98 protein-coding genes and 1 pseudogene (2 of these 99 only partly in view) are annotated in these 115,343 nt (G+C 41.5%); 27 read left to right on the forward strand and 72 right to left on the reverse strand.

Annotation, left to right across the window (positions count from 1 at the left end; translation table 11 throughout):
• The 3 genes from GDK41_RS09240 to GDK41_RS09250 all read left to right on the forward strand — a co-directional run.
• Nucleotides 1–1,128: the 3' portion of a DEAD/DEAH box helicase gene (locus GDK41_RS09240; protein ID WP_152087557.1), read on the forward strand. It extends 195 nt beyond the left edge of the window; 1,128 of the gene's 1,323 nt are visible here — the last part of the coding sequence; its start codon lies off the left edge, out of view; its stop codon occupies nucleotides 1,126–1,128.
• 2 nt (nucleotides 1,129–1,130) lie between these two features.
• Nucleotides 1,131–1,958, forward strand: a complete 828-nt coding sequence (locus GDK41_RS09245) for a CvfB family protein (protein WP_152086139.1) — start codon at nucleotides 1,131–1,133, stop codon at nucleotides 1,956–1,958.
• 246 nt (nucleotides 1,959–2,204) lie between these two features.
• Entirely contained in the window at nucleotides 2,205–3,503 is a 1,299-nt protein-coding gene (locus tag GDK41_RS09250) for a hypothetical protein (RefSeq protein ID WP_152086140.1), read from the forward strand.
• A 95-nt stretch (nucleotides 3,504–3,598) separates the two neighbouring features.
• Here the strand turns inward: GDK41_RS09250 and GDK41_RS09255 are convergent, their stop codons facing one another.
• Nucleotides 3,599–4,486, reverse strand: coding sequence for a LysR family transcriptional regulator (locus GDK41_RS09255; RefSeq protein ID WP_152086141.1), 888 nt, complete (start codon nucleotides 4,484–4,486; stop codon nucleotides 3,599–3,601).
• Nucleotides 4,487–4,640: 154 nt separating this feature from the next.
• Between GDK41_RS09255 and GDK41_RS09260 the strand changes: the two genes are divergently transcribed.
• Nucleotides 4,641–5,612, forward strand: coding sequence for an alpha/beta fold hydrolase (locus GDK41_RS09260; RefSeq protein WP_152086142.1), 972 nt, complete (start codon nucleotides 4,641–4,643; stop codon nucleotides 5,610–5,612).
• Between the two features lie 67 nt (nucleotides 5,613–5,679).
• Here the strand turns inward: GDK41_RS09260 and GDK41_RS09265 are convergent, their stop codons facing one another.
• The 8 genes from GDK41_RS09265 to GDK41_RS09300 form a co-directional block, all read right to left on the reverse strand.
• Nucleotides 5,680–7,758: a TonB-dependent receptor plug domain-containing protein gene (locus GDK41_RS09265; RefSeq protein WP_152086143.1), complete on the reverse strand. Its 2,079-nt coding sequence runs from the start codon at nucleotides 7,756–7,758 to the stop codon at nucleotides 5,680–5,682.
• A gap of 183 nt (nucleotides 7,759–7,941) precedes the next feature.
• Entirely contained in the window at nucleotides 7,942–8,688 is a 747-nt protein-coding gene (locus tag GDK41_RS09270; protein ID WP_152086144.1) for a LytR/AlgR family response regulator transcription factor, read from the reverse strand.
• A gap of 2 nt (nucleotides 8,689–8,690) precedes the next feature.
• Nucleotides 8,691–9,713 (reverse strand): sensor histidine kinase, encoded by a 1,023-nt coding sequence (locus tag GDK41_RS09275; protein WP_152086145.1) that lies wholly within the window; start codon nucleotides 9,711–9,713, stop codon nucleotides 8,691–8,693.
• Between the two features lie 107 nt (nucleotides 9,714–9,820).
• On the reverse strand, nucleotides 9,821–10,543 hold the full coding sequence (locus GDK41_RS09280; protein ID WP_152086146.1) for a hypothetical protein: 723 nt from the start codon (nucleotides 10,541–10,543) through the stop codon (nucleotides 9,821–9,823).
• A gap of 298 nt (nucleotides 10,544–10,841) precedes the next feature.
• Nucleotides 10,842–11,162, reverse strand: a complete 321-nt coding sequence (locus GDK41_RS09285) for an antibiotic biosynthesis monooxygenase family protein (RefSeq protein ID WP_152086147.1) — start codon at nucleotides 11,160–11,162, stop codon at nucleotides 10,842–10,844.
• A 68-nt stretch (nucleotides 11,163–11,230) separates the two neighbouring features.
• Nucleotides 11,231–11,800: a flavodoxin family protein gene (locus tag GDK41_RS09290; protein WP_152086148.1), complete on the reverse strand. Its 570-nt coding sequence runs from the start codon at nucleotides 11,798–11,800 to the stop codon at nucleotides 11,231–11,233.
• 50 nt (nucleotides 11,801–11,850) lie between these two features.
• Entirely contained in the window at nucleotides 11,851–12,432 is a 582-nt protein-coding gene (locus GDK41_RS09295; RefSeq protein ID WP_152086149.1) for a dienelactone hydrolase family protein, read from the reverse strand.
• A gap of 57 nt (nucleotides 12,433–12,489) precedes the next feature.
• Nucleotides 12,490–12,927 (reverse strand): alpha/beta hydrolase family protein, encoded by a 438-nt coding sequence (locus tag GDK41_RS09300; protein ID WP_152086150.1) that lies wholly within the window; start codon nucleotides 12,925–12,927, stop codon nucleotides 12,490–12,492.
• A gap of 845 nt (nucleotides 12,928–13,772) precedes the next feature.
• Here GDK41_RS09300 and GDK41_RS09305 point away from each other — a divergent pair.
• Nucleotides 13,773–14,186: a hypothetical protein gene (locus GDK41_RS09305; protein WP_152086151.1), complete on the forward strand. Its 414-nt coding sequence runs from the start codon at nucleotides 13,773–13,775 to the stop codon at nucleotides 14,184–14,186.
• A 170-nt stretch (nucleotides 14,187–14,356) separates the two neighbouring features.
• Here the strand turns inward: GDK41_RS09305 and GDK41_RS09310 are convergent, their stop codons facing one another.
• The 7 genes from GDK41_RS09310 to lrp form a co-directional block, all read right to left on the reverse strand.
• A complete protein-coding gene (locus GDK41_RS09310) occupies nucleotides 14,357–15,397 on the reverse strand; it encodes an IS481 family transposase (RefSeq protein ID WP_152085062.1) in 1,041 nt (346 codons plus the stop codon).
• Between the two features lie 486 nt (nucleotides 15,398–15,883).
• Nucleotides 15,884–17,188, reverse strand: coding sequence for a serine--tRNA ligase (serS, locus tag GDK41_RS09315; protein ID WP_152086152.1), 1,305 nt, complete (start codon nucleotides 17,186–17,188; stop codon nucleotides 15,884–15,886).
• 9 nt (nucleotides 17,189–17,197) lie between these two features.
• Nucleotides 17,198–17,578, reverse strand: a complete 381-nt coding sequence (gene crcB, locus GDK41_RS09320; protein WP_152086153.1) for a fluoride efflux transporter CrcB — start codon at nucleotides 17,576–17,578, stop codon at nucleotides 17,198–17,200.
• Nucleotides 17,571–18,911, reverse strand: coding sequence for a replication-associated recombination protein A (locus GDK41_RS09325; RefSeq protein WP_152086154.1), 1,341 nt, complete (start codon nucleotides 18,909–18,911; stop codon nucleotides 17,571–17,573). The genes crcB and GDK41_RS09325 overlap by 8 nt, the downstream gene beginning before the upstream one ends.
• Nucleotides 18,912–18,916: 5 nt before the next feature.
• Entirely contained in the window at nucleotides 18,917–19,543 is a 627-nt protein-coding gene (gene lolA / locus GDK41_RS09330) for an outer membrane lipoprotein chaperone LolA (RefSeq protein WP_442960208.1), read from the reverse strand.
• Between the two features lie 8 nt (nucleotides 19,544–19,551).
• A complete protein-coding gene (locus GDK41_RS09335; RefSeq protein WP_152086156.1) occupies nucleotides 19,552–22,119 on the reverse strand; it encodes a DNA translocase FtsK 4TM domain-containing protein in 2,568 nt (855 codons plus the stop codon).
• A 68-nt stretch (nucleotides 22,120–22,187) separates the two neighbouring features.
• Nucleotides 22,188–22,667: a leucine-responsive transcriptional regulator Lrp gene (gene lrp / locus GDK41_RS09340; RefSeq protein ID WP_152086157.1), complete on the reverse strand. Its 480-nt coding sequence runs from the start codon at nucleotides 22,665–22,667 to the stop codon at nucleotides 22,188–22,190.
• A gap of 142 nt (nucleotides 22,668–22,809) precedes the next feature.
• On the opposite strand from lrp, the gene ald reads away from it, so the two are divergent.
• Both ald and GDK41_RS09350 read left to right on the forward strand, forming a co-directional pair.
• On the forward strand, nucleotides 22,810–23,931 hold the full coding sequence (ald, locus tag GDK41_RS09345; RefSeq protein ID WP_152086158.1) for an alanine dehydrogenase: 1,122 nt from the start codon (nucleotides 22,810–22,812) through the stop codon (nucleotides 23,929–23,931).
• A gap of 369 nt (nucleotides 23,932–24,300) precedes the next feature.
• Nucleotides 24,301–25,356, forward strand: coding sequence for a Kelch repeat-containing protein (locus GDK41_RS09350; protein ID WP_152086159.1), 1,056 nt, complete (start codon nucleotides 24,301–24,303; stop codon nucleotides 25,354–25,356).
• Nucleotides 25,357–25,526: 170 nt separating this feature from the next.
• On the opposite strand, the gene GDK41_RS09355 is transcribed toward GDK41_RS09350, so the two are convergent.
• Both GDK41_RS09355 and GDK41_RS09360 read right to left on the reverse strand, forming a co-directional pair.
• Nucleotides 25,527–28,622, reverse strand: a complete 3,096-nt coding sequence (locus GDK41_RS09355; RefSeq protein WP_152086160.1) for an efflux RND transporter permease subunit — start codon at nucleotides 28,620–28,622, stop codon at nucleotides 25,527–25,529.
• Nucleotides 28,623–28,624: 2 nt separating this feature from the next.
• On the reverse strand, nucleotides 28,625–29,647 hold the full coding sequence (locus GDK41_RS09360; RefSeq protein WP_152086161.1) for an efflux RND transporter periplasmic adaptor subunit: 1,023 nt from the start codon (nucleotides 29,645–29,647) through the stop codon (nucleotides 28,625–28,627).
• Between the two features lie 693 nt (nucleotides 29,648–30,340).
• On the opposite strand from GDK41_RS09360, the gene GDK41_RS09365 reads away from it, so the two are divergent.
• Both GDK41_RS09365 and GDK41_RS09370 read left to right on the forward strand, forming a co-directional pair.
• On the forward strand, nucleotides 30,341–32,209 hold the full coding sequence (locus tag GDK41_RS09365) for a methyl-accepting chemotaxis protein (RefSeq protein ID WP_152086162.1): 1,869 nt from the start codon (nucleotides 30,341–30,343) through the stop codon (nucleotides 32,207–32,209).
• 253 nt (nucleotides 32,210–32,462) lie between these two features.
• Nucleotides 32,463–36,599: a hybrid sensor histidine kinase/response regulator gene (locus tag GDK41_RS09370; RefSeq protein WP_152086163.1), complete on the forward strand. Its 4,137-nt coding sequence runs from the start codon at nucleotides 32,463–32,465 to the stop codon at nucleotides 36,597–36,599.
• Nucleotides 36,600–37,056: 457 nt separating this feature from the next.
• On the opposite strand, the gene GDK41_RS20315 is transcribed toward GDK41_RS09370, so the two are convergent.
• From GDK41_RS20315 to GDK41_RS09405, 7 genes are all read right to left on the reverse strand, one after another.
• Nucleotides 37,057–37,248, reverse strand: a complete 192-nt coding sequence (locus tag GDK41_RS20315) for a hypothetical protein (protein ID WP_197739481.1) — start codon at nucleotides 37,246–37,248, stop codon at nucleotides 37,057–37,059.
• 277 nt (nucleotides 37,249–37,525) lie between these two features.
• Complete coding sequence (locus GDK41_RS09380) at nucleotides 37,526–37,816, reverse strand: hypothetical protein (protein WP_152086164.1); 291 nt, start codon at nucleotides 37,814–37,816, stop codon at nucleotides 37,526–37,528.
• Between the two features lie 95 nt (nucleotides 37,817–37,911).
• Nucleotides 37,912–38,760 (reverse strand): PhzF family phenazine biosynthesis protein, encoded by an 849-nt coding sequence (locus tag GDK41_RS09385; RefSeq protein WP_197739482.1) that lies wholly within the window; start codon nucleotides 38,758–38,760, stop codon nucleotides 37,912–37,914.
• A gap of 35 nt (nucleotides 38,761–38,795) precedes the next feature.
• The gene (upp, locus tag GDK41_RS09390; RefSeq protein WP_152086165.1) at nucleotides 38,796–39,425 is read right to left on the reverse strand and encodes a uracil phosphoribosyltransferase; all 630 of its coding nucleotides are present in this window, start codon (nucleotides 39,423–39,425) and stop codon (nucleotides 38,796–38,798) included.
• Nucleotides 39,426–39,436: 11 nt separating this feature from the next.
• Complete coding sequence (locus tag GDK41_RS09395; protein ID WP_152086166.1) at nucleotides 39,437–39,985, reverse strand: NAD(P)H nitroreductase; 549 nt, start codon at nucleotides 39,983–39,985, stop codon at nucleotides 39,437–39,439.
• An 84-nt stretch (nucleotides 39,986–40,069) separates the two neighbouring features.
• Nucleotides 40,070–40,768, reverse strand: a complete 699-nt coding sequence (locus GDK41_RS09400; RefSeq protein ID WP_152086167.1) for an HvfX family Cu-binding RiPP maturation protein — start codon at nucleotides 40,766–40,768, stop codon at nucleotides 40,070–40,072.
• Between the two features lie 92 nt (nucleotides 40,769–40,860).
• A complete protein-coding gene (locus tag GDK41_RS09405) occupies nucleotides 40,861–42,822 on the reverse strand; it encodes an FAD-dependent oxidoreductase (protein ID WP_152086168.1) in 1,962 nt (653 codons plus the stop codon).
• 209 nt (nucleotides 42,823–43,031) lie between these two features.
• Here GDK41_RS09405 and sppA point away from each other — a divergent pair, with 209 nt between their 5' ends.
• Entirely contained in the window at nucleotides 43,032–44,951 is a 1,920-nt protein-coding gene (sppA, locus tag GDK41_RS09410; RefSeq protein WP_442960188.1) for a signal peptide peptidase SppA, read from the forward strand.
• 58 nt (nucleotides 44,952–45,009) lie between these two features.
• Nucleotides 45,010–46,020, forward strand: a complete 1,011-nt coding sequence (gene ansA, locus GDK41_RS09415) for an asparaginase (RefSeq protein ID WP_152086169.1) — start codon at nucleotides 45,010–45,012, stop codon at nucleotides 46,018–46,020.
• 68 nt (nucleotides 46,021–46,088) lie between these two features.
• On the opposite strand, the gene gndA is transcribed toward ansA, so the two are convergent.
• Nucleotides 46,089–47,462, reverse strand: a complete 1,374-nt coding sequence (gene gndA, locus GDK41_RS09420) for an NADP-dependent phosphogluconate dehydrogenase (protein ID WP_152086170.1) — start codon at nucleotides 47,460–47,462, stop codon at nucleotides 46,089–46,091.
• Nucleotides 47,463–47,903: 441 nt separating this feature from the next.
• Between gndA and pyk the strand changes: the two genes are divergently transcribed.
• A complete protein-coding gene (pyk, locus tag GDK41_RS09425; RefSeq protein WP_152086171.1) occupies nucleotides 47,904–49,337 on the forward strand; it encodes a pyruvate kinase in 1,434 nt (477 codons plus the stop codon).
• 30 nt (nucleotides 49,338–49,367) lie between these two features.
• Here the strand turns inward: pyk and GDK41_RS09430 are convergent, their stop codons facing one another.
• From GDK41_RS09430 to GDK41_RS09455, 6 genes are all read right to left on the reverse strand, one after another.
• On the reverse strand, nucleotides 49,368–50,192 hold the full coding sequence (locus GDK41_RS09430; protein ID WP_152086172.1) for a LytR/AlgR family response regulator transcription factor: 825 nt from the start codon (nucleotides 50,190–50,192) through the stop codon (nucleotides 49,368–49,370).
• Nucleotides 50,192–51,262, reverse strand: a complete 1,071-nt coding sequence (locus GDK41_RS09435; RefSeq protein WP_152086173.1) for a sensor histidine kinase — start codon at nucleotides 51,260–51,262, stop codon at nucleotides 50,192–50,194. The genes GDK41_RS09430 and GDK41_RS09435 overlap by 1 nt, the downstream gene beginning before the upstream one ends.
• 141 nt (nucleotides 51,263–51,403) lie before the next feature.
• Nucleotides 51,404–52,960, reverse strand: a complete 1,557-nt coding sequence (locus GDK41_RS09440; RefSeq protein WP_152086174.1) for a SulP family inorganic anion transporter — start codon at nucleotides 52,958–52,960, stop codon at nucleotides 51,404–51,406.
• A gap of 130 nt (nucleotides 52,961–53,090) precedes the next feature.
• Entirely contained in the window at nucleotides 53,091–53,549 is a 459-nt protein-coding gene (locus GDK41_RS09445) for an Lrp/AsnC family transcriptional regulator (protein WP_152086175.1), read from the reverse strand.
• A 71-nt stretch (nucleotides 53,550–53,620) separates the two neighbouring features.
• On the reverse strand, nucleotides 53,621–54,262 hold the full coding sequence (locus GDK41_RS09450; RefSeq protein WP_152086176.1) for an MBL fold metallo-hydrolase: 642 nt from the start codon (nucleotides 54,260–54,262) through the stop codon (nucleotides 53,621–53,623).
• 1 nt (nucleotide 54,263) lies between these two features.
• Nucleotides 54,264–56,054 (reverse strand): M14 family metallopeptidase, encoded by a 1,791-nt coding sequence (locus tag GDK41_RS09455; protein ID WP_152086177.1) that lies wholly within the window; start codon nucleotides 56,052–56,054, stop codon nucleotides 54,264–54,266.
• 146 nt (nucleotides 56,055–56,200) lie between these two features.
• On the opposite strand from GDK41_RS09455, the gene GDK41_RS09460 reads away from it, so the two are divergent.
• Nucleotides 56,201–57,028 (forward strand): SDR family oxidoreductase, encoded by an 828-nt coding sequence (locus GDK41_RS09460; RefSeq protein WP_152086178.1) that lies wholly within the window; start codon nucleotides 56,201–56,203, stop codon nucleotides 57,026–57,028.
• A 75-nt stretch (nucleotides 57,029–57,103) separates the two neighbouring features.
• Here the strand turns inward: GDK41_RS09460 and rplT are convergent, their stop codons facing one another.
• From rplT to thrS, 4 genes are all read right to left on the reverse strand, one after another.
• Nucleotides 57,104–57,463: a 50S ribosomal protein L20 gene (gene rplT, locus GDK41_RS09465; protein WP_152086179.1), complete on the reverse strand. Its 360-nt coding sequence runs from the start codon at nucleotides 57,461–57,463 to the stop codon at nucleotides 57,104–57,106.
• A 15-nt stretch (nucleotides 57,464–57,478) separates the two neighbouring features.
• Nucleotides 57,479–57,679, reverse strand: a complete 201-nt coding sequence (rpmI, locus tag GDK41_RS09470) for a 50S ribosomal protein L35 (RefSeq protein WP_070985175.1) — start codon at nucleotides 57,677–57,679, stop codon at nucleotides 57,479–57,481.
• A gap of 183 nt (nucleotides 57,680–57,862) precedes the next feature.
• A complete protein-coding gene (gene infC, locus GDK41_RS09475) occupies nucleotides 57,863–58,423 on the reverse strand; it encodes a translation initiation factor IF-3 (protein ID WP_152086180.1) in 561 nt (186 codons plus the stop codon).
• A gap of 56 nt (nucleotides 58,424–58,479) precedes the next feature.
• On the reverse strand, nucleotides 58,480–60,390 hold the full coding sequence (thrS, locus tag GDK41_RS09480; RefSeq protein WP_152086181.1) for a threonine--tRNA ligase: 1,911 nt from the start codon (nucleotides 60,388–60,390) through the stop codon (nucleotides 58,480–58,482).
• Between the two features lie 255 nt (nucleotides 60,391–60,645).
• Between thrS and GDK41_RS09485 the strand changes: the two genes are divergently transcribed.
• Together GDK41_RS09485 and GDK41_RS09490 are read left to right on the forward strand one after the other, a co-directional pair.
• The gene (locus GDK41_RS09485) at nucleotides 60,646–61,650 is read left to right on the forward strand and encodes an endonuclease/exonuclease/phosphatase family protein (protein ID WP_152086182.1); all 1,005 of its coding nucleotides are present in this window, start codon (nucleotides 60,646–60,648) and stop codon (nucleotides 61,648–61,650) included.
• Nucleotides 61,651–61,713: 63 nt separating this feature from the next.
• Nucleotides 61,714–62,160 carry a DUF3010 family protein gene (locus GDK41_RS09490; protein WP_152086183.1) on the forward strand — a complete coding sequence of 149 codons (447 nt, stop codon included), beginning with the start codon at nucleotides 61,714–61,716 and terminating at the stop codon, nucleotides 62,158–62,160.
• 24 nt (nucleotides 62,161–62,184) lie between these two features.
• Here the strand turns inward: GDK41_RS09490 and GDK41_RS09495 are convergent, their stop codons facing one another.
• The 5 genes from GDK41_RS09495 to glnS form a co-directional block, all read right to left on the reverse strand.
• The gene (locus GDK41_RS09495; RefSeq protein WP_152086184.1) at nucleotides 62,185–62,733 is read right to left on the reverse strand and encodes a hypothetical protein; all 549 of its coding nucleotides are present in this window, start codon (nucleotides 62,731–62,733) and stop codon (nucleotides 62,185–62,187) included.
• Nucleotides 62,734–62,782: 49 nt separating this feature from the next.
• Nucleotides 62,783–63,025 carry a DUF2164 domain-containing protein gene (locus GDK41_RS09500; protein ID WP_152086185.1) on the reverse strand — a complete coding sequence of 81 codons (243 nt, stop codon included), beginning with the start codon at nucleotides 63,023–63,025 and terminating at the stop codon, nucleotides 62,783–62,785.
• On the reverse strand, nucleotides 63,015–63,323 hold the full coding sequence (locus tag GDK41_RS09505) for a hypothetical protein (protein ID WP_152086186.1): 309 nt from the start codon (nucleotides 63,321–63,323) through the stop codon (nucleotides 63,015–63,017). Before GDK41_RS09505 ends, GDK41_RS09500 begins: the two co-directional genes overlap by 11 nt.
• Before the next feature lie 87 nt (nucleotides 63,324–63,410).
• A complete protein-coding gene (locus tag GDK41_RS09510; protein ID WP_152086187.1) occupies nucleotides 63,411–65,264 on the reverse strand; it encodes a protein kinase domain-containing protein in 1,854 nt (617 codons plus the stop codon).
• 55 nt (nucleotides 65,265–65,319) lie between these two features.
• Complete coding sequence (gene glnS / locus GDK41_RS09515; RefSeq protein WP_152086188.1) at nucleotides 65,320–66,984, reverse strand: glutamine--tRNA ligase; 1,665 nt, start codon at nucleotides 66,982–66,984, stop codon at nucleotides 65,320–65,322.
• 230 nt (nucleotides 66,985–67,214) lie between these two features.
• On the opposite strand from glnS, the gene GDK41_RS09520 reads away from it, so the two are divergent.
• Entirely contained in the window at nucleotides 67,215–68,288 is a 1,074-nt protein-coding gene (locus GDK41_RS09520) for a DUF3083 family protein (RefSeq protein WP_152086189.1), read from the forward strand.
• Between the two features lie 12 nt (nucleotides 68,289–68,300).
• Here GDK41_RS09520 and GDK41_RS09525 read toward each other — a convergent pair whose 3' ends face one another.
• From GDK41_RS09525 to yceD, 15 genes are all read right to left on the reverse strand, one after another.
• Complete coding sequence (locus GDK41_RS09525) at nucleotides 68,301–71,942, reverse strand: sensor histidine kinase (protein WP_152086190.1); 3,642 nt, start codon at nucleotides 71,940–71,942, stop codon at nucleotides 68,301–68,303.
• 118 nt (nucleotides 71,943–72,060) lie between these two features.
• Nucleotides 72,061–73,920 carry an alkaline phosphatase D family protein gene (locus GDK41_RS09530; protein ID WP_152086191.1) on the reverse strand — a complete coding sequence of 620 codons (1,860 nt, stop codon included), beginning with the start codon at nucleotides 73,918–73,920 and terminating at the stop codon, nucleotides 72,061–72,063.
• Entirely contained in the window at nucleotides 73,907–74,698 is a 792-nt protein-coding gene (locus GDK41_RS09535) for a TatD family hydrolase (RefSeq protein WP_152086192.1), read from the reverse strand. Before GDK41_RS09535 ends, GDK41_RS09530 begins: the two co-directional genes overlap by 14 nt.
• Before the next feature lie 8 nt (nucleotides 74,699–74,706).
• On the reverse strand, nucleotides 74,707–75,033 hold the full coding sequence (locus GDK41_RS09540; protein ID WP_152086193.1) for a PilZ domain-containing protein: 327 nt from the start codon (nucleotides 75,031–75,033) through the stop codon (nucleotides 74,707–74,709).
• A gap of 8 nt (nucleotides 75,034–75,041) precedes the next feature.
• The gene (gene holB, locus GDK41_RS09545) at nucleotides 75,042–75,944 is read right to left on the reverse strand and encodes a DNA polymerase III subunit delta' (RefSeq protein WP_442960209.1); all 903 of its coding nucleotides are present in this window, start codon (nucleotides 75,942–75,944) and stop codon (nucleotides 75,042–75,044) included.
• Nucleotides 75,941–76,570, reverse strand: coding sequence for a dTMP kinase (gene tmk, locus GDK41_RS09550; protein WP_152086195.1), 630 nt, complete (start codon nucleotides 76,568–76,570; stop codon nucleotides 75,941–75,943). Before tmk ends, holB begins: the two co-directional genes overlap by 4 nt.
• Nucleotides 76,560–77,549 carry an endolytic transglycosylase MltG gene (mltG, locus tag GDK41_RS09555; protein ID WP_152086196.1) on the reverse strand — a complete coding sequence of 330 codons (990 nt, stop codon included), beginning with the start codon at nucleotides 77,547–77,549 and terminating at the stop codon, nucleotides 76,560–76,562. Before mltG ends, tmk begins: the two co-directional genes overlap by 11 nt.
• Complete coding sequence (gene pabC, locus GDK41_RS09560; protein WP_152086197.1) at nucleotides 77,546–78,331, reverse strand: aminodeoxychorismate lyase; 786 nt, start codon at nucleotides 78,329–78,331, stop codon at nucleotides 77,546–77,548. The genes mltG and pabC overlap by 4 nt, the downstream gene beginning before the upstream one ends.
• A gap of 58 nt (nucleotides 78,332–78,389) precedes the next feature.
• Nucleotides 78,390–79,628 carry a beta-ketoacyl-ACP synthase II gene (gene fabF, locus GDK41_RS09565; RefSeq protein WP_152086198.1) on the reverse strand — a complete coding sequence of 413 codons (1,239 nt, stop codon included), beginning with the start codon at nucleotides 79,626–79,628 and terminating at the stop codon, nucleotides 78,390–78,392.
• Nucleotides 79,629–79,710: 82 nt separating this feature from the next.
• Nucleotides 79,711–79,947, reverse strand: coding sequence for an acyl carrier protein (gene acpP / locus GDK41_RS09570; RefSeq protein ID WP_070985135.1), 237 nt, complete (start codon nucleotides 79,945–79,947; stop codon nucleotides 79,711–79,713).
• A gap of 219 nt (nucleotides 79,948–80,166) precedes the next feature.
• Nucleotides 80,167–80,913, reverse strand: coding sequence for a 3-oxoacyl-ACP reductase FabG (gene fabG, locus GDK41_RS09575; protein ID WP_152086199.1), 747 nt, complete (start codon nucleotides 80,911–80,913; stop codon nucleotides 80,167–80,169).
• Between the two features lie 19 nt (nucleotides 80,914–80,932).
• Nucleotides 80,933–81,859, reverse strand: coding sequence for an ACP S-malonyltransferase (gene fabD / locus GDK41_RS09580; protein ID WP_152086200.1), 927 nt, complete (start codon nucleotides 81,857–81,859; stop codon nucleotides 80,933–80,935).
• A gap of 53 nt (nucleotides 81,860–81,912) precedes the next feature.
• Complete coding sequence (gene plsX / locus GDK41_RS09585) at nucleotides 81,913–82,965, reverse strand: phosphate acyltransferase PlsX (protein ID WP_152086201.1); 1,053 nt, start codon at nucleotides 82,963–82,965, stop codon at nucleotides 81,913–81,915.
• Nucleotides 82,966–82,976: 11 nt separating this feature from the next.
• Nucleotides 82,977–83,147 carry a 50S ribosomal protein L32 gene (gene rpmF / locus GDK41_RS09590; protein ID WP_070985127.1) on the reverse strand — a complete coding sequence of 57 codons (171 nt, stop codon included), beginning with the start codon at nucleotides 83,145–83,147 and terminating at the stop codon, nucleotides 82,977–82,979.
• A gap of 10 nt (nucleotides 83,148–83,157) precedes the next feature.
• Nucleotides 83,158–83,682, reverse strand: a complete 525-nt coding sequence (gene yceD / locus GDK41_RS09595) for a 23S rRNA accumulation protein YceD (protein WP_152086202.1) — start codon at nucleotides 83,680–83,682, stop codon at nucleotides 83,158–83,160.
• A 119-nt stretch (nucleotides 83,683–83,801) separates the two neighbouring features.
• On the opposite strand from yceD, the gene GDK41_RS09600 reads away from it, so the two are divergent.
• Nucleotides 83,802–84,401 carry a Maf family protein gene (locus tag GDK41_RS09600; RefSeq protein WP_152086203.1) on the forward strand — a complete coding sequence of 200 codons (600 nt, stop codon included), beginning with the start codon at nucleotides 83,802–83,804 and terminating at the stop codon, nucleotides 84,399–84,401.
• Here GDK41_RS09600 and GDK41_RS09605 read toward each other — a convergent pair.
• Together GDK41_RS09605 and rluC are read right to left on the reverse strand one after the other, a co-directional pair.
• Complete coding sequence (locus tag GDK41_RS09605) at nucleotides 84,351–85,022, reverse strand: HAD family hydrolase (protein ID WP_152086204.1); 672 nt, start codon at nucleotides 85,020–85,022, stop codon at nucleotides 84,351–84,353. The genes GDK41_RS09600 and GDK41_RS09605 overlap by 51 nt on opposite strands.
• A 9-nt stretch (nucleotides 85,023–85,031) precedes the next feature.
• A complete protein-coding gene (rluC, locus tag GDK41_RS09610) occupies nucleotides 85,032–85,985 on the reverse strand; it encodes a 23S rRNA pseudouridine(955/2504/2580) synthase RluC (RefSeq protein ID WP_152086205.1) in 954 nt (317 codons plus the stop codon).
• A gap of 514 nt (nucleotides 85,986–86,499) precedes the next feature.
• On the opposite strand from rluC, the gene rne reads away from it, so the two are divergent.
• Nucleotides 86,500–89,826: a ribonuclease E gene (gene rne, locus GDK41_RS09615; protein ID WP_152086206.1), complete on the forward strand. Its 3,327-nt coding sequence runs from the start codon at nucleotides 86,500–86,502 to the stop codon at nucleotides 89,824–89,826.
• A 703-nt stretch (nucleotides 89,827–90,529) separates the two neighbouring features.
• On the opposite strand, the gene GDK41_RS09620 is transcribed toward rne, so the two are convergent.
• From GDK41_RS09620 to GDK41_RS09630, 3 genes are all read right to left on the reverse strand, one after another.
• Entirely contained in the window at nucleotides 90,530–93,406 is a 2,877-nt protein-coding gene (locus tag GDK41_RS09620) for a TonB-dependent receptor domain-containing protein (protein ID WP_152086207.1), read from the reverse strand.
• Nucleotides 93,407–93,706: 300 nt separating this feature from the next.
• A complete protein-coding gene (locus tag GDK41_RS09625; protein ID WP_152086208.1) occupies nucleotides 93,707–95,056 on the reverse strand; it encodes a transglycosylase SLT domain-containing protein in 1,350 nt (449 codons plus the stop codon).
• A gap of 120 nt (nucleotides 95,057–95,176) precedes the next feature.
• Nucleotides 95,177–95,755 carry an LPP20 family lipoprotein gene (locus GDK41_RS09630; RefSeq protein WP_152086209.1) on the reverse strand — a complete coding sequence of 193 codons (579 nt, stop codon included), beginning with the start codon at nucleotides 95,753–95,755 and terminating at the stop codon, nucleotides 95,177–95,179.
• A gap of 188 nt (nucleotides 95,756–95,943) precedes the next feature.
• On the opposite strand from GDK41_RS09630, the gene GDK41_RS09635 reads away from it, so the two are divergent.
• The 3 genes from GDK41_RS09635 to GDK41_RS09645 are packed head-to-tail and all read left to right on the forward strand — an operon-like array spanning nucleotide 95,944 to nucleotide 99,251.
• Nucleotides 95,944–97,662 carry a hypothetical protein gene (locus tag GDK41_RS09635; RefSeq protein WP_152086210.1) on the forward strand — a complete coding sequence of 573 codons (1,719 nt, stop codon included), beginning with the start codon at nucleotides 95,944–95,946 and terminating at the stop codon, nucleotides 97,660–97,662.
• A 4-nt stretch (nucleotides 97,663–97,666) separates the two neighbouring features.
• Nucleotides 97,667–98,281 (forward strand): penicillin-binding protein activator LpoB, encoded by a 615-nt coding sequence (locus GDK41_RS09640; protein WP_152086211.1) that lies wholly within the window; start codon nucleotides 97,667–97,669, stop codon nucleotides 98,279–98,281.
• A complete protein-coding gene (locus GDK41_RS09645; protein WP_152086212.1) occupies nucleotides 98,271–99,251 on the forward strand; it encodes an LPP20 family lipoprotein in 981 nt (326 codons plus the stop codon). Before GDK41_RS09640 ends, GDK41_RS09645 begins: the two co-directional genes overlap by 11 nt.
• A gap of 61 nt (nucleotides 99,252–99,312) precedes the next feature.
• On the opposite strand, the gene yejK is transcribed toward GDK41_RS09645, so the two are convergent.
• The gene (yejK, locus tag GDK41_RS09650) at nucleotides 99,313–100,326 is read right to left on the reverse strand and encodes a nucleoid-associated protein YejK (RefSeq protein ID WP_152086213.1); all 1,014 of its coding nucleotides are present in this window, start codon (nucleotides 100,324–100,326) and stop codon (nucleotides 99,313–99,315) included.
• A 65-nt stretch (nucleotides 100,327–100,391) separates the two neighbouring features.
• On the opposite strand from yejK, the gene GDK41_RS09655 reads away from it, so the two are divergent.
• From GDK41_RS09655 to GDK41_RS09675, 5 genes are read left to right on the forward strand one after another with little or no spacing between them, the layout of a single operon-like run.
• The gene (locus GDK41_RS09655; RefSeq protein WP_152086214.1) at nucleotides 100,392–100,604 is read left to right on the forward strand and encodes a DUF1414 domain-containing protein; all 213 of its coding nucleotides are present in this window, start codon (nucleotides 100,392–100,394) and stop codon (nucleotides 100,602–100,604) included.
• Between the two features lie 4 nt (nucleotides 100,605–100,608).
• The gene (locus GDK41_RS09660; protein WP_152086215.1) at nucleotides 100,609–102,105 is read left to right on the forward strand and encodes a DUF3413 domain-containing protein; all 1,497 of its coding nucleotides are present in this window, start codon (nucleotides 100,609–100,611) and stop codon (nucleotides 102,103–102,105) included.
• 59 nt (nucleotides 102,106–102,164) lie between these two features.
• Nucleotides 102,165–102,638 (forward strand): DUF4124 domain-containing protein, encoded by a 474-nt coding sequence (locus GDK41_RS09665; protein WP_152086216.1) that lies wholly within the window; start codon nucleotides 102,165–102,167, stop codon nucleotides 102,636–102,638.
• A 60-nt stretch (nucleotides 102,639–102,698) separates the two neighbouring features.
• Nucleotides 102,699–104,441: a bifunctional isocitrate dehydrogenase kinase/phosphatase gene (gene aceK / locus GDK41_RS09670; protein WP_152086217.1), complete on the forward strand. Its 1,743-nt coding sequence runs from the start codon at nucleotides 102,699–102,701 to the stop codon at nucleotides 104,439–104,441.
• Entirely contained in the window at nucleotides 104,431–105,369 is a 939-nt protein-coding gene (locus GDK41_RS09675; protein ID WP_152086218.1) for a LysR family transcriptional regulator, read from the forward strand. The genes aceK and GDK41_RS09675 overlap by 11 nt, the downstream gene beginning before the upstream one ends.
• A gap of 217 nt (nucleotides 105,370–105,586) precedes the next feature.
• On the opposite strand, the gene GDK41_RS09680 is transcribed toward GDK41_RS09675, so the two are convergent.
• Nucleotides 105,587–106,546, reverse strand: coding sequence for a fibrinogen-like YCDxxxxGGGW domain-containing protein (locus GDK41_RS09680; RefSeq protein ID WP_152086219.1), 960 nt, complete (start codon nucleotides 106,544–106,546; stop codon nucleotides 105,587–105,589).
• A gap of 112 nt (nucleotides 106,547–106,658) precedes the next feature.
• On the opposite strand from GDK41_RS09680, the pseudogene GDK41_RS20360 reads away from it, so the two are divergent.
• Nucleotides 106,659–106,808 (forward strand): annotated as a pseudogene (locus tag GDK41_RS20360) (transposase); the annotation flags it as partial.
• A 383-nt stretch (nucleotides 106,809–107,191) separates the two neighbouring features.
• Here the strand turns inward: GDK41_RS20360 and GDK41_RS09690 are convergent.
• From GDK41_RS09690 to GDK41_RS09730, 9 genes are all read right to left on the reverse strand, one after another.
• Nucleotides 107,192–108,235 carry a phage late control D family protein gene (locus GDK41_RS09690; protein ID WP_152086221.1) on the reverse strand — a complete coding sequence of 348 codons (1,044 nt, stop codon included), beginning with the start codon at nucleotides 108,233–108,235 and terminating at the stop codon, nucleotides 107,192–107,194.
• 10 nt (nucleotides 108,236–108,245) lie between these two features.
• Complete coding sequence (locus tag GDK41_RS09695; RefSeq protein WP_152086222.1) at nucleotides 108,246–108,461, reverse strand: tail protein X; 216 nt, start codon at nucleotides 108,459–108,461, stop codon at nucleotides 108,246–108,248.
• Between the two features lie 12 nt (nucleotides 108,462–108,473).
• A complete protein-coding gene (locus tag GDK41_RS09700) occupies nucleotides 108,474–108,920 on the reverse strand; it encodes a phage tail protein (protein WP_152086223.1) in 447 nt (148 codons plus the stop codon).
• Nucleotides 108,920–112,372, reverse strand: coding sequence for a hypothetical protein (locus GDK41_RS09705; protein ID WP_152086224.1), 3,453 nt, complete (start codon nucleotides 112,370–112,372; stop codon nucleotides 108,920–108,922). The genes GDK41_RS09700 and GDK41_RS09705 overlap by 1 nt, the downstream gene beginning before the upstream one ends.
• A 350-nt stretch (nucleotides 112,373–112,722) precedes the next feature.
• Nucleotides 112,723–112,980 carry a phage tail assembly protein gene (locus GDK41_RS09710; RefSeq protein WP_152086225.1) on the reverse strand — a complete coding sequence of 86 codons (258 nt, stop codon included), beginning with the start codon at nucleotides 112,978–112,980 and terminating at the stop codon, nucleotides 112,723–112,725.
• A gap of 6 nt (nucleotides 112,981–112,986) precedes the next feature.
• A complete protein-coding gene (locus tag GDK41_RS09715) occupies nucleotides 112,987–113,496 on the reverse strand; it encodes a phage major tail tube protein (RefSeq protein ID WP_152086226.1) in 510 nt (169 codons plus the stop codon).
• Entirely contained in the window at nucleotides 113,496–114,830 is a 1,335-nt protein-coding gene (locus GDK41_RS09720) for a phage tail sheath subtilisin-like domain-containing protein (RefSeq protein ID WP_152086227.1), read from the reverse strand. The genes GDK41_RS09715 and GDK41_RS09720 overlap by 1 nt, the downstream gene beginning before the upstream one ends.
• A gap of 145 nt (nucleotides 114,831–114,975) precedes the next feature.
• On the reverse strand, nucleotides 114,976–115,311 hold the full coding sequence (locus GDK41_RS09725) for a GPW/gp25 family protein (protein WP_152086228.1): 336 nt from the start codon (nucleotides 115,309–115,311) through the stop codon (nucleotides 114,976–114,978).
• Nucleotides 115,312–115,326: 15 nt separating this feature from the next.
• Nucleotides 115,327–115,343, reverse strand: the end of a protein-coding gene (locus GDK41_RS09730) for a PAAR domain-containing protein (protein ID WP_152086229.1). The gene runs 283 nt beyond the window's last position; the window shows 17 of its 300 coding nt (coding positions 284–300); the start codon falls outside the window, past its right edge; the stop codon is at nucleotides 115,327–115,329.

Here is a 115,343-nt window from a genome sequence, read left to right on the forward strand (position 1 = left end):
CAAAAAGCGCTGAGTAAACGCGATCCTCGAGTACTCATCATTGCCCCCACTCGTGAACTTGCAACTCAGGTGTTTACACAATGTCGTTTGCTGATAGCTGGTACAAGCATCAGTGTTGTTAAAGTATTAGGCGGCGAAAACTTTAATGATCAAATTAAAGCTTTGCGTAAAGATCCACACATTGTAATCGGCACGCCCGGTCGTGTAGCCGATCACATAGAGCAGCGCTCATTACAACTAAGTGGATTAGAGTTACTTGTCTTCGATGAAGCAGACCGAATGCTAGATTTAGGATTTGCAGATCAGCTGAATAGAATAAACGACGAAGCAAATCATCGATTACGTCAAACTCTCTTATTTTCTGCAACGCTCGATCATGCACAAGTAGAGGTGACTTCGCGTAATTTATTGCGCTCTCCTAAAAAAATAATATTGAGCGACGCCCACCAACAACACGGTGATATCAAACAAACATTGTATTTTGCCGATCATTTAGACCATAAAGACGCACTTCTAAAACACTTTGTGCAACAAAACGATGTGGGTCAATGCATTATTTTTACAGCAACTCGTTCAGATACTACCCGTATTAGCGATCAGCTCAATGCGTTAGGCATTAAAGCAACCGCACTTGCTGGTGATTTAGTACAAAGCAAACGTTTAGATATTATGGACACATTTAGCCGTGGCCTATTCAAAGTGTTGGTAACGACTGACGTAGCATCTCGAGGCCTTGACTTACTCAGCGTCACTCATGTAATTAACTTTGATTTACCTAAACAGGCTGAAGAATATGTGCACCGAATTGGCCGTACAGGCCGAGCTGGATTTAAAGGCACGGCTATTTCACTCGTTGGTCCAAAAGATTGGAACAGTTACGTTGCCATCAAAAACTATTTAAACGACAAACTTGAATTTGCCAGCATCGACGGTTTAGAAGCCAAGTTTAGAGGCTTTAAACCTGTCAAGCCAAAAGCAGCAAAACCAAAGGTTGAAAAACCTGTAGCTAAAAAAACAATTAAAAAGCACACCAAGCCAAAAAGCAAAGTAAAAAAGGCAATTCCTGCACCATTTGACGTGGATGGCAATGCCCCACTTCGCCGCAAACCAAAGCCATCTGAGGAGTAACCATGTTAGGTCGTATTGAAACATTAATGGTCAGCGAAATATGCGCTGAAGGTGCTTATCTAGATGGCAGAGAACTCGGTGAAGTATTTTTACCTGCCAAAGAGTTAGACGAGCACTTAGAAGCTGGAGATAGTGCTAAAGTTTTCATCTTTCAAGATTCTCAAGGGCACCCGACTGCAACAACTAAAACCCCCATCGCACAGGTGGGTGAGTTTGCACTGTTGCGTGTAAAAGAACTCAGCACCGTCGGCGCGTTTATGGATATTGGCATAGATAAAGATGTATTAGCTCCGTTCAATGAGCAAAAGCCTAAAATGCGCGAAGGCTACAGTTATCTAGTTAAGTTATACCTTGATAATGCTAGCAAGCGCATATGTGCCTCGAGCAACCTCAACAAATTCGTTAACAAAACTGAACCAACCTATGAAAAATTTGAAGAAGTTGACCTTATCGTTGCAGCAAAAACAGACCTTGGCTATAAGGTAATTGTTAATGAACAACACTTCGGCGTGGTATTTTTCAATACCGTATTTAAACGCATGTTTATTGGTCAAAAACTCAAAGGCTACATCAAAGTCGTGCGCGATGATGGCAAAATTGATGTCGTACTCGACAAGCCAGGCATGGATAAAGTGGTCAACTTGAGTGAACAAATTTTGCAAGCACTTCAGGAAAACGGTGGCCGATTACCGCTTGGCGATAAGTCAGATCCAGAACAGATAAAAAAGGCATTTTCAACCAGTAAAGCTAATTTTAAAAAAGCCATTGGTGGCTTGTTTAAACAAGGAAAAATTAGTATCGAAGCGAAGTCCATTTCTTTAAAAGACTAGCCGCATGCAGTAAAAGCAGTGTTTTGAGCCACCAGCACTGCTTTATCCCCCTTCGTTTATCTCAGTTGACCTACTGAGTAGATCACACCAAGCATAATGTTAAAAACTCAAACTACTAACTCCGTTACTGTTTGACTTTTTCAAAAAGTATCTATCTACTTAAAAGTCAAATTACGTTCAACCTATTTATTTAGGCTGCATAAATGAAAATGGAATCACGTAGAATATTAATAAAAAGGACAACATATGCTAAAATATATTGTATTCGGACTTACGCTTTTACCGATCATTTCACAGGCTGCGTCACTATTTCATGATGAAAGTAAATGCAAGCCCTCACAAGAGTATGATGATATTTCTATCTCGCTAACCCACAACGACATTGCTAATAAATCTGAATCTCAAATTTTAGATGAACTAAAAAAACTGACGTTCAATAAGGTTCAAGAAAGAATTTCTGCACAGCAGTATGATTATCAAGTGAAAGACATCTCGTTTCGCCATCGTCTCGGAAAACATGCCTCTGCACAGGCACATTTAAAGCTCAGTCCTGTGGATTCCTGTATAAATGGCGTTGTTATTGACGAAAAACACTACGATAGACTAGGTAGTAAACTAGTGCACTTTAAAACCAAGTTGCAATTTGCAACCAGCCGCACTCTTAAACTAAATACAGCATTTGCCGCCGGCAAAAGTACTATAGAAAACTTCACCATTACACCAAAAAGCGTCTTTGGCATAAAAATAGGAAACCAGCTAACTGAAGCAGAACAAATCGTTGGTAGATTCAGTGCAACTTGGCCCATAAATGAGCAACATAAAATTCGATTTATTGGCAGAGAGCACGCCTTTTTATTTAAGAACGACACCTTAATTGGCTATCAATATCACAACTCCCTATTACCTATCAGTTTTAGAAATAACTTAGAGATAATCTCAAACCAACTACAGATAGCCATTAGTGACACCAATACAGAAAAACTCAGTGACTTGTATATTGACGAAGTATTAGAGCAAAAACTAACATCGCAGTTTAGTAATATTAGTACATCACGAGTGAAAATCAGTGAAGAGGAAGTATTAGTGCAGCTGCAAGGCTTATCTATCGGCGCTCTCATAAGTAAAAATACGCCTGTGCAAGCGCTTCCATGCTATAGAAATAACTCAAACATAGACGACTTCTTAAGTGCTAACAAGCAATCGTTAATTGAAATCATCGATGTTGACAATCGCTTATCATACATCACAGGCTGCTCACAACGTATCATGGCATACGACTCAGGCAAAGTTAAGTCAGTGGAATTGTTGGAGCCTTTTAGTGCGACAAACGCATTTTTATTTGCTATTAAACGCATGATAGGTGCAATCGAGCCTTGGCAATTCGAAGGCGTTAAATACGGCGGACCGAAAAGTCAGCTCGATAAATTTAAGCTTATACAGTCTGATAAACATACACTCTCTGTAGAGAGCGGCCAATGGTTAGGCATATTTAATCTATATGACGAGCAATTAACCAACGCTACTTTATATCCAAAAGCTTTATAAGACACTTAGTAATCAACATTTGTCCGACAAAATTACCAAATACAACTTTGTCGGACACCTAATACGATATCGAGCTGAGAGTTTAAATCCTTAAGTCAGTTCAAGCGATCTTTTAAAAAATCAATAAACACTTTCACTTTTTGCGCTACATATTCACGATGAGGATACACCGCTAATAGATCAAAGTGCATCACATCATAATCTTTAAGCAATTGAATTAACTCTCCTTTAATAAGAGATTCTTCCACAACAAAAATAGGACATAGGATCACTCCCCCCCCTTTTTTTGCCACTTCCCTAGATGCACTTGGGCTGTTCAAACTCAATTGACTGTTAACTTCAATAGAATGTTCTTTTTGCGTCTGCTTATGAGTAAAGGGCCAAAAATGCCCAACCTTATAATTGCTATCAACGATACAAGTCGCCATTTTTAAATCTTCTGGCTGATTAATTTTTCCAATTTTTTTCATGTAACTGGGTGAACAACACACAACCAGCGGATATGTTGATATTTTTCGTGCAATTAATGAGGAGTCGTTTAAATGACCGACTCGCAAACGAACATCAATCCCTTCCTCAACCATATTGACACTAGCATTAGATAATATCAGCTCTACTTTTAGCTCAGGATGAGCTTGGGTAAATTCAGGCAGCACCTGCGCCAAGCGAGTTTCACCCAAAGCAAATGGTGCGCTCACCCTGAGTGTTCCCACTAATGAAGTATTTAAAGCACGTGCTCCATCTAGCATTTCTTGGTATTGCTCAAGTACCAAAACCGCATGATGATAAAACTTCTCTCCCGCTTCTGTTAAATCGACACGTCTTGTTGTTCTGTTAAACAAGCGAACATTTGCTTGGTGCTCTAATTGCGCAATGTATTTGCTGACTAAAGACTTTGATAATCCCAGTCTATCACTTGCTAGGGTAAAAGAATGAGTTTGCGATACAGCAACCATTGCCTTAAGGCCATCGATCGTATCCATTTAATTGTCAATATTTTGGAAATAGTTAATCAACAATATACCTATTTATCGCCATAATAGAAATAGACATAATAGCTCCATCGCTCAGGCACAGTGCACAACAGCACAGCTGATGAGTATTAATACTAAATGTGATTTTTATAGGAATACAATTATGTCTCAATCAAATGGTTCAACTTTTATAAAAAAAGTTAAGAAAAACATGATGTTAGCAACTGCGGCATTGGCTGTTGGCGTTGGTAGTGCTTATGCCTCACCAACACAACACAAAACAGTTGAAGTAGAAAAACAAACTATCTTTTATCGTGAAGCGGGAGACATAAGCGACCCAACAATTGTACTTTTACATGGCTTTCCAACTTCATCTCACATGTATCGTAACCTTATTCCAAAACTAGCGGATAATTATCATGTTATCGCGCCTGATTACCCAGGTTTTGGTAATAGCTCAATGCCTTCTGTTAATGAGTTCGAATATAGTTTCGACAACTTAGCGAGCATTACTGAAAAGTTCCTCAACAAGGTGGGTGTTAAGAAATTTACTATGTATGTTATGGATTATGGCGCACCAATTGGATTTAGACTTGCGCACGACAACCCGAGTAAAATTGAAGGCTTAATCATTCAAAATGGTAATGCGTATGATGAAGGTCTACGTGATTTTTGGAACCCAATCAAGCAGTACTGGGCTGATAAAAGTGACGCAAATAAACAAGCCCTTGCTGATGCACTGCTCACGATAGACGCGACCAAATGGCAATACACAAACGGTGCTCGAAACAGCGAAGCTATCAGCCCTGATAACTGGATTGTCGATCAAGCATTGCTAGATAGACCAGGAAACAAAGAGATCCAACTAGAGTTGTTTTATTCATATGGTACCAATCCAGCTCTATACCCTGCTTGGCAGAACTACTTTAGAACGCACCAGCCACCAACACTACTGGTATGGGGTAAGGGTGATTATATCTTCCCTGAAGAAGGTGCACATCCGTACAAAAGAGATCTTAAAAACCTGGATTTTAACATTCTTGATACCGGACACTTTGCGCTTGAAGAAGATTTAGAACTAATCACTAACAAAATTCTGTCTTTCATGGAGACGCGCGTTCATAACAAACGTTAAACACTAAAACGACAAGACCAACTAAAGCGCTGATACTTAGTTGGTCTTGTACATTGTTACCATGTGACTAAAATCGGTAGCTAAACTGAAACCTTATATTTCTTGGCGCTTGCAAATATTTAACGGGAGATGAGCCCCTACCATTACTGTGAAAATATTCTTTATTAAACATGTTCTCAATATACACTCCATATACGTAGTGCTGAGTTTGTTTAAATAAGTGCAAATTTAGCGTGGTCCATGCATCTACTTCTTCTACTTGCGTACCTGTTGTATCCAATTGATTTGCTTCTGTATAAGTCTTATCCCAATGATCAACGAAACCTGCAACACGCCAAGTATCATTCAAACGATAGACCAAACCAAATTTAACTTTATACTTGGGGACATCTAACACTTGCCAGTGTTCGCCAATACGCTCGTCGTCTGGTTTTATATAGCGAAAACCAAATTGGCCTTGCCAATTGTTTGCCTGAAATTTAAGCTGTGTTTCAATACCATAGATACTATGTTCCCCTGTAATTTCCGTCCGCCAGCCTCCTATTGCTGGGTCGAGTATTTTTTCATAAAAGTTCTCTGCTTTCATATGATAAAGTGCAGAAATGCTGGCAAACTTAATATCTTTAAATACAAAGCTTTTACTGTAGTTTAACTCCGTCATACCCATCGTTTGTGATTCAAGCTTATCATCCACCACTAAATCAAACTCAAAAATCGTAGGAGGCCTAAACGCTTCTCCATACGTCAATTTAATTGCCTGAGACTCATCACTTTGATATACCAAACTAGCACGAGGTAAATAAGCCGAGTTAGTGAAATCTTGACGGTTATACCTCAGCCCTGCACTCAATTTTAAGCTTTTGCTGTCCCACTGAAATGTTCTCGAATACTGGCCATACATCGCATGTTTTGTGGATTTTTCTTTATCTTTTGCCCATTCTGGTGGGGTAAATAAGGTAACTTTTCCATCATTTTCACGATACTTAACTTTCCTTCCTATCACCGTTCTCCAACCATCATAACCAAAAATTAAGTCAGCAGTTTCGTCAATTTGATATTGCCACTGTGTCGTCAGTCTTATCCTATCTGATGGGCCTATATCTTCTCGCTCATTATCTTGAACAAGATCTTGATATTGTTTTGCCCCATCAGGCACTACCGTAGTAAGCCTATCTTTTTCTTTATATTCTCTATAATAGCTAACTTCAAAATTCCCCTGCCACTGGGCATCGGGTTTAACATTTTTTCCTAGATAATAGTTAGCATATCCGCGTCTTGAATCATCACCTGTAAAATAGTCATATGCTACCGCTTCAATCCCGCTGACATTTTCAGCTCGACTGATATTCGCTCCAACATACATGTCTTGATAACTAAGCTTACCGTCTATTGTGTAGTTTTTTTCGTTGTTTCTAAATGCGCTCGAGTCTAGATTGCGAAGTTTATCCTTGCTACTGCGACTAAATTGTTCGGTATTGACAACAAACTCTTTGAGCTCTTGATAGTTTTGGTCACTTTCAAAGTAACTCGCACTTACTGATACCGCCAAGTCTTGTTGTGCATAATTGAATAGCGCATGAGCATGCTTAGTGCCCACTTCACCAGCAAGAACTTGTATCTCATTTTCCATATTGCCTAAACGCGTAATAACGTTTATTACACCCTGTGTGGCGTTACCACCATAAAGTGTAGAATTAGGCCCTTGCAGCACCTCTACCCGTTCAATACGGCTAGCGGGAAAGTTATTCATTATAAACGCTTCATTGGCTAGTAAGTTTTGCACTTCACGGCCATCAATTAACATCAAGGTACCAGACATATTACCGGTAAAGCCTCTTTGCCCACCTGGAAGCCAGCTCCATTGGTAGAAGTAATCCATATTAGGAACACTCGCAAGGATTTCTTTCAAGTCTCGCCAGCCATAATTTTCAATATCGTTACGACTAACTACATACACTGTACCTGATGACGATAACCAAGGCTCACTTTTACGAGCTGCTACGGAAACCTCTAAGTTCAGCAACTCTTCAAATGGTAAAGAGAATAAAGGATCTTCTTTGGCGCTTTTGGCACTAGTTTGAGGGCTGCTAATGCCAAAAAGCACTAAAATCGATAAACAACGAAAGTTCATAACGTGAGAAGTCAATGGATTCTTTCAAGAAGTATAGTACTAAAATAATACAAGTGCCGCTGGTTTATTGTTTATCAATCATACAATTGCACCCAGGGCTCTTATTGAAACAAATGACCTTGGTAACATAATGCCAGTGCGTTATAAGTAAAGGTTTCTGCTGTTTATAATTAAAAGAGCATTACATAGACTAAACAGCTACGCTGTATAAGCGTCTAACAAATCCAGTACAGCTTTTTTATAACGCCGACTGACTTTTAATGCCTCACCAGTGCTCATGTAAGCGATTGCGTCTCCAAAGCTCGCATTTTCTAATCGCTCCATTCTTACAATATTAATCGCAAATGAACGGTGTATCTGCACCACCCCTTGATTTGAAAACTGGCGAACAAATGCTTTTAATGTACTTCTTGTTACCAGCTCTTGGTTATCTAGCTTTACGGCAACAAAATCTCCAACGGCTTGAAAGTAAACTATCTCCTTAAGTTCCACTAACTGAATCCCACTATCGGTCTGTATTTTTACGTGAGGTGATTGACGACCAATCTCTTTTCGACTCGCTGATACAGACTCATATACCTGTTTTTCATTCAACCTATCTTGAAGCCGCTTTACAACATTTTTAAATCGTGTCTCGTCTATGGGTTTTAGCACATAGTCAAAAACATGATTTTCAAAAGCTCGCAGCGCATATTGTTGATATGCAGTGACAAGGATAATAACTGGAAGGGGCCTTTGCCACTTCTCAAATAAAGAAAAGCCATTTGCTCTAGGCATTTCTATATCTAAAAAAATAACGTCAACCGAAGCATTTTCTTGCTCTGGTAGTTCCTCTAAAGCATAAAAATGTGCGGTTATTAAAAAATCTTGGTATGGACTCAGAGCAATCTCTAAACCTTTATGTGCGGCTGTTTCATCGTCAATAATCCAGCATCGAAAAGCCACTGTTACACCTCGTATTCAAGCGGTAAACGCAGTTCAACAATAAATTGCTCTGAGTCTTGCATACAATTCATACTGGCTGTATTTGCATACATAGTCTGTATTCGCTGCTTAACATTATTGAGTCCTGAGTGCGTTCCTTGTATTGTTTGGCACTCATCATGAATAGGGTTACTAATGCAAACAAGTAATTGATATTCAGCCTTAGCGACTTTAAGCGTGATAACACGTGCACTGTTAGCATGCCAAGTAAATTTAATAGCATTTTCCAAAAGTGGCTGCAACAACAAAGAAGGCAACATGCATTGCTCACAACTAGGGTCAACGTCCTTAATATACTCAATACGATGAGCATATCTTTGCTGTTCGATGCCCATTAAGTCATCTAATAATGACATTTCTTGCTTAACGGTTACCTTTTGCTCTGCGCTTGTTGCAAGTGTCACACGCAATAAACGACTCAATTTAGCTATCATATTATGCGCGCCGCTATTGTCATTTTCTAAAACTGCAACATCGATACTGTTGAGCACATTAAACAAAAAATGAGGGTTAAGTTGGTACCTTAAACTTTGTAATTGAGCCTCTTTTGCTTGCGCCTTAAGCTTTAGCACCGCCTGTTGTTGCAGTTGCTTTTGTAAATAGAGTGAGAGCACGAAATATAGGCCAAGCCATGCACAAAATAATAGGACTGAGTACGATGCGCCACTTAACAAAGCGATAATGCCATTGTTTATGACATCAGAAACAGAATCTCTGTAATGCAACACTCTAGAGACATTATGCCAAGTAATTGAGGCTATAAATGTTGCGAGCATCAAACCAAATATGGCCACTTTTTTTGTAGCTCTTGAGTCTATCCACTGATGAAATATAACCAAGAACATTGTTATTGCCCAGCCGGCGAAAGCACCTAACACACTGCCGAGCCAATGGTTTTCGCCATAGATTAGGTGACTCATGTGCTCTAATGAAGCATAAACCAGCCACGCTAATACATTGACAACAAAAATTTCTTTGCGCGCCACTACAAGCCCTACTCCCGCATTGCTGCAATTCAAATACAAACTCAAGCGTCGGTGCGCTTGAGTCTAAACACTACTCTACTAGTCAATCTGAGTGCTTTTCAAAAGAACTAGTAACTTATCTCAGGCAGATATCTAGCAACACTGATATCATATTCCTCTACCCCTTGATAAATGCTTTGGGGTAACAACCGTAGTGGATCAATTAAATTTTTCTGGGATAACATCTCATAAAAATCAACAATTGAGTCACAATGAAAAACAATGTAAAGAGTAGGTAGGTTCGCGCCATATTGCTTAGAATACACAGAAAACTTCAATTTACTTTTACTTTGCTTAAGCTGCTTTACCCACTCACTCATGTATTTACGCACAGGCTTACGATGCAACTGTAGCTCTAGCCAAATGAGGTTCTTACTAGGAGCAGCATTTAGAGAGCGGTCTCCAAATGATAATTCTTTTATATAACGCATCAAATAAAAATCTTGGTTTACGATTGTTTTTGTATAAACCTCACCGTTCGTTGACAAAAAATCTTCCGAGAACTTCTCTTCCACTTCCTGCCACTGAACTTGATCAGACTGCTCGTAATCGTGATTTTTCTTTGCACTGAATGCAACATGGCGGCCATTGTCGAATTCATAAAAGCGCCAACTGCCTTTGTACTTCACTTTATCTACCTCTCGCTTAAATTCAAGCAAAGCCTGCTCATGCTGAGGAACAAGGTGAGGCGCTATATAATCATCTGCCACTAAATAATAGTTGCTCACAGACAGTGCATAAACATTAAAAGCACAAAAGTTTATAGCTAAAATTAAGTAAATACGTATCATTGAATGCTACCTTAAATATTGAACGTAAGGTCAAAATAAGGCAGTAAAGCGTACTTTGGAATACGCAATAAGATTAGCGGCTATATTGATACGCCGACAGGCACTGAGCTAATAGATTATCAAAAAAGGGTCTTCATAATTCTACCCCCCTTAGTTTTCAAATAACCAGCTCGCCACCGAATCTACTTTCGAAATGGCTCATTAATTACAATAACGTCAGGTTCTAGCTATGGATAATCGCTCTTTATCTGGAATAGTCGTACCATTGCACGGACAATCTGATTACGCGCTTAATTGTTCAGAATGCTCTTATTTGTAAATAATCTTTCTCGATTTCCATCTTGTAAATGATCTTCGTCTCTTCGACGTTCAGTGCATCAAACATTAATTTGCGTTCTTCTTCGTAATGCTCAGACATTACGATTTCGTTTGATTTTTCCCAAGTTTCTCTATTTGGCCACTGTGCATACGCTATTAACTCACCATTTTCATTTCTATGGAGCCTTGACCCCAAGGCTCCTTTAAACAGGTAAATGCCCTGAGTTACTTTTGTCCACTTTTCAATAAACTGCTTTTCGCAGCCTTCTTTAACTACAAACTCAATCATCACGATAAACATTTCACCACCCTCATAATTGTATTAATAGCAATTACTATATAGTACCAACCTTACCCATAGACAAAGCATTAGTATCCATTTGATGCTAATTTTTTAGCCGTGTTTAAAACGCGATTAGCGAGATACTCTGCACTTCTTAGGTCTGTTTCATGGACTTTGCCATCAAGGCTATGTGCGGTAACGCCTAATTGGCAGCCTAGCCTATTTACATTTTTACCTTCATCGCTAAAAGGTGCGTCGAGCCCAAGCCATATCATCCCATGCTGACTTGCTAAAGTTGCAAAGTACTGAAGTGTCGACGCTTGATCACCATTTAGACCTGTTCCTGCGGTTATGCCTGCAGCAATTTTTCCTGCCCAAGCTTGTCTCTCCCAAAAGTCACTCGTTGCATCAGCAAACGCCTTAAATTGCGCGGATACATTCCCCATATAGGTTGGAGAAGCAAATATTATTGCATTACAACCAGCAAGTTCGTTCATTAAATCTGGGTTTACAAATCGACCGTCAACAATCTCTGAACCGACTATTTGATGGGATATAAATGGGATATTTTGCTTAGATAATTCTTTACAAGCACGCCTAACAAGCGCCCCAGTAACATCCGTAACAGAAAAATAAACAATACCAATTTTTACCATTTTCTTTCACCTCTTAACTCAACGCTAAATCAATCAACAATAAAATGGAGTTAGTTATCAAGTATCCAGTTTGCAATTTTTTCTACAAAGCCATCGACAAAACGCTTGTCTAACGTAGCATACTCCTGCCTTTGACCAGTCTTAGCCTTTTGAAAGTAATGATTTGCATCTGTGAATATTTCAAAATGATAGCTAGTTTTTGACTTTAGCAATGCTCTCTCCATAATGTCTTTGTTTTGAGCAATCGTAACCTGTAAGTCTTTGCCACCAAAAAGCCCTAAAACTGGTATGCTTAATTTTTCATAGTCGTGTGCAGTATCATGATATAAATATGAGGTGAGCGACGGAAGTGCGTAAACCACTTCATATTGCTGAGCTTTTGATTTCGCCAAATCGTCGATTTTAGACGTTTCTGTGGACCCTGAGTTAGTTGCGGATAATATCGCTTTTGCAGACACCCTAAATTGCTGCAAAGCCTGCGCTATGTTTTGGTTTTCGCTAATCGCGTTCATTAATCTAATATGAGCAGAAACTTCAGCCTCTACCAGTTCACTATCTAGATTGGTCCCTGTATATTCTTGCCTTACTTGGTAAGAAACAATATCAATAAGAGGAACTGCTGGAGCTCCCATCAATATTACCTTATCTACCACACTATTTTTAATTGCTACATTGGCACTAACAATTCCTCATTGGCTGTGACCTAGTATGATGAACCTATCAAACCTATGCGACTTGAGAGTTTTGAAGTAGCTCATAATTGCTTCTACATCAGTAACATGATCTTGCAATGTACTTGTCGTAAAGTTTCCCGTGCTTTGACCAACCCCTCTATCATCAAAGCGAAAGCTCGCGATACCAAACTTACTAAGCTGATCCGACAGCTCTTTAAAAACTTTAAAACCATCCAGCGTTTCATCTCTATCTTGCGGACCACTGCCAGAAAGCATGATAACTAAAGCATCTTCTTTCATGTTTTTGGGCACAGTTAATGACCCAACTATTTTTACATCCTTTGTAGAAATGATCTGCTCAAATTCAACAGGTTGCGCATACGACTTTAGCGAACTGATAAGGCAAAAAACTGAAAAAACGGTTAGAACTAAAATATGGATGACATTAGTCATACTGGCTCCAAGTGCATACACACAATGTTAGGCACACTATTAAGAACTATCGAATAATTCATGTATATACCTTGTGGAAAATATAACAAACCCAATATTTTCATAGGTATAACGTAAAAACCCAGTGCATAGCGAAATAGCATGGTTAGACAAACTTTTTCTGGTGGCAGGCTCTAGAAATCCTGTGAAATGAATACCTTCTTACTATCAACTTACAGCAACCAACCTTTTATTCATTTGATTTACCTGTATAAATTTTTACTACGCAACAGCTGTTTAGTTGGACAGGCTATTAACATAACCACTTTGTATCTTGAAGCCTGTAACCAATACTAGCAATTGAGCAATAATTGGGTAAACAGGCATAATTCGAACATACCATTCCATTTACGCAACGATATAAACATACAGAGTCCATCACCTCGAGTTGCATTGGCATAGAGCATTGACCTGCGGCAGTAGATACGAGGTACTGTATAGAGATTGGGAAAATAACACCGTGCTTGGTAAGCGAAGTGAGCAGAAGCCATCACTTTAGTTGAGCTTAAAGGTGAGTTAAATCAGACAATTGTAAGTAATTATTATGGTGGTAAACCGAATAAGTTAAAACATTACCCAAGAGGTTTTCATTTCAAACTATTACACAGCTTTACATTGAGCAAACTTCTTCAACGTGTAATTTAATCTCCTTTACATTAATCGCAATAATGAGTTGTACACCACCGGAAAAACAACAAAAAGTTACACATAAAACATTCACAGCAAACATATTAAACATAAAAATAACAACGCACTCTGCAACACAAAGTGCACGAATTCTAATTTAAAGGAAAAGGAAAATAAAAATGAAAATATTACTGGCAACCTCAATACTCACATTTGCTCTGTTATCTAATTCGTCATTCGCTAACACGAATGAAGATGGTGTATTAAAGTATGCTCACAGCATGGTTTATTTGAAGTGTAAGTCAACATCTTGTAGTGGTATTGTTACTCGTTGGCACTCAATGAAAGTTTACTATAAACAGCTTGCAGGACTTCCTCCCCATAGCGAAGCGCGCATATATTGGAATAAAAATGAGCCTGCAGATATCTCTGCGGGTCGCTATGAAGCGCACACCTTGGGAGACTACTGCCCAGATGGCACACGTATGACTGCAACATGGTTCTTGGGAAGTAATTTCAAACCGACTAGCGCGATTGCTACTGATTGCTCAGGCCAAGAACACACTTACTCAGTACACGAGTTTAATTTTTAACAATATGTTACTGGTAATTGTTTAACCGACTTAATTAACCCCAGGATTAGATAAGGGGGTTTGCAATAAATAATAACTTGCAAACTTTTAACCCTCTCGCTCCAAAGATAATATGTACTAGCTCAGACTTGATCTGACAGTTACCCGTTTTTCAATCGGTGACTGTCAGTTTAGATTTGAGCTAAATTCTTCTCAGCCCAAATCGATTTTCCATCAAGCAATGTTTCAAATGGCGTTCTGCCACAACACATTTTTCCCTGATGAGTTCGCTCATTATTGTAATAAGCCATCCATTCGTCCAGATCTTTTTGAAGTTCCTCTAGCGAACCGTAAAGCTTTTTACGGAACGTAACCTGATAGAACTCGTTAAGTATCGTCTTGTGGAATCGCTCGCAGATACCATTGGTTTGAGGCGACATTGCCTTAGTTTTCGTATGGTCGATATCATTAATTGCCAGATAGAGCTGATAATCATGGTGCTCTACCTTACCGCAATATTCGGTGCCTCGGTCAGTCAAAATGCGTAACATTGGCAACTCGTGTTGCTCGAAGTAAGGCAGAACCTTGTCATTGAGTATGTCAGCCGCAGTAATTGGTGTTTTGGTCGTATACAGCTTTGCGAAGGCTACTTTGCTGTAGGTATCGACAAACGTCTGTTGGTAGATACGCCCAACACCCTTGAGATTGCCAACATAGAAGGTATCTTGTGAGCCTAGGTAACCCGGATGTGCTGTTTCAATTTCACCGCAAGCTTCGTCATCGCTTTTCTTTTTCTCAAGCGCAGCGATTTGGCTATCGGTGAGGATAATACCTTCGTCAGCAACTTTACCTTCTAGAGCTTTTAAGCGTTTCTTGAAGTTCTCTAAATCGTGGCGTAACCAGATTGAGCGAACGCCACTGCCTGAAACAAAGACGCCTTGTTTACGCAACTCATTGCTAGTTCTGTGCTGGCCATGAGCTGGGTAATCGATAGCGTATTGAACCACTGCGTTCTCAGTAACTTCATCTACACGGTTTTTAATGTTTGGCGATCTACGACTTTTATCAATTAACGCATCCAAGCCACCGTCCTCTACTAGCTCTTGGTATCGATAAAATGTATCTCTTGAAACGCCCATGACTTTACAGGCTTTTGAAACGTTACCTAGTTCTTCTGCAAGATTAAGTAATCCAGTTTTGTGTTTTATAATTGGGTTGTTAGTATGCAACATGAGAGTTACCACCTTTTAGGTTGTTTTGATTAAAAGATTCGACACCTTTATCAAAACGGGTAACTCTCAATTTTTCAAATCGAAATGTCAGATCAAGTCGAGACTAATTCAGATAATACTTATTGCATTATCAGAGTGTTTTCCTTATCTAGCGCTGGGGTTTCGTCTTTATGACAGTTATTCAAACACCACATATCAGATATATTACTGAATTTGCTGTGCTACTTAACGCACGGCGACGAAGTAAACAACGCATCGTTTTCATGAGCTTAAACAGGTAAAGCCTTGACTCACGCGACTCTCTAAGCAGGAAGTTTCTAGTGCCATACATTTTGGCAAAAGTTGGATATTGCTATTTCCTATAGTTGAATATCGATTGCAAACAACGCATAACGACCTTGCTTTAGTTATGTTCTGTGACAACTAATTCAAACCCAAAAACAAAAAAACGCCCATTTCAGGCGCTTTTTGTTTTATGCAAGAAGCTTATGAGTTGATAACTTCTAGACCACCCATATATGGGCGAAGCACTTCAGGTACAACCACACTACCATCCGCTTGCTGATAGTTTTCAAGAATAGCAACCAGTGTACGCCCCACCGCTAAACCAGAACCATTTAACGTGTGCAATAACTCAGGCTTTTTCTCACCTTGACGGCGGAAACGCGCTTGCATTCGGCGGGCTTGAAAATCCCACATGTTTGAACATGATGAGATCTCACGATAAGTATTTTGCGCAGGGAGCCATACTTCTAAATCATATGTTTTAGTTGCACCAAAGCCCATATCACCCGTACACAAAATAACTTTACGATAAGGTAATTCAAGTGCTTGCAAGATTTGCTCAGCATGACCGGTTAGCTCTTCAAGTGCCGCCATTGAATCTTCAGGCTTTACCAATTGAACTAGCTCAACTTTGTCGAACTGGTGCTGACGAATGAGACCACGCGTATCACGGCCATAACTACCCGCTTCACTTCTAAAGCAAGGGGTATGAGCAGTCATACGAATTGGTAAGTCTTTTTCGTCATAGATTTCATCACGTGCACAGTTTGTTAGTGGTACTTCAGCTGTTGGAATTAAGCTAAAGCCGTCTTGCTCAACACCATCATCACTGATTAGGCCTTTAGTGTGAAACAAGTCTTCAGCAAATTTAGGCAACTGACCTGTACCAAATAAGCTGTCTTTGTTTACCAACAACGGCACATACATTTCCGTGTAACCATTTTTGTCGGTATGCGTATCTAGCATAAACTGCGCTAGTGCACGGTGCATTCGCGCAATACCACCACGCATCACAGTAAAGCGTGAACCACTTAATTTAACGCCTGTTTCGAAGTCTAAGCCCTTACTCAGCACTTCACCTAAGTCCACATGATCTTTAACTTCAAAATCAAACTGTTTAGGTTCGCCCCACTTTAACACTTCTACGTTGTCGTTCTCGTCTTTACCCGCTGGTACTTCCTCAGCAGGTAAGTTGGGTAGTGACATTGCAATATCATTTAACTGGGCAAGAATACTATCTTGCTCTGATTTTGCCGCAGCAAGTTGATCGCCAAGGTTGGCTACTGCGTCTAACAAAGGTTGAACATCTTCACCCTTTGCTTTTGCTTGACCAATGGCTTTGGAACGGCTGTTACGCTCACTTTGTAATTCTTGGGTTTGAGTTTGTAATGCCTTGCGCTTTTCTTCTAGCGCATTGATTGCTTCAACATCCAGATCAAAGCCACGCTTTGCTAAGCGTGCCGCTGCTTCTGCAATGTCTTGACGTAAGTATTTTGAATCTAACATTTGCTATTTTTAACCTTTTTGCATGACCAAGCAAAGGCCCAACCAAGCCATAAAAATACACACAACCACGTTGAGTGTGACATTAAGAGCCATTTTCAGAACCTGTCCTTGCTGCAGTAACAGCACGGAGTCCATGGAAAATGTTGAAAAAGTTGTTAATGCGCCCAAAAAACCAATACCCACTAAGGTTTTGGCAGGGCTAACGGTAATAACTTGTTTTTCTATTAAACCGTAAAGAATGCCCATTAACAGTGAACCGAGAATATTAACGGTCAATGTACCAAAAGGGAATCCCTTACCCAAGAGTTTTAACATTATATCGTTAATGAAAAACCGTAAACAGGCACCAAGTGCGCCACCAAGTGCAATTGTGAGGTACATTTTAATCATCTTGGTATCTTTTATGGTCGCTTTGCTGATTTTGTTGCTCTAAGTAATCAAGCTTGGTTTTTATTTGCTTTTCAAGACCCCGGTCTGTCGGTTGATAGTATTGCCGGTCCTTAATTTGCTCGGGAAAGTAGTTTTCGCCAGCGGCAAAAGCGCCCGGCTCATTGTGTGCATAGCGGTATTGCTCGCCATAACCTAGTTCTTTCATCAACTTGGTTGGTGCATTACGAAGATGCACTGGCACCTCACAATCACTATCGCTCATTGCATCTTGCTTGGCTTGATTAAACGCCATATACACTGCATTACTTTTTGGTGCACTGGCAAGGTATAAGGTGGCTTGTGCAATTGCTCGCTCACCCTCGCTTGGGCCTACTCGTTGATAGATATCCCACGCATTGAGTGCTACCTGCATCGCTCTTGGATCTGCGTTGCCGATATCTTCTGTCGCAATCGCAAGCAGGCGTCTGGCAACATAAAGCGGATCTCCTCCACCGGCTAATATTCTGCAATACCAATATAAAGCTGCATCAGGGCTACTACCTCGCACCGATTTATGAAAAGCAGAAATTAAGTCGTAATAAAGGTCGCCGCCTTTATCATATTTTGCTAGATGGCTCGGTAACACATGAACCAAAACTTGCTCATCAATCATCACATGAGCGTTATTTCGCTCTGCTAAATCAATCGCTTGCTCTAACAAATTAAGCGCCTTGCGTGCATCGCCACTGCTGGCTTTTGCGATGGCGACTAATGCCTGGTCACTGATAGAGACGTCGAGCGTACTTAACTGCTCATCTTGTTTTAACGCGCGATTAAGTACTTCTACAAGTTCGTCCTCGCTCAACGCCTTTAGGGTATATACGCGTGCTCGCGATAAAATCGCATTGTTTAGTGCAAAACTTGGATTTTCGGTGGTCGCACCTATAAAAATAAACGTGCCATCTTCGATATAAGGTAAAAATGCGTCTTGCTGAGATTTGTTAAAGCGATGAACTTCATCTACAAACAATAACGTTCTGCGACCTTGTGATAAACGGCTTTTAGCTTCTAAAACAGCGTTGCGAATTTCTTTAACACCCGATGTGACCGCTGAGAGCTGAGTTAGATCAGCATTTGCATGATGTGCTATCACTTCCGCAATCGTTGTTTTGCCCACTCCAGGAGGCCCCCAAACAATTAGGCTATGGCAACGCCCTTGCTCAATGGCTTTGTAAAGTGGTTGATCTGGGCTTAATATGTGCGACTGACCAATATACTGGGCTAAACAAGTTGGCCGCATACGTGCGGCCAAGGGTCTTACATCAGGGGCAAAATCAAAACCAAGGTTACTCACAAAAATCACTCACCTTGAGTTTGATCATCAACTATGACCCCTTTGGGCACAGCAAAACTAAATAGGTCAGGTGCAAGCGAGCTGTTCACCTGAGGATTGTGAAAACTAAAATTAGAAATCTGCCCTGAAACATCTTTAACTTTAATACCCTGCAAGCTTTGCTCTTGCGAGAACTCAATTTCTAGCACTTCTACTTGAGACTCAACCCCCTCAGTTGGGGTAATTTTGTAACCTGTTTCTGTTTGAGTTACTTGGTATTTTGCCCACTGCTCTTGTGCGCGCGACGTCAGTAACACAAACGGTGTTGTGTCTATCAAAGATGAGGTATTCATGACCGTTACTTGCTCGGCAAACAAGTCATAATAAAACGTCTTGTGGCCATCAGACACAAACAGCGTCTCATCAGGTTGCTGCTGTTGCCAATAAATCTTGAGAGGATGGGCAAGCGCAATGTTGCCTGAGCCTTGTTGCAATACATTACCTTGTTCATCTAAAACGCGTTGTGAAAACTGAGCCTCAAAGGTATTAATGTTACTCAGCTTTGCTTGCAAATCACTTGCTGCATCAGCCACCGCATTTAGACTAAACGTCAAGCAAGCAGCCACAATACTGCACTTGGTCAATTTATTTATAAAGTTCATTAATTTGCTCCACCTCTAGGGACGAGTACTTCTCGAGCTCCATTATGCCCCGGTGCACTTACGACACCAGATGCTTCCATTTGTTCAACTAATCTCGCGGCACGGTTATACCCAACACGCAGTTTACGCTGCACACTTGATACCGAGACCTTACCTGACTCAATAACAAAGCCGACCGCTTCATCATAAAGGGGGTCTGACTCATCATCACCGCCTTCTGGGGCTTCTCCTGGCAAAAGAATATCTTCTGTCGCATCACCACATAATATTTCTTCTATATAATTTGGCTTACCTCTTGCCTTCCAGTCGCTGACGACTGCATGTACTTCGTGGTCATCAACAAATGCACCATGAACACGCACTGGCACGCTTGTACCAGGTGGTAAATACAACATATCACCCATACCCAGCAGATTTTCAGCACCTTGTTGGTCCAAGATTGTTCTTGAGTCTATTTTACTAGAAACTTGGAACGCCATCCGTGTTGGTATATTAGCTTTAATTAAACCTGTTATTACATCAACTGAAGGACGTTGCGTTGCTAGCACAAGATGGATCCCTGCTGCTCGCGCCTTTTGCGCTATACGAGCGATCAGTTCTTCTACCTTTTTGCCAACAATCATCATCATGTCAGCAAACTCATCAATTACTACAACGATGCTTGGCAACTTATCAAGCTCTTGAGGGCCTTCAGCCATACCATCCGTGTCTTTAAATAATGGGTCTAAAATGGGTTGTCCCGCCGCTTTCGCATCTAACACTTTTTGGTTGTAACCTTTAAGATTACGTACACCCAAAGCAGACATTAATTTATAGCGGCGTTCCATCTCACCCACGCACCAACGCAATGCATTTGCTGCTTCTTTCATATCGGTGACTACTTCACACAACAAGTGTGGGATCCCTTCGTACACCGACAGTTCAAGCATTTTCGGGTCAATCATGATCATGCGAACATCTTCAGGTGGCGACTTGTATAGTAAGCTTAATATCATTACATTAACGCCCACTGACTTACCTGAGCCAGTTGTGCCCGCCACCAGCAGGTGGGGCATTTTTGCCAAATCTGCAACCACTGGCTGTCCCGCAATATCTTTACCTAACACCATGGTTAACGGTGATGCATTTTGCTCAAATTTAGGGGCGTTAATCACCTCTGATAAACGTACTATCTCGCGATGTTTATTTGGCAACTCAAGGCCAACATAAGTTTTACCTGGGATAACTTCTACCACACGTACACTTACAGCAGATAGCGAACGGGCCAAGTCTTTAGCAAGACCGGTTATTTTTGCTACTTTAATTCCTGGCGCTAAGTCCAATTCAAATCTGGTAACAACAGGGCCCGGATATACCCCTACTACACTCGCTTGAATGTTAAAATCTAATAACTTCACTTCTACTAGTCGCGAAACAGCGTCTAACTCTTCTTTAGAAATCGGATTTTTTTGCTTATCTGGACGGTCAAGCAAATCGAGTGACGGCAACGGATCCATTGGTGGGCGCTCTTCAAGTAGCGCTTCAAACTTTTCTTTTGCTGATGGCTCTGGTTTATAGCTTGACTGAGGTTGCTCGGTCTTTGATTTAAGAGGCCTAGCAGGAGACATCACCGTTGTTTCTGGTACACTCTGAGCGGGTTCAGATGTGCTCGCAGCTGATTCATCTAAGGCGTTTAGCGCCGAGGCGGTATCAAACCCTTCATCATCAATAGCTGAAAAGTTAATTTCCTGCTCTAAGATGTCATCTAGTTCGTCGAATACATTATTTTCTGCTGCTGATGGTTCATCTACCAACTTCACTTCATCATTTTTTTCGCTAAACAGCTTATCCTTCAAGTTCAACAACTTGGATTTATTTTGCGGATGTGAGTCAGCGTCGGTCGTTACTTCTGGCAGAGTATCGCTATTGCTATCGCTTAATTCTTTACTACCATGCGGCAATTCACGTTGCTCTTGGTTGTCAGACGCTCCAGATGCTTCGCTGCGCTGTTCAAACTTAGCGAGCAGCCATTTTAAAAACGCAACGACTTTTGCGCCTAAGTAATCGACAAATTCAACCCATGAAACGCCGGTCAACAAAGTCAGACCCGCAAAGAAAAAACACAACAGTAGAATTGACGTACCTGTAAAGTTAAACGCCGGCATCATAGCACCAGCAACCACGTCCCCCACGACCCCGCCTGAAGAAACACTAAAAATATCATCAAAATTGATGCTACTAATGGCACTGGCGGACGTTACAAACAACGTTAAGCCGATAACTCTCAACCCCAAAGTGGTGTAATCAAGCTGCAAGATTTTGTGTGGTTTCTTGAATAATAGGTAACCAAAAATTTGAATCGCCGCAGGGACCAAAAACGCAAGCCACCCCAAACTGACCAATAAGATGTCTGCAACCCATGCACCAGCAGAGCCCGTTACATTATTTACTTGAACATATTCACTTGTTTGTGACCACGCTGGATCTGCGGGATCAAAACTTATCAATGCACACAGTATAAAAATGGCCGCAGCGGTACTGACGATTAACCCGGTTTCAAGGAGGCGTTGTACACCATTTAGACGCATACTGGCGTTTTCCTCTATTTTTGTTCTTTTATTAGCAATTTACTAGGCACACCTTAGCAAGAAAAGGCTCATGGTGCATAGGGTTTTATTACTTCCCCCTCCTCGCCTTTTACCTCTTCCATTACCACATAAGTTCGACTTTCACTGACGTTCGGTAATTTTAATAAGATCTCTCCCAACACACCACGGTATTCTGACATATCCGTCACTCGAGTTTTGAGCAAAAAGTCAAAGTTGCCAGACACTAAGTGACATTCAATGATTTCGTCATGCTGACGCACTGCTTGATTAAACTTATCAAACACATCTGGAGAGTTTTTATTTATCGTAATTTCTACGTAGACAAGTAATCCTTGACCTAGTTTAGCAGGATCCACTACCGCTTTATAACCTCTAATAAAGCCCTCTCGCTCTAGTTTTTTGACTCTTTCCAAGCAAGGCGTTGCACTCAAACCTATACGGCGCGCGAGCTCTACGTTAGAAATCCGACCATCTTTTTGAAGTTCGACTAATATTTTCCTGTCGATTCGATCTAATTGTTGATGCATTTTGGATAGTTTTTTCTACTGTTTCAGATTAAAGATTAGTATATATCACTAGCGATAAACTGTAAAAAGGTAGGACACACTAGTGCAGCATACATATAATAGTCAAAAATTTTATCCCGTTCTATTTTAGAGGCGATTTATTATGATTATCGGTGTACCTAAAGAAATTAAAAACCACGAATACCGCGTAGGTATGGTTCCAGCGAGCGTTCGTGAACTAATTAACCACGGCCACCAAGTTATCGTTGAAAACAATGCTGGTATCGGCATTGGTTTTACTAACGAAGATTATGTAGAAGTTGGCGCAACTGTATTAGAAACAGCTGCCGAAGTATTTGCACAAGCAGATATGATCGTAAAAGTAAAAGAGCCTCAAGCTGTAGAACGCGCAATGTTGCGTGAAGGGCAAATTTTATTCACTTACCTTCACCTAGCACCGGATCTTCCACAAACAGAAGACCTAGTTAAGAGCAAAGCAATCTGTATCGCGTATGAAACAGTGACTGATGCTCGTGGTGGTTTACCGCTTCTTGCTCCTATGTCAGAAGTAGCTGGCCGCATGTCAATCCAGGCGGGTGCTCAAGCTCTTGAAAAATCACGTGAAGGCCGTGGTATGTTACTAGGTGGCGTGCCGGGTGTTGAGCCTGCCAAAGTTGTTGTAATTGGTGGTGGTATGGTTGGTCGTAACGCAGCGCAAATGGCTGTAGGTCTTGGTGCCGACGTTACTATTCTTGATCGCAACATTGACGTACTTCGTTCACTTAATGCACAGTTTGGTAGCCAAGCGAAAGCAGTTTACTCAACGGCTGATGCACTAGAAAAGCACGTACTTGAAGCTGACCTAGTAATTGGCGGAGTACTTATCCCTGGCGCTGCAGCGCCTAAACTAGTTACAGCTGAACACATCAAAGCAATGAAGCCTGGTGCTGCAATTGTAGACGTTGCTATCGACCAAGGTGGTTGTATTGCAACTTCTAAAGCAACTACACACGCGGAACCAACTTACATTGTTGATGAAGTAGTTCACTATTGTGTTGCTAACATGCCGGGCGCAGTGCCGCGCACTTCTACTTTTGCATTAAATAATGCAACATTGCCTTATATCATTAGGTTAGCGAACAAAGGCTATAAAGCAGCGTTACTTGAAGACAAACACTTTATGGATGGCTTGAACGTACTTAACGGTCAAGTTACCTGCAAAGAAGTAGCTGAAGCTTTCAACATGGAATATGTTGATGCTCGTACAGCGCTTGAAAACGCATAACTAGTACAAGTTATACAGTAGCCCACTTTTTAGTGGGCTTTTTTGTTTTATTCGCCTCTTATTTTCGCAAATGGCTCCACACTCACTTTCTTATTTAACCTCAGCTTCGGATAAGAGTTTTGATAGCTCACAAGAGAGACATTGCAACCCCTTCAATATCCAATGACGATATTTCGCTCACTATCAAGGCATTTTCGTGAAGTAATAGCGAGCTATTACAAATGAAAATAACGAAGAGAGTGAGCGAAATAGCTTTATTGGGCAAATTCTCTTATGTGCAGCTGAGGTTATTTACATTTTATGACAAAGTCGAATTGTAAACGCACATAGATTTGCTATCTTAAATCAGTGTACCTATAAAGGATAATTATGGAACGCCGTGCTTTTATTCGCAACTTAGTACAACTAACGCTACTTGCAAGCTCACCAAGCTTGTTAGCTAACTCTATGTCGAAAAAAGCTCTCTGGGTTGATAAACCCCGCTTGCCCGCATATGTTCAAGAGCTTTATCCGTGCCTTTTTAACAATCACCTAGTTATTGCTGGCGCACTTACACAAAGCACTCATGACAACGCCACAATGGGTGCAATGGATGCCTCAAACTCATGCTACCTTTTCGACTTATACAAAAAGGCATGGCGAACAGGACCGCTACTCCCCGTTAAACGCCATCATCTTGGATTGCTCAGTACACCGCGAGGTGTGCTGGCTATAGGTGGTTTTGCAGCGAGCAAGTCAGATCCCTGGCAGGTACGCAAAGATGCGTTTTTACTTCCTAATTTACATGATCATTGGCATGTATCCGCACCATTACCTAACCCTCAAGCTGAGTCAGGGTACGCAGTCATTAACAATGATGCACATGTCATTTCTGGAAGAGGCTTAAACTATGGCCGTTTAAGTGATATTAACGACCATGTTTTTTTTGACGGTAAGCAATGGCAACAAGCAGCGCCTCTGCCACTTGCTCGAAATTCAGGTGCTTGTGTTGCGATGAATAACGGCTGCCTATTTATTGGCGGTCGGATCCAAGATAAACGACATCAAAATCAATCTCAGGTCGATTTTTACGACAAGCGCACCGACAAATGGTACGAACTAGCCCCTACACCCTTTGCTTGTTCTGGTATTGCTGCAGCGGCTTACAACAACAAAATATACGTTTTTGGTGGTGAACAATATAGCTATAGTATAAATCGCGCTGGTATTACGATGATGCACAGCAAGACATTTAAACACATATGGGAATATGATTTTGCTAGCGATAAATGGCAAACGCTTCCCCTGTCTATGACATCAACCCGTCACGGCCTAGGTGCTATCAGCACAGAGCAAGGTATTTATTTAATTGGTGGGGCGAAACGTGCCGGAGGAGAAATGACAACGAATACTTTAGAGCTATTAAAATTCACACACAGCTACTAGCAGCTCTCCCTCCTACATCTTTACCGAAGACTTAGCTTTCTACCTGAGCGAGCTAAGCCCCGCGTAAGACACTAATCGTTTGAGCGATACATAATTACCCCTCACCTTAAAAGCGCTAGCCCGCAATAACACCTAATCAATTTAAGGGGTAGAACCTACAACTAGATGCACTAATTTTTCTGTGCATGCGCTAATTCAGTTGCCAAGCGCTTGCTTTCGTCGACTCTAGGTTTCGTAAAGCGTGCTAAGCCCAAGTAAATTACCGGTGTAAGGAACAAGGTGTAGAATACAGAGATCCCTAACCCGCCAAACACTACCCAGCCAATCGCACTGCGTGCTTCAGCCCCTGCACCGACCGACAAAATTAACGGTAACGCCCCTAGCAAAGTAGAAAATAGGGTCATCGCAATTGGTCTTAGCCTTATCAATGCTGCATCTAAGATTGCCTCCTTCACTTCGTATCCTTGATCTCGACGTTGATCCGCAAACTCCACTAGCAAAATAGCATTTTTGGCGAGTAAACCGATTAACATTACCAAACCAATCTGAGAGTAAATATTTAAGGTAGTGCCGGTAAGCTTGAGTGCAACAAATGCTGATGCCATACCAAATGGCACAGTGATCATTACTACAAACGCACTGTTCACACTTTCAAATTGTGCAGCCAATACCAACAACACAATTAAAAATGCTAGAACATAGGTTAACATGACTTCATGTGCCGTTTCCTGATAGGTCAGTGCTTCTCCTTTAAATGCCAAATCAATACCATTAGGCAGAGTTTCATGCGCAAAAGATCTGATAATTTCGACCGCCTCACTCATCATCATACCCTTTGGTAGCTGCAAATCGAGTTCAATCGCTCTTCGTTGCGCATATCGCTCTAACTCAGCAGCAACGCCTTCTTCTGCTAAGCGAGAAACACTCGATAATGGGACAAGTTGACCGTTTTGACTTTTCACATACAAGTTTGCTAGATCTGCAGGTGTTTGAATATCATAGTTTTGTGCTTGCAATATGATTGGGATTGACTGATCGCCCACATTTAAATCTGCAACATCGTCACCATTGATAGCAGCTCGCAGTGTTATCGCGATATCGCTAAGCTGTACACCTAAATCTTGCGCCCTTTGTCGGTCTATATTGACTCGTAACTGCGGTTGAGAAGGTTGATAAGAAATATCCGCTTTACCAAACTCAGGGTAGCTCTGTTCAAGTTGGTTACTAAATTGTTGCGCCGCATTGAAAATATTTAAGTAGTTGTCTCCTAATAGCGCCAGCTCTATCCCCCCACCCTGTCCTCTTAGGTTTAGACTATTTGCACCAAAAGGTCTTGCTGGCGCACCAGGAATTTGACCCAATGGTCCTCTAATTTGATCCATTATCTGATGTTGGGAAAGCTCACGTTCAGACCAGTCAGCAAGCGGCACGGTAATAAACACAATGTTTGGGTCCCATTGCCCAACCACTGTATACACCGATGAAATCTGAGCTGAGTCGACAAGAGGGGCCAACACACTCTCCATTGCGCGTGCTTGTCTGTCCATAAAATTTAAGCCCACCCCATCTGGACCGCGAGCAAATATACGAATGTTACCTCTGTCTTCTTGCGGTAGCAGCTCGCTTTTTAGTTGCGTGTACATAAAGGCGGATGAACTCGCTGCTAAAATACATATTAGCAGTGTTAACCAAGCATGTCTTAACACCCAATCAATCATCAACGCATATATATTTGCACAGCGTCTACCGATAAAGCTTAATCGGTGGTTAGAGGTAGATTTTTTTGGCAATCGAGAAGTTAATGCAGGAACCAATGACAGCGCTACAAAAGAAGAAATGATCACCGCCCCCGCCAAAACACCTCCAAACTCTTTAAAGAGCCGACCAGCCGTGGAAGGTAAAAACGCTATTGGCACAAATACAGCCACTAATACCGCGGTGGTTGCTACAACAGCAAAAAATACCTCTCTCGTTCCTAAAACCGAGGCGGCACGACTCCCTAACCCCTGCGCTTTGCGCCTTTGAATGTTTTCACTGACCACAATCGCATCATCGACTATCAAACCCGTTGCTAATACCAATGCAAGTAAGGTCAATATATTAATTGAAAAGCCTAACAGCCAAATAATGGCAACCGATCCCATTAATGACATCGGGATAGCTATCGCAGGTACAATGGTGGCTCGCCAAGACCCAATAAAGACCCATAGCGTAATAACAACAAGCACAACCGTAATTAATAGAGACAGAAGCACTTCATCGACTGAGCCACGGATAAATTGCGCATCATCTTGCATAACATGAAGGGTTAACTCTGGAAAGCGTAACTTTTGCCTTTCTACCAGCTTGAGTACTTCATCTGAGATCTCAATGGTATTAGAGCGCGCTTGTCGAATAATTTCTAGGCTAAGCACTGGTTCACCATCCAAACGCACCATATTTCTTGCATCTGCTGGACCAAAATAGACCGCGGCAACATCACCGACTCGGATATTGTCTTTAACAATAATATCGCTTACTTGTTTTGCGGTTATAGATGTGGCATCAGCTCTGACAATCAGTTGTTGGTCAAAAGATTTTAAGCTTCCAGCTGGCACATCGAACGGGGCTTGCGCTAACACTTGAGCGACTTCTGCAACGGAAAGCCCGAAACTTGTCAATTTTAACGGGTCGAGTGCAACTCGTAAAACGCGTTCCCGATCTCCGTTAAGCCTCACATCTGCCACACCAGGGATCGTTAAAAATTGCGGTGCTAAATCTCTTTCAACTCGCGCAGTTAATGACTCCATGTCCAGTGACTGACTGCTTATTGCCAAACTAACTACAGCTTGAGCATCACTATCTGCCTTTATAATTGAGACACGTTCAACTTCTTTGGGTAATTCACGCTGAACTCTGCTGATAGATTCTCGCGTTTCATTTGCCGCATCCTCTATATCGGTGCCTGGTCTAAATTCAACTACAATGCGGCTATTACTTTCTTCGCTTTGTGCTCGTATTGATTTCACCCCAGATACTCGCGCAACAGCACCTTCTAATTTACTCGTAACCTCTGTATCAACCGTCTCTGGTGAACCACCTGGAAGTTGGGCGCTAACCGTTAAGCGAGGTCTATCTACATCAGGTAACTCTCTCACTTCAACACCACCTAGGGCGGCGATACCAGCGATAATGATCAATAGGTTTAAAACAACAATAAGAACGGGTCGGCGAATTGCTAATGATGGTAAGTCTGATACTGAGCTGTGTAATCGCTTTTCTGACATCGTTATTGCGCCTTTGCAAGTTGTTCCGTTATTTTCTGCCCTTCGCGTAATCGCTGTACCCCTTCTACTACAAGAGTTTCGTGTGCACGAATATCTCCTTGAACTAACACTTGTCCCTCTTGTCGTTGCACTACTTGCACCTTAGTTTTTTTTGCAACGCCCAACTCTGACAACCACACATAAGGGCCAGTAGGGCCCCACATCAAAGCGGCTTCAGGAATACTTGCGTAACGTTTTCCTAATTGCGTAAGCGCGACTTTAAAGCTCATTCCAGGCAAAAACTGATCATTTTCATTCGATAGTAATGCCCTAACGCGAATGCTCCTTGTTCTATCATCAATACGAGAATCTATTTGCGCAACCGCCACCTTTACGGACTCTTGTTCATCATGCCAAGGGGTGACACGTACCTCGCTATTGCTTTTTAGCATAGAGATAGCATGTTCAGGAGCTTTGAAATCAATATATAGCGCCGCTCTATCATCAAGTGAAACTAGCTTGGTTTGATTTGTTACCCAGTCTCCTTCCTCAATATCGCTGATCCCCACAATGCCAGAAAAGGGTGCGACTACACGGTGGTCTTGCACATCGTTTTTGGCTTGTGCCAAAGCCACTTGAGCCAGCTCTACTTGCATTTTCGCATCATCTAGCACACTTTGTGTGGTGGCCCCTTTTTTAATACTATCTTGTAATCGGGCAAGCGTACGTTTCGCGTTGCTCAAATGAATCTTTGCCTGTTGCGCTTTGGCCTGCTCATTTCTATCGTCAAGTTGAAAAAGCACGTCGCCTTTTTTGACCTTATCACCACTTTTAAATCCAACATAAGTGACTCTATCAGCTACCGCAGGATACAAAATAATTGAACGCCTAGCTTCTGACGTACCGACCACGTCAATACGCTCTTTTGTAGCAACAAACTGAACGGGCTGAGTGATCACTATCGTCGCACCTCGTTGCTCCTGACTGAACAATTTAACCGACCAAACGGCTAATAAAAAAAATAATATCAATGTATGTAGCTGCATACGTTTCCCAAAAAATATGACTGACTAAATTATACGTTTAGTAAAGCTCATTTAGATCTATTTAAGCGCCTTTTATAACGTAGCGATAGAACTGATAACAATCGGTTTTACATTACTTTACGCTTAAAAACGCAGTCTGTTGTTCATCAGTATTTAGGCATGGAGTAAAAAAATCGCTTGCGAATAACAATAGAGCTTTAAGTAACATATGAATAATAAAAGTGCTTCAAAAGTGACGGGGCTGCACTGTTTATGGCTGTGCTGTTGCAAACTTGAGATGAATGCACTCGCTATCACCGCGAGCATTAAGCGAAAAAAATTAAGCAACAAAGAGTACAACTGAAATAAAACACTAGATTAGTTAGCTTGCTTATTCTTTTTATTGTCACTTAAACAACAATTAAAAGTACGAAGGGCGTATAAACGAGACTTTCACAATAAATAGCAGTGGCGGTGTGCCAGCATTGCCATTTTAGTTACACATTAAGTAAGAGTCTATCTGGATAAGCTTTAAAAGAAACATGCAAAAGTATAATAAATTTGACACGTAACAAACATATTACACAAATGTATAAAGTAAATTAATCTAGCAGTTTAAAGTTTTGCGATATCTGGTACATTAGAACAAAATGAACATTGCAAGTTTTTGTTAATGTTTTACATTTATATAATGTCGAGTGTTGGAGATGTGCCGTGAAGTTCAAACACAAAATTGTTATTGTATCCTCTTTAGTCTTGTTTCTTGCGCTCAGCGTTTTGTCTATTAAACAATACTTTTCCATCAAACAAAACTTAGAATTACAAGTTAGTCAGAGCGTTAACGAAATAATTCAAGGGATCAGCAACACGGTGACTGCACAAATGCAAGGCAGTATTGATTTAGCCACATTGGCCACGTCATTAGTATCCGAAACTGACTCTTTGCAAAGTGCCTACCCTATATTATCCCAACCAAAACTTACAGAGCAGTTCTTGTTGATTGGATATGGTGAAGAAAGTACAGGTAAATATGTTGCCAGTGACCCTTCGTGGAATCCCGGCCCCACTTGGGATCCACGCAAGCGCCCTTGGTATACTGATGCCAAAAATGCAGGGAAGTTAATTGTTACCGCTCCCTACGCCGACTCTGTAAGCAAAGAAATTGTTGTTTCAGTCGGTACCCCTGTCACCAAGCAGGGTCGCTTTCATGGGGCATTATTTTATGATGTGAGTTTGGCTAAGCTGGGTGATATGATCAATTCGTTCAATTTGTTTGATGCTGGCTTTGCTTTCATGGTAAGCACAGATGGCACCATTATCTCTCACCCAGATGTAAGTTTAAACGGCGACAAGGCAAGTAAATTTTTGGGCGATGCCTCATTCAGTCAAGACCTTCAGTATATCGAATTAAATAACACTGAATATCTTATCGATTTTCAAAAGGTTGATGGTTTTGATTGGCTAGTGGGTGTGGCACTTAAAAAAGATAAAGTGTTTGCAGCTGTGACAGAAGTGACGCAGGACTCTATTTTGTTCACAACGATATTTGTGATCATGAGTATCGTTGTACTTTCTTTTGTAATCAATCTATTGCTCAAGCCACTGTCGGACATTAACAACGCTATGGCTAATATTGCAAAAGGCAATGCCGATTTAACGGTTAGGCTAAATACAAACAGTGATCCAGAGTTTGCTTCTTTAGCTGAAAACTTTAATTTGTTTACTGCGCGTCTGCAGCAACTTATTGCTGACATTCAAGTGCTCGGTCACGAAATACTCGAAGATGCAAAACAGACTTCTTCTGGTGCCAATCAGTCAAGCAACGCCATTTCACGGCAATTAGAGTCACTCACGTCTCTTACTGCAGCAACAGAGCACATGTCAGAAACAGAACAACGAGTCGCCAACTCTGCACAAGAAGCAGCTGAAGCGATTCAAAATACCGATACCGCGGCTGTTGAAGGGCAAAAAATTGTTGCGCAAACAACGGATACTATTGCCCATTTGTCAGAGCAAATATCAACCGCAGTGGATGTTGTTAACGACTTAGAAGTCTCAACCAGTGGCATTGAACAAATACTGTCTGTTATCAATGGTATTGCAGAGCAAACCAATTTACTTGCGCTTAACGCCGCAATAGAAGCCGCACGTGCAGGTGAGTCTGGCCGAGGGTTTGCTGTTGTTGCTGATGAGGTACGGACGCTTGCCCAACGCACTCAAGAGGCAACAACCGAAATTAAAACTATGATTGATCAATTACAAGCTGGTGCAATAAATGCTGTACAAGTCATGAAGCAAAGCCAAAGTGTTGTTGAAAAAACGGTGGGCAAAGCCGACGAAACAAGTGATTCTCTGCAAGCAATACGCACAGCTATTGAACATATTGTGCAACTCAACTTACAAATTGCAGATATGCTCAACGAACAAAGGCAAGTTGTTAGTGAAGTAAATACCAACGCAATGGAGATCAGAAACATCTCCGATATGGTCTTCAATGAAGCGAAGACTGTAGACTACACAATGAAAAGCCAAGTAGAGAAAATTGCTGAGCAAGAGAGCATGCTGGAGCAATTTAAAGTTTAACAATAAACGTGGTCAGGTTTGAGCCTCACATAATAGTCGGGCCTGACCATTAAGAGTAAAAAACACAGAACGGCCGATAATTAATTAAAATGGCTTGAGAACGATGCGCATAGTGACACTGAGTAGACACACTTTTGTTTAGATAAGCATTCTAAATGTTACTAATGTCTTCAGCCATAAATGCTTTGTATAAGAGTTAAAAGTTATAAAATATGCAGTAAGTCTTTGACAACAATTTTTTGCGAAAGAGCTTATGAATAAATACTTGATTATTACAATGCTATTATTCACCACCATTTACCCGAAATGCTCTTTTGGACAGCGCCCCATTTTAGCTAATGATTATTCAATAAAACAACTGACCGCAGAAGATGGTTTTGTCTCATCAGAAATATACTCCATCGTTCAAGATAAACAAGGGTTACTATGGTTCGGTACTGCAGAGAATGGAGTCATGCGGTATGACGGGCGCAAAGTAACCTTGTTTGAATTTGACAGCATGAGTGATAATGCTCTGTCTCATAATGACGCTGGCAACCTTATGCTTGATCATCATGGTCACGTGTGGATTGGAACTTGGGGCGGTGGCGCAAACCGCTATAACCCTAAGACAGGAAAGTTTGAGAGCTTTCTTCATGACCCTAAGCACCCTGACTCAATTTCCGCAAACAGAATACAATCGTTGCATCATGATCAAGAAGGCATCATTTGGCTCGGCTCTTACGACCAAGGTTTAAACCGCTACCTAGGTGATGGCCGATTTGCTCATATCAAACAAAAAGATCATGACAATACTGGGCTAACCCACAACCGAGTCTGGGATATAGAAGACTATGACAAGCACGCTATTTGGGTTGCAACTAGTTATGGCTTAAACCTCTACAACAAGAAGACCAATACTTTCGAATACTATTTTCCAGACCACACTAATAATACCCCTACAGGTGCCAATGAGATTAGACATATTTTGAAAAGCAGTAATGGTAAACTGTATATTGGTACACAAAAAGGCCCTTTTCTTTTTAATTTTCAAACCAAAGAGTTTACACCGATTGGCCTACACAATGGAGAACACTTAGGTCAAGTTAACTCGATGATAGAAGATAGTGATGGCTTTATCTGGTACGTGACCAGTAACGGTGTATATAGACAATCTCTAGACCATTCAGAAATTAGACAATTAAATCTTGAACATAACAATGGCTTGCGAATTATCTTTGAAGACAACGCTAAGACACTTTGGATCACCAACGAAGTTCACGGTATCTATAAACTTGTACGACATAGAAAATTTAAATCACTCCAGCAAGCTGAACTAAGTGCACCAAATGGGATCTTGCCCGATAAAAGCGGCAATATTTTAATTGCTAACTCTAAGTCTGAGATTTTTAAGTGGCACATTTCAGAACAAACATTAACTCAACTATCTAATGCAATTTTTAATGAAGCAAACGGCTTTGACAACAATCGTCTATTAGAGCGGCCCGTCTTATTTTTGGCTAATGACAATAGTTTATGGGTTGCCCAAGATGAAGGGCTAGCCAAATTTAACCTTACCAGCAATATCGCAACGTTAATTAAATACCCGACAGATGATCCAAGTCATAAAGAGTTTCGAGAGATAAGAGCATTAAACCAAGATAAAGATGGCCGAATTTGGATTGGCACATACAAAAACGGCGTCTATGTATATGAACCTCGTCAACATAAATTCACTCACTTAAGCACCAAACATGGTTTATCCCACCCTGAGGTACTCGACATTTATAAAGATCAAGACAATAACATGTGGGTCGGCACCGGGGATGGAGTTAATATTTGGCAACAAGACAAGCAGCAATTTTTATCTTTGAGAAACAACCCATACGAATCTGGTAGCCTTTTAGGCAGCATAGTTCAGGATATTCATCAATCACAAGATGGTAAAATATGGATAGCTACACAAAAAGGACTTAATTTATATCAGCGTAAATCGCAAAGTTTTTTGCACTTTAACGAGCAGCAAGGACTACCAACAAATCTAATTCGCGCAATTTCGGATGATAGTGAAGGCTACCTTTGGCTTACCACAAATAAAGGCATTTCTAGATTTTCTCCGTTTGGTAAAACCGTAAAAAATTTCGATAGTCAAGACGGCTTATTGGGCATAAATTACTATCCTAGCAGCTTGGTTAAGGGGACCAACAAAACACTGTTTACGAGCAGCCCAAGGGGTGTCGAGTATTTTAGTACCGACTCACTATACAGCAACTCAATTAGCCCTAACCTCCTCCTCACAGGGTTTAATATAATGGGGCAACCTGTCACTCTCGACGTTCCCCACTCCTATGTCACAGACCTTGAACTATCTTACCTAGACTATGTGTTCTCTCTTGAATTTTCTGTCCTTGATTTTGTCTCTCCTCAAAAAAATCAATATGCATACAAACTTGAAGGTTACGACAAAAACTGGATCGAAATTGGCAACCGTAATGTTGCAACGTTTACTAATTTGGACGGCGGGTCTTACCGATTCTTAGTAAAAGCAACAAATAGCAACGGTGAATGGGGCGATAAACTACTAACGGTAAATCTGCATGTAGCTCCCCCTTTTTGGCAAACTTGGTGGGCATACATCTTTTATATGTTGCTCATAAGCGCTATCGTGGTAATGGTTATTTACCTAAGAACTCGATTGCAACGATTGGAGATCACTCGACAGAAACAATTTGTAGCACAGCTCGAAGAGCAAGTTTCAGAAAAAACAGCCTCATTAGCAGAACAAGCAGAAGACTTAGCAGTGGCACTAGTAAAAGCTGAAGAGGCAACGCAGCTCAAGTCAGACTTTTTAGCCAATATGAGCCACGAAATTAGAACACCAATGAATGGCGTAATCGGTATGCTTGAGCTTCTAAAATCTGGCCAACTTAGTGCCGAACAAAAGCATGCGATTGAAATAGCCGCTACCAGTGCAACTTCACTGCTTACTCTGATCAACGATATTTTAGATTTTTCTAAAATAGAAGCCGATAAACTAGAATTAGAACACATTGAGTTCGACTTTATCGAGCTAATAGAAATATTAACTGAATCAATGGCATTAACAGCACAAAGCAAAGGTATAGAAATTGTGCTGAACCTGACTAACGTACACACACCGCTTCTGTGTTCAGACCCTAATCGGATCAGACAAATACTCAGTAACATTTTAAGTAACGCTATCAAATTTACTGAACAAGGCAATGTTACTATCGTTGCTAAACTCGAACCAGCTGCCAATGAGAGCCGTTATGTTCTAAGTTGCGAAATTTCTGATACAGGTATTGGCATCCCAAGCGCCAAGCTTGCCTCACTTTTTGATTCATTTAGCCAGGTTGACGCATCTACTACGCGCAAGTATGGCGGTACTGGATTGGGTCTGAGCATAACCAAACGCTTGTGCCAAATGCTCAATGGCGATGTCTACGTGGTGAGCGAGGAAGGGGTTGGTAGTACCTTTACCGTAACTTGTGAAGTTTCTTTAGTCGGCCCTCAGAGGTTATATCAGCTGAGTGAACTTAAATTACATGTACTTATTGCTGACAGTAACAATACATCACGTTGTGCACTTAAGGCACAGTTGGAATGTTGGGGAATTGTTGTCACGCAAGCCTGCGACTCTAGCACTTTGTTTGAGCTAATTGAACAACACAAAAATAATCACTCGCCTTTTGATTTAGTACTGTGTGATATCAACTTACTGAATCCTAAAAACAGCTCTTTTCCTGAGGGCATGCAAAGTAACACGCACTTTTTAAACACCCAATGTATCACCATGACTCAATTTGCCCACTACTATCAGCACGCACATGAGCAAAAAACTAGTAATGATGAGTTTATTTGCAAGCCAATTACGCAAACGTCGCTTTTGAATGTATTGTCAATAATTGACACCGACGCCAAACTGCTTATCCAGCAACAACGAAATTCAAAGCATTCATTGCTAAACCAACCTTCTGAAATATCTCGTCCTAAGTGGGCGGACAATATTCGCGTATTGCTCGTTGAAGATAACAAGGTAAATCAGCTGGTTGCTTTGAAAGTGCTACAAAACATCGGTCTTGAGGTTGCAGTCGCAGAAAATGGCATGCAGGCGCTCGAGCTAATCAAGGCATCTGTGGAAACGACGCCATTTGGCGCTATCCTGATGGACTGCCAGATGCCACTTATGGATGGCTATCAAGCAACGAAGAATATCCGCAACGGCAGCTGCGGTGCTGTGATGACATCAATTCCTATTATTGCAATGACAGCAAATGCTATGCAAGGAGATAAACAAAAGTGTCTTGACGCAGGAATGGATGACTACATCACTAAACCAATCGTTGCACAGACTGTTGTTGAAAAATTAGCCCTGTGGCTAACAAAATGACCGAACTAAAAAACTCGCCAACTATTGTATAAACCTTGTAGTTAGTAATTATTATGGTAAATACAAATCTGTACAGTCTCCTAATAATGTTTTCCCGCAATACCTTGAAGCACATCGCGTGATAGACCCTTTCAACAACTTCTCTTTCCTGCTCCAATAAGTGACTAAACTCAAGGTTTGGCAACGCCTGTTGCAAAGTGTTTTTAGTTTGCATGGTATCAATACAGTCCCGCCGCCGTAACTAAGTTGTTTAGGGATACAAGATTCCGTTAAAAACACACCACCACTTAACAACCCTCTCTGTGCATGTTGGGACACCAATTTTTGTATTGATGATGATAAAGGGCTAAATATTGCAATGATGCCATGCCATTGATTTTCAAAGAACTCGAACTCGGCCAAATCAGAGTGCACTCAATTGACACACCATGAAGTCTTGCAAGTTTGTGTGCCTTTTCTAAACCGACTGCTGAGCTATCAACCCTTGTAACTTTATAGCCAACCGAGCAAGACATACAGCATTACGGCCCTCTCCCTTCGCTAGGCTGAGTATTCTTCCTTCAGGTAGTGACTGGACCTTATCTTTTAAAAAGTCATTGGGGCGTGTTCCAAAAACATACGGCTTTGAGTTGTACCTTTCATCCCACATAAATAACTCCTCTTGGCTGCTACTTCATAACTGTGCGACCACGCTACAACTTTAAGATAACTTTAAGTAAAGGACATGTGTTACGGATATTGGATAGGTGGCAAAACGCTCAAAATTTACCGGCATCTACACTGCGATACTAAGAAGAAAGCGGATTGATAAAGTCTATTGGCCTAAGTGGTATAAAAAGAGTCTTTGCCCCTCAGCTGACCATTTTGAGCGTCCTAAATTCCTAAATATACAAATTTAGAGCTTGCCGCTTTGCCACTTAGCGAATTTATTTCAAACGTGTCAGAATGAAATCAACACTCACAACACAGCATGCAAGCAGCAAAGATAGTCCGCTGAGCACCATAATGGGTTCATTAAATAGCCCCTGATACATCACAAAACCCAATACAGCGCATCCAAGCTGAGACACGACAATATGGAATAAAGAAATCTCTGGATATTTCAGGGCACTAACCGACATAACCAACAAAGAAAACAAACCCACTATAGCGAAAACAAGACTTAAAACAGCTGCAATACTTAAGTCTAAATCGCGAAGAAAAACCCATATGCTCACTAAGCTTATGCCAAACCAAACAAAGGCTGCGGGCCAGGTTAAGAGACGTAATACATACTTAATCAAAGTCACTTTCATACTTATGAAGTTAGCTGTCATTCAGGAGTAAAAGAACCCACTTTGGTCACATATCCGCTGACAATCACATCTGCTATATGATCTTCATTGCAAACAAGCTCAACGTCTATTTCACTTGGTCTATCAACAAAGCGGCCTTGCTTAATCGTTACCTTTTTACTGGTTGTTAAACCGTGTTCAAATAAATACACCGCAACAGGCCCTGCTGCACTGCCCGTAGCAATGTCCTCAACAGAGCCTCGGTTATCCCACGTTCGACCTTCAAAATTATTAATATCAATTAGATATAAAAATTTCGCATGGTACTTCTCGAGCATAGTTTCAAGCTCTGTTGTTTTAAATACCACTTTACTCAAACCATGTTCAATGGGCACAACCAAATAAGGCAGTCCTGTGCTTATCACTTGCGCAGGATAATCATGGGGTTGTAGCTGGCCAATACCGAGTGCTTCATAAAACGGCTCCGCCTGTGCTGAGCTTAGGGTCGTAATAAGTTTAGGCACGCCTTGGTGCATTGACGCTTTGAAGTACTTGCCTTCCCAAACACTCGAAAGCTCTACCACCGTGTGATTTAGTGCAATAGACCAATGGCATTGCCCATCTTTTTTACCAATACTTTCATGCAGATGATAAGCAAGCCCCAGTAGAGGGTGCCCTGCAAAATCAAGCTCTTCTTCCATGGTAAAAATATGGGCTCGATATGGTTTACTTTGCATATCCACAAATATAGATTCAAATTGACGCATCTCTCGCGTCCAGGCTTGCATCTGCTTAGTGCTAAGAGCTTCATAATCATAAAAAATGGTTAAACCATTGCCTTGCAATTTATGCTTACTAAACACATCAACTAACTTACATTGCATCATTTAGTATCTCTATCCATAGCCGTGCCATACGTAAATTAAACTGTACCAAAAATTTTATCTCCAGCGTCACCCAAGCCTGGCACAATATAACCATGCTCATTTAAATGACTATCCAGCGCCGCCGTATAAATCTCAATATCTGGATGTGCATCTAAAGTTGCTTTAACCCCTTCTGGTGCTGCCACCAAAACGATTGCTTTAATATGTGTACAGCCAGCACTTTTTAGCATGTCAATGGTCGCGATCATAGAGCCGCCTGTTGCCAGCATTGGGTCAATCACCAAACTTAATCGCTGCTCTATTTTACCTACTAGTTTTTCAAAATATGGTACTGGCTCAAGCGTTTCTTCGTTTCTTTGTAATCCCACAACACTCACTTTTGCGGAAGGGATCAGCTCCATCACCCCATCCATCATGCCCAAACCTGCACGTAAGATAGGCACTACCGTGATTTTTTTACCCTGCAGTTTGTTTACCTCTAACTCGTCACCTTGCCAGCCCTTTATATTATTGGCTTGCAATGGTAAATCTTTGGTGGCTTCATAGGTAAGTAAGGTGCCAATTTCGCTGACTAGCTCTCGAAAACTCTTAGTGCTAATCCCGTACTCTCGTAGTAGCGCTAATTTATGTTGCACCAACGGATGTTCAATAACATGAAGTGACATAGCGGTTACCCTTATAGTTCTGTAAAAAATGTCTCAGGCTTGTGTCTAACAGGTTTTGTGCAGTCAACCGTTGGTGTGCCCAAGTATAGATATCCTACAATTTCGTCCTGCTCATTTAACCCTAGCAGAGTTTTTACTGTTGAGCTTTGTGCAAAATAGCCCGTTCTCCAAACGCCTGATAAACGCTGAGCAAACGCCGCCTGTTGCATTGCAAACACGCTACATGCAGCACTTTCAATTTGTTCAATACGCGGAACTTTTGGATGTTCTTGATAAGGAGAAACGGCAATAATAATCATCGGTGCGCGCTGAGGTAACGCCTTAGCGCGGCTGATTGTTCGCTCGTCTTGCTTTTCTGCTACCGCAGCTTGATAGTAAATTTCGCCCAGTTTATCGCGCGCATCATCTTTTACAATAATAAACCGCCAAGGTTTTAAACCGCCATGGTCCGGCACCTTAAGCGCAGCTTTTTTTATTACTTCAAGTTGCTCAGCAGAAGGACCCGGATAAGACAAATTACTGTCTGACTGGCGGGTTGTAAGTAATTCGATGGCATCCATTTTTTATTACCTTAAAATCTATTTTTTATTGCCAAGAGAATACCATCGTAAACATTTATCATCTATCTATGACGCACTTTTTCTTTAATTTTCAAACTTCTTGTTATCAATATACGTCTTTATCCAATAATCAATACTGACAAAGCGTCCACCACTGGTGAAGAGCAAGCTTAACAACATAACAAAATAAATAGCAGCAAACTCGATGCCATTGTTGAGAATTACAACGCTACCTTTTTCATACAAATATTCTGGGTAGCCATGCGTCTCAACCAGTGACTTAATTTTATCTAAGCGTTCCGCTACTTGGTCACTGTTTTGTAAACTATCTTGAGCACTGGGCACACCCAACCAGTCAAACACCTTAGCCGCACTTGTTTGTGGATTACTCGGTGCGACTGAAAACCAGCCGTTGTGCCAATGAACCGTGGTCGCTGCAACAAACATAGTGAACAACAAAGGAATACTAACCAAGCGAGTAAACAAACCAACTAGCAGTAGCCAGCCGCCTAAAAACTCACTCCAACCAGCTAAAAATGCCAGCAGATCAGGAAAAGGAAGCCCTAAACCCCACTGATCGTTTCCAAACCATGCGACAACATTTTGGTCTGCCAATAAATTACTAGGAAAGCCAATATCATCATTGGCAATATTGAGCTTGTTGTAACCTGCTATGATCATTACAGGAGCAACGATTAACCTCATACATAATGCAGGTAACCCATCGAGCAGGCGTATTTTTGAAAAGAGTGAGTGGTATAATTTATAAAAGGTATGAAACATCTGCGGCCTATCTAATAATTCATGGATAATGATAACTAGTCTAGACCGCTCTAAGCTTTTGTTTATTGCAAATTAAATTCAATTAGTAATGCTTAAATCAAACGCGCTGCTTGTAATGCTTCGTAAATCGCGCGCTTAGCATCAATGGCGCTGGCCAATTTTGCCCCACCTATAACATGATGATTTGCTGGCAAACTCTCTTTGTCGAACAGCTGATCATTTGATACTTGGCCGATACAAGCGATCACGGTGTCAACGTCTAGCAGTTTCTCTTCTCCGGCTTGTTTTATCAACAAGCCCTTATTAGAGAACGCAAGATACTCACACTCAGCTATTTGCTCTACACCATGCTGCTTAGCGACTTGACGATGGATCCACCCTGTAGTTTTACCAAGATCACTACCAAAGCGACCGGCACTGCGTTTTAACATATAAAGCTGTCTAGGATCTCTTATTGGTTGCGGTTCACATTCTATGCCCCAATGGTGTTTAAATTCATCTATTGACTGCTCAGGCTTTTCAGCTAAAAAAGCAACCATGTCAAAACCTATTCCACCAGCACCTAGAATAGCAATTTTATCTCCCAATTCGACATCTCTGCGAATGACCTCATCATAAGCAAACACACGCTTACCATCAGTACACTCTATTTTTGATTGCCTCGGACTTACACCTGTTGCAAACACGACATCGTCATATTCATTAGACATCGTATCTTCATACGGCGTATTAAGCTCGATGTTAACTTTCAGTCTTGACAATTCTGATAAGTAGTAAGCCAATGTTTTTTTGAAGTCTTCTTTACCGGGGATCCGCATCGCTAAGTTAAATTGGCCGCCTGGCTCAGCGTTTTTATCGATAATTCTGACCTCATGCCCTTTGGTTGCCAAATAGTAACCCGCTGACAAACCCGCAGGACCCGCGCCAACAACTAGCACGCGTTTTTTATTTTTGGCTTTCTCTAGTGGATAGTCTAATTCATAACCCGCCTGAGGGTTGACCAAACACGTCGCGCGTTTATTTTTAAACACATGGTCCAAACAGCCCTGATTACAGCCAATACAGATATTAATTTGTTCGCTGTGATTTGCTGCATACTTATTAAAAAATTCAGGATCTGCCAATAACGGTCGAGCCATCGAAATCAAATCTGCCTCTTGGCTGTTTAAGATATCATTAGCGATGTCTGGTGTGTTAATGCGGTTAACCGCGATAACAGGTATATCAACCACATCCTTTAAACGTTTGGACGCTTCTTTAAACGTGCCCGGTGGCACCATACTGGCGATGGTTGGTACACGAGCTTCATGCCACCCAATTCCAGTATTTAAAATATCAACTCCTGCGGCTTGCAGCGCTTTAGCTTGCTGTGTTACTTCGTCAGGTGTCGAGCCATCGGGGATTAAGTCCATTACTGAGAGTCTAAAGATGATCATAAATTGTTCAGACACTGCGCTGCGCACTGCTTTTACAATCTCAACAGCTAAACGCATTCGATTTTCTAACGTACCACCATATTCGTCATCGCGCTTGTTTGTATGGTTCGCCATAAATTCATTAATGAGATAACCTTCGGAACCCATAATTTCCACACCATCATACCCTGCCTTTTCAGCTAATTTAGCTGAATGAGCAAAGTCTTTGATGGTACTTCTAATCATACCTTTTGACATTGCTTTGGGTTTGTATGGGTTAATCGGTGCTTTAATTGCACTCGGCGCCACGTTAAATGGATGGTAGGCATAACGCCCTGCATGCAACAATTGCAAACAAATTTTGGCACCATGTTTGTGTACTGCATTGGTATACGCTTTGTGTTTAATCACATCATATAATGAGTTGAACGATGATGAGATAGGGGTCAATTTGCCACGCAAATTTGGGCTATAACCGCCAGTAATTAGCATACCAGTGCCACCTTTGGCTCTGGCTTCATAAAACGCACTCAGCCTTTTTCTATTATGCCAACCTTCTTCCAATCCTGTATGCATCGAACCCATCACTAAACGGTTTCTTAGCGTCGTGTGTTTTAATTCTAATTGTTTTTCTAACATTACCTGCCCCATTTAACTGGTCTAACCTGTGCAACATTAACAATTTTTTTCAAATTAGCAAGCATCAGTGCTTTTAATTTAACTATTTACCACTGATGAGCATACGTAAACCCTATATATAACAGTTAGATTGAGCATTTTTCAGCCAACCAGTAAAGTTTAAATACTTCGTTACGTTTTTGTGGTAACACAGCAATTCAAACTGAGTTATGATAAATGAATATGATAGTCGCAGTTGTTTTTGGGGATTAATTTTGAATCTGATTGGTAAATTTTTTAAAGCCTTATGGCATGGCCTGAACTTCTCACGCCGATTAATATTAAACTTGGTGTTTTTCGTCATTATCGTTGCTGCACTTATCGCGGCGTTCAGTAGTGATGAAAAAATAACCGTATCAGACAACAGCGTATTACGCCTTAATCTAAATGGTTTTTTAGTTGAAGAGCTGACATATGTCGACCCTCTTGATGCCGCACTTAAAGACTTGCAAGATAACGGCGATCAACCCAACGAGATATTACTTGACGACGTCTTGCAGGTAATTCGCCGTGCGGCGCAAGATGACAAAATACAGGTACTGTGGCTTGATTTAGAAAATCTATACGGCGGACACTTAGATAAACTTGAAGTTATCACCCAGGCAATCGATGAATTTAAAGCTGCTGACAAAAAGGTTATTGCTCATGGTGCATACTATTCGCAAGCTCAGTACTATTTAGCCGCGCACGCAGACACCATTTCTTTACACCCATATGGTGGTATTAAAATTAAAGGCTTTGCTTCTTATCCCATGTATTTCAAAGATGCGTTAGACAAGCTTAAAGTAACTCCTCATATTTTTCGCGTTGGCACGTACAAATCAGCCATAGAGCCACTTATTCGCAACGATATGTCTGACGCAGCAAAAGAAGCCAACCGCTTATGGTTAAGTGAACTTTGGCAACAATATAAAACCGAGATCAGTGAAGCACGCCAGTTTGAACTTGATAACTTTGATGAAACACTTGATAGCTATCAAGCTAAAATTCAAGCGGTTCAGGGTGATTTTGCACAATATGCGCTTACGAATGGTTGGGTTGATGAGCTTAAAACAGACCAACAACTACAATCTGAACTTATTGAGCTGGTTGGCTACGATAGTAGTGGTAAAACCTTTAAACAAATCTCATTTTACAAATACCTTGATATGATCAAGCCACCCGTTAAATTTGCAAACCCAGTGTCTGAAAAAGTTGCAGTGATAGTCGCTCGTGGTGCAATAGAAGATGGGAAACGTAAAGCAGGGAAAATTGGTGGCGACTCTACAGCAGCGCTACTGAAAAAAGCACGCCTCAACGATAAAGTAAAAGCCGTTGTATTACGCATAGATTCTGGTGGCGGTAGTATGTTTGCATCAGAAACAATCCGTAATGAGGTGTTAGCTATTAAAGCGGCAGGTAAACCAGTTATTGCTTCAATGGGTTCAGTCGCCGCTTCGGGTGGTTATTGGATAGCAGCATCAGCTAATGAGATCTGGGCTGCACCAAGCACAATTACAGGCTCTATAGGGGTATTTGGTGCTATCTTAACCTTCGAGAATTCACTAAAAGAGTTGGGGATCCACTCAGACGGAGTATCAACGACAGAACTCAATTCAGTGTCTATTGCACGTGGTGTTGACCCGCAAATTAAAGATATTTATCAGTTAAGCGTTGAGAACTCCTATGACAAGTTCATTTCTCTTGTCGCTAAAGAGCGCAATATGGATAAAGCTGCCGTGGATAAGGTTGCACAGGGCCGCGTTTGGACTGCTACGCAAGCTAAAGAGTTTGGCCTAATAGATAATTTAGGTTATAAGCAAGATGCGATTGAAGCAGCGGCTAAGCTTGCTAATCTAGACTTCTATGACGTTATCACGATTGAACAAGAACTATCTGAGAAGGAGCAGCTGCTAAGACAAATTTTTGGCTCAGCTACTGTACAGTCAATGCTTTCAAGCGCATCTGACAACTCGATGATGAGTGTATTGACAAGTGGCTACCTATCGCCAATTACCTCACAAGTAAAACAAAACTTGTCTGTGCTGAATCAATTTAACGATCCAAGCGGTACATATGTGCGCTGCTTAGTCTGTGAAGTGACTTTCTAACTGCCAATGTGATGCTGCAGTTGGTATACTTAGCCCAGAATATATTCTGGGCTTTTTTATGAAAAGAAAAAAAATATACATCGCTTATACTGGCGGCACCATCGGTATGAAGCAATCAAGTCGTGGCTATATCCCAGCCGAAGGTTATCTCACAGAAACAGTGAAAAATAATGCTGAATTCACAAGAGAAGAAATGCCTTTATTCGACATCCACGAATATTGTCCTTTGATAGACTCTTCAGATATGTCTCCGCTACATTGGCAAATGATTGCCGATGACATTCAGGCTAAATACGAGCAATATGATGGGTTTGTGGTACTACACGGCACAGATACCATGGCATACACAGCATCAGCGCTGTCATTTATGTTTGAAAATTTAACTAAGCCTGTAATTGTGACCGGCTCGCAAATCCCATTATCTCAATTACGCTCTGACGGCCAGGTAAACTTACTTAACGCCATGTACTTAGCAGCCAACTACCCTATTGCTGAGGTCAGTTTATTTTTCAACAACAAATTATTTAGAGGTAATAGAGCAACAAAAGCACATGCCGATGGCTTTGATGCGTTTGCCTCCCCAAATCTACAAGCATTGGCTCAATCTGGTATCAATATTCAGTTAAAAGAAGGCAAGCTTAGTCCATACGTAGAGCAGGCATTGCGTGTGACAAGCGTTGTTCACCAGCCTATAGGTATACTATACCTTTATCCCGGGATCAGTGATGAAATCATCAACAGCGTTATTAACAGTAATATAAAAGCGTTGATTTTATTAAGCTTTGGAGTAGGAAATGCCCCTCAGCAGCCCAATTTTCTTGCATCGCTAAAAGCAGCAAGCGAACGAGGAGTAGTCATCATTAACTTAACGCAATGTATTCAAGGGCAAGTTAATATGGGCGGTTATGCTACGGGTAATGCACTGCTCAATAGTGGTGTACTCAGTGGGTTTGATATGACTCTTGAAGCATGTATTGCAAAATTACATTACTTATTCAGCCAAAAACTTGAACTAGAAACAGTCAGGCATTTAATGCAAGATAACTTGCGCGGAGAGCTGACGAGATAACGCAGTGATGCAAATAAAACAGCCGACAAAAAGTCGGCTGTTTTTAGTCATTTATCATCCCCGTTCGATTAACGCACTTTAGCGTCAAGCTCAACCAAATCAGTTAAATGGCATGTCTCACCACTGTGCGTTTTTATTCCATGCTCACCAAAGTAATCACGCTGAGCTTGAACTAAATGCCCATTACTAGGTGTACTCAGCGTAGCAATATAAGTTTGCGTTGAAGTAAGCACAGGAAACGCTAGACCGCTTGCAACAGCAAGGCCAGTTACCTTGCGAAGCGAGCTAGCTTCTTTTTCTAACGTGTCAATAAACTCAACACCTTGTGCAATATCATCTAAGTAATCGGCACGGATAATACAACCTGCACGCCACGTTTGCAGCGTTTTGGCTAAATCCACTTTCCACTGATGCGCACGAGATGCCCCTTTTATCAACGCAAGGCCCTGTCGATAACACAGTAAGCTAGCAAGATAAAATGCTTCTTTTAGTTCCTCTAAATCAACGTCGATTGCAACTGTTGCTTTGCTTGCATACGTCATTTCTTTCGCTGCGTGGGTGTCAATCGTATTAGTTAAATGCCTTGCTTGCACGGCAGCAACCAAAGATGGAACAGCAATACCCAACTCTAAGGCATTTTGTGCAGTCCAAAGCCCAGTGCCTTTAGCGCCAACTTTATTATCAATTAAGTCAACTAGTGGCTCTGAGTGCTCCGTTTCTAGACTCAGAATATGACTTGAAATAGATAATAAATAGCTATTCAAGCTGCCTTGCGACCACTGTTCAAAAATAGCTGCAACTTCTTTAGTCGTGCGCCCCGTACCATGGCGCAACAGTTGGTAGGTTTCAGCAATAAGCTGCATCAGCGCGTATTCAATGCCATTGTGGACCATTTTTACGAAGTGACCACTGGCTGACTGACCTACTCGTGCAAAACACGACTCGCCATTATAACTAGCGGCTACTTTCTCAAACCATGGCTCGACACGCTCCCAGCCACCTTCTGAACCACTTGCCATCATTGCAGGACCATGACGAGCACCTTCTGCACCGCCTGAAATTCCCATCGTGGCAAACTCAAACTTGTTTTGATATTTCAGCTTTCGAGCAATACCATCTTTGTAATTGCTGTTACCGCAATCAACTATAATATCTTCTTTCGAAACGCCCGCTTCAATTAGGTCGCTACACACCCTATCAACAAGCTCCCCAGCAGGAACCAACAACAGGATCGAACGTGGCGACTCAAGGCGCCTAACCATATCACCGAGATCTGAAACTATATGTAAACGCTCGGCCAAGCCCAGTGATTGAGCACAGCTTATTAGCTCAGCGCCTGCGTCGGGGTTGGTATCATAGGCAACTAATGTTAACCCCTTTTCAATAAGATTCAGCGCGAGGTTTTTACCCATCACACCCAAACCAACTAATGCAACTTGCATTTAGTTTCCTCCTCGGTAACTACAATATTGTGAGTATTTGTATTTCTTGGTCATTATACCCCAGCTAAGCTAAGATGCTAAATTATGCGCAAAGACTCATTCGATATCACAATAAGCTCTCGTAAAAGCGCTCAAACAGTGTTGAATTTGCTAGAAGTCTGCAGCAAAACTTTGTTGAAAAAGTACAAAAAGCACTCACAGGTAAACTTTTTGCCAACGGTATCAGTGATTGACCTACACTGACACCGGTGTCATAATGACGTCATACAGATCATATAATTTAATCTAGTCGTTAAAAAGCCTTTTGAGGTAATTCTTTGCGAACTAGCGTAATTTGCAACAAATACGTCTGATAAAAGATTTGATTTGCGAACAAATGATGTTGTAAAAGATTAGTATAAATAACATAACCCTATGGATATAGGCCTACAGGAGATCCTGATGCTTAGACGCACAAAAATCGTAGCCACACTTGGACCGGCAACTGATAGAGATAATAATTTAGAAAAAATCATCCAAGCTGGCGCCAATGTGGTCAGACTTAACTTCTCCCATGGTGTTGCACAAGATCATAAAGATCGTGCACAAGCGGTACGCACTATCGCGCAAAAGCTGGGTAAGCATGTAGCAATCTTAGCTGATCTACAAGGTCCGAAGATCCGAGTTTCTACTTTTAAAGAAGGCAAAGTGACTTTGGAAGTTGGCGCCAAGTTCACACTGGATGCCAAAATGGAAAAGGGTCAAGGAACCGTAGATGCAGTTGGTATCGACTACAAAGAATTGCCACAAGATGTGAGTAAAGGTGATCTATTATTACTTAATGATGGCCTGATCCAACTTACGGTTGATAATGTTGAGGGCCATTTAGTACATACAACAGTTACAGTTGGCGGTGTGCTTTCAAACAATAAAGGTATCAACCGTTTAGGCGGCGGATTAACCGCACCAGCTTTTACTGAAAAAGACAAAGAAGACCTAATTACTGCGTCGGAGATTGGCGTTGACTATATCGCTGTTTCGTTTCCTAGAAGTGGAGACGACATGCGCTACGTTCGGTCTCTAGCAGAGAAAGCAGGGTCTAATGCGCAATTGCTTGCAAAAATTGAACGTGCTGAAGCCGTTGAAACACAAGAAGCGGTCGATGACATAATACTTGCGTCTGATGCCGTTATGGTTGCCCGTGGTGACTTAGGCGTTGAGATTGGCGATGCAGCATTGGTGGGTAAGCAAAAGCTGATCATCCGACGCGCTCGCTCACTGAACCGCACAGTGATTACAGCAACACAAATGATGGAATCGATGATTGATAATCCGATGCCAACACGTGCTGAAGTAATGGACGTTGCTAACGCCGTATTAGACGGGACTGACGCTGTAATGCTATCAGCAGAGACAGCTGCCGGTGATTACCCAGAAGAAACTGTAGCAACCATGGCTAGGGTTTGTTTAGGTGCCGAGTCTCAGCCTGAGGTACACGTATCAAAACATCGTTTAGATAGCATGTTTGCGGATACTTCCGAAACACTTGCTTTATCAGCCATGTATGCAGCAAATCACCTAGATAGCGTTAAAGCAATTGTGGCGTTAACCGAGTCAGGCAAAACAGCTAAACTTATGTCACGTATCAGCTCAGGTTTACCCATCTACTCGCTATCGAGACATCAATGCACACTGGGCCAAACTGCACTATATCGTGGTGTCTACCCTGTGTATTTTGATTCTACTAAATGCTCTGATGAAACTATGGTCCGCGATGCACTTAACACACTTGTTAAAGCAGGCTCGCTAACAACAGGCGACACGGTAATACTAACTCATGGTGATGCCATGGAAACAATTGGCGCAACGAACACAATGAAAATTGTGACCGTTTAAGCCTATCTAGCTAGACATCTGATTAGCTGTCTAGCTTGCTAATGCCGCTTTTACTTTATCTCGGTAACTGCGGCTTACTTTCAGCTCTTGACCGTTATCTAACACTAATAAGTACTCACCACTGCTTTGTGTGACCAGTTTGCTAATTTGTTTAGTATTAACAATAGCAGAGCGATGAACACGCACAAATAGCGCCGGATCAAGCTCCTGTTCCAATTCTTTCATCGTCTTACGAAGGATATGCGTTTGTCCATCGCTACAATGCAAGCACATGTAATCACCAGCCGCATCTACCCACTGAATAGACGCTGTTGAGACGCGAATGATTTCTCCTTGTTCCTTCACTGCTAGTGACTCTGGATACTTTTTATCGACTAGGGTGTCTCCCGTGGCAAGCTTTTTCAGGATCTCTTCGCAATTATTTCCTGTTATCCCAGCCACAAAGCTGGCAAGCTTTTTCTTGTGTACATTGTCTTGTTGTGTTTTTAAATAACTTTGCACTTTCTCCACCGCCTTTTCTAGTCTGTTGTCATCAACGGGTTTTAAAATGTAGTCCAAGGCATGAATTTCAAACGCTTGAACTGCATATTGGTCAAACGCAGTCACAAATACGATTGCTGGCAACGGCTTAACACTTTCACTCAAAGCCCTTGCTACTTCAAATCCATTCATTCCTGGCATTTGGATATCTAAGAAAACTAAATCTATATCTTGGTTCTTACACGCGTCGATTGCTTGTTGCCCGCCTGCACATAGTTCTACAACCTCAACTTGTGAAAACGATTTGAGACGTACAGCCAAACCTTTTCTAGCCAACGGTTCGTCATCGACAATCAATGCTTTAATCTTGCTCATTACTTCTTAGCCTTCTCAAATGGAACGCGAATATTCACTTTTAAACCACTCGGTTCATTGTGCGACAGCACGAATGAATAATTATTTTCGTACAACGTTTTTAATCTATCTATGGTATTTGCTATACCAACACCTTGGGCATTTTGCAGCTGCCCTTTATTTAACTCAGCTCCTGGACCATTATCACCCACTTCCAATAGTAATTCATTGGCGAAAACTTGTGCTTTTATTTCTAGCTTACCGCCTTCTGATAAATGAGCAATGGCATATTTGATAGAATTTTCAATCAATGGCTGCAATATCAAACTTGGAACCAGCGCTTGTTTCGCTTCCTCACTTACATCAATATCGATAGACAAGCGTTCATCAAAGCGGACTTTTTCAATTTCTAAATAAAGCTGCAAAGCGTGTAACTCTTGTTCCAGCGCAACTTTTTTTATAGGGTCGGTGTTAAGGGTATAACGCAAAAAGTCGCTAAGCCTAGCAACCATTTGATTAGCATCTTTATTTTCTTCAACCAAAATGAGGGTTGAAATGGCATTCAGAGTATTAAATAAAAAGTGTGGATTTAACTGATAACGAAGCATTTTAAGCTGTGCTTCATGTGCCATAGTATTCGCTTTGAGCGCTTTTTGGCGTTCGCTTTGTAGTAGCTGATAGTATTTGATCCCAAAATATAAGCCACTCCAACAAAGTACAATATAAACTGAATCTAATCCCTGTTGCAGGTAATAAAACCACTCTTCTGGACGATAACCATGGCGATAGATTTCCCACAAATTGAACTTTTGTACTACTGCCCATAAAGTTCCTGTCACGTAAGATGCGCCAAACACGACCAAAATTAACACCCAAGGCGATGCGTTCCATATTTTTCGATACAGATACCTAAGCGGGACAGTCATCAAGCATCCAGCATACGCATTCAGTACAATTACAAACACGTAAATATCACGCATTTCAAATACTTTTGAACCGATATAATTTACTAGTGCGTAACCAAACCAGCCTGCTATCTGTAACACCCAAAAAAAACGTTGTCGATTATCGACCAGAGCTTGCCATTTCAAAAGTGTATTAATCTCCTCATATTACATTCTGATTATATCTCAGTGCTGCTTTGTGGATCACTGTAAATGGTCCTAGTTTTTTTTCATTCCAGCGCAAATAAAAAAGGGCACCGAAGTGCCCTTTTATCTCAATAATATGCTCTAAGCGAGTTTATCCGACGCGACTTTATATTTAGGGTCTTCAATAACATTCACTTCAACAAGGTCTTTTGCCTTTTCTAATAAGTCCCGACAATCTTGACTTAAATGACATAAATGCAACGTTTTACCTGCTTTAGTATATTTTTCAGCAAGATTATCAATCGCCTCAATGGCGCTATGATCAGCCACTCGGCTGTGTTTAAACTCTATAATGACATCATTCGGATCACTATTTACATCAAACAAATCAGCAAAATTCTTAACCGATCCAAAAAAGAGTGGGCCATGTAACTCGTAAACCTTGGACCCTTCGTCGTCAATATAATTGCTAGTATAGATATGCTTAGCATGCTCCCAAGCAAATACCAGCGCAGAAACAATGACACCGACACACACAGCAATTGCCAAATCGGTGATAACGGTGACACCTGATACTAATACTATTACGAATGCATCCGTTTTTGGTACGCGTCTCATAAGTCGGAAGCTTGACCACTCAAACGTCCCCAAAACGACCATAAACATTACACCAACTAGCGCAGCCAGTGGGATCATTTCAATTAAACTCGCGGCAAATAAAATAAAGCCCAATAGCAACAACGCGGCAGTAATACCAGACAACCGGCTGCGTCCGCCTGAGTTAATGTTAATCATAGATTGGCCGATCATTGCACAGCCACCCATTGCACCAAATACACCACAGGTCATATTTGCGGCACCTTGGCCAATACATTCGCGATTGCTATTGCCACGGGTTTCGGTGATTTCATCAATTAAGGTCAACGTCAGCAGAGACTCAATCAACCCTATCGCAGCAAGTACCAGTGCATAAGGGAAAATAATAGTGAATGTTTCCCAATTAAATGGCACCACGGGAATATGGAACTCAGGGAAGCCACCAGCAATGGTTGCATCTACATTGCCAGACATGTCCTTTAAGTAATCAAGTACTGTTCTCGTATCTAAATCTAAGCCTATTACCAAACCTGTAACGACCAGAATTGCCGCCAGTGACGATGGTATTGCGGTCGTGACTTTAGGAAGAAAGTGAATAATAAACATGGTTAAAGCAACCAAGCCTAACATGATGTACATGGGGAAGCCTTGCATCCATTCTAAGCCACCTTGGCCATCTGATACTTTGAATTGACCCAGTTGAGCAAGAAAAATAACTATTGCCAGACCATTTACAAACCCCAACATAACAGGGTGAGGCACCATGCGGATAAACTTACCGAGCTTAAACACCCCCGCTAAGACTTGCAGTATTCCCATCAACAGTACCGTGGCGAATAAGTATTCGACCCCATGCTCAACGACCAAGCTGACCATTACCACGGCTAGTGCGCCTGTTGCACCCGAGATCATACCTGGACGACCGCCGAAAATTGACGTAATCAAACCAACAATAAACGCAGCATATAAGCCGACTAAAGGATCTACTTGCGCAACAAACGCAAATGCAACCGCTTCTGGAACCAAGGCAAGCGCCACGGTTAAACCAGATAAGATGTCATTCTTAGCAGAGCTTGGCGCCTTGCTGATTAAATTAAACATTCACATCCTCATGTTTTTACAACGAACAGAAAAGCGCTGGATTTTAACAAAATACAGCGCTTTAAACAAATTAGATGTCAATATTATAGACGAAGCTGACTAGGACTTTATGACAAGCAGCCGCATTATTTTATAATGGCAATGCGGTTGTTCTTTTTACGCAGGTCATCGTTACGTTAGAATGTACCTCTTGAACATACTCAAGATTAAGTAAGTTGTCTCGTACAAACAGTTCATAACCTTCGATACCTCGAGAAATGATACGTAACATAAAATCCATAGTTCCAGCCATCGTGTAGCACTCGGTTACTTCATCATAACTCATGATCAGCTTTTCAAATTCAGCCAAATTACTTCGACCATGATTCGACAAGCGCACATGCGCATAAACCAACATATCGAAACCCAGCTGCTTTTCATCCAATAAAGCAACTTTGCCTTTGATATAACCGTCTTGCTCTAGTTTAGCAATGCGACGCCAGCACGGTGATTGAGATAGCCCAACTTTATCAGCTATTTCCGCAGTAGAGAGGCTTGCGTCTTGTTGTAATAGTGCCAATATTTGGCGATCAACCTGATTTAATGACATTGTTTTTTCTTTAATTTTAAGCTAGAGGAAAAAATTATACATGCAGACAATGCTTTTGTCCGCCCCTTTAGTTAACCAAACCGTCCACTTACAAATGGGTTATTTTGCTTTTCGTATCCAATTGTTGTGTTTTCACCATGCCCTGACAACACGACAGTGTCATCAGGTAGGTTAAATAACTGCTCAAGTATAGACTGCTTTAATTGCGCCGCATCTCCCTTTGGAAAATCGGTGCGTCCAACTGAGCCTCTAAACAAGACATCCCCCACTAAGACTTGTGATGATGCCTGATTATAAAACACCACATGTCCTGGTGTATGTCCAGGACAATGCAAAACCTCTAATGACATATTCCCGAGGCTTATCTGTTCTTTATCCTCAAGCCAACGGTCAGGATAGAATGCTTGTTTTGGCGCAAAGCCAAACATTTGTGACTGCATCGGTAGCGCATCAAACCAGAACTTTTCATCTTTGTGTGGTCCGATAATATCAACCTTTAATGCTTTTTTAAGCTCATCAGCAGCGCCGACATGATCAAGGTGGCCATGTGTCAATAAAATAAATTCAATATCCAAATTCTGCTGCTTGAGTTGCGAAAGTAACTTATCTACATCGCCACCTGGGTCAACAATTGCGCTTTTTCCGGTATGCTCACAAGTTATAAAGCGTGCGTTTTGCATAAACGGTGTTACGGGTACAGTTATCACTTTCACCCTATTGCTCCTTAAACGACATAAGAATCGGATACTTTAAATATGCATTATCATAATAAGGTGTCTGTGCATAAAGCCATTCCATACGCGCCTTTGGGTCACTCGCAAACGTTTTATCTTCGCGTATTTTACGGTCAAACTCTAACGCCATTGCAGGATTCTCTTTTAACATAGAACGGGCAAAAGGTTCTAATGCATAATTTTCAACATACTCCGTGCGTTGAAAAATCGTATTAAACTCCCCCCAACTAAAAAACGAGTCAGGTGCTTGCGGGTGCAACAGGTGTGTAGCCAATTCTCCACGCGCTTGCTGTGTAGGCACTTTATACCATCCAGCTAAATCGACATCGTCAACTGCCACAAGGCGAAACGATGCATCTACTCGAAAGCGCCCTTCAAAAGGCTGTTTAGCAAAGTCATGTTGCTCTACGAGAGCTTGTTTTAATTTTGCATTGTTTTTTAACTGGCCGCCGATCTTTTGTACCTCAATCCCATGTATCTTTAGATTTTCAATAATATGTGGGTAAGCTGGGGGAATGTAAAAATACTCAGGAACATCCACTTTAAGCGCGATGTCTTTTTGCCAGAATATCGGCAGCGCTTCGTAATCAAGGGCCTTGCCTAAATACTTTGCTTCTTTTTGCCCTGAAATAGCACTGTCAAAATGTTTGTAAGCAACACCTTTGAAGGTAATAAAATCAGGTTTTTCAGCATAGTTTCTTTTAACTACTAATTGTTTTGGAACTTGACTCTGCTCATAGGCAATGGCTTCTTCAAGCTCTCTATGGTGCTCAGACAGCGCAGAAATTAAACCATCGTATAGCACGTAAGTACCCAAAACACGCTGCTTATAAGGCTTCAATGAGTGGTTTTCAACCAAAATAGTTGGCACCCCAGCCAAATCTCCCCACCCATTTGAAAACCTTGGACCAGCTACCCAACCTGCAATCCCCTTTTTAAAATCTCTTTTATCCATCGCAAACACGAGCGGCCCTGGAATATGCCCATGTTCACTCAGTTGACCATCAATCATGGGCTTAATTTTAGACTCAAGCACTCGCGCGATGGCAGGTGACTCACTGGCAAATTCAGGAGTAAACCCATACGTAATATCATATTGATAATCAGCACCATCCGTCACATGCACATCTAAATAAAGTTGAGGCGCATATTGCTCAATCACTTTTAATACAGCGCTTACTTCAGGCGTATCAAGCTTGGTGTAATCTCGATTGAGATTCAAGTTGTTAGCATTGGTTCTAAAGCCCATTTCAACCGGCCCACGCTGGTTTATTCGGTTATACCGACTACGTCTTTCATGACCATCGACATTCAAAATTGGAATAAACAAAATGTTGACTTTACTAAGCAGATCACGACGTTTGCCCAAGGCGATATCTCGAAGCATCATAAAAGCAGCATCTTTGCCGTCAATTTCACCTGCGTGGATACCAGCTTGGATCAGTAGCGTTGGTTTATTATTATTTTTCAACATGGACGCTGAAAATTGGCTCTGCTCCGAGGCAATCAACATTTTTATTGCTCTTCCAGAGCGGCTAAAACCGATATCAACCGCCTTAAATTGAGTTGGATTGGCAGCAACTAACCGTTCAACAAACGCCATTGTTTGTTGATAATCTGGTGAGTCCGCCCCTTCGCTCAACTCAAAGTAAGTTGTCAAAGGGCCTTTTGTTTGCATTAACTGCTCACTTTTTCCTTGCCATGGAATTAACGGAGGTAGATGAGCGTTTAATGACAAGCCTGCTGTTAACATAATCATGCTTGCTATCATTTGAATTTCTCAATTTTCAGCTTAGATAGCGCAATTATATCAATATTTTAGTTTACATCTTACAATGTGCGGTGATTCAACAAAAATATGCAGCTAATAACATAACTTACAACAAATAGGACAATACACTGTCCGTGAAGGCGTTTATGACAAAATCAATTCTTATTACTGGATGTTCAACGGGCATTGGATATTATTGTGCTCATGCCCTTAAAAAAGCAGGATTCAATGTAATTGCATCATGTCGAAAAGTGTCAGATGTAGGAAGACTCAGAGATGAAGGCCTACAGTGCGTTCAAATTGACTTGAGTGATGAGTCAAATATTGTGCGCGGCTTCAACGAAGCTCTCGAACTTTGTAATGGCAGGCTCGATGCACTTTTTAACAATGGTGCATACGGTCAACCCGGTGCAGTAGAAGACCTGCCGACTGAAGCATTACGCCAACAATTTGAAGTTAACCTGTTCTCGTGGCATACACTAACAAACCTCGCGGTAAAACACATGCGCCAACATGGCAGTGGCCGCATTATTCATAATTCATCGGTGCTAGGCCTCGTCGCCTTGCCATTTCGTGGTGCATACAATGCAAGCAAATTCGCACTCGAAGGTTTAACCGATACTATGCGAATGGAGCTTCAAAACACCAACATCCAAATTAGTCTGATAGAACCAGGCCCAATCACCTCAAAGTTTAGAGAGAATGCAAAACATGCGTTTGTAAATAACATTGATATTCCATCAAGCCCTCACGAACAAGACTACAATGCACAACTGAAACGATTAGAAGCCGAAACATCGCCACAACCTTTTACACTAGGACCAGAAGCCGTGTATAAAAAGCTCCTCCACGCTTTAACTGCGAAAAGAGCCAAGCCCCGATATTATGTCACTTTCCCAACTTACTTTATGGGCTATTTAAAACGAATGCTGAGCACTCGTTGGTTAGACAAAGTATTAATTAAAAATCGTTGAATGAATTAGTATTTCTACTGAGATCAAAAAAAGGAGCCATAGGCTCCTTTTTTAGGGATAAGCTTTTAGCGCTTATTAAGCAGCTAGACCGTCTTTCGCTTTAGCAACTAGTGCTGCGAAAGCTACTTGGTCATATACTGCGATATCCGCTAGGATCTTACGATCGATTTCAACAGATGACTTTTTAAGACCATCGATGAAACGGCTGTAAGAAAGGCCGTTTTGACGTGCTGCAGCATTGATACGCGCAATCCATAATTGACGGAAAGTACGTTTCTTAGCGCGACGGTCACGGTATGCGTATTGACCTGCTTTAGTTACTGCTTGGAAAGCTACGCGATAAACACGTGAACGTGCTCCGTAGTAACCTTTAGCTTGCTTTAATACTTTTTTGTGACGTGCACGTGCGATAACACCGCGTTTAACTCTTGCCATTTCTGATATCCCCTATTAAGCAAATGGTAACATACGGTCGATAAGACCAATGTCGTTTTTGTGAACCATAGACTTAGCACGTAAGTGAAGTTTACGCTTAGAAGACTTTTTAGTCAGAATGTGACGTAAGTGCGACTGTTTACGCTTATAACCGCCTGAAGCAGTCTTTTTGAAACGCTTCGCTGCGCCTCTGTGTGATTTTAGCTTATAAGCCATTGCAATAACTCCAAATGTATTGCTTTTAACCAATGTAAGTAGGCGGACGTTACCATCGCTTTGAAGGCCTAACTTACAACCAAATCCGGTGAAGGTACTACCCTTTCTTTAAAACCGGTTAATACAGGTGGCACCAAGGCACTTTAAACCTGTATTAAATTCGCGCGCATTATGCCGTGTTTATTACTTTTTAGCAATAGGTGACATCATCATAACCATCTGACGCCCTTCAACTCGATTAGGGAAAGATTCAACAACAGCTAAATCTTCTAAGTCAGTTTTAACACGGTTAAGTAATTCGATACCAATTTCTTGGTGAGCCATTTCACGACCACGAAAACGAATTGTGATTTTAGCCTTGTCGCCCGCTTCTAAGAATTTTCTAAGGCTACGTAGCTTAACTTGGTAGTCACCTTCATCTGTGCCTGGACGGAACTTGATCTCTTTAATTTGGATCTGCTTTTGCTTTTTCTTTTGTTCTTTTTGTAATTTTGCTTTTTCAAAAAGGAACTTACCGTAGTCCATCACCTTACAGACAGGAGGTTCAGCATTAGGACTAATCTCTACTAGATCCACCCCGGCTTCATCAGCAATCGCTTGAGCTTCTTTCAACGACATAATGGCCGCTTCCTGACCTTCTACGCCAGATAAGCGAACTTCTTTCGCAGTTATTTCTTCATTGATACGATTTTTTTGAGCTGTAGTTTGCCCTTTTTTTCCGCCTCTAATGGTACGTTCCTCCAAGAAAATCAAAATTGTTGCGTGTGGTCATCTTGTTTTTAATGCCACACGCAGGTTTATTATTGTCGATGTTTAATTTCTTCACTGATCTTAGCGATAAAATCTTCGACAGAGAACTTGCCAAGGTCTTCACCTTTGCGCGTTCTCACTGCTACTTCTTGCTGTTCAACTTCTTTATCGCCAACAACAAGTAGGTAAGGTATACGTTTTAAAGTATGCTCTCGAATTTTAAAGCCAATCTTCTCATTTCTCAAGTCAGCACAGGCTCTAATTCCAAGTTTATTTAACTTTTGTACAATTTCATGCACGTAATCAGCCTGTTTGTCGGTGATATTCATTATCACCACCTGTTTTGGTGCTAACCAAGTTGGGAATAGACCCGCATACTCTTCAGTTAGAATACCAATAAAACGCTCAATCGAACCTAAAATTGCACGGTGGATCATGACAGGTGTTTTACGTTCGTTATTTTCCGCTACGTAAGTTGCACCTAAACGACCAGGCAATGCAAAGTCTAGCTGTACTGTACCACACTGCCACGCACGCTCTAAGCAATCATACAAAGTAAATTCAATTTTAGGACCATAGAACGCCCCTTCACCCGGTAAATACTCAAACTCAATGTTGTTAGCTTTAAGTGCCTCAGCAAGCGCAAGCTCTGCCTTATCCCACATTTGGTCTTCACCAATACGTTTTTCTGGGCGCGTAGACAGTTTTACAACTATTTTTTCAAACCCAAAGGTTTCGTATGTGTCATAAACCATCTTAATACATGATGAGACTTCATCCATGATCTGTTCTTCAGTACAGAACACGTGCGCATCATCTTGTGTAAAACCTCTTACACGCATCAAGCCGTGCAATGCACCAGATGGCTCATTACGGTGACAACACCCAAACTCGGCCATACGCAGCGGTAAATCGCGGTAAGATTTCAAACCTTGGTTAAATATCTGTACATGACCGGGGCAATTCATTGGCTTAATTGCATATTCGCGCTTTTCAGATTCAGTGGTAAACATCGCATCTGCATACTTGTCCCAGTGACCTGACTTTTCCCAAAGCGCTCGGTCCATCATCATCGGACCTTTTACTTCTTCGTAGTCGTACTCTCGTAACTTTTCACGAACAAAATCTTCTAACTCGCGGTAGATACTCCAACCGTCATTGTGCCAAAACACCATGCCAGGCGCTTCTTCTTGCCAATGCCAAAGATCAAGTGCTTTACCAATTTTACGGTGATCACGCTTTTCAGCTTCTTCAAGACGCTTCAAGTAAGCTTTAAGCTGTTTTTTATCTGCCCATGCTGTACCGTAAATACGCTGTAACATCTTGTTTTCAGAGTTACCACGCCAGTATGCACCTGCCACTTTCATTATTTTAAAATGCTGACAGAACTTCATGTTAGGCACATGCGGACCACGACACATATCAACGTATTCTTCATGATGATAAAGACCAGGTTTATCATCTTTGCTGATATTTTCGTCTAAGATCTCAATTTTATAAGTTTCACCACGCGCTTCAAAAGCGTCGCGTGCTTCTTGCCAAGAAACAGTTTTCTTAACAACATCATAATTCGTTTTTGCAAGCTCTAGCATGCGCTTTTCAATGGCATCTAGGTCTTCTTGTGTCAATGAATGCTCTAGGTCAATATCGTAATAAAACCCATTGTCGATAGTTGGACCAATTGCCATTTTAACTTCAGGGAACAATTGCTTGATCGCATGACCGATAAGGTGAGCACAAGAGTGGCGGATGATCTCTAAACCATCTTCATCTTTCGCTGTAATGATTTCTAAGTTTGCATCTTCGCTGATGATATCGCACGCATCAACACGCACACCATTTACCCGGCCAGCAATAGTTGCTTTTGCAAGGCCTGGTCCAATATCTTGAGCAACTTGTAAAGTTGAAACTGGGTTTTCAAAGACACGCTGACTGCCGTCAGGAAGCGTAATAATTGGCATGATAAATCCTATTTACAGTGGTGATACCTACAATGCATCACGTGTACTAAATTAATTAATATAAATAATGAATGCCCAACAACGCTTTTACGAATAAGCATTGGCGCCGGCAGCGATTTAGCATACCGTGTGCTTGGGGACTTCCAAACCGAACGGTATTTTGACTGTGCACGTGACGAAATTCAAGGGAAAGACTAAAATTGATACATAAATTATTAAATTTATACACCTTAGTGCATTATACAAGGTTAAAACATGACTAAACAAACTCGCTATTGCTTTGCTTCTTTGAACTTACTTAACTTTGTCGCACCGCCGTATTCTTTTTATCAACCTCATGAGCTATACAGCGAATCTCAGTGGCAGTCCAAAACGCAATTTATCACCGGGCTCATTGAACACATTGACCCAACGGTAATCGCATTTCAAGAAGTATTTAGTATTGATGTGTTGAAATCATTGTGTCACAACTTGGGGCTCAATTATTTCGCAACTGTAGATACACCTCTGGCTGATGCAATTTACCCCAACGTGTTATTCAACCCAGTAGTTGCGATTGCCTCTAAAGTGCCTTTCAAACAAGTTTCAGCTTTAGAGCCTTGTCCGGAAATACTGGAGTATTTAAACAATCAACAGCAATTTCGCTTTAATCGCACTCCGGTGAAGTGCCAAATCGAATTAGAGGGAATTGGAGATATTATCTGTTATGCGGTACACCTCAAGTCACAGCGTGTGCTATCAATGGCACATATGTTTTCAGAGCAATCGCAGGATGATCCGTTGCTACTTATGCTGCAACAAACTGTTGGCGCTATGCAGTCGCAAATATCTCGCTCACTTGAAGCCTCAATCATCTATTATGATGCATTGAAAACACAACGAGAGCAAAACTGTGCAACACTGGTTATGGGTGATTTCAACGACAATATCAATAGCCCTGCACTGTCGTTTTTAACTCAAGATTTTCCCGCCCAAGTTAATGAACTAAAGCAGTTTGACAGTGTTGGATTATTCGATAGCTTTACTATTTCAGATAATGCACATACTTTCGAGAGTAAACCCGCGACACATTACTATCAAGGCGCAGGAAATATTCTCGATTATATTCTTACCTCAGAGCATTTTAACCCTAACAAGCATTCTAATGACGTTAAGTCGGTTTTTTACCGCAATTTCGACGCACATTTAGACCCACAAAGAGATGAAGAAGATATTCGCTACTCAGATCACAGTGCTATCGCTATTGAGATTAAGGTGTAAGCTTTAGCTTTGAGTGTGACATTGCTATAATTTGCCGATAACACAATAAATTGGAAACAAATAATGAGAACATGTGGTGTTGAGATCACCGGTAGCGAAGTGTTACTGTGCTTGCTGACTAAAGAAGATGACGTTTTTGATATCAGAGATATTCGCCAAACTCGCTTCACCCTAGCAAATGTGGGACAAGATACAGAGCAGATGCGCAAATTTCAATTCGATTTTGAAAAGTTACTGGCGGATTATCAAGTCGACTCTGTTGCCATTCGTCAACGTGCACCTAAGGGCAAGTTTGCGGGCAGTGCCACAGGCTTTAAAATGGAAGCAGCCATTCAACTAATTGAAGGGATCGATGTACGCCTGCTATCAAGCACTGAGGTCAAAGAGCAGTTGAAACGAAACCCATTGCCAATCGATTTTGAAGACACCGGTTTAAAAAAGTATCAAGAAAATGCCTTTGTTAACGCTTACGTCTACATCATGAAAAAAACGTATCGGCCTGACGAATAAAAGTATCGATACAAAAAATCCGGCTTAAGTCGGATTTTTTGTATAGTAATGATCCACCGAAAACGCGTAACAAACTTTAACTAAAAATAATCCTGCAACTAATTGATACCACCATGGTAGGCCCAAACTAAAAATTAATACTAAGCCAGTAAAAACCACCAACATAGCAATAGACCGCTGTAGAGAATGCCGAAATAACAAGTTCAAAACACATGCGCTTACGATCACGTAAGTCCAAATATAAACAGCTTGCAATAGAGATTGCTCAAATAACACAGCTACCGCGAGTAAGTGGATATGAATTACAATAAATATCCACCGAGATTTCGCACTTCGAGCATAATATTGGTTCGTACCTCGCGTAAAATTAGCAGCTGCACCGGCCACTATATCTATAATGATTAATTCTCCAAGCGCATACTGCCACCACGAATATGTGTGCTCTGGCATCTGATAATGCATTAAATAGAAGATAAGTACAGAGCCTACAAGCGTAAAAATCGCGATAGCATACAGCGCAGACTTACTCTGTTGTTCTCCAAGTACATCATGTAGAGATTTTGGTATTTCCATATACGACTCTCCAGTTGCTTAATATCAATTAATCAAATATTAGCAGAGCTTAGTATTTTTCCAATTCGTAAAGTCTGTCACTTAATGCGTCAAAGTGCTGCTCCAGATGAGCTTTTGCGTCATCGAGCGCTTGATTATAAATTTGTTTGCCAATTTGCTCGATAAAAAAGTCGACCATAAATGCAGCATCAAACTGCGCTAAATCGAGTCCATTATTATCCAAACAATACTGCTGGGTTTGCACTACCAGCTCATCATGAATTTGTGGGGCTAACTTTATCTTACGACTCATGCTCAAGCTCTTTTTGATATAACGAGTCAGAAACTGCTTTTAAATCAACGTGCTCAATAAATCCATCGCTTAGCGTTAAAATAGCATTTAAGTTATTTTTAAGCTTATCTTTTTGCAGCTCACCGGGTTTAAGCGCAGTTTGTAACAAATGCAGTGCCATGTCGGCAAGCAACAAACGCTGCTTCTGTGGCCAATCAGCATCGTTCACCCCAGCTGGGTGCTTGAGTATCGCTTGTTCAACATCATCGTGAATACTCCAGCTCATTGTTAAAATATCTTGTACTTGTTGTTTGTCCATTTCCTTGCTCACCTATTGATAGAATGACAATTACTGTGAATAAAAATATAGAACTGTGCAATGGTAAATAATTCAACTTACGTAGCGTTACTTTTGACCAAGCGCTATCTCTTTGGGATTTTTTGGATAGTAATGCTCAGGCTGCTGCTCGCATAAATTAAACTCTCGAGTATTTTTATATGGCAATTTCATAAAGCCAGCAACCCCTACATCTTCAATACTCATAGCATATTGCATAATACGGCTAAGCAGTTCTTTAAACTGCACTTCTTTACTAGCATCCAGCAAACGGTAGTAGTGGTGTATTTTTAAGCGGTTCTCGAGCGACTCAAAAATGATACAACCCGTGTGATGAATTTGGTTAAGCTCAAAAACGCATTTAATAATACTCTTTGGTAACTGTAACTGCTCATCAGGGTCTTTACCATCTTCGAAATAACTGTGCGGACGAGTGAGTTCATTACTAGACACATCCACAACTGAGTAACAAAGTTCTGGCAACTTCTCAAAAATAAATGCGCCTGTATCATCCCTTTCTAATTGGATGGTCTGACGAGCATCAAATAAACAACATTTAAAGAGCCCTTTTTGAGTAATACCTTGGGCTAACATAACGGTGGCATTGATTGCATCGGTCAAAGCGGTTTGTAACTGGCTGTCATGTAGAATGAGACTTGATTCAATATACAAGGAATGTTCTTTCCAGTGAAAGCTCAAGCCCCCTACCACTGGATACTTTGCCAACCGACTAATTGAGGCTAAAAACGCTTTTTCAACATCGCCGGTATCAAACAAAAACTCTTTGTAGTATCTATCTAATTGCGCATCATTAACATCATGCAGTTGTTGCTTACTATCCGCTCTGCGCAAAAACTCTTTTCGGGAGCTGTACACAACCGTGTCAGGTTGCTCATCAGTATTACTAACCCAAAATGGAATGTTTGCCTTGGTCTCTTTTCGTGTCAAACGAGGTAAATATGCCCGAGCCATCGCAGGCATATTACGCATAAAGTAGTCGCCCGCTTGGTCTCGTGTTTGTTTGTCTTTGCTCAACATCGCATCGATCACGGAGGCAAACTCTTTGGGCAACCCTAAGCTTTTTGCAGGAATAACCTGTGAGCCAAAGCGGCAAGACTGTGCACTAGCAAGAGCGTAAATTGTAGAAGCAACTCCTTGCTCATCGAAACGAGGCGAAGATTGCGCGCCAGACATTTGTTCATCACCAATGAAGTATACATCGCCCATTCTGGCATTCGTGCTCGATATGTCTGAAGACATGAGATCCATGATGTTACTTGCTACAGGTTCACCATGTTCATCAATTTGCGCATACACTGAGCTTCCCCAGTCCACCAGCGAGAAGTTTTTTGTTTTTTCATCCCACACGATATTTGATGGCTTAATGTCACCATGCACGATAGGTTGGGGAGACATCCCGTTTCGATGAGATCGCAAGTCTCGCAATACATTGCGTAGCTTAAGCGCTAAAGCGATTAGCTCATCGGGATAAAAGCGGCCATGTTTAAGAGAGATTTTTTCTAAATCTTCACCGGGCGCGCGCTCCATCATTAAGATCCCCTGCTTTTTCACTCGTTCAAAAGCAAAAAATTTAGGCACCATAGGGTTTCGAATTTGCGATAGCATGTAGGCTTCATCTTCCAACCTATCGCGAATTGCCTGAGATAAAGTAATTCGTGAAAACTTAAATACCCATTGTTGTGCATCTGGACTGATGCCAGCAAACACAAATCCAAATGCACCCGACCCGATAATCTCTACATTGGTATAACCGAGCATTGAAAGTTGTTTTTTACAAATACTAAGCCACTGACGATGCTTTTTGGCATCGTGATGTGACAGCAAATAGATAGATTGCTGCTCATTAATGTAAAAATTATGGATGGATTTTGCGCTTTGCTTGTCGGAAGCTAGATTTTTCATTATGTCTTTCGCTAACGAAAAAGGCCGAATAACTCGGCCTTTTATAGTTGTCTGCTTAAGCGTTTTCGATTTTTGCCCAAGAATCTCTCAAACCGACAGTTTGGTTAAACACCAATTCGCTCGACTTATTATCGCGACAATAATAGCCCATGCGCTCAAACTGGAAGCCTTGTTCTGATTTAGCCTGTGCCAGTGATGGCTCAAGCTTTGCCGCAGCTATCACAACCAGTGACTCTGGGTTTAGCGTTTGTGTAAAATCTTCAGCCGCAGCGGGGTTTGGCACACTAAACAAACGATCATACTGACGAACTTGCGCTTCAACACAATGCGTTGCACTTACCCAATGAATAACACCTTTGACTTTACGACCGTCGCTTGGATTTTTACCTAACGTTTCATCATCGTATGTACAGTAGATAGTCGTAATATTACCTTGTTCATCCTCATCGAAACGCTCAGCCTTGATCACATAAGCATTACGCAAGCGCACCTCTTTACCTAAGACCAAACGCTTAAACTTCTTATTCGCTTCAACGCGGAAGTCTTCACGTTCAATATACAACTCTTTGGTGAACGGTAACTCGCGCGTTCCCATTGATTCATCCGTTGGATGATTTGGCGCAACAAGCTGCTCTACTTTATTTTCTTCATAGTTTTCTATTACAACTTTAATCGGATCAAGTACAGCCATTGCGCGCGGCGCGTTTTCATTTAAATCATCACGGATACAAGCTTCTAACATACCCATTTCGACCATGTTATCTTGCTTTGTAATACCAATACGCTTACAAAATTCACGAATTGACGCTGGCGTGTAACCACGACGACGTAAACCAGCAATAGTCGGCATACGTGGGTCATCCCAGCCTTCAACTTGCCCGTTAACTACCAGGTCGTTAAGCTTACGCTTTGACATCACCGTATACTCTAAGTTAAGACGGGAAAACTCGATCTGCTGAGGGTGGCACTCAATGCTTATATTATCTAATACCCAGTCATATAAACGACGGTTATCCTGGAACTCTAGCGTGCAAAGTGAATGTGTAATACCTTCTAATGCATCTGAAATACAATGCGTGAAATCGTACATCGGGTAAATGCACCACTTATCACCGGTTTGATGGTGATGTGCAAAGCGGATACGATATATGATTGGATCGCGCAGCACCATAAATGAGCTAGCCATATCAATTTTGGCACGCAATACGCATTCACCTTCCTTAAACTCACCATTACGCATTTTTGCAAATAACGCTAGGTTTTCTTCCACTGGAGTGTCTCTGTAAGGACTGTTCTTACCTGGCTCAGTTAAAGTACCGCGGTATTCACGTGCTTGTTCTGGTGATAGAAAACAAACATAAGCCAAGCCCTTCTCTATTAACTCAACTGCATAAGCGTGTAACTGATCAAAGTAGTTTGACGAATAGCAAATGTCACCATCCCACTTAAACCCTAACCAACTGACGTCTTCTTGGATTGATTTAACGTAATTGATATCTTCTTTTTCTGGGTTTGTATCATCAAAACGTAAGTTACAAAGACCTTGGTAGTCTTGTGCAATACCAAAGTTTAGGCAAATTGATTTCGCATGGCCAATATGTAAAAAGCCATTTGGCTCTGGTGGAAAACGCGTATGCGTCTGCTGGTGCTTACCACTGGCCAAATCAGCGTCGATAATTGTTCTAATAAAATTTGTTGGGCGATTTTCTGTTTCCGCCATGGGCATGCATTCCTCTGAAATTAGCACTGAATAACTTCGGCATTATTACAAAATCCAACGTGAACTTACAGCAAATCCTGTACTACAGGGGAAGAATTATTTGAATAGGTCACTGAGATAGTGCCTGACTTTAAAATTTCATGACACTTTTTGTTCTATCGCAATAAAAAAGCAACAAAACTGTTTTATAGTTGAGCACATAAAGTGATGTAATCCAAGGACAACTATATATGGCTTCTATGACACTCAACCGCGTCTATATTCCAACCAATGCGCGAAACAACCAGTATATTCTCGCAGAATTTAAACCAGCAGAGCAATTTTATGCTTGCTTTGATGACGTGCAAAGCTGTTACGAGCGATTATCTCGTCAGTTATTTGCTCTGTGCGATGAGTATGAGCTACATAATGTACACATGATCGCAAATGATAAACTGCCTATCGTGCGCTTTCATGAGGAATCATATTGCTTACAAACACCAAAACAAATGCTGTTTTTTTACAACCCTAAATATCATGAAGCACACAAATCGTACTGGGATGAAAACATCAAGGCCCGTAAGATATCTTTGTTATTTTTGGCTACGGGTAGCGATATTAGGGCGAATGCAGCTAACTTTCACTCACGAGTAAAGCGCACACTCGACGCACTACTTGAAACGAACAAAAATATCTCTAGTAATGAATTAAGAGTGAGAGATCACCAGCACTTAACTTACGATATTTTTGCAAAGGCCAAAGGCAATAAAGAAAGCTATGGCTATAAGCTGAGAAGTTTATATCCACGTTATCAAGCAAGGAATTGTCACCTACCAGATGCTCACTCTGAAATGACTTATGCGACTTTCAGTTTGCCTGTAACACGCGCACTTAAGACTGAATATCAGCACCTTATCAAGCAGGGTGACTACAGCCTATTTTATAGTGCCATTGAAGATGCTTTTTTATCTAGCTGTGCTGACAAACAACTGTCACTATGTGCATTTGTTGCCGATGGTCGATTACCCCTTGTTAGGAACAGTCAAATTGATAAAAACAGCGCCAATAGTGAGTTGCAAAAACTGAGCTTTGATACCGAAAGCGATAAAGTACAAACATCTTCAATATGGGAAAGCGACAAACTAGTCGACACCATGAACTTTGTTATCGTTGCACATGCATCAAACAAAAAAGATATGGGTTATGGGCGCTTTATGAATAGTGTAGAGAGCGCTATCCACGCTTTTGCAGATAAATTACGTGTTAACCCAGAAAAGCAAGACGTGAACGTTAGGTTTTTCCAGCACATCAGTTATCAGTACTAATAAAGTTCGGTGTCAATCCTCTTCAAGTTCTGTATCTTGGATTGGCACCTTAATGGTCACTTTAATACCCTTTCCTTGCTCAGAAAAACAACGTATCTCGCCTTTTAGAAGTTGAGTAACCAAATTATAGACAATATGCATTCCTAATCCACATCCGCCCTGACTCCTTTTTGAGGTAACAAATGGGTCAAAAATACTCTTAAGCATTTCTTGCGACATACCAACACCATTATCTTGATAATTTATATACCAATACTGATCATCATTCTGCAGTTCAACTTCAACTATACCTGAGGCCTTATTTTCGAAACCATGGATCACTGAATTGTTAAGCAAATTGGTCAATACTTGGTAAATAGCTCCAGCATATGTCATTAACTCAATGCCTTCACTTCCTTTAACTTGGATTTCTATACTCTTACCTTTAGTTAACGGCGCAAGTGAGGTGAATATATCTTCAACATAAGATTTTAAGTTAATTTTTCTGCAAACCTCACTCGATTGGTCAACCGCCACTTGTTTAAAATTACCAATCAAGTTTTGTGCTCGATCTAGATTTCGAAATATTAATTGGTACCCTTCCCCTTGCTCTTCGAGTGACTTGATTAAATCCTTTTGACTCAGTGTTTTACTTTTTAACTTATTAGCAACCTTTTTCATGCTCTCTTCATTGTACGTCAAAGCTGTTAGTGCAACCCCCAGTGGAGTATTGATCTCATGTGCTATTCCAGCAACTAACCCCCCTAACGACGCCATTTTTTCACTTTCTATTAACTCATCTTGTGTATGCTTCAACTCCATCATGGCCTGTTCAAGCTTTTGATTTTTCTTATAAAGCTCATCTGTTCTCATCGCTACTTTAATTTCTAGCTGTTCATTAAGCGCTTGTAAGGCATTTTCATGTTCTTTTAGTTGCGCAATGTCTTTCAAAGCACCAGCAATACGTATCGCTTGACCTGTATCGTCCCTTTTTACCACTTTTCCCCTATCTAATACCCATGCCCAATTACCTTCTAAGTCTTTAACCCTAATCGCTAGTTCGTAGCTTTGCGCATCTCCTGCAATGCAAGCCTCAACTTTTTCTTTCAAAAAAGCACTATCACTAGGATGCACAAACTGTCCAATATCACCCATAGTCATACGAGTTTGAGTAATGCCATAATCGACCCGAGGAGATACACTATGGCGGTAAATAGTGCTATTTGTAATATGCCAATCCCATAGTTCGTCACCGCTAGCCCAAAGAGATAACTCCAAGCGCTGCTGCAAATCTTGCATCTTTTTATTTGCTTGGATCACTTGTTGATAACGCTTTTGCCGAGCTCTTACAACAAGCAGTACCGTTAACAACACAATCAAAATATAGAGGGCTTTTGAGTGTTGGTTCCACCACCACGGGGCATTCACTTTAATGGCAAAACGGTGTGTTGGAGAGCGAACATTAAAACGATTTAAAGTATAAGCTTCTACAACATACTCACCAGGCTCTAAACGCAGTAAATTTACTTGTCTGACGCCGGATGCAAGCTTTAACCACTTATTACTTAGTCCTAGCACGCGATAGTAAAACTGCTGTTGATCTGAGCCATAATCCAAGCTCGAGTATTGTAAGGAAACAATATTTTCATCATGAGCAAGATGCAACTCATCCGCCAACTCCGCAGAAGTACGTAAATGTCCATCAAAGCTTGGTAACAAAGGTTTGCCTAGTAACTCTATATGACTAATCAGTAATGGTTTCTCAGCTTTATCGATATCAACTTTTTGTGGATAAAATTGATTGAACCCTTTAGCACCGCCAACAAACACTCGTCCGTCAGGTGCCAGCCATGCTGCGTTGTAATTAAATTCATTATCTTGAATGCCATCAATTGGAGAGAAGTTATGAATTGAATAATTTGCAGTATGAACTTGGCTTAACCCTCCACTACTCCCTACCCACATATGATCAAAACCATCAAAAACCAACGCCCAAATTGCTGTATTTACTAAGCCGTTTTCTTGATTAATCGTGCGCTCAACTTCAAATTCACTATTTACTATCGAAATGCCTAACTCACTCGCTATCCATACTCTTTCATACTGATCTTGTTCTATCATAAATACGATATCTGAGATCAAACCGTCCTGCGTCGATACATTTTCTAACCTGCCGTCCTTAAAACGGTATAAGCCATTACCAATCGAGCCAAACCACAGTGTTCCGGCTATGTTTTTCATGGAAGAAATGTGACTAGGCGCTTGAATTGAAGGGTGAAAGTATGGCTCTAATGTATTTTTATCGGCCACATATTTTAATAACCCAGAGGTTCTAGAGCTGATCAACAGCTCATCATTAAATTGCAACATACTGTTAAATGTCAGCTCTGGGCCATTGCCAAAGTCAGGCTTTAGGTGGTCTAAGCGAGTGCTTACAAAATCATATTTTACAACGCCATTTCCCCTGGTTGTTACCCACAGCTGCTCTTGCATAATCGAAACCTGAGTGATGAAGCTATTGTCTAGCAAATCTAGCGATGGATATAGTTTGTAGGCAGCTTCAAAGCCTTTACCGTCAAAAATAAACAGTCCACTTGAAGTACCAAACCACAGACGGTTCTGTTTATCTATTGCAAAGCTACGAATATCAGGACTAGATAAAGGAGAATGCGGATAATTATATTGACCCACGTGTCCGAATGATTCACTGAGCTGACTCAAAAAATGTAATCCTCGAGTTTCAGTACCAAGCCAAAGATCTTGATTGGTATCTCTCATCACTGTGATCACATTATTATCCAACAAACCATTCGTTTGCATACTGCGTTTATACCAATGGTTAATCAAATGGCCTTGTCTATCTAGTAAATACAAGCCATTGTTAGAAGTAACTAACACCTCATCGGCATTAACGATAACGTTATGTAATGTAATATTCGAGTCACTCGTAAAACTTCTCGACCAAAGCACTCGTTCATATAGCGTGTCGTAATTAACAAGCTGTTGCATTTTACTGATCAGTACCACTCTCTGTGCAGAAAAACTCATTTTTTCATACTCACCCCCAAGTAAAAGTACCGCTTCACTCGATTGCTTAATATATTTCATCAAGCCTTGTTCGCTTAAATAATAATATGCATCGCTGCGCTCAACGACATTACGAATAAAGCGTCCTGGCAAACTTATTTTGCTCGGCTTCAACGAAGTTTGATTGACCTGGTAAACGTGACTATCTTCAAGTGAAACAACTACATTTGGGCCGTTACAATCTAATGAAATAACACGATCAGAGGCGATTTCTGAATATTGTTCAGACAAAAAAGAGGTAAAATGCCCGTGGGTACTATGATAAACACTCAGACCGGTGCGTGTGCCTATCCAAACTTTATCAGCACTGATACACAAATCGGTGACAAAGCCACCCGCTAAGCTTTTATTATCTTGCTGTTTGGGCTTAAACTGCATAAATTCATGGCCGTCAAACCGATTCAATCCAGCTTGAGTCCCAGCCCAAATGTAGCCATATTGGTCTTGTGCAAGCGCAGTCACAGTTACTTGGCTTAAACCGCTGTTGTAGTCATAGTGGCGCATTATCTGCGCGGTATCAGAAAACTGAGGCACAGCAAACGCGACATTGACAACAAATACAAAGTACAGACACCATTTGTATTGCATAGGCTAAACAAGGCAGAGGGCTTTAACTAAATATAGCAAATAGTTAGTAGTTATAAAGGCGCGGTTATAATCTCTAAACCTATTTTTGAGCAACAGTCATTAACTGTGCAATTAGCTATTAATCGGTATCCAATGAAAACTCTTGAATTCTGCCGCCAGGATGAAGTAACTGGTAGCGAACAAGCTTGGCTTCCTCTAAGGTGATCAAACTAATGGCACTATCTGACACCAAATAAGGCTGCTTCGCGGCGTCGCATTGTAACGGATGTTTATTTACCTCCATATGCCAACGTTTTGTAAAATAGTTGAGGGGGCTCCACGGGGCATAGAAAATTGAGTCCAACTTATCTAAAAGATTTATGAGCTTTTTTGGGAATTCATTTTTTATACCTGATGCTGTTAATTGCCAGATCCTATTATGATGTTTACCAAATCGGCTTTGTACAGAAAAACAAAATGAATAATGCACGTCACCCGATAAAATAATTGTTTCTTTAGGTGTGTCGGGGCGTCTAAATATTTCGAGTAGCTTACGTGCAGAACCCTCATGTGCCATCCAATTTTCAACATCTACCAATAATGGCTGGCCAAAGAAGTTAAAAATAGACTGAATCGCTTCAATTGATTTCACACCAAATACTGGCGCTGGCGATACCAAAATAACTTCTTTATGATCAACTAATGTGTCTTCCAATTCCATCAGCATTTCCCAGTCAAGCAAACCACTGGGTTCATTAAAGTTTTGCTCGTTTCGCCATCGATGCGTGCGAGTGTCCATCACAACCACTTTGGGGGTGGTGTCTAAGCAATAGTGCCAGCTCGAAAAACGATTAATGGCTTTGTCCAGCGACTTAAATTGCCAACTGTCGACCTCGAGGCTGCGTTCAAATTCCGCACATAAGCTGCCACTATTAAGCATTGCGTCATTACCCAGCCCTTGAAACAGCCAGTAACTCAACAATCCGCTATTAATTATCCTTCGACTACTCTTATGTTCAGCAATGGCCTGCTCCCATCGGGCAGTCAAATTCCAATCATCTGTCACATCATGATCGTCAAACATCATAAGCGTTGGGACATTGGCAAAAAGCCGCTGAGCTTTAGGTAAATCTTCAATGAACTGCTCAAGCGCTTTTGCTTGAGCCGTGAATGATTTAACAAACTTAGGATTGGTGCCTTGATATATCAATTTTTCACGATCAATCAGTTGCCAACACGCCGCACCAAAATTTAGTAGATAGCACGCAACAAACTCTTGAAAATAGATTAAATGGTTGCCTGCACTTAGACTTGTAAAATGGGCTTCGCCACGCTTGAACCAGTAACTGAAGCTGTATTTTGGACACGCCTGCCAAGGAGTCTTGGGCAAAAATTGATGTCGATTAAACAACTGCTGCTGAATATCTTCAGGTAGTTCAGTAATGTGGGCCTGCTCTTTGTAAAGACCTAAGCAGTCAATTAGCTGACTAATCGCTAACAACATCGGACCGGCAACATCATCGGCATAAATCTGATCACCCGACATTAACAGCAAGCTTGGCGACAGTACTCCTGTTTCCTTACAGTTATTAATTAAAGTATCAGCAGCAACCAGACTGTCTCTGCTTGGATGGTGTGGGTTACGACATGAGCCGTGCAAAACCTGCTGCAATTGTTTTGGAACAATACACTGTGTAGTAGCTTGAGAGGGGTATGTGTAGTCACTAAGATCAACAACATTATCATCAAATAATAACTGATAATCCAGCGCGGTATCGGCAACAAATAACCCAGAGTTAGGGCGCACTAATAAAATGTGAAAAAAACAGTGCGTGCCTAAACGAAAAGTTTTTTGCTCAGTTTGACACTGATACCCAGAAACCTCTGCAGACAACTTACCATAAGTACTGGTAACCAGTTGTATGCAAACTTGGCCCTGCTCAGCTCGTCTAAGCATCGGGCCAAGTAATAATTGAGGTAACGCTTTAGCGCACTGCATCCGCGCGAAGTGCCAGGCTAAATAGGTTATAAAAGTTATCGGTGGTAGATTTTGCTAGTTCTTTGTAAGTAATACCTTTTAAGTTAGCAATATAATATGCAACATCTTGAACATAGGCTGGTTGGTTAGTTTTACCACGATGAGGAACAGGTGCTAAGTATGGAGAGTCAGTTTCAATCAATAACCTATCTAAAGGAATTTGTTTAACCACTTCTTTTAGCTCAACTGCATTTTTAAACGTTACAATGCCCGAAATAGAGATGTAAAACCCTAAATCTAAAGCTTGCTTTGCCATTGCCCAATCTTCTGTAAAGCAATGCAGTACGCCACCACAATTTTGCGCATTATGCGCTTTCATCAAGTTAATCGTATCAGCTTTGGCATCGCGAGTATGAATGATTAAGGGCTTATTAAGTTCGTTGGCCACTTCTATATGGCCCACAAAACTATCTTGCTGTACTTTATGCGTGTCCTGAGAATAATAGTAATCCAAGCCAGTTTCACCAATAGCGACAACTTTAGAGTGGTTCGCCAATGCACTTAATCTTGCTTTATCTAACACATCTTTTTGATCTAGCGGGTGAACACCGCATGATGCTGAAACATCATCATACTCGCTGATAGCATCAAGCATACTGGGAAACTGGTCAAGTGTGACGCTGACACATAAAAAGTGTTCAACTTGCTTAGCACGTGCAGCCTCTAATACCGCTGGTAACTGTTGGCCAAGCTTTTCAAAATCAAGCCTATCTAAATGGCAATGTGAATCTACAATCATAACTACTCTTACATGGTGTAGGTGGGTTTATCAGAGTTTAGGGATGTTCCCAACTGCTTAATAATTCTGTCATTAACTCTATCAGGGTCTTCAACAAAACTCACACCGGCGCCTGGTGGATTTGAGTTTTGCGCACCTTGAGGCGTTATCCAGACAACTTTTCCAACAATTTGATGATCTTCAAGCTCGTCAGGTAAGGTAACTCGCAAAGTTACACTCTGTCCCAATTCAAACCGCGCATTACTTTTTACAAACAAACCGCCTTGCTTTAACGTTGCCATGTAACAGCGATATAGTTCATCTAAATCTTGAAGGTCTATAAGCAATTCTTGCACTGGACATCCTATTTGAAAGTACTTTTTAAAGTGTTGACTAACTTACTAAGCGCTAGAGGCTGGTTCAACCCCAATACCTGTGTGTTATCAGACATAAACTGATACAACGCGTTTTGTGCTTCATTATACGCTTGCAACGCAAGGCCATTTATTAACTTGGCCTTTAGTTGTTTCTGAATGAACAAACATAATATATTAACCAAGTCTGGATAATCACTCAGTATTTTCTGCGCTGATGCAAAATTATGACTTGCTTTAATATCACATGCAAATTTGTAAAGCGTATCAATATGCGCTAACTGTTCATTTAAATACCACTGCTGAACAATTAATGGCTGCTGTGAAAAGTCAGCTAACCAAGGATAACTGATTTCTTGTGGTAACTGTGCCACCAACCACTCACTTGCCAACCTTTTATCACCAACAGCGACTTGTACTTTAGCGCAACGACTTAAAATAGTTGCCGACAACTGGCTTATATCATCGCATGTCAACAGCAGGTACCGCCCTACATTAGGCTCCTCAAGCGTTTTTAACAGTGCATTGGCCGCAGAGTGTGTCATTTTATGCGCGTTTACAATCACAGCAACTTTATTGCCCCCTTGTTGCGCCGAATGATGAACAAAACTCGCTAACTCTCTTATTGCATCTACCGATATACTCTGACCTTGTGATGTGATCATTAACAAATCAGGGTGTGTATTTGCTTCAAATAACGTACAACTTTTACACTCACCACACCTAACAAGCTGCTGATGATGCTCGCACAACAATGCTTGAGCAAGCTCTATCGCCAGTGCTTGTTTACCAACGCCAGCTAAACCATGTAACAATTGCGCATGATGAAACCTTTGTTGACGTTGACTTTGCACTAATTGCTGCCACACTGGCTCATGCCACACATACATCAGGCATTAACTCGCTTATAAAACTGCTCGAGCGCAACTAAAATATCTGCATGCACTTTTTCAATAGTCTGATCCGCATTAATTACGACACATTGCTCGTCTGCTTGCGCCAATTGTAAATATCGTGCTCGAGTTCGCTCAAAGAAGCTTAAAGCTTCTAATTCAATTCTATCTAATTCGCCACGCCCTTTTGCGCGCGCTAGACCCACTGACGGCGGAATATCTAAATAAATGGTTAAGTCAGGCTTAAGTCCTTGTAACACAATATTAGACAAAGCTTTAAGCGTATCCGCAGGCAAACCTCGGCCACCTCCTTGATAGGCTTGAGATGACATATCATGTCTATCCCCAAGCACCCACTTGCCTTGCGTCAATGCAGGTCGAATAACATTGTGCAACAACTGTGCTCTTGCAGCATACATCAACAATAACTCGGTTTCACTGGCTACTAATTCTTCATGCTGTTGTTTTATGAGACTTCGCAATGACTCAGCCAATGCGGTACCACCGGGCTCTCTAGTTTGTACAAAGTCAACCTTGTGTTGCTGTAAAAATTGTTGGCATATTGCCATCGCTGTTGACTTTCCGGCACCTTCTAAGCCCTCAATTACGATAAATTTAGCTGTCATTGTTTCTCTTTAAAATATATTTTTGCACCGCTTGATTATGTTCTCGCAAGCTTTTTGAAAACTGATGCTGCCCGTCACCTTTTGATACAAAATAATAAAATGGAGTTTCAGCTGGCTGCGTAGCGGCATATATTGCATCAGCAGAAGGCATTGCGATAGGTGTTGGAGGCAACCCCTTTATTCTATAAGTATTGTAAGGCGTGTACTGCTTTAAATGGCTGCGTTTTATATCTCCATCAAATGTCTCTCCAAGACCATAAATCACTGTTGGATCAGTTTGCAAGCGCATCTTTTTATTCAATCGATTGACGAACACCGACGCTATGGTATTTCGCTCTGGCGCATAGCCTGTTTCTTTTTCGATAATAGACGCGAGGATCAGTGCTTGATAAGGTGACTCAAGCGGCAATTGGCTGACTCGCTGTTGCCATGCTTGTGCTAATACCTTTTGCATTTTTAGGTTTGCTCGCATAAGTAAAGAAGCAGCATTAGAATATGCTTCATAATGATACGTCTCAGGTAAGAACCAGCCCTCAGGAGAAGTATCCATTTTTAGCGCTGTCTGCAGTTGCTGCTTATCCTCTGGAACAGTCAGATATGGACTTTTCGCAAGTTTACGAAAAACATCATCAAACGTCTCACCTGCAATAATGGTAAAAGCGAATTGCTTTTGCTCACCACGATGTATTTTTGCTATGGCCTCTAGCACTCTAAGTCCGCGCAATTCATATACTCCCGCTTTTAGCTGAAATTGTCGCGGCAAAAATTTAGAGTAAATCTGATATTTTAAACATGAGCGAATATACCCTCGCTTTTGCCAATCGTTACAAAGGCGGTTAAAGCCCACTCCTGCTTCTACTTCGTATAAATCAGTATCTATGTTAATCGGTTCATTGTGTATGGTATCGAGTTGATAAACCAGAAACCCGCCAATTATCAACAACGAAAATACAACCGTCAGTAATATTCTTTTTATCATAACTTGCCTGACTCTAATTGAGTTTTAAGCTGTTTTGCAAGAGAAAGATCAAACTGATATGCACCAATCGAGTCAACAAAAACTAAGCCGAGTAAACTATTACAAACAAATAAGGCATCTAACTTGGTCAGTGCCTTTTGAGTTAATGATATCCTTTCAATCTTATTTAATGCACTTAGATGGCGCAGGTATACGCCCTCAATGCCACAGTTATCTAGCTTAGGTGTAAACGCCTTACCATCTTTGACCCCGATGATATTTCCAATGGACGTTTCAATTACCTGTTCATGTATATCGCACACCAATACATCATCGCAGTCGTATTCTGCTGCATCGTGTTTGATTAAAACTTGTTCTAAGCGGTTAAGCGTTTTTAACCCTGCCAGCAATGGTTGATGACCAAGTTTTATGCTACTAAATTGCAAACGTAAACCACGGTTTTGTAGGTCACTATAGTTTTTTGGGTAATCCGATGTTTGAATTACAACACTGGGTACAGCGTCATTTGGGGGTAAGTAGCCCCTGCCGCCCGAGCCACGTGTTATCATCACTTTCAAAACACCATGGGTGATATGTTGAGAGGCTTCATTGCAGATAGCATCAAGATGCAACCAATCTATCGACGGGAAATACAAACGCTGTTGGCAATGTTTTAAGCGCTCTTTATGAAGTTGCCATAGCAAGATTTCGCCGCTTTTAACTTGCGCTGTCGTAAAAAAACCATCGCCATATAACAGCCCTCGATCCAAAGTTGATATCGAATCAGCTTGAATAATTTCCATATGTCACCCACAAAAAAGCCCGGCTATGCCAGGCTCTTCATCTTATGCCTAACTGGCATTATACCTTTTTAAATAGCAACGAGCCATTGGTTCCACCAAAACCAAATGAATTACACAATGCGTATTCTAGTTTGGCGTCTCTGGCTGTATGAGGCACATAATCCAGATCACACCCTTCATCAGGGTTATCTAGATTAATCGTTGGAGTGACTTGTTGGTTAACCAAAGATAGCGCAGTAATGATTGACTCAACGGAGCCCGCAGCACCAAGTAAATGTCCCATCATTGATTTAGACGAGCTAACCATCACTTTACTGGCTGAGTCTCCAAAGATTGACTTAACAGCTTGTGTTTCTGCTTTGTCTCCAGCGTGCGTAGATGTGCCGTGCGCATTGATATAGCCCACCTGCTCAGCATTCACACCAGCATCGTTTAAAGCATTTTCCATCGCTAAGGCTGCACCAGCGCCATCTTCTGGGGGTGACGTCATGTGATATGCGTCTCCACTCATGCCAAAACCTACTAATTCAGCATAAATTTTAGCCCCACGCGCTTTGGCGTGTTCGTACTCTTCAAGCACCATCACACCAGCCCCATCAGCTAAAACAAACCCATCACGGTCTTTGTCCCAAGGGCGAGATGCAGCTTGCGGGTCATCGTTACGTGATGACAGAGCACGTGCGGCACAAAAACCACCCATACCTATCGGAGTAGACGCTTTCTCTGCACCACCAGCTACCATGGCATCAGCGTCGCCATATGCAATCATACGGGCTGCATGGCCAATATTGTGTAAGCCAGTCGTACATGCTGTAACGATTGAAATATTTGGGCCGCGTAGGTTGTGCATAATCGACAAGTGACCTGAGATCATATTGATAATGGTCGATGGCACATAAAATGGAGATAATTTACGAGGTCCACTATTTAGAAGTTTAATGTGGTTTTCTTCAATTAAAGTTAAACCACCAATCCCTGAGCCAACAGCCACGCCAACTCGATGGGCATTTTCATCAGTCACTTCAAGACCGGAATCTTTAATTGCTTGCACACCCGCGGCAATACCATACTGGATAAACAAATCCATTTTCTTGGTTTCTTTTTTAGCCATGTATTGGGTGGCATCAAAGTCGTTGACTAGGCCTGCAAATTTGGTTGAAAAAGCTGATGTATCAAAGTGAGTGATGTTTTCGATGCCGCTACGGCCATCTAATAAGCCCTGCCAGGTTGATGCTACATCATTACCCAGCGGCGTCAACATACCCAAGCCAGTTACTACGACTCGACGTTTAGCCACGGTTTCCTCCAAAAAGGGATTATTATTTTATGAGGGGATAAAAAAACTAAGGGCAGCGAGCGCTGCCCCGAGTATTCGCTAATTACTCAGCGTGAGCAGTAACGTAATCGATCGCTGCTTGAACAGTAGTGATTTTCTCTGCTTCTTCATCAGGGATCTCAGTATCGAACTCTTCTTCAAGAGCCATTACAAGTTCAACTGTATCTAGAGAGTCAGCACCTAAATCGTCTACGAAAGACGCTTCAGACTTCACTTCTTCTTCTTTAACACCTAGTTGCTCGATAATGATTTTTTTTACGCGTTCTTGAATATCGCTCATTCTTCTTTCCTTTATTAAAACGCATTTGCGTTATTTTCAGATTGCGGCGTAGTTTACGGCGCATAATACTGTGATTCAAGGATTTGCTCAGATATTTTTATCTGGTCAAACCTCTTAGTTAATATTTTCTACTTTTATCGCTTATTTTCATAGCAATTTCAAGTAAGTTTGCAGCAAGATCACAAAAAATTAAAACAACAAATTGTGATCTTTGCAATGTTATACCATGTACATCGCGCCATTTACGTGCAATGTCTCACCAGATACGTACGCAGCAGCGTCAGACGCTAAATAACACACTGCCGCAGCAATCTCTTCTGGTTGGCCCAAACGTCCCGCAGGAACATTTGCTAACGTAGCTGCTTTTTGTTCATCGGTTAACTCATCTGTCATATCTGTTTGGATAAAACCAGGTGCAATGACATTAACGGTGATACCACGAGAAGCAACTTCGCGTGCCAACGACTTTGAAAAACCAATCACGCCAGCTTTGGCGGCTGCATAATTAGCTTGTCCTGCATTGCCCATAGTGCCAACAACCGAACCAATGTTAATAATGCGTCCTGATTTTTTCTTCATCATCGGACGTAACACTGCTTTTGACAAACGATATATTGAGCTTAGATTAGTATCAATAATATCGTCCCATTCATTATCTTTCATGCGCATTAGCAGATTATCGCGTGTAATACCCGCATTGTTTACTAACACATCAATATCACCGAGATCGGCTTTCACTGCAGCTAATGTGTTCGCAATTGAGTCGGCATCTGTCACATTTAGCGCATAACCTTTACCATTATCAGCCAAATATTCACTGATTTTTTCAGCGCCCGATTCACTTGTCGCCGTCCCAGCTACTTTCGCGCCTTGTGCAACCAAAGCATTGGCTATTGCTTTACCAATGCCACGACTGGCACCTGTTACTAAAACCACTTTACCTTCTAATGAAAATAGTTTACTCATCGTCCTAAGTCTTCTCTTATTATTGTGCCGTTGATATAGATGTAGTGTCATTCACTGCACTACAAGCAACTGATTTATCAATACGTTTTACCAACCCAGTGATCACTTTCCCTGGTCCAAACTCATAAGCTTGCTCAATTCCCTGTTTAGCGATTAACTGTACCGTCTCTGTCCATCTCACAGGGCTGTATAATTGTCGAATTAAAGCATCTTTAATTTCTTGCTCTGAACCTGCTACTGCCACATCAACATTATTAATAACATCACATAATGGTGTATTGAAATCTAGCTTATTTAAATCCTCAGCAAGCTTATCTGCCGCAGGCTTCATCAAAGCGCAGTGTGACGGTACACTTACTGCTAATGGTAATGCACGCTTTGCACCAGCTGTTTTACAGGCTTCTGATGCACGTTCAACCGCCTCTTTATGACCAGCAATAACCACTTGACCTGGAGAGTTGTAGTTCACAGGAGAGACAATTTGATCTGCGGCAGAGTCCGCGCACGCCTTCTCAATAGCATCGTCTTCAAGACCTATAATGGCGGCCATTGAACCGACACCCGCAGGGACTGCCTCTTGCATATATATTCCACGCTTTTCAACTAAGGTTACAGCATCAGCCAAAGACATGACCCCTGCACACACTAATGCTGAATATTCACCTAAGCTATGGCCTGCCATAATCACATCTTTTTCTTGGTTGTTTTGCAACCAGTGTCTATAGATAGCAACACTTGAAGTCAATAATGCAGGCTGCGTGCGATGGGTTTGATTAAGCTCTTCTTCTGGTCCGGTCAAAACCAAAGCGGCAAGGTCATAACCAAGTGCCGATGATGCCTCAGCAAAAGTTTGCTTAACAATATCTGATGATTCTAATAGTTCTGACAACATACCAACGGTTTGCGACCCTTGGCCAGGAAACAAAAGTGCTATTTTTTGTGACATATAGTGCTCTTCTAATAATAGTTACGCCACGTAAATTTTATGCAGCAAACAACTTACTTGCTGATAGACGATGGCGGATGTTCTGATTTTGATGCAATCTGCTCAAATGTAGCTTGAATTTTCTCAGGAATACGACGTTCGACTTCTCTTGCAGCTTCCTCAATCGCAGCGAGAAATGCTTTATTCGAAGCATTTCCATGGCTTTTCACAACAATACCCCGCAATCCTACCAAACTTGCGCCGTTATACTGGTCGGGGTTCACCCTTTTATACAGCTTTTTTATTATTGGGCGTAGTGCAAACGCAAGTAAACGATAAAAAACGTGCTTTTTGAGGGCTTTTGTAAACTTGTGCATAATAAGTTTAGCAATGCCTTCACACGTTTTAAGTGCAACATTGCCCACAAATCCTTCGCACACGATAACATCAGCTTTTCCAGTAAACATATCGCTGCCCTCGCAATATCCCTGGTAATTAATATGCTCTGATGCCTTCATCAATAATGCTGCTTGCTTAATGCCTTCATGCCCTTTTATGTCTTCAGAGCCAATATTCAGTAAGCACACTTTTGGCTCGCTAATACCCAACGCTTGTCCTGCAACGATAGAGCCCATGATCCCAAACTCAAATAGTGTTTGTGCGTCACAGTGCACGTTTGCACCCAAATCAAGTAAATAAACGGGCTGCTTTTTCTCGGTGGGAACTGACGATATCAAAGCTGGTCGTTTTATACCCGGCAACATTTTTAATACATAATGTGCCATAAAGAATAGCGCGCCTGTATTGCCGGAGCTAACACAAGCTTGGGCTTCGCCTGATTTCACCAAATCCAATGCAACGCGCATAGAAGATGCTTTTTTGTTTCTTAATGCCAGCGCAGGCTCACAGCTGTTGGTAACAACTTCTGGACAATGTTTGATGACTAACCGGGGATGGTTAAGAGAATCGAGTTTACTTAGACCTTCGTTGATAACTGCTTCGTTACCACAAAGAAGTAGCATTATATTGGGGTGCTTGTTTACAGCGGCGACCGCTGCGGGGATAGATGAACGGGGGCCGTAATCGCCCCCCATCATATCTAACGCTATGGTTAGATGAGTCAGCATAAAGCAATCTCTTAGTTAGAAATTACTTTAACGCCTTTGTAGTAACCATCTGCAGTCACGTGGTGACGACGGTGAGTCTCACCTGAAACTTGATCTACAGTTAAAGCTGGTCCACTGATTGCATCGTGTGAACGACGCATGCCACGACGTGCGCGAGACTTTTTGCTTTTTTGTACTGCCATTAGCCTTCTCCTAAGAATCTTTCTTAAGTTGTTTTAAAATTTCAAATGGATTTGGTTTGTTCTCTTGCGACTCTATCTCTCCAAAGCTGGCAGGCTTTTCAGAGTAAGTGCATGATGCTTCGTCGTGCATAGGAACTATAGGAATTGCCAAAATCATTTCGTCTTCTATAAGTTGACGAAGGTTGATTTCACCTTCTTCATTAAGCTCTACCACATCGTAGCAATCGGGAAGATCATCTGACTCTGAACCTAATCCAACTGGAGAATAAGCAAAGTCTTGTACCAAATCCAACCCTAATTCATCATTACATCGCTGACAAATAACAGTAAGGTGCGCGCGAATGGTTCCGCTAACAACAACTAACCCTTGCTCATCATTTTTGCAATGAATGTTTACCGCTATTTCACCTGTTTGATCTTGTACAACTTGCTCTAAACGAGATAGTTCTTCAAGCTGTACAACTCCGTCATAAGTTAGACGACGTTGCGCGGCTCTACAAGGATCAAGGGTGATGGGAATTTTCACCTTTTGCATAGGGGCTGCATCATATAGATAGTTAGTGCCTGAGTCAAAATAAAAATCAAACTTTCCTTTGTTTTTCGCGTTATTGCGACCTATCCTAGCCACACATTTAAATTGACTTGCGAGTATTTATGGAAATACCTCTTATTCTAGCCTCAAGTTCACCATACAGGCAGTCTATTTTAAAAAAATTTAACTTACCTTTTGAAAGTTTTTCGCCTGATATTGACGAAAGCCCATTAGCAAATGAAAGCGCTGAACAGTTAGTGATCAGATTAAGTGAGTCTAAGGCACGCAGTGCCGCACAATTCTATTCAAAGGGATTAGTAATAGGCTCTGATCAAGTTGCTGTGCACAACAATCAAATACTCGGGAAACCTCATAATAAAGAAAATGCGATTGCACAATTAAGCCGTTTTAGTGCAACAAAAGTAACATTTTTAACTGGCCTGTGTGTTTACGATATAGAAAGAGGAATAAGTAAAACAATTGTTGAGCCATTTTATGTGTATTTCAACACATTATCTCCATTACAAATAGAGGCTTATTGCGATGCCGAACAACCCTATCAATGTGCTGGCAGTTTCAAAAGTGAGGGGTTAGGTATTTGCTTATTTGAGAAACTCGAAGGAGACGACCCTAATAGTTTAATCGGTCTCCCTCTGATCAAGCTAAATCAATTACTCGCAGAGCATGGGTTCGATGTGTTGGCGCGGCAAAACCGAAGCTAGCTGTTCGTAATTGGCGCAAACAGCTTTTGCATGAGTTTGTGACAGAGCGGCTTCGCTCGCCGCTCCACAACTCATGGCTATTGCATCTATACCTGCATTTTCAGCTAACTTCATATCCAATAAGGAGTCACCAATCATTACTGCATCTTTTGCTGATACATTTAATTGTTGTAATAACTGATAAATCATATCTGGATTTGGTTTTGACTTTGCTTCGTCTGCGGTACGTGTAGCCACAAAGTAGTTTCTCAGCCCCGTTAATTCAAACATCCGCTCCAAACCTGCTCGCCCCTTACCTGTCGCAACCGCCAACAAAATACCTTGGCTGTGCAAAGACTGTATGTATTGTTCAGCACCTTCAAATAACGGCGTTGGTGTATTATCAACGTGTTTATATTGATATTGGTACGCTTCAACGAGCGCAGGCCAATGCGCACGCTCATTTGGAAATAACGTAGCTACAGCCTTATCTAATGACAAACCAATAATTGCAGCAGCTTGTGGAGCACTTGGCACTGCTACACCCACATTTTCAGCCGCAAGTTTAAGCGTATTAACTATTTTTGGCACTGAATCCATCACAGTGCCATCCCAATCAAATATAACGAGCTTATAACGCATACATCTTTCCTATTCTTCCCTTAACGTTTTTAAGCAATTTTTCAGCGCTTTATCCAACGGTGCTTCTACATACATGGTTGTTTCATTTTTAGGATGGAAAAAGCGTAAATCATGTGCATGCAAGAACAAACGACTCAACCCACGACTACGCATTTTTGCGTCAAACACTTGATCGCCATACTTATCATCGCAAGCTATCGGATGACCTTTACATTGAGTATGAACACGAATTTGATGCGTTCGCCCAGTCACCGGCGACGCTTGTACCAATGTACAATCAGAAAAACGCTCTAATACTCTAAAACGAGTATGCGATGGCTTGCCCTGCTCTTCATCGACACGCACAACTCGCTCACCTGATTGCAGCGTATTCTTTCTCAATGGTTCCGTCACATTCTTAACTTTTGCCGCCCACTCACCACTAACGAGTGCCCAGTAGTTTTTTTCCATCGTTTTTTCACGTAGCTGCTCATGAAGTCCCTTAAGAATCGAGCGTCGCTTTGAGATAAGCAAACAACCTGAGGTATCTCTATCAAGACGATGGACAAGTTCTAAGCTTTTTTCATCCGGTCTTAAGACTCTTAGTGCTTCAATCAACCCATAACTTAAACCACTTCCTCCGTGCACCGCCATACCTGAAGGCTTATTTATAACTATCAGGTACTTATCTTCAAATATAATGGCGTCTTCTAAGGCTGAAATCTTATCAAGGTTACGAGGAACAAACTCTTCTCGTTCCGCAACTTTAATTGGAGGTATGCGCACAAGATCATCTTGCTGTAGCCGATAGACTGGTTTTACACGCTTCTTATTTACGCGAACTTCACCCTTGCGCAAAATCTTATACACCGCACTCTTTGGTACGCCTTTTAAATGGGTTACCAAAAAGTTATCTATACGTTGACCTTCTTGGTCTTCGGTAATAGTAACAAAGCTAACTTTTAAACCGGACTTTTCTGACATTGCCTAATCACTGATTTGAGTAATAATTTAGTTGCTATCACGAGGGTATTAATGGGATAATCGGCTCGCGATTTTGCGAAACCGCTTTTTTATCGCAAAATACTAATCGTGAAGCACATCTGGGTGTCAGATCATACAGATTGAAGCTTGGATTTCCAAAGCTTTTGTCACACTCATATAAACACGTGCATTTAACCCCTTGTGATGAGCGTAATAGATCACAAGTAGCGTTAAGCGCGATTAAACCAAAAAAAAGCAAGAAATAAAGATATTTGTCTGATAGTTAACAGTATTGAGCTATTTAGCCCGTGCGAAAAACCAAATGCAAAATGCATTGCCCAACGTGTATTGTGAAAGCAGAATAAGCGCCACTTACACTGGTTGTTGAGGCAAGGTTAATGTGAATTGTTCCCGCTTTCTCCAGTCGTGAGACTGTATCTAAACCAATGGAACACTAAATCTGCTCGTACTAGAGACAGTCAGACTCGACTAAATTTGAAAGTAGAGTAACAATATGAAACGAATGCTGATCAATGCGACGCAGCAAGAAGAAATGCGCGTAGCACTGGTTGACGGCCAAAGATTATACGATCTAGATATCGAAAGTCCTGGTCACGAACAGAAAAAAGCCAATATATACAAGGGTAAAATTACCCGTATCGAACCATCACTTGAAGCCGCATTTGTAGATTATGGTGCTGAGCGCCACGGTTTCCTTCCTCTTAAAGAAATTGCTAAAACATACTTCCCAAGTGGTTATACCTTTAACGGCCGTCCTAATATCAAAGACGTGATCAAAGAAGGTCAAGAAGTTATCGTGCAAGTTGATAAAGAAGAGCGCGGTCAAAAAGGCGCTGCACTTACCACCTTTATCAGTGTTGCCGGTAGCTACTTGGTACTAATGCCAAACAACCCAAGAGCAGGTGGTATATCTCGCCGAATCGAAGGTGATGAGCGCATTGAGCTAAAAGAGGCGCTTAGTCGTTTAGACCTACCTAAAGGCATGGGACTGATTGTACGCACTGCAGGTGTGGGCAAATCGTATGAAGAACTTGAATATGACCTAAAAGCCTTATTAGTGCATTGGCAAGCAATTCAAGAAGCCGCAGACAGTGGCAAAGCGCCATTTTTAATTCACCAGGAAAGTAATGTTATTTTCCGTGCTATTCGCGATTATTTGCGTCGTGATATCGGTGAGATATTAATTGATAAGTCTCGTGTGTTCGAAGAAGCCAAAGCGCATATTGAACGCTTTAGACCTGACTTTATGAGTCGCGTAAAGCTTTATCAAAACGACGTTCCGCTGTTTACTCATTATCAAATTGAAAGCCAAATTGAGTCTGCATTCCAACGTGAAGTTCGCTTGCCATCTGGTGGCTCTATTGTTATTGACCCTACCGAAGCATTAACGTCTATCGATATCAACTCTTCTAAAGCAACTAAGGGTGGTGATATTGAAGAAACGGCATTAAACACTAACTTAGAAGCAGCAGATGAAATTGCTAGACAACTACGTTTGCGCGACTTAGGTGGTTTGATTGTTATTGATTTCATCGATATGACACCACCTCGCCACCAGCGTGAGGTTGAAAACCGTTTAAAAGACGCAGTACGCCCTGATAGAGCACGTGTGCAAATTGGTAAAATTTCACGCTTTGGTTTATTGGAGATGTCTCGCCAACGCTTACGCCCAAGCCTAGGTGAAGCAAGTCAGCACTCGTGCCCGCGTTGTAGCGGCCAAGGCACGATCCGATCAAACGAATCTATCGCGTTGTCTATCCTGCGTTTAATCGAAGAAGAAGCAATCAAGGATAACACAGCACAAGTTAACGCACAGGTTCCTGTTACCGTTGGTGCTTACTTGTTAAATGAAAAGCGTAAATCGGTTCATAGAATTGAAAAGCGTCATAATTGTGATGTGGTTATTATTCCTAACCAACATATGGAAACACCACATTACGAAGTGCTGCGATTACGCAAAGATGAAACGTCGCAAGCGGCAAGCTATGAGCAAATGACAGTACCAGAGCCTGAAGTGCTTGAAGTTTCAAGAGCGCCAGCAGCTGTAAAGGAAGAGCCAGTGTTAAAAGGTGTCGTAATGCCTACAACACCTGCGCCCACTCCCAGCCCAGTTTCGCAAAAGCAAGCTGAGCCTGAAACAAGTAAGAACGAACCAAGCCTGTTAACCCGCATTGGTAACTGGTTAAAAGCTTTGTTTAGCTCTGACAGCGAAGACAAAAAAGATGTTGAGCAAAATCACAAGCAGCAGGAACATAAACCTCGTAGAAATAACGACAACAGACGTAAAAACCAAAATCGTCGTCGTAATACGCCCAAGAAGCGCGATGAACAGTCACAAACAACGGCTCAAGAGCCAGAAGCTCGTGGCAATGATAGTCGAAATAATGACAATCGTGATAAAACTGAGGGAAGAAATAAGCGCCGTCGTCAAAATCAACGTAAGCGCAGCGATGTAAATAAGCCTGATCCTGAAACAGCTAAAGACGAGTCGCTAAATACCGACGTAGAGAGTAAAGAGGTTAAAGTAAAACCTCGCCGTCAGCGTCGTAATTTACGCAAAAAAGTGCGCATCAATGAGCAAGCTGAAGTACGCGAAGACGTAATTACAAACGAGCAAGATAATGCATCGGTTAAAGAACAATCTGAAAAAGCTCAAGAGCCGGCTCAGACAGTTTCTGAAGCGAGTAAAGACATTAAGCCAGCTGACGCAAAACAAGATGAAAGCCAAGTCTCAGACGCAGTAGCCGCTGACATCAAAGCCACACCAGCGAAGTCACAAGACAAAGAGCCTGACGCATCAGAAGAAGCGTCTAAAGGTGAAGACGATGCACCAAAAACTCGCTCTCGCCGCTCGCCTCGACATTTACGTGCTGCTGGGCAACGCCGTCGTAAACCAGAAGGTGAAAAAGATGCAGAGCCTGCATTTATCCCTGTTGCAGATCAAGCTGCTGCAGAGTATGAAGCGCAGCTAAAAGCACAAAGCTCAAGCAAAGAAGAAGTGGCAGAAGTTAAATCTGAAGCAACACCTGACACTGTAGAAGCTGACGCTAAGACCCCTGCTGAAAGTGTTGCTGAAGCTCAAACAGATACTCAGCCAGAAACTTCTGCAGAGCCTGTTGAAGCGAAAACTGACGCTCAGCCGGAAACATCGGTAGAACCTATTGAAGCGCAAACTGATGCTCAGCCAGAAACATCGGCAGAGCCTGTTGAAGCGCAAACTGATGCTCAGCCAGAAACATCGGCAGAGCCTGTTGAAACGCAAACTGACGCTCAGCCAGAAACATCGGCAGAACCTATTGAAGCTAAAACTGACGCTCAGCCAGAAACTCCTGCAGAGCCTGTTGAAGCTAAAGCTGACGCTCAGCCAGACACACCAGCAGAGCCTGTTGAAGCGCAAACCGACGTTCAAGATGATACAGCTGATAATGAGCTGGCAGATGCACAGCCTGACACAGTTGAAGCAAATGCGGAAACCTATGCTGAAGCAATAGTTGAAGATTCTGCGCAAGTACTGGTCGAGTCTCAGCCAACGATGGAACCTAAGGCTTCATCAAGCAAGACTGCGACTGCGATAAATGGCACGCAAGATAAGTCAAGAGTGCGTTATACCAATAATGCAAGCTCACCAATGACCAAGGCTAGCAGTGTTGATGAGCAGGTTGACATGATCACGCCATCAGCTATGCCACATGAAGCAAGAGAAGTGGTAGCAAACTCAGGTTTGTCGGCAGGTTCAAAAGCGCCTGTTGGTCATGCTAGTGCAGCTATGACCTCAACAATGGTAACTGACTCTCGTGAGTCTGCGCACCACGCAGAGTAAGCTATGCTAAGAGAAAAGGCCGCAATTGCGGCCTTTTTTGTCTTTATAAATCGATATAACCTTTGCCAAACAACTAGATTGCGCAATTCATTGCAAAGTAATGAAAGCTTATCCGTAACTCGATAATCATTTCAATACCAGGCAGTTCTAACTAGAAACTCTTTACACTACTATTATGGTATTTACTTCAGCAACTTTCTTGGAGAGCCATTCAATGTGGTTCGTTATCACTACTCATATCTGATTAACCAGACTCGCCCTTTTGTAATCACAACACAATTGAACCTAACAGCATATTTTTCATTGCTGTTAAGCTAAGTAGCACCTATTGGATTAGATTAATAAAAGAGCGCTTTTTAGGCTGGTTTTCGAACACTAGGTTATCAACGAAGTCAATACGCAAGTTTCTTTGCTATTTACTTGGAGGGTTAACTCAATTGGTACACAAAAGCTATTAAGTTCATCAAAGGCGGATAGTTGATTAAAGACAAGAGGATACTTTTCATGATCAGGGCAGAAATTAAAGGCACAGAACAACATTTCTGTGCCTTTTCATAGTGATTGCATTGTTCAAACTAGTGGAAAAAGTAACAATTTAATACAACAAGTGAGGTTTAGAACCTCTCACATGCCATAGCCCTTCTAATTACTCATTCCGCTGAATTGTGCATATATGTAGTGCAATCGATAAAAACAGTCATTCTTAAAACTTATAATTTAAGCCTAAGAAGAACTTACGCCCCATGTCATAAAGTGCGGGCCTGTTATATACATTTGGTCTGCGAGGTGGTGACTGATCCAACACATTTAACACACCGTAGCGTACATTAAGCTCATCCGTTGCTTGATAGTTACCCGTTACGTCCCACTTTATAAAAGAAGGTACATCATTGTAGTTATTATCTTCAACCGTCCAGTTCTTATCTAGCACGATACTATGCGTGTAATCTGTAGCTACTTGAAGCTCAAATGCATCATAGTTCCAAGTAATGGTATTTCTCGCTTTCCAACGTGGGAAAATACTTGGGTCATTACCTAAGTCTTTGTAAGAGCCAATCAAATCATCCACATCAGCTGGTAACCCTGTTGGATTATACTTGTACTCTTCTAAGTAAGTAGCGGTGGTATTCCAACGGAATTGACCAAACTCAGTACGAAGTACATAGTTTACTTCAAGGTCTAAGCCTGACGTATTGTAATTTGCAAGGTTTTCATATTGTCCTATCCAACCCTCTTGAATTTCAAAGTTGGCACCGCGAGTAAACTTATCGCAGTATGAGCCATTGTCATAGCAATATTGAATAGCAGTGTTGATATCAAGCAATTCAATCGCATCAGAAATATCAAAGCTCCAATAGTCTAGTGTAAGAGTAAGGTCCTCAACAAAACTTGGAGTAATAATTAATCCGATGGTGTAGTCATTTGATGTTTCCGGCACCAGTTCTTTGTTACCCTCATTAGAGCCAGGTATATTTGCACGTTGCCAAGCTAAAGATGGGGTAAAACCATCTGGTACACCTGCAGCCTCACAGTTTGCTTTACGCTGTGCAGGATTTGCTCCAGAGTTAATACGCTCTGCTTCACACACATCTGTTAAGAAAGAAAATGACTCACTTTCTGGATCAAACAATTCTGAAATCGTAGGAGCACGAACCGACTTTGATTTAGTTGCTCTAAACTTAACATCATCGTTGATTGTCCAATTAATACCTACTTTATACGCATCATCTGAACCTTGAACACTATAATCCATATAGCGGTAAGCTAAATCTAACGTCAATTGCTCAGCTAAGAAAACATCTTCAAGTAATGGGATAGAAAATTCAGCAGAAAGCTCGGTAACATCAAATGAACCGTCTAGGTCGGCCGCTTTGTTACCAAAAATTTGCCCTGTTTTAATCAGCTCGCCATGTCGAGATTTAGCGTCCTCTTCTCGCCATTCAGCGCTAAATGCAGTACCAATTGGACCTGCAGGTAGTTCAAACAAAAAGCCATCGATAACAAAGCTTGCTGAACGCTGGGTACTTTCTGTAGTACGGCCATCTTCTGCTGCTGACCATGCAATTGCCTCAGCTGATGCTTGATTTGGACCAAGAATATTAAATGGCACACACCCTTCGACAGCGCCAACTACCGCGCCGCTCTCATCTCTTTGTGCACAAACAATTTGACCGTTATAGTTAACGGCATCCGTCGCCTGAGCAAGTTTGCCTTCGTGCGCTCTTTGCAGATACTTATCGTCAGTACTGAAGTGACCTTCTTGATAATGGAAGTTGTAACCCCAATCATCATTAATTGCCCCTTCAAAGCCAATCGCAACGCGCCATAGTTCTCGGTCTAGCGTGTTAATACGGTCACCAAACTCGTTATCGAATCGATATATACCAAACGCTGGTGCATCACCCATTTTCGCTTTCAAGTCGTCTCTAATAAAAGCGTTATCAGCATTCACCGTATGATATTTGAACATCGGAGTTGCTTCAGAGTTTGATTTAGTTTTAGCAAATGTCGACTCAAAGAACATGGCGTGGTCATCATTTAATTCATAATTACCATTTAATGACAATACCGTTCTCTCTAACGGTGTTTGCCATACACTATCACCAACAAAATCCCAGCCGTCACACTCACCAAAACACATGTTGTTACTGAAACTACTCGCATTTGGCGCTGGAAGTCTTTCGCCATAGTTCCAATCTCTAACAGAACCATCGTCGTTAAACGTATAAGCTTGGTCTAAACCGTAAATACGTCCTGCACGTCCTAGCGTCATCACCGTATATGCGCGTTCCATCATCAGTTTAGCTGGGATACCATCATCCGAAATAGGGTTGCCATTGTCATCAACGCCTTCAACATTATCTATACCAACAACGGGTGTACGACCAAACTCACGATCTTTTTGTTGAACCTGCTCTAACTCTGAATAAGTTACATTGAATAATAAGTTACCCTTACCCTGTGCAAAATCAGAACCATAAGTGAATGAATAAACTTCTTTGTCTCCGTTGTCTTCATCTGGTTTGGTAAAAGACGCATCAAAGTCAAATCCAACAAAATCTTTCTTCGTAACAATGTTGATAACACCAGCCATCGCGTCGGAACCGTAAACGGCTGATGCACCACCAGTGATAACTTCCATGCGCTCAACAATCGCAGTTGGGATATTGTTTAAATCAACCGCTGAATCCCCTGCCGAGCCACCAATGAAGCGACGTCCATTGACCAGCACCAAAGTTCTGCTAATACCCAAACCTCTTAAATCGGTTTGGTTTAAACCAGCTGACCAAATAGTGCCATTCGATGCTTCTGGTGATAAACCAACAGTTGAGCTAGGCAACTTGTGTAGCAAATCAGCCACGTTAGTAAAACCTGCGTTAGTCATATCTGCACCGGTGATCACCGTAATTGGTGTAGGAGAAAGCGCACCAATACGCTTGATACGAGAACCAGTCACCTGAACTCGTTCAATAGACTCTTCTGCTTGTTCTTCTGCCGATTGTGCTTGCACGGTGTAAAAGGATGTGGCAAGTAATGCCGCTTTTACGCCTAATGTAATTAACTTAATTTGAGTACTCACTCATTGGCTCCCTGAATTTATGTTTGTTATATGTGAAGTTGACCCTATTAAAGGCCCAAGCTTTTGTACCACAAAACAGCACAAACTGTAAGCATAAAGCACTTTTCTTGTCACTTTTTCTGTAAATAATTATGAACAATAAGGAGTCAATTCTAGGCCATTGATATTTATCATTGAGAAAAGCTAGGAAACATTCATAATGATATGGCAGCACACCTAAAACACCATATCTAGAGTTCAAAATAGCGTTTTAGTACAAGCTGCGTGTTATTAAAGATTTAAACCTGCTAAGCATTAAAGCTAGAGCGACTGGTATAATGCCTCTCGCTCCAATACCTGCTTTAAGTAGTGCTTTGTTTCATCATAGGGAAGCCCTTGCTCTAGCGCCTCTAATACTCGCTCGGGGGTCATCGAGTTGATAATGCGGCTGGCTTTTTTTATATTACGAGAATCATCACTATTAAACACCCTAGCTACATTCCCAGCGCCTGTGTTGTACGCTGCAATCATGCAGTATTTTCTACTTAAGGGATCAGCGATATGCTTTAAGTAGCGTTTATCAAGAATGTGTAAATAAGCAGCGCCCGCTTCAACATTGTTATCTGCAACATACAAATACGCATCTATCATCGGTTCATCACGGTTATACAAAAACCGATTTACATCAACACCCGCACTTGTGGGCACTATTTGCATTAATCCAAAAGCAGGTATAGAAGATTTAGCCAGTGGATTAAAGTGGCTTTCTGTATGAATAACCGAAAATACTAAGCTTGGCGCGATATTAAATCTTTGGCTATTGTCTGCTACAACTAATTGATATTTCTTAGCCCGCTTGGGTCTTCGCTCACTGCTTTTTAACGTGATAGAAAACTCAGTCACTTTTGATTGCGATTTAGGCTCTTTCACTAACTTCTTTATATTCGATTTGAGTCTATCAAGACGCTGTGCTTGCAGTTGTTTGAGTTCAAGTCGCTTTTTATTTAATAAAGTTTCAGAAGCTTGCGCATCACTTTGCTCAGATGGCATTGCCAACTTGTTATCTAACTGTTGCTCAAGCAACTGCTGCTGCTGCATAACTTGATGCTTAATAGCCTGCTTTGCCTCAAATAGCGACTGCGCTTTTTTAACATTGTTGATTTCGTAACTTGACGTAATTAACTCATCGGAGCTTAATTTAGTTGGCGTTTTACCTGCAAAAAATGCATCAAGTAATACACTGTTTGTTGATAAAAACGTTTGAAACGCCTTGTCTACATAATCGTCGGGTGGGCTTTCATTGTGTGGATGACGAATAGCAATTGATAAGCGCTCATTTTCAAAGTCAACGAGCATGCGAGTGTTATTTTCATTATTATAATCAACGTATTGAGCTTTATCGCTGGTTTTGGCTTCTCCCCATTTGGCTATCAGTTCGTCCCTATAAGCATCAAATTGTGCAAAGTGTTCAGCAACATAATCCTGATATGCGTTTAAATGCTGTTGTTTAAATTGCTCAAATTCGCTGCTCTCATCAGGTACACCACGAAAGCTGGATTGCCATTGCCGCATTGCCTCGTCAAGTTCGCTAAACATCACATCTTGCGAAGCAAAACCGACGCCCACCACCAACTGAGTACTTAAAGCAACAGTAACTAACTTTTTAACCATTTTTTATTCCTTATAAAAAAACAGCGGTAGCCAACCGTCGGCATGAACAAGTCAACGAAAACAGAATAAACGTAAAGAGGTAGCCACCAGCATCACCAATGGCTTTAAACGTGGCACGATTTAATTCGTCAATTTTGCGATTTCTTTTTCTAAATCTTTTTCAGCTTTAAACGCTTTAAACTCTTGATATAAAAATTGCTCATCTTTTGGATCAATCTTTGGCTTCGCTTCTTTTATCAAATCTTTGAATAGCGTTTTTGTTAACTCTGGCGATAACGTTGTCAATGCGCAAAAGTAGTCTTTACCAGCGATATCAACCACATCAGCTTTCACAACTCTAGAGCCATTTAGCGTTTGCCTTGTTAACTGTTTAGACACTGAACTAAATGTGCTGCCAACCGTCATTTCATCATTGGCATCCGCTCTGTTAGCAAACGTTTTATCAAGTCCCTCAATGCGTACTTCAATTTGTTGTGCCAGCGCCAAACGCGCATTCGCCACAGCCATTTTTTGGTCAACAGAGATATTGCCTGAATATTTAATACAATCCGCAGCAGCAATGCCATCCTCAATAACAGGATTGAGTACCCAGTCAGGAATATTGACTCGCGGACTAGACATGTCACCTTCTTCGGTTGAACTACAAGCTGATAGCATCCCAGCAAGTACTAGCGTAGTGATCAGTGGTTTAATTTTCATTTTCTTTCCTTTTGGGCCGAAGTATTTCATATCATCCAATCTAGCAAACAATTACTAATGAGGAAGTAATAAATTGTAAAAACGATTTTTAACAATTTATTGCTTTAACAATATTAATTGTTTTATTACCTTGCGCACATTGATAAGATATTTTTGTCATCTGACAACATTACGCAAAGGACGCATCATTGAGTGCAAGTATAAAGACATATGTTTATTTATTAGTTGTTTTAATTAAACTTTTTTTACTCAGCGCCTGTAATGTCACGCCATTTGAGTCGCTTTCTCCAGCCCAGCTTGCACAGCAGGGAAACCTAGCAAAAGCCAAACAAAACGTTACAGAGAATTACAGTAAAACTGGTAATGAGAGACTACTCTACCACTTAGAAATGGCAAGTCTATTGCACCTTGAGAAAAACTTTGCACAAAGCAATTTGCATTTAAGCGAAGCCCTGCATCTTATTGAGTCTTTTTATACACAAAGCATTTCTGAGATGGCTCTGGCCCAGTTTAGCGGGCCAACATTCAAAACTTATAAAGGAAAGGCGTATTACGTACCGCAAATTCATATCATGAAAGCGATTAACTACAGTGCTTTGGCACAAAGCCACCCCATACAAACGCAAGAGTTTATAGACTCAGCACTGGTAGAAATGCGCCAACTAGACGTGTTTTTAACGCAATTAAAAGACAAAACAGGTGGTTACAGCGCTACACAAGCAAACGACACAACGGCTAGTAAAATCAATCAAATACTTACACCTATTTTTGCACCAAAAGGACTACTAGAAAATATTGATTACAAAGACGATGCCTTTGCGCATTTTCTCAGTGGCGTGCTATTTGAACAAGCAGGAGAGTTTGATTCAGCGCGGCTACAATACGAACGCGCAATGAATGCCTATAACCATGGTTTTGAAAAACAATATCAATTGCCAGAACAAGTTTCTGAGCAAATTACGTTAGCGCTTGCCCGAGTTATGCGAAAAGCCGGAGGCTATCAAGATAAGCTGGATGAGCTACGCAGTGCTTTAAAAGGAGCTGAGAAAATCAGCAGCAATCGCGCTAATGTAACGATTGTTCAAAACACTGGTATCGCACCTAAAAGAAAACAGCTCAATTTGTTACTAAAGGCCGATAGCCAAGCTAAAGCATTAGTAATGACACCCATTGTCTTTGGTACAAATCAAGAGCGAAAAGCACAGATCAGATGGTTCCAAATGATACATGCAGATACCAGCTTGTTTGACATGGTGCAAAACTATATGCTCGGAGACTTAGGCGACGTCGCTATGGGTGCCGTCACTAAACGCTTGCCTTTGGGGCCCTTGTGGGACGATGCTGTTAAACTTGGCATTGTGGATGCCCTAGAGTTTGGCGCGAGGATATCTGTAACATACATGGAGCCTATTAACACTCAACTACAAAAAAGTGAGATCTGGTTATCAGGAAAGCCTTATGCTGAATTACTTCCCTATCACTCAGTTGGCCTAATGACTTTACAAGACGCATTGAGCCAATCTAACCAAGAGATCCGAACCGCGTTAATAAGAGAGTTAACTAAAGCGCTATCTGCAAAAAAAGTATTAAAAGAAGCCGGTGTTAGACAGGATAATTTATTGGGTGATTTTGCTAAACTTTCTACGTCACTTGTCAATGCAATAACGGCTTCAGCGGATACAAGACAATGGCAAACTCTGCCATCCGAAATCCGTGTCGCTCAGGTTGCACTCCCCGTCGGCGAGCAACAAATTACAATTAAGACCTACTTAAATTCTGGGCGGATCATCGAACAACATGAAACGTTACACGTAAATAATAGTATGAGCCTGTGGCATACTCGCACTTTTTTAGATGCTGCACATAAACACACGTCTCGTCCCCACTCAACCTCTAATATGGAATAACGGTATGAAAAACAATCGCAAATTTATTAAGCTCGTTCCTTTTGCGGTGTTCTCTGCACTCGCATTAAGTGCTTGTCAAAGCACAAAAGTACAACGGATTGATGCGAATCAAGAAGTTGCTTTGTCAGACAAATGGAACGCTAAAGACTCACAGCTAGTTGCTGAGGCAATGATCAGTGATATGTTGAGTTTTCCTTGGGTTAATGAGCATTTAGCAAAAGAAGGCAGCCGACCTGCAATCATCATTCAAACTGTTCGTAATAAGTCTCATCAACACATTGCCGTTGATACTTTTTTAAACGACCTAAAACGCGCCATTTTGCGCTCGGGTCAGGCTGACTTTGTTGCAAATAAAGAAGTAAGAAATGAGATACGCGAAGAGCGCAAGGATCAAGAACTTAACGCCAGTTTAGAGTCACAAAATGAAATGGGCCAAGAATATGGTGCTGACTATGCCCTCTCAGGCACAATAAATTCTTTTTTAGATCAACAGGGTGGTACTCGAGTCACTTTCTATCAAGTTGACTTACGCCTAATAGATATGACCAGCAACCGAGAGGTATGGAATGGCCAGAAGAAGATTCAAAAACTACAAGAGCGTTCAGGCTATGGCTTCTAAACTATCCAAAGCACTATGTTTTAGTATGTTGCTGCTTGCAGGGTGCCAAACAACGCAAGATACTGCCGCAGTTTCTGCGCCTCCATCATGGATTACAGAAACACCCAACTCTAGTTTTATGATCTATGGTGTTGGCGTTGCTGAGCGCGTGGGTGATATGCGTAATGCTAAGCTAGCCGCGCAGGAGTCTGCGCGCCTTGCACTGGCTAAGCAACTAAATGTAACGATTGCAGCAACCACTACCGTTGCACAAAGCGCAAACGAAAAGTCTATGCAGTTTCATGTAGATGAAGTGATCAATTCACAAGTCCCCAACATCTTATTACAAGGTGTCAAAATTGAAGATGAATATCATAATGAGCATACGGCTTACGCGCTTGCGTCTTTCAACCGCACTGAAGCTATCATGCAAACCGAGCTTAGCATTAGTGGCATTGATGAAAATATCCGTCAAATCAATCTAACTATTCCATCTAAATCTCAGCGTTTAAAGCTCGCAATAACCATGAGAAAGCTTGCTATCGAGCGCCGTAAGTTGAACAACTACTTACAAATGCTGCAATCGGCTAAACTGCCTCTACCTATTGACGTTCAGACACAACTACAGGACAGCGAGAACGTGCTAAATAGTTTGAGCTTTAGCCTAAGTCCAGACTCTAACAAGCATGATAATATCAAAGATATTGTAGCCAACGCATTGACTAGTAATGGTATTCAAGTTGTTGCAGAGCAAGCTGATTTTGAACTATCTTTTCGCGTAGATTGGCAGCACATCAAAAAAGATACCACCTTTTATAGTATCGGCGAGAGCTTTTTAGTTGTGAAAGAGGCTGGCACAGAAAAAGCGCATTTTAACAGTAAAGTTAAAGCAGCGTCTTCATATTCTCAAATGGCTAAAAATAACGCCATGAAAAAGCTTGGAGACAAGTTATCAAAACAATTAGCTGAGTTTATTGTTTCAGGCACTTAACGAAAAATATCATTGGCATAAAAGCCGCTTCAGCGGATTTTATGCCAATAACGCCAATAGGCTATTCGCCTTGCTCGTAAAAGCGCAGTAATTGATCTTTTAAGTTTGGGGGAATGCCTTTTATTGTAAGAGTGTCGCTTTGAGCATCATATATCACGCGCTCACCCAAATGCTTGCGCTCAAACCCTACACTAACACCACCGCCAAGACCCGAAAACTTCACCATTGTACTTACTGTCTTTTTATCAACTGGAAACGACTCAGCTAACTCATAACCTTGCTCTTTATAAAACGAATCAAATGGCGCATCCGATGACTTAGACAACGTATCAGAGAGTGTTTCAACGTTGGCATCTTCGCCTGACGCTACGCAATCATTACAATAATCAAATACTTCTTTACGTAAATTGTCTTTCTCTTGTTTATCAAACTGTTGCTCGCTTAAATAATCCTCTACAGCATCGAGCATCACCTGTGATTGTTGCTTTGGATCAATACCCTCTTCGCAGCCAAGAAAATCTAAGAAAAAGTCAGCAACCTTTCTGCCTGCGCGTCCTTTGATAAATGAAATATATCGCGCTTCATCTGCTTGCGTATCCCATGCAGTAAGATCAACACGCGCAGCCAGTTGCATACGTGATATATCAAGATGTCGAGATGCAGATAAATCAAGCTCAGAGGTAATTGAGTAATGCTCTTTAATATTGATAAGCGCGATAAGAATGTAGTCTGTTGCTACATACTGATAATGGCAAAAAATCAAATAACCGGTCTCATGAAACGCGTATTTATTTAGTTCCTCTTTGAGTACTTCGGTTGCTTGTTGCGTCAAATGCCAAAAGCCCAATTCATTATTACGGTAGCTTTGCATTGCAGCAGACACTTGACTATTTTTTTCACCACTAAATGCACAGTATCCCTTACCTGGTTTACCGTTGTAAGCATGATGTAACTGTTCGATGAATACTCTAACCTTATCGTTAACTTGCATTTCATCTTCGCGTAAGTGGATCTGTGTATCTTCATCTTGCTTGTCGACATAATGTACAACTAGCTTATTCACCTCTATGCTCATCTTTGTTTTTCACGCCTCTGGTGTTAAAATGAAAAAATTATAACTCTTTAAAATTGAACCAACTGATGCCTATCCAATCTAAATATTCCAACGAGCAAGTTGAGCAAATTGTTGACCAACTTATTGATGTACTGACCTCGCAGCAGGCACCAGTGGATTTGAGCCTTATGTGTTTAGGAAATTCTATCACGCATATTTTAAAAGAGCATGTGCCAGAAGCGAAAAGACAATCAGTTGCTGAAAACTTCGCAAACGCACTCGTACAGTCGGTAAAATAACTGGATGAATTTAACCCCACAAAGCCCCTTTTCCTCTAAAGCGAGTCAACTGTTAAGTTGGGGGCACTGGTTTACGTTCGCAAATATTGGCTTAGTACTGTTAATTAGCAGTAGCTATTTATTTGCTGATAAGGCACCGTCAAGCGCACTTGGCGGTTTTTATATGCTTATCACTTGGCTAAGCCATACGAGCTTTATCACATTTTGTGCTTTTGTACTGACGATTTTTCCTTTGAGCCTTGTTTTTCCGTATCCAAGGCATATTCGTGGTATGGCAGCTGTGATAGCAACATGTGGGATATCAATTTTAAGCCTAGATGCGTTTGTATATTTTAAATTAGGGTACCATTTAAACCTTGAGTCTGGCCCCGAAATTATCTCTTTGCTGTGGAGCGAGTTTAGTGGCTCACCTTTATTAGCAAGCACATTAGCCATTTGTTTCATCGCCATAGTATTAGTCTTCGAATTACTTGCTGGGAACAGAGCTTGGCGACATCTCGCTGAACTAAAAAGTTATAAATTTCCTCGTTATGCCTCAGCAATATTAGTAAGCTGTTTTGCCGCCAGTCATAGTATTCATATATGGGCCGATGCAAATGCTTATTTCGATATCACAAAACAAGATAATGTATTACCGCTATCTTACCCAACCACGGCAAAAACACTGTTAGCTAGGCATGATTTATTAGATATCAGACAGTATGAACAAGCACACGATATTAGCCTAGCGCAAACGCAACACCCATTTAATTACAGCAAACCAATCCCATTGTGCACTGTACCAAGTGATAGCTCAGTAACCATTGTGGTGTTTGAACAAGCAACCAACTTAGCGGCCTTTGTAAAACAGCATGAATTAGCCCCTATTAAACAATTGCTACAACCCACTGAGCACTCAGACGCTTTGTTTAACTTGATCCATGGCCTACCCGCATTTTACAAATCATCGGTTCCAGAGCATGCGCCACCTGCATGGAGCTCGTCTCAACCGTTATTGAATGTTGTTGGATTTGACAGCTACAGTGAAATGACTAACCCAGCTGCCCCCATCAATATCATTCATGAGAATGAACTTGAAACCAATCAAGCTATCCAAGGAATGATTATTGCCTTTTCTTTAGCACCGCAAAGTGCTGAGGCTATTTACAATGGCATGCTCTACAGCAACGACTTCAAAGTATCTGAACAACTCATTTTCAAGCAATTACATGATGTGACTTATACCTTAGTTGCATCTCACCTAAACTGCTCTGAACTAGCTAGCCACACCATGCTAGGTAGAGACCTCGAGCACACCACTAATGCTGAAGGCGTTAATTATACTCAAGGCGTATTAGTAGCATTTAAAAAAGATAAGATAACCTTGGTTCGCCAAGATGGCAGCTATAAAAACTTATCTGGCACTGAAGGTTTCACGATTGATCAAAAACTGGATATTCCATTTTTAATAAATAGTATCAAGGTATTAAAAAAGTTTTCCCCTGAGCAAAACCCACGCTAGTTTGCCATTTTTTTAGGTTCGTCTATCTTTGAGTGAGGATTATTTAAAAAGGAAGCTTTATGATTCGGGGTATTATTTGTGTAATTTTTTTCACTTCATTTTTTAGCCAAGCAAAAACCGTTGTTAATTACTACAAATGCGTCACTGAACGTGGCACTTTGTATAGCCAATTTCCATGTGGTGGTAATGGTACACAACACACGCTTACCAACGTAGATCCAAAAGCGGGCGTTCCTGCGGAACAACATTTTAAGACACTCAACCGGCTAGAAAAAAAGCAAATTGTTCGTAATTTAAAAAGTCAAATTCGAGCTAAGAAGCATGAAGCCGCGATTTTAACGCGAGAAAGGGATAAAGAAACGCGCCTTCAACAACAACGCGTCAATCGTATTATGGACGACAAAAAGCGTTCAGAGACAGTAAAAGATATTAAAAAGCAGTTGAAAACTATCAACAAAACCTATCATCGCCAATATCGCTCTCTTAACAAGCAAATAGTGCAACTAGAGAAACGCCTCAAACGTTTCGAATAAGTGACAATGCACAAAAAAACCGTTAACCTACAAACAGGTCATACCACTTAAGGTGATACGGTGCAGTCATTTTCTATAGCAGAGCTGATATTGGCCGGCTTTACAAGGCACTATCAGCTTTTTCAAAACATTACCCAACAGGCGGGACACGCATTTGCTGCGCAAGACTGGCCATTGATTCAAAAGCTCAGCAAATCAAGAATAAGTCACTACGATTTGCGTGTTGATGAAACCATAAATCAACTCAAAGCCACGTTACCTTGCACAAAACTCAATGAAGCTCTTTGGTACCAAATAAAACAAGATTACACAGAGCTGCTAAGTTTTCATCCCCAAGCCGAACTCGCTGAAACGTTTTATAACAGTGTTTTTTGCCGCTTATTTCACCGACGCTATTTTAATAATGACTTTATCTTTGTTGAAACAACACTTAAAGATGCGCCTGCCTTACCGATTGAGGCAGAGTATAGGAGCTACTTCCCTGTTGTAAATGGTCTTAAACCAACAATTAGGCAGATCATTAATCATGTAGACTTTAAAATTAAATTCAATAATTTAGATAAAGATATTAAGCTTCTTATGAAAGCTTTTATTCGTCAAGCACCTGATACACACCATAAAAGTCATATGATGCGCTTTGATATATTACAAGCCCCATTTTATCGCAATAAAGGGGCATATATCATAGGTCGAGTCGTATCAAAAAGTGGCGTACAGCCGTTTATTATTTCAGTCTTGCATCACCCTGGTGGCGGGCTTTATATTGATGCATTGCTTACTAACTCATCACAAATGCGTGTTATTTTTGGCTTTGCTCGGGCCTATTTTATGGTAGAAACTCACGCGCCTTCCGCTCTTATGCGATTTTTGAACCAACTAATGCCCAATAAAACGCCAGCAGAACTATACAATGCGATTGGCTTTCATAAACAAGGCAAAACTGAGTTTTACAGAGAGTTTCTGACACACCTAGATAACGGAAATGATAAGTTTACGGTAGCACCTGGGACTCCCGGTATGGTGATGATGGTGTTTACTCTGCCAAGCTTTCCATATGTGTTTAAAGTGATCAAAGATAATTTCTCAGAGAGCAAACCTTTTGGCCGAGATACTGTTTTAGCTCGATACCAACTCGTTAAAAACCACGACAGAGTGGGTCGTATGGCAGACACTATCGAATACTCTGATGTTGTTATTCCAAAAGATAGAATTGAGCCATCGCTTTTGGAGCAACTCAAAAATACGATCGCTTCAAGTATGCTAGATGAAGGTGACATGATAGTTATCAAGCACCTTTACATAGAAAGACGGATGACCCCTTTAAATCTGTATTTACAAAATGCTGATATTGAACAAACTGAATATGTAATAAATGACTATGGATTAGCTATCAAAGAGATGTTGCAGGCAAATATTTTTCCTGGGGATATGTTGCTGAAAAACTTTGGGGTGAGTAAACATTTACGTGTGATCTTTTACGATTATGATGAAGTTCAATACCTTACAGACATGAATTTTAGAGACATGCCGAAAACAGATCTGTCAGATCTATACAGCGGTGCTGACGAACTCTCCGCTGCGCCCCAAGACGTATTTCCACAACAATTGTGTACATTTGTTCTCACAAACCCTACACTCAGAGACCTATTTGAAAAAGCGCACCCTGAGCTGTTAACAGCGCAATTTTGGCAACAAGCACAGCGAGATATAAAAAATAAGGTTGTTAAACATATATATCCTTACCCTCAAACGCAGCGCTTCGTACACTTAGACATAACAAAAAAGGAACGCCGTGAATATTAGTAAAATTGATTTAAATCTGCTTGTATATTTAGATACGCTACTTCGCGAGTGCAACGTTACCCGAGCGGCAAACCAGCTTAGTATTACCCAGCCCGCCATGAGTAATGGCTTGAAAAGATTAAGAAACCTGTTTAATGACCCTATTCTAGTTCGAACCAGTGAGGGCATGGTGCCTACTGAACGAGCACTTGAACTACAACCAGTGATCCGGGGGATATTAATGACCCTAGAGGAGACACTAGCCCCAAACAGGGAGTTTGTAGCAAGCCAAAGTAATCGTGTATTTCGAATTATGGCTAGTGACTATGCCGCCAGTACGCTTGCGCCAAAGTTACTCAATAAGCTCCATGAAGAAGCACCAGATACGACACTTGATATTCTCACCCCTAGCGACGTAACGTTCCACGATGTTGAAAACGGCAAAGTGGATATGGCCATAAACCGTTTCGAAAACCTGCCACAATCTTTCCATCATAAACAAATCTGGAAAGATAGTTTTTGCTGCTTAATTAAATCAGATAACCCCATTATCGATAGCTTTAACTTAGAAGCCTATCTAAAAGCACGACACATCTGGGTTAGTAAAACCGGTTTTGGTGTAGGCGTTGGTATGGACCCTGCCGACGTGCAAAAGCTAGGTTGGGTTGATGAAGCATTAGCCAACTTTGGTAAACACCGCAATATCGCAACATTTACACGCAACTACCATGTGGCTATTCATTTGGCCAAAGAGCAAAACCTAGTAGCGACGTTACCGTCAAAAGCGGCAAACATTTACAAAGACGATCCGGGTTTAGCAATACTTGAGCCGCCATTCCCTATTCCACCTTTTGAGTTAGATATGATCTGGAGCCCACTGCTGCATCGTGATGCAAGCCACATCTGGCTTAGACAAAAAATTGCAGAAGTCGCTGATGAGTTAAAATAGCTTTATTAATGCAATGTGCAAATAAGTAACGGGTGCTTGATCAACGAATTGTCAATTAGTCAAAAGCGCCCATTACGGCGCTTTAAATGATTACTTCAACAACAGGCGGTGACTCTAAGATAGTGTTCGCTCATACTAGATATTTAACAGTTTTAGCTGACACAAATTTCAAAGCCTACTCACTAAAGTTCAATTAGGACTTTAAATATAGAATAAACTACCTAATATACACTCGAGTATAGCTAATTGTTCTTGCGTATGACGAAGAAGGGTAAGCGACTCTATCAAAAGTTATATTAGGATAGATCCCAGTATAAAGCTTTGAATGAGTACCCATTTCAGCGCTGTTTTTTAGATGTAAAGCTGCACTATTAGATTCTAAACCAAAAAAGTAAAGTGTATCAGTATCAGTAACTAAAGATTGTGCAAGAGAGTCTTTAATTTTATTAATACTTATAAAACTCTGAGTTCTTGCTGTCCCATTCCAACCACGATATTCCTCAACCATGATTGAGTCTGCGCTTGACTTTAATACCTGCCAGTAAGAGTCCTCCAAAACTCCTTCACTTTCATAACCCACTGAAGTTGTCGAGGGAAGAAGCTTACCAACTCTGTCATTTGCTACTAGAGTCCAGCCACCTCCATCTGTTGTCATATCACAATAAACAGATATTTCGTAACTAACGCCTTGTGGACCATCGATATCAATTTGATAAACACCACTTCCAATATTACTTCCATTATCAAGTATGTCTTTACAAGATTTATATTTAGGAACAGAGCTATGCTTTGCAAATTCAAACTTAGAACTTTTTATGTTTCCGTTACTTTCGTCGTACACAGAAAATACATATGTGTATATGCCTAAACCAAACTCTTGAGGAACATTAATATAACCATTCTGTTTCTCAATCACCTCATCAGGCATTAGTGTAACTCTCTTAGGTGCTGAGCGTGTAATTACTTTTCCATCAGGGAAAACCAAATAGTCGTAATATTTTATCGTTTTCTCTTCTTGTCCATTATTGGTTAGTATGTTTGAAAAGTAGACTCTTCCGCCGTTTTCATTCAACACTGAAGGGTCAGTATGTGGGCTAGTACTAATATCTAAGTTTGCAAAAGCTGAAGTACTAGATAACAACAATAAACTCGAGGCAAAGTTCAACACATATTTCATTATTAAATCCTTTTTTATCTTTAAGTAACGAGGATAGTATAATACGTCTGATATAAATTTTTACATAATTTCATAAGTAAAATTTCTATCAACAGAAGAAGGAAATTTTACGATGCGAAAAAGTAAGTTCACCGAAACACTGATCGTGGGCATGATCAAAGAAGCTGAATCAGGTGTTCCTGTGCCAGAAATATCTCGCAAACATGGTGTTGGCCAAAGTACATTTTACAAGTGGCGTTCTAAATATGGTGGGATGGAAGTGAAACAACACTTGGAAGGAGGCCAGAGCCTAAGCGATACGCATAGGGTGGCCTTAGTTGGAGAAAGGAATCGTTGGGAGGACTTATACCAATCCGCAATAACACTTAATCATTTTGAGGGATTAAACCTGACGATAGCTGCGTTAAAAGTTTCTCATTTAGAACAACTAAATAACGAAATTTTTGCCTTGCCTATATGGATGTAGGTACCTTAGCGATAGCAGGACACGGTAGCGGTGCTACCGACAAGGTTCTCTTACCTCAAAATAGACTACTTAGTTAAGCGGATTGGTATTAGGAAGACGAAAAGCCCAGTTGGTATTGCACCAGCTGGGCGTTAATCATATGAATAGTAAGTTTAATTTTTTATTTATAGATGTACCGTTTAAGCGAGTTGTTCACAGATTAAATGAGAACGAAAACCCTGATAGTTAATTTGGTGCTCTACTTCTGACACAAACCATTTACCAAGTATTTGTTCTATTTTATTTTTTTCTGTTGTTGATTTATCAACCACATTTATCACCGCACCGGCGACAATTTTTGCATCACCAATCATCGACAAGGCCAGTGTTTTGGTCGCTCGCTTTTGCCGGTTATGTTTAGCTTTGGCTGCCCGCTTGGCTGTTGCTTCATCAGCATACACATAGGGCAATACCATTGCAGGGCTGCCCTCACCTTCTTTAACTGGCGTTCGTGTTGCCGTATCTAAGTCATGATAAAAGGCGGTTACTTCACCAATTTGGCGATAAGCACCTTGCTCATACTGCCAATCAAGTATGAGTAAATTGCTAACTTCGACTTCTGCCAGCGATTTACCAGAAAGTGATTTTCCCGTGCCTCGCGCCATAAAAATAAGCTTGTCATAGGCTATTTTCACAATGGCATCAAACTGTTCAGCTAGCATGCTCAGCAACTGTGCATCACTCTCATTTTGCTCAATATGGGGTAACTCAATATTTTTGAATGCATCACCCACTTTTGGGTCTAGGCCATGCTCACCAGCTATATCAGACACCAGCTCACCGAGCTTTTTTGGCTTTTTGGGATCTTCCGGCCATGAACGCTGCTTTGGTGTTTTCAGTGTGGTGTGCCAAAACAGCTTATTGCCAAACAGTTCCATAGAGCGATGGGGGCCTCGTAAACTGGTTTCACCTACTTCAAAAATACCAAGTGGTTGCAAAGTGGCGGTTTTATCTTCGTTACCTTCTTTGTAGCCCATGGCAATTTCAATGGTGTCGGTCGGTTTTGACACTTGAATGGGTGCAGGCTCTAAGTTATCAAAACGCACATAACAACTATCGCTCATCAATCCGGTTTTTAAGCTCACTCGTACGTCAACAATACGGTCAACCAATCGCTTTGCGACTTCCTTGCCGTTGGTTTTAATTGAAAACTGAGGCTGAATATTTTTAGCTGCACTGTCCATGGTATTTACCTCAGTCCCAAATATTAATCACGTTTTGCGCAATTGGCTTTTCAATTACTTCAGGCAAAAATATTTCAATGTTTTCTTTATAAATTGCACCAAGTTCGGCCAAGCCATGATTGGCTTCTAACACCATTTCTACCATGTCGCTGCTGCGCCCGTAGTGACGCCAGCAGATATTATCTAAACAGTCGCCATCGCGGGTGATATAGGTAACGCCACTCATTGTATTCTCCTTTTACTTAGTATTGCCGTCATAGCTCTCTAAGGTCATTTGGAACTGGATTTCTCTTGGAATACCGTCGTTTAAAAACAGTTTGCGCTCTTCATTTATCGACTTAATGATCCATTTTCCCATTACGCGTCCAACCGATGGACTCGACTTGCCGCTTTCTTCTACATACCCCAAAGTCAGAGGCTTGCCTTTAGCAGCCTCTGTACGCATTTTGTCAACCTGCACAAGGCCATCTTCAACCAATTGTGGATAGATGGTGCCGTCAAGGTTAATACTTTGCCTGCCCACTCCAATGAATTGCTGAACTGGACTATTTTTTTCGGTTTGTGATTCTTGGGTTTTCCAGCGATATTGGGTTTCGTAACTTAATTTACTAAAAGCCGCACTGCTGACTGAGAATTTATAATCACCCAGTTGCATCATGTGCGATGCGCTACTTACTTTTGCCATTAGGCTACCTCGTCAATGTATCTTAGGCGCATATCGCGCTGTGCTTGTTGCTGTTTTTGCTCAAGCACTTGTTTAATTTGTTCAGCAATATCAACAGCCGACATGTCAGGTGTGGCGTTCACGGTAATGTTGGCGTTTACAGTCACACTGCTATTTACGTTAGGTTTCGGTTGTGAAGCTTTTGTATCAACGCGAGGGGTTGCATTGAGTACATTTGGCTCACTTGATAGTGCTGGAGATAATGACACCGCATTTTGCGAATTCACCGCTAACTCTTTGTTTGGCTTAGCGTTAGCTTGGTCTTTACCTAATACTTTTTCGCTAAACCAACCGCTAACACCACCCACAGCTTTGCCTACAGCACCACCACCAAACAAGCCCAACATCGGGGCTACTGCCGCCAATACCGGATTTTTCGACTTGCCTAGTGTGCGGATGATTGCTTCACCCGCTATCCAGCCACCACCAGTTTCACCGATGCTTTGCGCCTTTTCTTTGGCAGATAAAGCGTCGTTATTAGCGGTATTGAGGATGCTCAGACCGTTCACCGCATGACCTAAAATACCAGTGACGTTAGCCACCTTGCTCATTTTACTACCCTGCTTGTTAGCTTTAGGCTGTGTAGCCATCATAGTGCCAGCAATTGCCCCCATTGGGCCGATCACATTGCCCGCTAAGCTCAAAATCTCGCCAAATGAATTTGAAGTACTGGCAGATTGTGATTGCACCGTATTATTAGCGGTACTTGTAACTGACGTACTTTGATTTGTAGTACTTTGATTTGAAGTTCTCTGACTCGATGTGTTTTGTATCTGCGAGCTAAGCGCCTGATTGTTGGACTTATTAGTTTGTTGTGCATTACTGACAACTGACTTAACAATGGCGTCATTCGCTGCGGGTCGACCCAGCGTTTGATCTACTTTGCCAATACTCAAAGGTTGCGCATTGGCTAATGATGTCGGTTGGCTTTGAGTGCCTTGCGCTACGCCATTCGCAGCATTGCTTGTCTCTGAAGAGGTTGGCTTTTCATCTTCAATTTTGCTTCCAAACCAGTCACCTAAAAATCCACCCAGTGATTCACCGCCGAACGAGCCGATTGCGCCGCCAATCGCACCACCAATTAGGGTACCAACGCCCGGAATGATGGAGCCAATTGCAGCCCCCGCCGCGGCACCAGCCATGGCTCCACCTACGCCACCTGCAGCAGTACCAATTTGCTGTGACTTTTCACGTTTGCTCAAACTGTCATCTGACAAAGTAGACGCAACGTCAGCCGCGCCCATAATGCTACGCAGTGGAGCGGTGAATCTGCCCAGTGTTTTTGCAATTGGACTGCGCGCTAGGCTTTTAAACACCCCACCCGTTTTAAACTTGGGCTTGTTCATCTTGCCAAAGATAGGGTCATTGGCAGCCCCACTTTGACCAAGCTTTAGCTTGCTGGTTTGTTTAACCGGCTGCTTTGTTGATAACTTATTTGACGTTTTTGATGACTGCTTACTAGGCTGCTCATTTAAGCCACCATCCAGAACTTTAAGCGCTGGTTTTGCGACTTTAGCCTTTGCTTTTGGCTTAGCTTGCGTAACATCTCGACCTTCTTTGGCCCATGGCTTTTTATTGCTGCGGTACTGAGCTTGAGTGCGTTTAGCACCTCTGCGTTTTCCTTTACGGTTTTTGTTTGGCTTCTTTCTTCGTTTTTGCTGAGGCTCGTTTTGTTCGTCCTCGCTCAAAGAAGATAAAAACTCAGTAGCAGCGTCACCTACCGATGATAGATCACCGTTTAAAATACCTTTAAAATCGAGTTTACCGATTGCAGCGCCATGCTTTTTAAACACGGAGGCTGCATCGCCAAAACCAAACGAGTTCAGCAGATCAGGCGCAGCTTTAACTAAAGACTGCAAGTCACCGTCCACTATCCCTTTCATATCCAGCTGCTTGAGTGCTGGTAATGCAGTTTTTAGTGCTTTTGCGGGGCCTTTAAAATTGGCAGCGTCCATTAAATCCGGTGCAGCATCTAACAAGGTAGAAATATCACCACTGGCGATGCCTTGCATATCCAGCTGCTTAAACGCTGGTAGCGCGATTTTTAATGCCTTTGCAGGGCCTTTTAGATTCGCCGCTGCCATTAAATCTGGCGCAGCATCGAGCAAGGAGGAAATATCCCCCTTAGCAATGCCCTGTATATCCAACTGCTTCAGCGCTGGTAACGCGGTTTTTAATGCCTTTGCGGGGCCTTTTAGATTGGCCGCTGCCATGAAATCTGGCGCAGCATCCAATAATGATGAAATATCACCGCTGGCGATGCCTTGCATATCCAGCTGCTTCAGCGCAGGTAAAGTAGTTTTTAATGCCTTTGCGGGGCCTTTTAGATTGGCCGCTTCTAAAATATCAGGCGCTAAGTCAATTAAGGATGATAAGTCCCCTGCCGCAACTCTTTGTAAATCAAGTTGATTAAGTGCGCTAACTTGCTTTGCTGCTGGCTGCTTATCTTTGCTCGCCCATGCCTTATTAGATTTATTTTGCTTTAACTTAGTTGTTTTTAATGCCGAAGGCGCTGGGCGTCTATTACCTTTTGCGCCTTTGCCTGCTGTACCCTTGCTTTTTGTCTTCGATGGCGTCTGCTTTTTTGTCCCTTTTGGCTCTAACGCACTGGCCGAAGGCGCTGCACTTTGCAACGTCTCAGACAAACCCATTTTTTCTTTGCTAGGCACAACCTGCTTATCTTTTAATTGAGCCGCAAATTGGTTATTTATCGTAAGATGCTGTTGAACATTTTTAACATTAACCACTTTTAGACTGGCTACCGTATTCAGTAAACCACGAATGGCACTACCAATACTTTGTTCAAACGCCTTTGGTAAATCTTTACCTAGTCCCAATACGGCGTTTTCAACCGCACCAATAGACCAGTTAAGTTGCGTGAAGCTTTCGTCAAGTGAAGTAACATCAATGGCATTGAGCAAGTTCGCTGTGCTGAACTGCACCGATGACAAACTGTCGCGCATCACACTTTGTGCATCTAGTTGTCGCACCGCTGACTCTTGTGTGCTCAAAAGGCTGCTTTCAATATGTGCGCTGCCATCGGTTTGTGGGTCTGCTGCCAAGGCGGCCTGCGATTCATCCCCTAAAGGCATAGCACTTGTCTGCTCAATAAGCGCAGCGTTGAGATCTAGTAGGTGGGCACGCAGCTGCGTAACATGGCTTGCCAAGAGCTCATTCATGTTAAACTGCGATAACAAGCCTAACAATGATTCCAGTGGCTTAGTATCAAACGCGAGTGCTTGATTTTGCAGCTGCGTTATCACCTGTCCAAGCATTTCGGCACTGGCGCTAATGTCTTCATATGGCTGAACGTTTGGCAGCTTATTTTTAACCTTGTTTTGGGCAGTTCCCTGCTCAGTCGAAACGCCCTGAGTTTGTGAGCGAGTTTGATCAGAAAAGTCCTGATTTGTCATAGCAATACCTAGGAAATACAAAGAAATGAGCGACGAGCCTGTGTTGGAAGTACCCGATAACCAAAGGAGGCTTGATTAGCACCTACAGGCGTGATGTTATTAACCTACAAAGAGGTTATTTTGATGTTGGTTTTTGTACTGCAAATAGCACTTCATCAATAATATTTGCAGTACAAAAAAAGGCAGGTAAAAACCTGCCTTTAAACACGGAGTCAAACGCTAGTTTGACTCCGTCGATTGTTTATAGTCTACGGCCGCTTCGAACCATTCGCATAGCTCAGGTTCGGTCAGCGCGTTTAACTCGTTTAAGCCCCACCCAGTATATTTAGCAAGGGCAATAACCATGGCTTTTAAGCGCTTGGGCGGGATACGAGAAAAGCCTGTAGCTTCTCGCGTAACTTGACAAAGTCACTCCAGTCAAGCTCTTCGATCACATCTGGAGAAACTTCACACAGATTTGCAAAATAGCGAATTTCGCTTTCTGACTCACTCAAGTCTGTTTTGTCCACCATTAAACGGTCACGTACTTTTGGTCGTCTCATTGTCAGCTGGGCATACTCATGCGCGTCGACCGTTACTGGGAAGTTCAGTTTAATGATATCTGTCATAATGTATTACGCTCCAATTGCAGCACGTAGCAGTGCCATTTGATCTTTACCGTTGATGATACGTGTATCGTTGTATAGGTCGATGTCGTAGATAACGTCTTGACCAATTTCAAGTTTGTACTTTTGAACCGCGTATTGAAGCGTTAGTTTTGCTTCTTCGCCATCTTTCCAATTACCCATTTCAACTTCTTTGAAGAAGCCTTCAAGTGTAACTTTAACTGGTACTGGCTCTTCGCCTTGTGCTTGAATTGCACCACGCGCTGTAAGTGGTGTTGTTTTACCACTCCAGTCGCCTAGTAGCTTCATCATGTCAGCGTTGTACTCAAGTAACGTTACTGAGCCTTCAAGCTTTTCAAGCTGACCTACATCAAGCTCGATTGGCGCTTGAAAACCTGACGTCACTTCGCGCGTTTTTACCGTTACTTTTGGTAATGTGATTTCGTCAGCAATACCTAAGTAGCCTTTACCATCAACGAATAACTTGAATTTTTTTAAGATTTTAGGAGACATTGCCATTATACGATTTCCTCTAGGTAGTTGTTGGTAAGAATGCTCTTGAAGGTGATATGCTCAGCAGGCGTTGGTGGTGTAAAGTCAAAGCTAAAGAACACTTTACCTGCTTGGATGTTTTCAGGTGTATTCAAATCAGCGTCAGCCCAAATTTGGCCACCTAGGATTGCACCTTGTGCTTTTAAGCTGTCAAGGTATGACTGCACGCTTTGCGTTACATCTTCGATGTAAGTTTTAGTGATGTTACGGTCTACAGCCCACATGTGAGCACGTAATAATGAATCGTTGATCATATCCGCAGTACGTACTACTGATAGGAATGCCCATTTAGGGTCATCAGAACAAGTGCGGTTACCCCATAACTTAAAGCCGTTTTGACGGATAATGGTCGCCACTTCGCTTTCGTTTAATAGGTTAGCACGTGCATTGGCATCACCTAGCTGGAAGTCAATTGGACGCTCAGTCGCTACAATACCATTCATATTGGTATTACTTGGGCTCCACCAGAAACCTCTGTCGTTATCTGATTTTGCAATCATACCGGCAACACGCGCACTGGCAGGTTCAACAACCGATTTACCGTCACGGAATACTTTAACTGCAGGGTCTACAACAAAAACACGACGCGAACCAAAGTCTTTACGGTATGCTTTTGCCGCGTTGTCGTCTGTGCTAGGACCATCAGCAATAATAACCGCACGTAAACGCTCAGCGATACCGACCATATCAGCAACAACTGGGTTTTTCTCTGTTCCGTTCTTTTGATGTGTATAGCCTGGAGCGACTAAGATACGTGGCGCAACACCTACTACAGACTCAGCGCCCAAGAACGCTTGCATACCTGTGTAAGCACCTTCACTATCAACACCACCTATGATGTTGTTTGTTACTGTGGCTTCATCACCATCTGCAACACGAACAACAATAACCACAGCACCAGCTTGGTCGAAAATGCCATCAATCGCAGGTACTAGTGAACCTTTAAGGCCGTACTCTACATCAGTGATTGATTTTTCAACTTTTGCTTTAATCGCTTTAAGCTCATCAGCTGTTGGCTCAACGTCGCCATTTGCTGCCTTATGAGCAGCCACCGCTTGTGCTTCTGCTTCTGCGTGTAATGTTGCCAAACGTGCTTTAAAATCAGCATTGTCTGGACTAACTAACTTAGCGGCTTCTGCTCGTTTACCTGCAATCAATACAGGTGTATTAAGTGGAAATGCTTCTTCATCAGCGAAAGGGGCAGTACCTACAACACCAATTACTGAGCTTTTTACTGTTTTGATTGGACGAGTGCCTGATTGCGCCTCGATCACCTCTACACCATGTAGAAATTGTGACATATGATTCTCCTTTAAGGGTATGTCAGTTAGAAACAAAAAAACCACGCAAAGCGTGGTTTTAAGATTTAAAAAATAAATGGGTGATTAAGCCCAGTTTGTTTGCTGTTTGACCAATAGTATTAAACAGTGCTTAATAAAATTGGCGTTAAATTTGAATGCCCTCAATTAACACGGGCTCGCCGTTAATTAAATAAAGGCCATTTATATCAATCGATAACTTACCGCTACCAGCAGGATGCACGGCAACTGATTCAAGACGAAAACGTGGCTCCCACTTTTCGAGCCCCTCTGATATAGCAAGCGTAATATCCCCCACCAGTGAGGTAGAAAAGGGTCTGTCAAGCAAGTCGAATAAACCACAGCCATAGTCGCGGCGCATTACTCTGCTACCCAGTGGCGTAGTTACTATGTCGCGAATACTTTGCTTTAAATGGTCAACCCCTGAAAGCGGTCGACCCGTTTGTGCGTTCATACCTATCATATTTTGCCTCTTTAACTAACCACCGACAGTAA

This window comes from Pseudoalteromonas sp. A25, assembly GCF_009176705.1.
In the GTDB taxonomy this organism is placed as follows: Bacteria; Pseudomonadota; Gammaproteobacteria; order Enterobacterales; family Alteromonadaceae; genus Pseudoalteromonas.

Bases quoted from the DNA above. Each gene is read 5' to 3' on its own strand.
- GDK41_RS09245 (WP_152086139.1), top strand. From the start codon at position 1,131: ATGTTAGGTCGTATTGAAACATTAATGGTCAGCGAAATATGCGCTGAA.
- GDK41_RS09250 (WP_152086140.1), top strand. From the start codon at position 2,205: ATGCTAAAATATATTGTATTCGGACTTACGCTTTTACCGATCATTTCA.
- GDK41_RS09255 (WP_152086141.1), bottom strand. From the start codon at position 4,486: ATGGATACGATCGATGGCCTTAAGGCAATGGTTGCTGTATCGCAAACT.
- GDK41_RS09260 (WP_152086142.1), top strand. From the start codon at position 4,641: ATGTCTCAATCAAATGGTTCAACTTTTATAAAAAAAGTTAAGAAAAAC.
- GDK41_RS09280 (WP_152086146.1), bottom strand. From the start codon at position 10,543: ATGATACGTATTTACTTAATTTTAGCTATAAACTTTTGTGCTTTTAAT.
- GDK41_RS09285 (WP_152086147.1), bottom strand. From the start codon at position 11,162: ATGTTTATCGTGATGATTGAGTTTGTAGTTAAAGAAGGCTGCGAAAAG.
- GDK41_RS09290 (WP_152086148.1), bottom strand. From the start codon at position 11,800: ATGGTAAAAATTGGTATTGTTTATTTTTCTGTTACGGATGTTACTGGG.
- GDK41_RS09295 (WP_152086149.1), bottom strand. From the start codon at position 12,432: ATGGGAGCTCCAGCAGTTCCTCTTATTGATATTGTTTCTTACCAAGTA.
- GDK41_RS09300 (WP_152086150.1), bottom strand. From the start codon at position 12,927: ATGACTAATGTCATCCATATTTTAGTTCTAACCGTTTTTTCAGTTTTT.
- GDK41_RS09305 (WP_152086151.1), top strand. From the start codon at position 13,773: ATGAAAATATTACTGGCAACCTCAATACTCACATTTGCTCTGTTATCT.
- GDK41_RS09310 (WP_152085062.1), bottom strand. From the start codon at position 15,397: ATGTTGCATACTAACAACCCAATTATAAAACACAAAACTGGATTACTT.
- serS (WP_152086152.1), bottom strand. From the start codon at position 17,188: ATGTTAGATTCAAAATACTTACGTCAAGACATTGCAGAAGCAGCGGCA.
- crcB (WP_152086153.1), bottom strand. From the start codon at position 17,578: ATGATTAAAATGTACCTCACAATTGCACTTGGTGGCGCACTTGGTGCC.
- GDK41_RS09335 (WP_152086156.1), bottom strand. From the start codon at position 22,119: ATGCGTCTAAATGGTGTACAACGCCTCCTTGAAACCGGGTTAATCGTC.
- lrp (WP_152086157.1), bottom strand. From the start codon at position 22,667: ATGCATCAACAATTAGATCGAATCGACAGGAAAATATTAGTCGAACTT.
- ald (WP_152086158.1), top strand. From the start codon at position 22,810: ATGATTATCGGTGTACCTAAAGAAATTAAAAACCACGAATACCGCGTA.
- GDK41_RS09350 (WP_152086159.1), top strand. From the start codon at position 24,301: ATGGAACGCCGTGCTTTTATTCGCAACTTAGTACAACTAACGCTACTT.
- GDK41_RS09355 (WP_152086160.1), bottom strand. From the start codon at position 28,622: ATGTCAGAAAAGCGATTACACAGCTCAGTATCAGACTTACCATCATTA.
- GDK41_RS09360 (WP_152086161.1), bottom strand. From the start codon at position 29,647: ATGCAGCTACATACATTGATATTATTTTTTTTATTAGCCGTTTGGTCG.
- GDK41_RS09370 (WP_152086163.1), top strand. From the start codon at position 32,463: ATGAATAAATACTTGATTATTACAATGCTATTATTCACCACCATTTAC.
- GDK41_RS20315 (WP_197739481.1), bottom strand. From the start codon at position 37,248: ATGTGGGATGAAAGGTACAACTCAAAGCCGTATGTTTTTGGAACACGC.
- GDK41_RS09385 (WP_197739482.1), bottom strand. From the start codon at position 38,760: ATGATGCAATGTAAGTTAGTTGATGTGTTTAGTAAGCATAAATTGCAA.
- upp (WP_152086165.1), bottom strand. From the start codon at position 39,425: ATGTCACTTCATGTTATTGAACATCCGTTGGTGCAACATAAATTAGCG.
- GDK41_RS09395 (WP_152086166.1), bottom strand. From the start codon at position 39,985: ATGGATGCCATCGAATTACTTACAACCCGCCAGTCAGACAGTAATTTG.
- GDK41_RS09400 (WP_152086167.1), bottom strand. From the start codon at position 40,768: ATGTTTCATACCTTTTATAAATTATACCACTCACTCTTTTCAAAAATA.
- GDK41_RS09405 (WP_152086168.1), bottom strand. From the start codon at position 42,822: ATGTTAGAAAAACAATTAGAATTAAAACACACGACGCTAAGAAACCGT.
- sppA (WP_442960188.1), top strand. From the start codon at position 43,032: ATGATAAATGAATATGATAGTCGCAGTTGTTTTTGGGGATTAATTTTG.
- ansA (WP_152086169.1), top strand. From the start codon at position 45,010: ATGAAAAGAAAAAAAATATACATCGCTTATACTGGCGGCACCATCGGT.
- gndA (WP_152086170.1), bottom strand. From the start codon at position 47,462: ATGCAAGTTGCATTAGTTGGTTTGGGTGTGATGGGTAAAAACCTCGCG.
- pyk (WP_152086171.1), top strand. From the start codon at position 47,904: ATGCTTAGACGCACAAAAATCGTAGCCACACTTGGACCGGCAACTGAT.
- GDK41_RS09430 (WP_152086172.1), bottom strand. From the start codon at position 50,192: ATGAGCAAGATTAAAGCATTGATTGTCGATGACGAACCGTTGGCTAGA.
- GDK41_RS09440 (WP_152086174.1), bottom strand. From the start codon at position 52,960: ATGTTTAATTTAATCAGCAAGGCGCCAAGCTCTGCTAAGAATGACATC.
- GDK41_RS09445 (WP_152086175.1), bottom strand. From the start codon at position 53,549: ATGTCATTAAATCAGGTTGATCGCCAAATATTGGCACTATTACAACAA.
- GDK41_RS09455 (WP_152086177.1), bottom strand. From the start codon at position 56,054: ATGATAGCAAGCATGATTATGTTAACAGCAGGCTTGTCATTAAACGCT.
- GDK41_RS09460 (WP_152086178.1), top strand. From the start codon at position 56,201: ATGACAAAATCAATTCTTATTACTGGATGTTCAACGGGCATTGGATAT.
- rplT (WP_152086179.1), bottom strand. From the start codon at position 57,463: ATGGCAAGAGTTAAACGCGGTGTTATCGCACGTGCACGTCACAAAAAA.
- rpmI (WP_070985175.1), bottom strand. From the start codon at position 57,679: ATGGCTTATAAGCTAAAATCACACAGAGGCGCAGCGAAGCGTTTCAAA.
- thrS (WP_152086181.1), bottom strand. From the start codon at position 60,390: ATGCCAATTATTACGCTTCCTGACGGCAGTCAGCGTGTCTTTGAAAAC.
- GDK41_RS09485 (WP_152086182.1), top strand. From the start codon at position 60,646: ATGACTAAACAAACTCGCTATTGCTTTGCTTCTTTGAACTTACTTAAC.
- GDK41_RS09490 (WP_152086183.1), top strand. From the start codon at position 61,714: ATGAGAACATGTGGTGTTGAGATCACCGGTAGCGAAGTGTTACTGTGC.
- GDK41_RS09495 (WP_152086184.1), bottom strand. From the start codon at position 62,733: ATGGAAATACCAAAATCTCTACATGATGTACTTGGAGAACAACAGAGT.
- GDK41_RS09500 (WP_152086185.1), bottom strand. From the start codon at position 63,025: ATGAGTCGTAAGATAAAGTTAGCCCCACAAATTCATGATGAGCTGGTA.
- GDK41_RS09505 (WP_152086186.1), bottom strand. From the start codon at position 63,323: ATGGACAAACAACAAGTACAAGATATTTTAACAATGAGCTGGAGTATT.
- GDK41_RS09510 (WP_152086187.1), bottom strand. From the start codon at position 65,264: ATGAAAAATCTAGCTTCCGACAAGCAAAGCGCAAAATCCATCCATAAT.
- glnS (WP_152086188.1), bottom strand. From the start codon at position 66,984: ATGGCGGAAACAGAAAATCGCCCAACAAATTTTATTAGAACAATTATC.
- GDK41_RS09520 (WP_152086189.1), top strand. From the start codon at position 67,215: ATGGCTTCTATGACACTCAACCGCGTCTATATTCCAACCAATGCGCGA.
- GDK41_RS09525 (WP_152086190.1), bottom strand. From the start codon at position 71,942: ATGCAATACAAATGGTGTCTGTACTTTGTATTTGTTGTCAATGTCGCG.
- GDK41_RS09530 (WP_152086191.1), bottom strand. From the start codon at position 73,920: ATGCAGTGCGCTAAAGCGTTACCTCAATTATTACTTGGCCCGATGCTT.
- GDK41_RS09535 (WP_152086192.1), bottom strand. From the start codon at position 74,698: ATGATTGTAGATTCACATTGCCATTTAGATAGGCTTGATTTTGAAAAG.
- tmk (WP_152086195.1), bottom strand. From the start codon at position 76,570: ATGACAGCTAAATTTATCGTAATTGAGGGCTTAGAAGGTGCCGGAAAG.
- mltG (WP_152086196.1), bottom strand. From the start codon at position 77,549: ATGATAAAAAGAATATTACTGACGGTTGTATTTTCGTTGTTGATAATT.
- pabC (WP_152086197.1), bottom strand. From the start codon at position 78,331: ATGGAAATTATTCAAGCTGATTCGATATCAACTTTGGATCGAGGGCTG.
- acpP (WP_070985135.1), bottom strand. From the start codon at position 79,947: ATGAGCGATATTCAAGAACGCGTAAAAAAAATCATTATCGAGCAACTA.
- fabG (WP_152086199.1), bottom strand. From the start codon at position 80,913: ATGAGTAAACTATTTTCATTAGAAGGTAAAGTGGTTTTAGTAACAGGT.
- fabD (WP_152086200.1), bottom strand. From the start codon at position 81,859: ATGTCACAAAAAATAGCACTTTTGTTTCCTGGCCAAGGGTCGCAAACC.
- plsX (WP_152086201.1), bottom strand. From the start codon at position 82,965: ATGCTGACTCATCTAACCATAGCGTTAGATATGATGGGGGGCGATTAC.
- rpmF (WP_070985127.1), bottom strand. From the start codon at position 83,147: ATGGCAGTACAAAAAAGCAAAAAGTCTCGCGCACGTCGTGGCATGCGT.
- yceD (WP_152086202.1), bottom strand. From the start codon at position 83,682: ATGCAAAAGGTGAAAATTCCCATCACCCTTGATCCTTGTAGAGCCGCG.
- GDK41_RS09600 (WP_152086203.1), top strand. From the start codon at position 83,802: ATGGAAATACCTCTTATTCTAGCCTCAAGTTCACCATACAGGCAGTCT.
- GDK41_RS09605 (WP_152086204.1), bottom strand. From the start codon at position 85,022: ATGCGTTATAAGCTCGTTATATTTGATTGGGATGGCACTGTGATGGAT.
- rluC (WP_152086205.1), bottom strand. From the start codon at position 85,985: ATGTCAGAAAAGTCCGGTTTAAAAGTTAGCTTTGTTACTATTACCGAA.
- rne (WP_152086206.1), top strand. From the start codon at position 86,500: ATGAAACGAATGCTGATCAATGCGACGCAGCAAGAAGAAATGCGCGTA.
- GDK41_RS09625 (WP_152086208.1), bottom strand. From the start codon at position 95,056: ATGGTTAAAAAGTTAGTTACTGTTGCTTTAAGTACTCAGTTGGTGGTG.
- GDK41_RS09630 (WP_152086209.1), bottom strand. From the start codon at position 95,755: ATGAAAATTAAACCACTGATCACTACGCTAGTACTTGCTGGGATGCTA.
- GDK41_RS09640 (WP_152086211.1), top strand. From the start codon at position 97,667: ATGAAAAACAATCGCAAATTTATTAAGCTCGTTCCTTTTGCGGTGTTC.
- GDK41_RS09645 (WP_152086212.1), top strand. From the start codon at position 98,271: ATGGCTTCTAAACTATCCAAAGCACTATGTTTTAGTATGTTGCTGCTT.
- yejK (WP_152086213.1), bottom strand. From the start codon at position 100,326: ATGAGCATAGAGGTGAATAAGCTAGTTGTACATTATGTCGACAAGCAA.
- GDK41_RS09655 (WP_152086214.1), top strand. From the start codon at position 100,392: ATGCCTATCCAATCTAAATATTCCAACGAGCAAGTTGAGCAAATTGTT.
- GDK41_RS09660 (WP_152086215.1), top strand. From the start codon at position 100,609: ATGAATTTAACCCCACAAAGCCCCTTTTCCTCTAAAGCGAGTCAACTG.
- GDK41_RS09665 (WP_152086216.1), top strand. From the start codon at position 102,165: ATGATTCGGGGTATTATTTGTGTAATTTTTTTCACTTCATTTTTTAGC.
- GDK41_RS09680 (WP_152086219.1), bottom strand. From the start codon at position 106,546: ATGAAATATGTGTTGAACTTTGCCTCGAGTTTATTGTTGTTATCTAGT.
- GDK41_RS09690 (WP_152086221.1), bottom strand. From the start codon at position 108,235: ATGGACAGTGCAGCTAAAAATATTCAGCCTCAGTTTTCAATTAAAACC.
- GDK41_RS09695 (WP_152086222.1), bottom strand. From the start codon at position 108,461: ATGAGTGGCGTTACCTATATCACCCGCGATGGCGACTGTTTAGATAAT.
- GDK41_RS09700 (WP_152086223.1), bottom strand. From the start codon at position 108,920: ATGGCAAAAGTAAGTAGCGCATCGCACATGATGCAACTGGGTGATTAT.
- GDK41_RS09705 (WP_152086224.1), bottom strand. From the start codon at position 112,372: ATGACAAATCAGGACTTTTCTGATCAAACTCGCTCACAAACTCAGGGC.
- GDK41_RS09710 (WP_152086225.1), bottom strand. From the start codon at position 112,980: ATGACAGATATCATTAAACTGAACTTCCCAGTAACGGTCGACGCGCAT.
- GDK41_RS09715 (WP_152086226.1), bottom strand. From the start codon at position 113,496: ATGGCAATGTCTCCTAAAATCTTAAAAAAATTCAAGTTATTCGTTGAT.
- GDK41_RS09720 (WP_152086227.1), bottom strand. From the start codon at position 114,830: ATGTCACAATTTCTACATGGTGTAGAGGTGATCGAGGCGCAATCAGGC.
- GDK41_RS09725 (WP_152086228.1), bottom strand. From the start codon at position 115,311: ATGATAGGTATGAACGCACAAACGGGTCGACCGCTTTCAGGGGTTGAC.